The following is a 111,772-nucleotide window of genomic DNA, read 5'->3' as shown; positions in this document are numbered from 1 at the left end:
AAGTAAAACACATCTATCTGTACCAGAGGGCTCTCCTAAAAAAGGAAGGGAGATATCCCGCAGGATAAAGGTCAGTGGAGGGCTTCCCATAGAAGAAGATTCCAAAGGTAATCATATTAATGTTCCTCCTGCATTTGGGCAATCCTAAAACAGATAATTTAAGGTGAATATTGGACCGAAGTCATTTACAATAGAGTGGGATTAGCAATAAGATATAACATCAAAAACAAATAGCGAAAAGAAGAGGAATGAGGCAACGATGTCAGTCAAGACAAACGGTTTTCGAATAGAGAAGGACTTTCTGGGGTCGAAAGAAGTCCCTGCACATGCGTACTATGGGATTCAGACACTGAGGGCGGTAGAGAATTTTCCGATTACCGGCTACCGAATCCATCCTGAACTGATCAAAGCGATGGCAATGGTAAAGAAGGCAGCTGCAATGGCGAATGTGGAGGTCAAGGCTCTTTACTCAGGCATTGGCGACGCGGTTGTCCAGGCGGCAGATGAAATGCTTGCCGGCAACTGGCATGATCAAGTGATTGTCGACCCGATCCAGGGGGGAGCAGGTACTTCTTTTAATATGAATATGAATGAAGTGCTGGCAAACCGGGCACTTGAAATCATGGGCAGGGAAAAAGGGGATTATCCATACTGCAGTCCGAACACCCATGTCAACATGTCACAGTCTACGAACGATTCATTCCCGACTGCCATGCATATTTCAATCTTAAAGGTGCTTGAGCAGCTGATTGATTCTATGGAGAATATGCACAAGGCATTTATGGATAAAGCTGATCAGTTCAACCATGTGATCAAGATGGGCCGGACACATCTGCAGGATGCTGTGCCAATCAGGCTTGGGCAGGAGTTTGAAGCCTACAGCCGCGTGATTGAACGCGATATCAAGCGCATCAAGCAATCAAGGCAGCATTTATATGAATTGAATATGGGAGCGACAGCAGTCGGCACAGGCTTGAACGCACAGCCCCACTACATTGAATTAGTGGTCGAATATTTAGCAGATATCAGCGGCCTGCCGTTCAAGGGGGCAGAGCATCTGGTCGATGCCACTCAGAATACAGATTCATACACAGAGGTCTCCAGCGCGCTGAAAATCTGTATGATCAATATGTCTAAAATTGCAAATGACCTGCGCCTGATGGCTTCCGGCCCTAGAGCTGGACTCGGGGAAATCTCTCTGCCGGCAAGGCAGCCGGGTTCATCCATCATGCCAGGCAAGGTTAATCCGGTTATGCCGGAGCTGATCAACCAGACTGCGTTTCAGGTAATCGGCAACGACCAAACCATTTCGCTGGCCTCTGAAGCTGGACAGCTGGAACTGAATGTCATGGAGCCGGTGCTGATCTTCAACCTGCTGCAGTCGATCACCATTATGACGAATGCTTTCAAGTCGTTTACCGACCACTGTGTCAAAGGGATTGAAGCAAATGAGGACCGGATGAAGCAATATGTAGAAAAAAGCGTTGGCATTATCACAGCCGTTAATCCTCATATTGGCTATGAAGTGGCGGCCCGGATTGCCAGGGAAGCCATCCTGAACGGCGCCCCTGTCAGGGAACTCTGCCTGCAGTATGATGTTCTGACAGAAGAAGAACTGGACCTGATCCTGGATCCGTACGAAATGACACATCCAGGCATCGCCGGTGCTGCACTATTAGATAGAGACTAAACGATCAGGGAGAGATGAAAATGGAAATCGGAATCAGCACATTTGTGGAAACGACCCCTGACGTTAAAACAGGAGAAACTGCAAGCCATGCACAGCGGCTGCGCGAGGTTGTTGAAGAAATTATCCTGGCTGATGAAGTTGGGCTGGACGTTTTCGGTGTCGGCGAGCACCACAGGAAGGACTATGCTGCTTCTTCACCTGCAGTCCTCCTGGCTGCTGCCGCGCCGCAGACCAAAAAAATCCGCCTGACAAGTGCGGTCACCGTCCTGTCATCGGCCGATCCAGTCCGGGTCTTCCAGGACTTTTCCACACTCGACGGCATCTCGAACGGCCGGGCTGAGATCATGGCGGGTCGAGGGTCGTTCATTGAATCGTTCCCGCTCTTCGGTTATGATCTCCAGGACTATAATGAGCTTTTCGATGAGAAGCTGGGCCTGCTCCTGGCACTGCAGAAATCTGAAAAAGTGACTTGGGCTGGAAATCACCGTCCGGCAATTGAAAATCTCGGTGTGTATCCGCGCCCGGTCCAGGATCCATTGCCAATCTGGATCGGGAGCGGAGGGAGCAGTGATTCTGTCATCCGCGCCGGACTTCTGGGACTGCCGCTTGTCCTCGCAATCATTGGAGGCCGTCCGGTGCAGTTTGCCCCGCTCGTACAGCTGTACTACAGGGCTGCAGCACAAGCCGGCCATGACATTTCCAAGCTCCAGGTAGCCTCCCATTCTCACGGATTTGTGGCAGAAAGCAATGAAGAGGCAGCGGACAAATTCTTCCCGCCGACCCAGCAGGCCATGAACGTCCTTGGCAGGGAACGGGGCTGGGGGCATTATGACCGCACAGCATTTGACGCTGCGCGGAGCTTTGAAGGCGCCTTGTATGTAGGAGATCCGGAAACTGTTGCTAAGAAAATCATCGACCTTCGGAAGAACGTCGGCATTACCCGCTTCATGCACCATGTGCCAGTCGGCAGCATGCCGCATGAAGATGTCATGAAAAGCATTGAATTGCTGGGCAAGGAAGTCGCGCCGATTGTGCGTGAGGAAATTGCCAAGTGGGAAGCAGAGCAGAAATAAAAGGACAGAGGGGCATTTTTTGTCCCTCTGTTTCATTCTATAAGCCGTTTTAAGTATTAAATTTTCTTTTTTAGCCATTGCAATAAAGCTATCTGACGTATACGGCTATTTTTTTCGATTACGAATATAATTCATAAGCCAATTTATAATTCCGGTTAAAATAGTTCCAATAAAAATACAAACTCCAATAAATCCATATCCCATACCGCTCCAGCCGCCGATAAACAGACTGATAATGATAATGGCTATGCTGATTATTATTAAAGCTGAAAAGCCTGCTTTAAGGTACTTGTCTTTCTGTACAGAACCTTTTAGAATTTTGGATGCCGCTGCAAATAAAATGCTAATTCCTAATAATATAAAGATAAAAACTCTAAAGCCTGCCATACCTTCCCCTCCGGAACTAACATATTTTACATTCGGTTGTACTATTATAGTAATTTTCATCAAAAAAGCCACAAAGTTCACAAAACAGCCTTATAAGGAAGGAATGCCCATTCAGTATGAAGGAAATGATCATTGATTTATTTGAGTCATATACACATATAGCCTTGGCGCTAAGCCTTATAATCAACATAATCATCAGCCTGCTTGGAGTTGTACCCAGTGTTTTTCTGACTGCCGCAAATCTGGCTGTATTTGGTTTATGGGAAGGAATCGCCGTATCTTTTGCAGGTGAGGCCGCTGGGGCAGCCGTTGCCTTCATCCTCTACAGAAAAGGCTTTCGAAGGCTAAAGGATATGCGCGGCCTGTCCCATCCCAAAGTACAGAAACTATTGGAAGCCGACGGCAAGGAAGCATTCTCCCTGATCCTCGCTCTTAGAATTCTTCCTTTTGTCCCTTCAGGTCTTGTCACTTTCATTGCTTCAATTGGAAAAACCGATTTTCTCACGTTTTTCCTTGCCAGCACCCTTGGAAAAATACCGGCCATCCTGATTGAAGGCTTTTCGGTATACCAGATTATCAATATGGAATGGGAGTGGAGAATAGCACCATTCTTGATTGCCGCCATTCTGCTCATTTATGTTTCAAGGAAGTTTCGTACCCGGTAAAAACAAGACAAGCGCCATTTGAGCGCTTGTCTTATTTTTTGTCAGGAGAATTGAAAAGGAAATAGGCCTGCTGCATTGAATATGAATATATAAACGCACAGATTAGGAGTGATTACATTGGCCATTAACAGCCTAGTATACCCGGATTGCCCTGTTGTAAAAAGAACAATAGTAGCGGGCGGCATGACGAAACAGCAGCTTCTCCAGAGATTGCAGCAAGCCTCTATCCTGATGAACGAGTATGGAGAAAGATTGTTTTCTGAGGATCTGTTCACGGCTTCCGCTGAAACATACATGATTGAAACCGTTGAACTGACGGTGGCTGGGCTTGGTTTTCAGCAGGGAGCTCCTCTGGACCGGATTTTTAAAAGAGCGGGTGAACTGGGACTGGGATTGTGTCCGCTGGAGCTGGGTCCTTACATGAGGCTGCAGTATCAGGATCAGCCTGAAGGGTTATCCGCAGACTCATCACAGCGTCATCAGGCACCTTCCGGCTCCATCACCATTGCGTCAGCCGTGATTAGCGATGACCACGGTTTCCCGAAGGGCTTTTATCTAAGGAGCATAGAAGGCGCTTTATGGCTGCGCGGCTACATTGCGGACTATCTGCATATTTGGAATCCCAATGATCATTTTATTTTTGCAGAATTATTCTCAGGAGAAACGAAATGAAAATGATCCCGTATCACCCTCGCTATGCCTCAGAGACCGTGAGAATGTGGAGGGACAGCAAGGAGAAGGCAATTGGGCAGAAAGAAATCCACAGTTTTGAGGACCATATATATTTTTTAAATAACATCCTAGCACGCCAGTGTCAGATCGTTCTGGCATTGTCGGGTGAAAAAGTAGTCGGCATCGTCGCCTATAATAAAACCGAAATCAGCCAGCTTTATATTCATACTGACTATCAGGGTTTAGGGATAGGAACAGAACTGCTCAGCAGGGCAAAAGAACAATCAGATGGCCGGCTTACCCTTTACACCTTTGAGGTAAATGAGAATGCTCAGCGCTTCTATCAGAAGCATGGATTCAACATTATCGGCCGTGGCTTCGAGAATGAAGAAAATTTGCCGGATATTCTTTATGAATGGGAAAAGGAATCAGGGAGGTGAGATGGATGAAAAACAGGCATTGCCGCTGGCGGTGCTTATTTTTATTTATATCATCGTATTTTTATTGTAAATGCAACAAAAATAAGTTAGATTTAATCCATGTCAGTACATTAAATATGGCTTAAGGAGCAAATAATGACGGAAATTCTTCGAGAAATAGGCATGATTGCAAGAGCCCTGGATTCAATCAGCAATATTGAATTCAAAGAGCATGACCTTACCAAAGGGCAGTATTTGTATGTAGTGCGGATCTGTGAGAATCCCGGGATTATCCAGGAAAAGCTGGCCGAGATGATTAAAGTCGACCGGACTACAGCCGCCCGTGCCATTAAAAAACTTGAAATGAATGGCTTTATTGAAAAAAGGGACGATCCTGAAAATAAGAAAATTAAGAGGCTCAATCCAACTGAGAAGGGCAGCAGTGTGTACCCTTTTATCAAGAGTGAAAATGATTATTCCAACAAGGTTGCATTAGAAGGATTTACTGAAGAAGAAGCAGAAGCCATGTTCCATTTTCTCAAAAGAGTCAGAAAGAATGTTGAAAAAGACTGGGAATCTGTGAAAAAAGGAAACAAGAGAATCTATTGATCAATGAAGGAGCGGTTAAAAAATGTCGATGTATTTGAAAAGATGTACCCTGGAAGATTTACACCAGCTGCAGGAGATCAGCATTGAAACTTTCAGTGATACCTTTAAAGACCAGAATTCACCCGAAAATATGAATGCTTATCTGGAGAAGGCATATAACTTAGAGCAGCTGATAAAAGAGTTATCCCATAAGTCTTCACAGTTCTTTTTTGTTTTTTTCAATGAAGAGATTGCAGGATACTTGAAGGTCAATGTGAAGGATGCCCAGTCGGAGGAAATGGGCGGGGAAGCGCTTGAAATAGAGCGGATTTATATCAAGAAGTCATTCCAGAGGCATGGACTTGGCAAGTATCTGCTGAACAAAGCGATCGGAATGGCAGAGGAGCAGGGAAAGAAGAAAGTCTGGCTGGGTGTGTGGGAACAGAATGAAAATGCGATTGCTTTTTATCAAAAGATGGGGTTTGTCCAAACAGGGGTCCATTCATTCTATATGGGCGATGAAGAACAAACAGATCTGATCATGGTTAAGGTGCTTCTATAAACAATTGAGGTGATATTAGTATGTATGTTCCAAAGCATTTCAGGGTTGATGATGAAAATGAGATCTGTCATTTTATCGATAATTACAGCTTTGCGACGCTCATATCCCAGCACAACGGGGAACCATATGCGACTCATCTTCCCCTGATATTGAAGAAGTCTGAGCATGCTTTATATGGACATTTTGCCCGTCCGAACAATCAGAGTACCGCCGGGGGCCAGCAGGTCCTTGCCATTTTTCAAGGCCCTCACAGTTATATTTCACCCTCCTGGTATGAAACGAAAATGGCTGTCCCGACCTGGAACTATGTCTCTGTACATGTTTACGGAAAACTGGAGATAATTGAAGATGAATCAGAGATATTCAATACCCTGAATGACTTGACCGTCAAATATGAAAGTCCGGAAAGCCCATATCAATTGGAGCACATAGATCAAGATTTCATAAAGGGGATGAGCAAAGGGATTGCTGCTCTTAAAATAAAGATCGCCAGAATTGAAGCAAAGGCTAAATTGAGCCAAAATCATCCCGTGGAGCGGCAGGGATTAATCAGTAAACATTTGGAGCAAACCGGTCAGCATGACGGTCTGCAAATTGCATCTCTTATGAAGAAGAATCTTCAAAAATAGCATTCTCAAATCATGCTGGTTGAAGAGCCGCCTGTTAGTTGTTAAATGATTCCTGGTAATCATTCAGAAACACGAGGGGAATGGGTTTTATGAAAGAAATAATGGCAGAGATAAAGGGCTGCAAACTATATGCCAAATTGATGGGCGGAAACTGCGGAAATCCAACAATCATTATGGACGCAGGCTATGGCGACTATTCAAAGGCCTGGGATCCGGTACTTGAGGAACTCTCAATGCTATCGAGAGTCTTCACCTATGACCGGGCAGGGCTCGGAAAAAGCGAAAGAAGCAACAGCCCGAGAACCAGCCGCGAGATGGTAAAAGAATTAAAACAGCTGCTCACTGAAGCCGGGATTGCCCCGCCCTACCTATTAGTGGGCCACTCATTTGGCGGCGGGAACATGCGGATGTATGCGACGGAATTTCCTGATGAGGTGTGCGGGCTGGTCCTGGTTGACTCAACTCCTGAAGAGTACAGGGAAAGATTCCTACCGTCAATGCCGGAGGATTTTCAGGAAGCCTACAATAAGCAATTCGTCAGGGAAGGCAATTATGATGAGTTTATGGAGAGTCTCCAGCAGCTGAAAGATACGAGGCGCCGGTTAGACGTGCCGCTAATTGTCCTGTCAGCCGGGAAGAAGGCTCACTATTCTGCTGAATCACAGGCATTGTGGAACGATATGCAGCGGGAACTGCTGGAGATTTCCTCGCGTGGTGAACTGGTGATCGCTGAAAACAGTGCTCATTATATACAGCGGGATGAACCTGAAGTGATTGTAGATGCTGTAAGGAAGCTCATTGATCTGCAAGACTGAGGATAAATACCTTTTGAAAGGACGTTGATTCTATATGGCTGAATGTCCTTTTTACTTTACATAAATTTCCTCTTCGTCTATTAGGCCATAAAATGTGAAATTCAGGAAGTGGAATATGGTACAATTTTCTTAAAATAAGCCGCAAGGGGGAAATGCCTGTGGGGTGGATCATCATTGTAATCATTGCTTATCTGCCGGTTATTTATAGAATACATAAACGCCTGGATTATTTAGAAAAAGAGGTTAAAAGATTGAATGGGGAGAGCGAGCATTTTTAAACAAGGGGGAAATAACATGACCATTTACCATAAAACCATAGGAGAAGGCTATCCCATCGTCATGCTGCATGGCTGGACACTTGACCATAGAGTGATGTTGCATGCAATGGAACCGCTGTTCGAAAAGCGGGACGGCTGGAAGAGAATTTATATTGATCTGCCGGGGATGGGACAGTCTCTGCCGCACGCTTCGATCCGGAACTCGGATGATATGCTGGAAGCTGTGCTGCAGCTTTTGGACGAGATCATTCCAGAAGGACCGTTTGCTGTCTGCGGCTATTCTTATGGCGGCTATCTGGCGAGAGGGGTCGCCTATTCAAGGCAGGATCGTGTCCGCGGACTTATGCTGCTGGCGCCGGTGGCCATAGCTGAGTCTGCAGGCAGGACCCTGCCTCAGCATGCTGTATTAAAAAAGGACAGCAGCTTAATCTCAAGGCTGTCCCCAGAAGACGCCGAAGAGTTCTGTTCCGTTGGAGTCGTGCAGGGCGAGGGAGAATGGGAAAGGTTCGAGAAAGAAGTTTTGCTTCCTTCCAGACTGGCAAATGCAGAGTTCCTTGAGAGAATCCAGACTAATGGGTACGGACTTAGCTATGATATATCCGCAAGGCTTGACAGCCCGGCGCTGATCATCACAGGAAGGCAGGATCATATTACAGGCTACCGTGATACCTGGGAACTGATAGAGGATTATCCGCGGGCAACTTTTGCAGTTCTCGATATGGCGGGCCATAATTTGCAGATTGAGCAGGAAGATGTATTTAATGCGCTGGTTGATGAATGGCTGAACAGACTTGAGGCGAAGAACTGAGGAAAAGCCCAGGAGCAGGTATTGTCCCAAGTGGGCCAAGGGACCTGTCCCCGTGGCTCTTTATTCCTTTATCGTTATTTTCCTGTTTTTGAATGATCCTGAATGCTCCAGTGTAATATATGCTTCAATGGCCTTCAGGCTATCTTCAGTGAGCAGGTTTTGTTGATCCTTAAGCTTTTTCCAATCAGAATGATAGTGTCTGTATAGCTGGTGCTCCAGGTTTAAAAAGTCAATGTCGTGTTCTATGCCCAGCTGATATAATTGCCTGATTTCCTTTATGACCCCTTTTTTTGTGTATTCTTCCATTGAATCGGGGTTGATTATATTGTTCCGAATGCGGTTGCTGATAATTCCATTGGCGTAGTAGAAAATGGTGAAGCGAAAACTTTCGCCCTGTTTTTCGGTTTGAACCTTAATAGATTGATCCTCGAGTACAGCAAGAAATTCAGGCTTTTTCTCATTTGGCAACAGCAAGGGAGCCCGTAGCGTTTCCGGAGTCAGCCATCGGATGCCTCGTATCTGATCGTAGGAATAATATCCTTTGTACTTTTGATCAGCAAGAAAAAAAGCACCATTGAATGCGAGCTTTGGCTCATTCTTTTTGTTCTTCTTCCACTGCGTTTGAACGATAGTGAGCGATGGAACGTAAGAGGTGCACGCCGGTTCAAAAAATTCGCGTGCAAATTGGTTCAGCTTGATTGGCCTAATGGTCGAGTTTTGTTTATATGTGCTCTCGGGACTATGAAGGATAGTATTCAGCGAGGTTTGATTAAAAAACCCGCCGGTTGAGAGAATATCGATTAAAGGCTCCTTTGTTCCAAAAATCCACGGTGTCGGCCGGAATTCATAATAGCGTGTCAAGCCGTCAAAGACACTGTCCAGCCCTTTTTCCAGTGCAGCTTCACTCAAAACGATGGCTGTGACATGTGCCCATAGAAATCTCTCTTGAGCTGTCCCATAAGCTTTAAAAAAGGCATCGATAAACGTTTCTCCGCTCGACTCTGACACATAGACTTCAGGGGGCGCCTTTTCACCGCCCTCACTTTTCGCCACCGATCCTAGCCCGAGCATTTGAATATAGAGGTGATACTTACCGTCCTGATAGTCGACCCCTAGGGCTGTCGCAAAGTTCTGGTTTTCAATCTCTGCAATATCGCATGCCGTGGCACTGAATAGAAGTATAATGGCCATTAACGCTATAGCAAACTTATGCATCATCCTATTTTCTCCGCTTCTGAATAAATGAAATTCCGAACCTCTTGCGGTCGAAGGGGTTCACAAAAAATGCTGCCAAATATTCTCTGAATTTGAGTGAGGCAATTGGTTCAAGATAAGCCACTTTAAATGATTCCAGTACAGACAGGTAAATGAGGATGCTTAAAGCTCCAATGAAAAGTCCGTAAATACCTAAGAAAATAGATAAAATTAACGTAAAAAAACGAAGGATGCTGACGGTTCCAACCAGCGACTGATTCACAAGCGTGTAACTTGCGACAGCAGTCAGCGCTATGATTACAATCATGGTTGGCGAGGTAAGGCCTGCCCGGATTGCAGCATCACCGATGATGATTCCTCCCACGATTGAAACCGTCTGGCCAAGCACTGTTGGCATTCGGACTCCTGCCTCTCTTAACAGCTCAAATAGCCCCAGTATAAAAATAGCTTCCACTCCGGTTGGGAGCGGCAATCCTTCCCGTGACACAACGAGAGTGGCCAATAAGGCAAATGGCAGCTGGTCATTATTTACAGATGCTAAAGACACCCAGAACCCCGGCAAAAATATGGCAGTGACTAATCCAATGATCCTGATTAACCGCCCAAATACAACAAAATAGTAAGGGAAATGCACATCCTCTGGCGACTTTATCAGTTCAAACACATTTGTTGGTCCGATTAATACGGACGGAGACCCATTCACAATTAAAATGAACCTTCCCCGCAGCATGCTTTCAATTACAAAGTCCGGACGGGTGACATAATCAAATAATGGAAACAGAGAAAAGGAGCGATCAGAAAGCCATTGCTCCAGCTGGCCGCTGCTCACAATACTTTCGCCCTGAAAGTCATGAAGCCGATGCCTGGCTTCTTCAATGAAACTCAGATTCACCTTGTCATGTAAATAGAGCAAAGACACCTCTGTTTTGCTGATGGAACCCATGGTAAAGGATTCACAATAAAGCTGTTCTGACTTCACTCTCTTTCGGATCAATGAAATATTTGTATTCATCTCTTCGGTAAAACTATCCTTTGGACCTTTAATAGACACCTCTGTTGATGATTCCTGAGGGGTTCGCTGCGGCACTTTGCTGATATCAAACACATAGAAAAATGGAGTTCCTTCCCGGAATACAATCAGGGAACCGGAAAAAACTAGTTTGATCATTTCTTTCATGCTTTTAATATGCTGGACAGGAGGCAGGATTTCAGAATAGCTCCGTGGTTCTTCTCTGCTGATACTAAGCAGAATCCGATTGAAGTACTCATTCAGCTGCCTGGAATCAAGCATGCCTTTGCAATAAAAGGCTTGAAGCTCATCAGCTTTTTCAATGGGAATGAATTCAATATCGGCATAGTGTTCAAAGAACAGCTTCAGCTCTTCACCGGTCAGCGTTCCATTTGCAAGTATATGATCAAAACGCTCCATGTTCATAATGTTTGGGTTCCTTTCCTTACAGGCAGATAGCTAATGATCAATAATGCCAGCGAGATAAACACCGCAAAGGCGAAGGCGGCCGGATAATAGAAATGGCCGATTATCGTTTGCATCCACATGTCGCTTACGGGAGCCAGTGTTAATAATCCTAAAACCAGTGATACTACCACAAACACATGCTTCTTATTCGAAAGAGCCGGATAACCCTTTAACATATTTGTAAGAAGGTAGAGGCCAAGAGAAATCCGGATGATTTCACCGCTTAATAATTGAAATACAGCCAGAAAGTCAACATGGGAAATATATTCTCCCAGGGTGATAAGGCGCCATTGCTCAAAGGCAGGAAAACGCATATTGGCTGCAAGAGTGGGTCCGAATGAAGATAAACACCCCATTGTAGGCCCAAGAATCAGGCCGGCCAGGATTGAAATAAGCACAAAAAGATTGCGCCAGGTTAACGGTTTTTTAAGACGGTGCTGGAGAAGCAGAAGTACAAGGAGGTCAGCGCTTCCTCCAAGGATAATGATTGTTCCTTTTACAATGGGTGGATATCCCTCTGTAAAAACCGGAATGAGATAGGAATAGTCTTTTTCCTCGGCGGTAAATAAGGAGACAAAAATTCCAAGCATCCATACAATTGGGAGCAGTACTGCAGAAACATAAACAATCGATTTTAATCCATTATAGGCGGACCAGGCACTGATCAGCAGAAAAGGCAGCATGACAGCAACGGAAGGGGTATGCGGCAAAAAGTAAATATGCACGGATTGAATCAAATCATAAAAAGAAATGGCACTGATGGTGAAAACGAAGACTGCAAGGCTCGACATGAAGATCAGAGAAACAGTCCTTCCTGCCCGCTCTTTGATCCAATCAAAAAGAAACAGTCGCTCAGGATTTTTTTTCATTATTAAATACAGGATACAGCCCCAGCTCAGTAAAAAGGCATAAGCAATCAGCACGCAAATCCATGCATCTCGTTTTCCTGTGGCCAGCAAGTGAGGCATGATGAGCACATGGTTGGAAATGCCAATAAATAGAATCAGGACAAAAATCAATTGAATACGGGAAAATTGCATGCAAGCACCACCAAATAATTTTCTGCTGATGTTAGGTTTTGTTTTATTTTCCAAAGTATGCATGAAGTAGAATTGAGGCGGCAGTGCTGTAACTGCTTAAAGGTAAAGGGAGATTGCGGGATTGGAAAGCGAGAACAGGTTCTTTGCCCACAGCGGGATGGAACATGCCTGCTCTTTAAACAGCAAGCAGGAAACCTGCCGCCCTGCAGCGAAAAGAGTTATATGCATTTTTTGGAAAAACAGCAAAGGAAGCTGATCATAATGAAATTAATAAGACCTGAACAGATACATGAAGATCAATTAATGAGTTACCGAAAAGCATTTTTGGACTCGGGAGAACATCTTTATGGAGGCTCTTCCCTGCAAAACTATGAAAAATATGAGGAATGGCTTGAAAAAGTCATCAGCCAGGCAAAAGGGGAGCTGGCGCCAAACCGGGTTCCCGCGACACAATTCCTGAGCATGGTTGATGATAGAGCAGTCGGCCTGGTTAATATACGCCATCGCCTGACACCGGAACTGCTGGTGGAGGGCGGGCATATCGGCTACAGCATCCATCCGGCTGAACGCCGCAAAGGATATGCCGCTGAACAGCTGAAGCTGAGCCTGGCCGAAGCAAAAAAACTGGGGCTGAAAAAAGTGCTGGTCACTTGTGACAAGAAGAATATAGCTTCAGCCAGGACCATTCAGAAGGTTGGCGGGGTCTTGGAGAATGAGGTCATTTCTTCGGACAGCGGCGAGGCGGTTCAGAGGTATTGGATACAAGTATGACTTCTAATCCGTCTTTTTCCGCACAGGGAATGGCGGATTCAGCTTTTCTTTTTAAGATACAGTAAGCAAGAAAGGAGGTTGAATATGGATTGGCTTGAGAGAATGAATAGAGCAATGGGTTATATCGAGGAAAATTTAGCAGGTGAAATAGATGGAAAAGAAATAGCGAGAAGAGCTTGCTGTTCGGGTTACCATTTTCCAAGGATGTTCTCTTCAATGACCGGATTATCTTTATCAGACTATATCAGGCGGAGACGCTTATCACAGGCGGCATTCGAGCTCCAAAACAACCCTGAAGTCCGGGTTATTGATCTGGCGCTTCTTTATGGCTATGATTCCCCGGATGCCTTCAGCCGTGCTTTTAAAAATCTTCATGGAATTACTCCATCGGCGGCCAGGAACAAGGGAATCAAGCTAAAAGCCATTCCAAGGCTTTCCTTTCAAATTTCAATCAAAGGAGATGCGGAAATGGATTACCGTATTGAAGTATTGGATGCTGATATTGAAATTGCTGGAGTCAGGCGTAAGGTGGTTACGGAGGACGCTTTCAACACAATCCCTGGGCTGTGGAAAGAGGCGACCGAATCTGGCCAGCTGCAGCGTTTTATTGATTTATCCTGGGAAAATCCCCAATGCAAGCTGGAAGGAATACTGGGCGTAGTCGGAAAACAGGCTGCCATTACAGATGAAGAATTCGATTATTTCATGGGCTGCCGTTATACTGGTGAATCTGCAAGCGACATGGAGAAAATCGTGATTCCCGCATGTTCTTGGGCTGTGTTCCCTGACGTTTCTGATGCATGGAAGCGCCTGTATACCGAATGGCTTCCTGCTTCAGGTTACGAACTGGCAGATCTGCCTTGTATTGAAAACTATTTGGCGCCTGATAGAGTTCCGAACAGCGAGTTGTGGGTACCGGTTATAGCTAAATAGAGGGAAGGGAGTGACAGGTTTTTTGTGCCAAGCTGCATGAGGAACCTGTTCCGCTGTCTTTAAAAAATTTACCAAGGGGGCGTACTCTATCAAGCCAACTCTGTTAATCTTCGGAACAGACCATTTTGCAGGCATAGACAATGGAGATATGTATATGACAGACAAAATGGATATTTTATCGGATACAAGGCAAGCAGAAATCCAGGAGGTTATCACTTGTTTAAGAAGGTTTAAACCGACAAAGGTTGCCTTGGAAGTTCTGCAGGAAAAGGAAGAAACATTGAATGATGATTATGCTTCTTATTTGAATCGATATTATGCATTAACCGTTAATGAAATCGATCAAGTCGGATTCCGGCTGGCAAAGGAATGCGGTTTGGAACAAGTACATGCAGTCGATTGGAATCAGGATGAGGATGGTGTTCCTGACCTGGGGGTTTTAAGAGAATGGGAAGATACAGAAGAGTATAAGGCATTCACAGAGATAGGGCAGAAAATCACTTCTGAAGCAAATACATACTTGCAGAATCATTCCATAAAAGACTATTTGCTTTGGCATAATGATCCTCAGAATATTGCCAGGGGGCAGGAACTTTATATGAAGATGTCCCTGACAGGCAGCAACAGCAACCCGGCGGGCGCTATTTGGACAGCGAAGTATTGGTATTATCGCAATCTGTTAATATATAAAAACTTGGTTAACTTAGTGAGTTCCAATGAAGAAAGGATTTTTGTTATATATGGTGCGGCCCATCTCCATTTGCTATTGCAGTTTGCAAGGGAGAGCGGGTTATTTAATGTTGAGGCTGCGGGGGATTATCTAAGGCAGGGATAAACTTCTTGATACAGTTTGAGCCAGGGGGTCTGTCCCTCTGGCTCAAAAAATGAAACTCTCCTGGCACTTATCCGTAATACATATATTAACAGGAGGGATACCATGGAAGTTAGAGTGGCAGAGAAGAATGGGAACCTGCAGATAAGCTGGCTATTAAATAAAATTGAAATACCGTTATCGGCTATTACGGATGTGTCGAGTGACGATACATATGGCGGGCAGGAAAAGGAAGCCATGAGGATTGGGTTTCCATCCGGCAATACAGACAGAGTGGTCATTATAACAGAGAAAGAAACTTATATACTTTTTACGAGTATTGGCGGCATAAAAGAAATGATTTTAACTCTGATGAATAATTGTGTGCGTTGATCTTAAGGAGGATTGACGCTTTTTTTGTTGAAGTTCTTTAATATTCGGGCAGTCAATCATATATGCATTCACAGCTGAAAATGAAGGGGGAGAATGGTTGAAGAAGTTCATGCTTTTCGGATTTTTATCTATCATGATGATCCTTGGGGTTATCTATATAATCAATTCAAGAAACACAACTTTTAACCAGGCGGTGCCTGATATGTCTGAGATTACATCTATAGAAATAATCAAATCTTCTACTGATAAAGAAGTTGTGTTAGAAAATAAGAACGATGTAAAATCACTGATCCAAAGCTGGTCTGAAATGAAGCTAAAGGCAGATAAAATGGGTTCTCTAAACTTTGAAGAATCGTATTGGATCACTCTAAAAGCTAATGATGCGAGAAAATACGGGCTGACAATTTACGATGATCAATACTTATTGGTTTATGATTTCAGCAAAAGAAATGAAAAAGGCAGCAGCAGGAGTTACCATTTGATGAACGGGTTTGATTTGGGGGATATTGAGCAATATTTTTAAAAGCGCTTGTGCAGGTTTTTAAGAAAAGTAAAAGGGGGCTAAAATGTGGATTTATTATTCTGGATTATTTTCGGTTTTTTCATAGGCGGATTTGCGGTTCTCGTTTCCATGAAAAAGAATATGGAACACAGGGTCGCTGCTATCAAAAGAGATGGGGAAAGCAGCAGCATTTCATCTCGGCCTGTTGTCTGGTGGATCGTCGTGACGACTATCTGGGGGATGGTAAGCATGGGGCTTGCGGTGTGGTGGTTTTCAACAGTCTGATTTGACGCTAAAAGTGAGGAGATCAATTATGGATAACTGTATTTTTTGCAGGCTGGAACTTGAGCAGGATCAAAACATTGTCATGATTGTCTGTTTTTACAGCTTGGACAGAGTAAAATAAAAGGAAGCCAGCAGGAGGGAGCCGGGTTAAGCGTACCTATTAAGCATAGGGAAACTGCCTTTGATTTAACACAGGAGGAATGGGGGGCAACTTACAGTCTCCTTCAGGATGTCAAAAAGTACTTGGATGAGAAGCATCAGCCTCAAGGTTACAATCTGGGCTGGAATTGCGGCGAGGCTGCCGGGCAGCATGTTTTCCATGCCCGTTTTCATGTGATACCAAGATATGAGGATGAGCCTCTTACGGGTAAAGGAATCAGATATATGTTTAAAGGAAAAGAAAATCAAAGGAGGCTTAGACCTGCCCCCCTTAGCCACTTAAAGGAGAGAGCTAATGGAAAACAACGTGTTTGAGCAGATGGCTCAAAGATATGATACAGAGGAAAGAAAGCAATGGGCGAAAGTAATTGCTGAAGAAGTCAGGACTGAACTGCAGAACAGCAGTGATCAATCCTTAATAGATTATGGAAGCGGCACCGGCCTGGTCAGTCTGGAACTAACAGACCTGGTGAAATCCGTTTTGCTGGTAGATTCATCCGAACAGATGCTGGAGGTTGCGGAAACGAAGATTTCCCGTAAAGGCGTCACCAACGCAAAAGTGCTGTATGCTGATTTTACACAGGAAACGGCTGAGCTCAAGGCAGACATCGTCTTCATGTCACTCGTCCTTCTCCATATCCCGGATACACAGAAAATCCTGCAGCAGCTGTTCAGCATCCTCAATGAAGGCGGCAAGCTTATCATTGTTGATTTTGATAAAAATGATCTCATCAGCCATCCGAAAGTTCACAACGGCTTCTTGCATGAACAATTGAAAATGAGATTATCTGAAGCAGGATTTACATCAGCTGAAATCAGGACATTCCATCATGGGAGCGGTATTTTCATGAAGCAGGATGCCTCTATGTTTATTTCAGTCAGCACCAAGTAAGGACGGAGGAACCTCCTCAAGACAGGGTGATTTCAATGAAATTAATATTGCGTAAGTGGCATGATTACAGGTCAGATTTAAACTTTGTGGCCGGCCAGGCAGCGCAGGATGGAACAGTGCTGCTGATTGAAACAGATCAACGGGAACTTGATTTTTTTGAGAGCCGGTTGCTATGCGGGGCTCACATCTGTATGCATGCGGCAAGGATGGAATATATATAAAGTCATAGGACAGATTTTATGCCAAAACGGGCCAGGGGACCTGTCCCCTTGGCTCACTGGGAGGACTTTCAAATGTATAATAAAAACCACGATCCAAAAGGAAATGTGAAGGCGGAGATTTTACTGTCGGGGCAATCTCTTTCTTTTAAACTGGATAAAAGTGAAACAAAGATTCTGCTCGACAATATGGAAAAAGCATCGCATGATTTTAAAAAAATGGACTCTATTAAGTTGTATCATCCTGACGGCAGATTAAAATCAGTAATCAACCCACTGCAAATATCCAGGATTTGGTTTACGTGAAAGAGAAGGGACAGGTTCCTTGTCCCAAGCAGACGGGAAACCTGTCTCTCTGTATTAATGTGGAAGCATAATAGTCTTGAGATACTTATTGCTTATGTTAAAGGCTGCATTCTCATTAAGTGGTTAAGCCTGTGCTTAAATGTATCCATAAAGAATTCGATCTTTATGAGCAGCGTAATAATCCTTTTAACTAAGCTTGAGAGTGTACTCAAAATTTATCCCTCCACAAGAATATTAGTGCCAGGAAGAACCGGCACTACCATTAATATCTTCCATGGCCATTCCCTTTATTCAAGTCCTTTCTTAATGATTTGGGAACGGTTTTCCATTTGCGGGGGTTCCTCGAACCAGCCATATTTTATCTTAATGTCAATCCCTTCCTGAGCGTAGAAATAGACATCTTTTGCGAGTAACAGTGTTTTCATCGCCAAATCGTTTCTTAGACTGAAAAATCCCCCTGTGCCTGAACCGATCAGTCCAAACCCGTTAAGAATATATATGCAGTGCATCATCAGCTTGTCAGAAAAGGGAGGAACTGTTGATGTGGTTACCGTTGCGCCGGAAGCCGCGGAGAGATGGACATCCCCTTCCAGAAGCAATTCCTCCATAACTTTGACCTGTTTCTTGGCAAGATCTTTCCCTTTTGAAAAATATTGCCTGGCTTCCTTGTTTTGGGCGCACTGAGCAAAGCCTGTAATTAACTGCATCCCAATATTATTAACTTCAAGATTATGATGAAGGATTCCAACCTCCAGGGCAGATAGAGGCCTTTTTTCACCCATTAATTTAAACCCCTCCATGTACTTTTTGCTTTTAATGAATTCCGTTTTTTTCTGTATTGTCACTTTTGGGGGGAGAGATAGAATTCCATTTTTAAGTAAATAACGTGTTGAAAGTTTATAGATTTTTTGAGTGACAGTTGTGAGTCCCTCATAAATGGCCATTCCCTTTTTGTTGTAGGTCATATTCATGCCAAGGGTGTACAGCCCCATGCTGACTTCCTTTAATACACGGACAAACATGATATCAAATCCATTGTCATATAACTTGGGGGCCTCCAGGTTGACATCCTCTGATGTGAAACCCACAGGTTTAACCATACCCTGTTCAGAAAAAAGATTTTCCATCTCAGCTACATAAAAATCAAGCTCCTGCCATAATCCGCCCAAAATATTTCTTGCTTCCGGGTCATCTGCTTTTTCAATAAAGTATTCCAAAAACCGCATAATCAAGGTTTTTTCCTGATATGTCTGCCAAAGCGAGCCTATTTCGGACACATTTAAAGGATTTGTCAGAACCATGCAAGATACCTCCTAATCAAATATCTCTAAGTGCATATTTATGTTGTTTCTAGCGTTTCCAATTAAGGAAATACAATTCTGCTTTAAGGGCAGAGTAAGCTGGGACACTGCCTTATTAAATGGTAAAATTTAGTGCGGTAGTATCTTCTGAGTGATTGGAAAGAAAACGATCATCACAGAGAGGAGAGAATCAACATGGAAAAGGTTTCCCTTGAAGATCAGCTGGAAGCAATAAAGTCCTTTCAATCAACCATTCGAAAACTCGAAAAGGCATTGGCTCAAATGACTGAAAAAGGTGTAAATACAAATTTAGTAAAGAAACGATTCAAAGCCGCTTGCATCGGCCTTGATACCCTGGAATACATATGGAATCAAAAACCCCATCATTACTCTCCGGAAGAATTAACAGAAGCCCGCCAAGTCCTTATAGGTTTACTCCCATCCATTGAGAACGCTTATGACAAGTTAAAGGCAGGCAGTCCTCAAAGGACGCTTCTTGATAGAAGACTCAAAGCATTGGAATTGGCGGTGGAAGCCATTGACGACTTTTTCAATAAATAAGTTAACTGCCTGGGGGTGTTTCATATAATTGTGATGCTATGGCAAATATCATTAATCCTTTCTGTTATCACTCTCCTTTATGGTCTGTTTGGGAGATCGCGGCTTTCACTGCTGATTAGCTTTATCACATCAATTCCAATAGCTTATTACTTCCTTGGAGCTGAAAATAGCTGGAGGCTGGTTGCTTTAGCTCCTGTACTGATACTGATGCTGGCTTTTGTTTTATGGAGAAATAAAAAGGACGATGATCCGCTGAGCAGAAGGATTCCTATCCTTTTTGTGGAACTTTAATTTAGAGCCATCTATGGCAAGGAGATCTCGACGCAAATTAAAGTTCCAGATTTCAAAAAGAAACTAATGAAGCTGGATGGGGGGAGTATCGTGCTGCAGGCATTCTTGAAAAACACATTGTATATACTGGAACATAAACTCAATGTCCTAATCGAGTGCTGGAAAGAGGGGCTATTCCTGCAGGGGATGATCCACGATTGGTCAAAATTTTCCCCGCAGGAGTTTCTGCCATATGCTAAGAAGTTTTTCTATGAGGGTAAAAAGGATTCCAAAGATGAATTAAAGTGGAAATATGCCTGGCTCCACCATCAGCACAAGAACAAGCACCACTGGGAGCATTGGGTGGTTGACCCGAAAAATAAACAGGCCCTGCCAATGCCCAGAAAATATCTTCTTGAAATGGTTTGTGACTGGCGTTCGTTTTCGAGGAGATGGGGAAGAAGGGTGAAAGCTTCTACTATGGACCTGAGCGGCAATATTATTTTGCATCCCGATACGAAAAAGGAACTGGAAGTTATATTAGAGAAGAAAAAGGCAGAGGATGCTAGGTGGAAAAATAGAGACGCGATTTAACTTGGAATAGGCTGCCTGCAAGGCGGCTTTTTCGCTGTTTCTGAATAAATGCAGGAAAGAAAAGCGGTAGCGGACTTAAAAAATGAGCCAAGGAACCTGACCCCCTGGCCCATTAGAAAGGGAGCAGTGCTATGATTACAGTAAATCCTGTCGGGATTGCGTATAATGAAAGACACGAAATAGAGGACGATTATTGGGGTGAAGTGGTCAGCAGGATCGTGCTGGACGATTCTTTGCCAGAGGACGGGCTCGACGGAATTGAATCTTTCTCCCACTTAGAAATCATCTATTACTTTCATCGGGTGGATCAAAGTAAAATTGTGCCTGGTGCAAGGCATCCCCGTAATGACAGCAGCCTTCCTAAAGTCGGGATCTTTGCTCAGCGCGGCAAGAATAGACCGAATCAATTAGGCCTGACAACTGTAAGGATGGTCAAAAGAGAAGGCAGGGAACTGACCGTTACAGGACTTGATTGCATCAATGGGACACCGATTCTTGATATCAAGCCGGTGATGGAGGAATTTCTCCCTGAAGAGCCGATCAGCCAGCCTGACTGGTCCCGGGAGATTATGAAGAATTATTGGTGATAATGTTCCGGGCGAAAAAAAGAGATCAGCGGCTTCCTGCTGATCTCTTTTTCATTCAGTTGGCGCCAGTTATTATCAGAACCGGAGAAAGTTCTTCATTTCCTCCCCCATAAAAAAGGACTGAATTTTGATTAAAGCCCGCTGCTGTTGTTGCCTTTAGCCTGAATTGTGTCTTGCCGCTCCGGTTGATTTGAGCGAGTGCGCTGGCCGGAATATCTATATCAATGTAATTAGATGCGGCAGCCGGCTGGAAACTGGCCATATTGGTGAGTGTGGCTGCGGCGGAATAATCGCTTTGCTCTATCAGGGCAGACCCAAATGTTCCATTCTTCAGGTCCATTTTTACTTCAGTGACCGCCCCTGTGATTGATTTTGTATACAAGCGCAATTTTGCTGACCCAATCGCTGTCTGTCCGATGGTGCTTGTGTCAAAGGATAAAATTCCCCTGAAGGTATCGGTATTGTACATCCCTTTATCGCCAGCCTTGATGTCCCCGGAGCCTTTGCCATCTGCTGTGAAGCGGCCGGCAAACCCGCTTTCCCCTGAGATGGCGCTGAATGTCAGCGAGTCCCCGGGAGGAGCATCTTCTTCGATGATATATACTTCTTCTTTGACAGACTCTCTTTGCCCGGAGCTGTCCTGGCTGAAAAACTTAAGGGTTGTATCGTCGTAAATGTAAATCGGTCCCGTGTAGAGTGTGGATTGTGCTGTAGGATTCGAACCGTCCACAGTATAGTAAGTAGCCGCTTCTTTATTAGTCTGTAGCTCTACATAGACAGGCTGATTATAAGTTCCGCCTTTAGGGCTTGCTGATGTAGCAGGGACATCGTCTGCATTTCCTCCATCATCACCGCCTGAAAATGAATGGAAAAATTCCCACATCATCCGGCTGGCATCAGGGCCCTGGGGATCCGTATAGCTGCCTTGCACATTTCCTCCTGACCAGGCATGGCCCATGCTTTGGACAGCTACTTTCTTCATCCATACTCTGCCGTCGCCAGCTTTATAATGGCTGACAGTATAGCTTTTTCCGCCAGGTACGGTTAAGTTCTCGTTTTGATCCGGCTGATCATCAATCCAGCCATCCTCTTTGCCGTTCTGGGCTAAATCATTTGTGGCAGCCCATTGGGTGATAACCTGATTTCCATTTACCGGAGCGACTGTATAATCCGAAGTTCCGTGAAACACTATGACTGGCATGGAGCCTGCCTGGCTTCCCATTGCCTGATAGGCAGCCCTCCCTTGCTGTACAGGATTAGGGCCGCCGCTTGACATAGCCGTAAAAGCTCCTGTCATGCTGGTTGCAGCCTTGTATTCAAGGCCTGCTCCCACCCCGATTCCAGAGAAAAGGTCAGGATATGAGGCTCCCATGATCACACTCATCGCTGCACCTGCTGAGAGCCCTGCCGCATATACTTGATCACCTTGGACAGAGTAATTATTTTTAATAAGATTCACCATTCCGGCGATAACAGCCGGTTCTCCGCTGCCGCGCGACTGGTGGGCTGATTCGAACCAGTTCCAGCACTTGTTGGAATTGGCACTGCTGGTCTGTTCAGGATACAGCACCAGGAACCCTTTTTCATCAGCAAGTGTATTCATCTTAGTCCCTGTCGCAAACTGGCTGGCATCCTGTGTGCACCCGTGCAGCATGACATATAACGGATAAGACTGACTTTCACTGTACTGATCAGGAACATACAATTTATAAGGCTTACCCCCATAGGAGCCTGTAATAAATTGTCCTGCAGCCTTTGAATTACCAGGAAGCAATGTGACCGAGCATACAAAAATCAAAATGATTAAACCAATCCAAGATTTTTTGCGAGCCATCAAAACCACTCCTCCTTTTCATCCTTCGGGTTTAGTGTAGGAGGGAGGAGTTACAATGAAGTTACAGTGGGCCGGTAGGGATTGAATGGAGCCAAGGGGACAGGTCCCTTGGCTCTTTTTTGTCTGAGCCGGGTAACCTGTACCTGCGGCATTAGACTGAGGGTTTGTGAATTGTAATAATAGATAATTAATGGCGGGAGAGAATAATCTTCTTAATGAAAAATAACTTATAGAAAAGGACATATAGATTCAGAAAACTGGGGGGCAGGTTATGAAAGACAAGGAGGAAAAAAAGTTCAAAGCACCAGCTGGTTCTAAAAGTGCCATTACATTCGGTTCTGCTTTAGCTATAACAATATCGTGGAGTATTCATAAATCCGTTCTCTGGGCAATCCTTCACGGATTCTTTAGTTGGTTCTACGTTATATACTATGTTTTAACAAGATGATACTTTTAACCAAGACTATCAACTCTATGATTCTGCAGCTAAGTTCAGAAAAGGGATGGAGAGCGCCATCCCTTTAGTCATTGCCATCCTTTAATATCCTCTACAACCTCAAACGCCTTCTCCTTAGTTATTCCCCTTATTAGAAGAGCCTTCCTCGAGACAGAAAGAAAGTTATTAATAAATCAGTATCCCCCAGCAATCCCTATAGTGAACTTCCACCGTTTACATTCTTAGCTCGCTTTCACTGCCACTGCAAAAATCCGGTATGAAGAATCAGCCACTCAAATTTGTTATGGATTGGCTCTATTAAGACTTATTAAGTCACTAGTTGACTAGCTTAAAGAGACTCACACTCTAGTTTAAGGAAAAAAAGGACCAGGATATGTTTTCATAGGCAGTGAAACATTTTAATACTTTTACCGTAGTAATAGAAAGGGACTTAGAACCAGGGGGACAGGTCCCTTGGCTCTTTTTTGGCTGGGCCGGGGGACCTGTCCTTGCGGGGTTTCACATTTATAGCATTTTCTGGTTTTATTGAGCTGCATGTAACCTTCAAGATGGGTATGAGAAGAGGAAAGTTCCTAATGGAGTGCTATATGTCCAAATCCTGATCATCGACTATTCTATTATTACTATTATTCAATTTAAGTTTAAGACTGATGGCGGTTATTTGGTTTATCAAATATTTTTCATTAACCATGCCTATATACAAAAAAGAAGTGTCTCCTAATCAAGTAATCCGGATAAAATTTAAGCGTTTCGGATGGATGACCAAGGGGGCTATTATACAAGTGAAAAAAGGGATAAATATCCGTGTTGTTCATTTTTCTCCTGATTATCTATTTGCAGACCTAATTGATTTTGCAAAAGCCAACAGTATTTCAATAACTAAAACAAGAGATTATCAGGTGATTGAAAAATAATGCTGTTAGAAAGAGAGGCCTGCCCTTGAAGCCTTTTAAAGATAAGATCTATTGGACCCTGCTGCCTATTGGAATAATAATTGGCTTTGTCATCATATTTGTTCTCCCAATAAATAATACTTATGCCTATATATTGCCAGCTGTATTTTGGGTTGTTTATTATACTTGGACTTATTTTGAAGAAAAAAAACGTAATAAATAAACAAGAAAACTTTTTGCTGATAATTTGGTCAAAGGTCAGTTAACATAATCAGGGAGGCTAATTCCATTAAAGTGGCAGTTTGAGATACTGTGAAAAAGCAAAAGTGATTTGAAGGGGGAGAAGTAATGAAAAAAGTAAGAAATTTATTTTTTGCTGGCTTACTCTTAATATTGTTAGGAATATATTTATCTACTCTTTCATTAACTCATTGGATTATCATCGGTACATTACTTGCAATTATCGGTGGATTTTTAATGGGCGGCAGTACATATTTTATACCTAAATCTAAGAAGTAAGCATCAAATTCTACACTACTATTTGCACTCGTGCCCCGGCAAAAGAATAAAGCGAGGGATTACCCATCCCTCTACCCATTATTCTCAATAACATCCTCAACAACCTCAAATGCCTTCTCCCTAGTCATTCCCTCTCTCAATGAAAACTCAATATGATAAGAGCCTTCCTCGAGGTTGAAGAATGTTACTAGCATATCTGTATCCGCTGAAATCTCTCTATAATGGACATCCACTCCGTTGATAGTCTTTATCTTGCTGTCATTGTCGCCATCGATGATTTCGAAATTGCTGTAGGTGATGATGAAAAGCCAGGGTTCTCCATCATATAGTCCATATAGAACCTTCGAATCCATTGTGCTCTCGTATTTTTCGATAAACTCTTTGTCCCTTAACTTGCCTTTTTCCTTCGAATAGACCACAACCAGGTCCTTTTTGTCACCTGTTGGCGGATACTTAATCTCTGCAGAGGTGATGGGATACTTCTCATATTCAGGGATATATACATCTGTCTCAAATTCCTCGGCAGCTTGATCTTTAAAAGAATCGGCTCCTCCATTCGTTTGAGAGGAACAGGCACTGGCAATAAACATCAAGCCAAGCAGTAAAAGACTTATTCTCCGCTTCAATTTCTCAGCTCCCTGTTTTTAAGACTGTTATCATATTTTAACATATTATTCCAAACATCTTAAAGGAAGAACAGTTTACGCCTTCAAAGAAGGTCAAACTTCTAATGACATAGAATAGGTAATAAAAGGAAAAATAATGATAGCGGAGGATTAGAATGGAACAGATCTTCAGAGAGATTGTAGAAATCATGCATCATGACTACGCGGGGTGCATTGATAAAGATGGATGGGATCATCCAGAGGCTTATTTTGAAAAAATACAGCACTTAAAAGAAAACAATATGCTGACCAGGGAACATTTTGCAGATACAGTAAGAGATTATTTATTGGACTTTCAGGACCACCATATTTACTTTGTTGACAGCTTGGAGGAAAAAAGAAAGCCGCTGGACAGGGGATTCCGGGTCAGGCGGTATAAGGACTGCCTTTATGTTACCGGGGCGGATAGTGAACAAAATGTAAAAATGGGAATGGCCTTTATTTCACTTGGGGGCTTCACCATCCCGGAACTGAAAGAAAAGCACAGCCGGCTTTTGAAGGCTAACCATCCAGAGCGGGAAGACTGGATGCCGATCCTCTCGCTGTATGAATATGGCGACATACAGGATGAACAGGGGAATGTCCGTAAAATCACTTTCAATAGTTATGAAAAACCAGTATATGAGCCAGCCTATACTGTGGAAAAGGTGAATCAGGATACATTGCTATTCACCATTACAGATTTTGCGGATCCGGATGCCATTGTAAAATTGGTCAATGATAATAGGAATCTGCTTGAATCAGCAGCTCAATGGATTATAGATGTCCGGGTCAATTATGGAGGAAGCGACTCCAGCTATTATCCTTTAATGCCGTATATAATGCCTGAAGAAGGCGTGGAGCTCGCTGACAGAGAGGACACGATGCTGTTTAACTGCACCCATTCGAACGCCGGCAGATTCCTGGCAGAAACGCTCCCGGAACTGGAAGGCATCCAGGGGGAAGAGGCACAGCAATTCCTTAAGGTTTTTATTCGGGAGTGGGAGAAGAACAAAGGAAAAGGGTTCGTCGAGTTTGACTTTGAAGACATTGTGCCTGACACCTTTGTGAAAGGCACCAAAAATCCTAAATCAGTTGCAGTTTTGTCAGATTACATGTGCGGCAGCTCTGGTGATTCCTTTGTTGAGCTATGTAAAAAGTCCAGCAAAGTCCGGGTCATCGGCAGGCCGACAAAGGGATTAAATGATTATGCCAATCTCATAAGCAAAAACTGGGATGAAGGGTTCCAATTCATGTATCCCGCCTCAAGGCTGTCACGGATTGATAGAGGCATGGGAATGGCTGGAAAAGGGATAGCCCCTGATTTGTATGTCCCCTGGACACCTGAGCACTTGAAGCGGGATGTTGATCTGGAGAAGGCGTTAGAGTGGCTGGCATCACAGACGGCAAATGCCTGATATTTGTTTTGCATGTTGCACAAACCAAGCCACCACTAATTGACAATAGGAGTGGCTGCACTTGGCTTCAGCGGTATTTCGATCGTTACCTCACCGCCGCCCGTCTGGAGGGAGTTGGCGATATAAAGCTCACCATCATGCAGCCGGGCAATGAACCTGGTAATATATAGGCCCATACCGTAATGTCCGGTGGCCCCCCGGGATGAATCGCCCATATAGAATTGTTCAGCTGCAAACTGAAGGGATTCAGGCGAAAAGCCGGGTCCCTCATCCAGGACGCAGAAGCGGATGCTGTCTTTCACCAGCTCGGCGGTCAACGTGATACTGCGGCCATTCGGGGTTTGATCGACGGCATTGGAGATGACGTTCATCAGGGCTCGTTCCAGTAGCACGGGATCGACATAAATCCAGTTCGGCAGGATTCGGGCTGTGACAGCAGGAGATAGGCCCTTCATAACACTCAAAGCCTGCATCTGGCCTTCAATCCTGCGGATGAAAGCCTCTGTATCAGTGCTCACAGGGTGTAGGGAGTTGGCGCTTTCCGTCTTGGTGATCTCTATCAGTGTATTGATATACGTTTCCATCTGGCGGGTGCTCTCAGCAACATAGCCGGAGTATTCTTTTTGCTCGTCATTCATATCTGTATCACCCAGGAGTTCCACATTACCCCGGATGATGGTTAGCGGTGTCTTGACGTCATGAGCAAGGGCAGAGATCTGTTCCCGCCGGCTTTGCTCCAGGCTCCACTGCCGTTCAAGAGAGTTCCTGAGGGCGTTCTTCATCTGGTCCATAGACAAAAGCACCCGGTCAATCTCGGTGATCCCGCTGTACTGGATGGAAATATTCAGGTCCTGTTCCTGAATGCGCCGGGCTGCGTCTTCCAATCCGCTCATTTTGCGGGACAGCTTCCGCCCGAAAGAGGATGCAAGTACAGCCGATCCGCCGAGAAAAGCGATGCCAAGCAGTATAATAAAGAACAGTTCTGCATTTGGCAGCAGCCTTCGGAGGGCAGGGCTAGTGAACTGTGCGGATATGGAATGCCGAAAAATATAAACTTCTTGCTTGTTTGTAATCTTTGTATAGTAATAGGGGTAACGATAGGAGCTCTCGCTATCCTCCAGCAGATTCCAGACAAATAATCCCTGTTTTTTGGACAAATTGTGCTCGCGCAGTTTGCCATCTACAGTAAATTTCGCATATTTGTACAAAGTGGACGATGCATCGAATGGGGGTTCACGGCCCTCCATGATCTCGGATTCAGCTTTCACCACCTGCTTTTCTGCATAATTAGCCGGAACGATTGACCCAGCTGCCATGAGGCCGAAGAAGACGGAGCCCAGCACCAGGACAAGGCCAATGGTGCCGCCGCAAAAAGCAGCCAAATATTTAAGAAAGAGAGTGCGGAGCTTTGTGGATTTTCTTTTGGGCTGCGGGTTTACTTCCATCTGTAGCCAATCCCCCAAACCGTTTCAAGCGGTGCGGCTCCCATCCGGGTTAGCTTGGCCCGGATATTCTTGATATGCTCCACAATTGTAGAAGAATCACTTTCTCCATAAAAACCAAAGACAGACTCGTAGATTTGGTCTTTAGAAAAGACCTGTCCCCGATTCAATGCCAGAAACTCTGAGATGGCATATTCGCTCTTGGTCAACGGAACGGCTGCATCCCCTACCGTGATTTCCTTGCCGGACAGGTTGAAGGAAACCTCCCCAACACAAAGTACATTACGCCGAACCCGGTTTTCACGGCGAAGATGGGCTTGGATGCGGGCGCGCAATTCTCCTGCGCCAAACGGCTTAATAATATAGTCATCCGCTCCCTCGCCGAGCCCTGTCATAACATCATTCTCCATGGATTTTGCGGTGAGGAAAAGCAGGGGGCAGTCTACCTTTGTGCGGATATTGCGGCAAAGGGTAAACCCATCCATCTCGGGCATCATTACATCCAGCAGAATAAGATCATAGGAGCCCAGCTGCAGGCCAAGGACCTCGGATGGAGCTGAAAGGGCCGATACGACATGTCCGTCCTTCTGCAGAATATTGCGAAGTAAAGCTAAAACGGCAGGCTCGTCATCAACGGCAAGAATATTTGCCAAGACCATCACTTCCTTGTAAATAGATGCTGCTATTCAAACGATTTTTTTCCTTCCCATCGCCAGAACCAACTCCCTAATAATACCATAATGGCAGCAGTCCCAATGGTACAATAGAGCACTCCTGGCCGCAGGAGCAGTGCTGCAGGGATTTCCTGCGATGTCTCATATACCATCCAAATGGAAATCAGCCTGGCTCCCCATGCGCATGGAATATAGATCCAGTTATAATCGCCCAGGCCAGTGAGAAGCAGTGCCGCCGCAAGGCTTTCGAAGATTCCCAGGCCAATGGATGCGCTTTTGCCGAATCGCAGGCTGACGAAGAAATGCAGCGCATAAAGAAAGATACTGCTTCCGAACAGAATGCAGGCGGCCTCCATATAGAAACCAAGACTATAGGAAGACTGCTTCAGCATGTAAATGAATCCTGTTCCAAATCCGGCGGAAGCCAGCAATGTGCTTCCGAAGCCCAACAGAAGCAGAAGGGTCAGCTTGCTGGCAAGGGGTGCAATTCGGCTTGGCTGGGTCAAAAGCTGCTGGCATTGTCCTGCAGAGGCCTCCTGATCTGCTGCAATCGAGCAAACGATACCGATCATGGTTGGGAAAGCCAGGGCGATTACCTGCAAATATCCTCCCGCCTTAGAATCAGGAGAGTAAGGGGTATAGGCATAGTAGGTAAGAAAAATGCCAATCACCATCAAAGGTGTAAGGAGGTGTACAAGCAGCATCGGCTGGCGTCTAAGTTTGAGCAGTTCCGAATGAATGCTGGCGAAAAAACTGCTCATTCTATTTCGCCTCCCGGCTGCGGAAGGGCAGCATAGTCAGTATAGACAAGATGATGAACAATCCGAGCGCAAGCAGGACACCTGGCAGTATAACGCCTTTATCCAGCAGCGGATTTCCCTCCGGTACTGGCAGGCCATTAGGGAGCACACCGATAACCGCACACATCAGCCGTGCAGGGATGGAGTAAGGAGCCGCCCACCAGAAGGCGGTGGTAGCAAGCAGGATGTTGCAGATCACATTCCCCAGCAGATTTATAACCAGCGCTGCGAACATGCCTATCCGGTCTATAAGGAACAGACAGAGCGGGATTTGCCAGAGAAAGGTTAGGAAGAGCAGCAGGCTGGCTGCTGCGCTGTCTGAAATTGACAGGTTGGTACTGAAAATGATGCCTCCAAGGATGCAGCCGGTCCAAAGGACAATGGAGGAAACCAGGAGAAGGTGTACAACCACTCCAATTTTTCCGAGCCAAACCTGGCCTGGATGGATAGGAAGTCCGAGGATGGCACGGTAGTTCAATCCTTTCCCATCCTTCTGAATCACCCCTGCACACATCAGAGTCAACGTGCCTGGGAGCAGCAGCGCGTACCACCAGTTATAGGTTCCGCTCTGAAAAAACGAGCCTGCCATGAGCCCGGCGCATAGCAGCATTGTCAGCAGCGGAGCCATCCAGCTTAATTTTCTTGTAAAAGTCCTTTTGGTTTTTAAATATTCAGCGCGAAAATAAGCTTGCAAGCTATTCTCCCCCTTTCTGGTGCTCGCTGATGATCTGCATGAATAATGACTCTAAGTCTTCACCAGGATTTACCTCAGCCTGGTAAGCCAGTACGCCCCCGGCAATAATGCCGATATGATCAGCCATTTGTTCAACCTCAGCCAGCATGTGGCTGGACAAAATAACCGTAATGCCCTGCTTCGGGAAAGAGCGTATCAGCTCCCGCTGCTTCTGTATACCAATCGGGTCAAGGCCATTGGTCGGCTCATCAAGAATCAGCAGTCTGGGATTGTTAAGCAGGGCAATGGCAATACCCAGCCGCTGTTTCATCCCCATAGAGAACTGCCCCGATCTTTTTTTTCCTGTATCCCTCAAGTCTACAGCCTCCAGAACCTCATCAATGCGCGAATCCGGCAGACCAAGGAGAGTTGTACGGACTTTAAGATTCTCTCTTGCCGTTAAATTCTCATAGAGAGGAGGAGACTCAATCAGGGCGCCAATCTGGAATAAGTCCTTCCGGGCCCAGGGCTTTCCCTGAAATAGAATGCTGCCGGAGGTTGGGCGCAGCATCCCGGTCAGCATTTTCAGTGTTGTGGATTTCCCGGCACCATTAGGACCGAGCAGCCCATAGACGGAATTCTCCGGGATAGAGAGGGAGACGCCGTTGACCGCCTGCTCGCCCCCGAAAGTTTTACATAAGCTTTGCGTTTGTAAAATCATATTTTCCACTGCATCTCATCCTTTTCTTCATTTCTGAAACCTACTTTACAGGCCATTTCTAAGAAATTTATAAGGATTTCAGAAAGAACGGAAAAAGATAGCTAAGGTTTCTGCAATCTGGCTTAAAGCAGTAAAAAAAGACAGACATACATACATCTGTCTTTCAAACGATTACTCCCCCCAATCCACAGGAGGCTTTGTAAGCTGAGCCGGCACACCTAATTCCTCTGCGGCTGCGAAAATGAATTCTTTCCGGAAAAAATAACTTACATGCCTGACGATTTTCCCGTTTTCGGTTTCCTGGTACTGAATATCATGGATGAGCGGGCCTTGCCCTTCGTCGGCAAAAACAATAATAACCGGCTTGCCCCAAAGTATATGGGACTCTGCTCTATATCCAGGCAATCCATAGCGAAGCGAGCCGTTCCGCATTTCTTCTTTACTGAACTCCGCGAAGCCTAATGGCGCTTCATATTGGGCCTGGTCACTGATCAGATTCAAAACTGCTTCGGCATCGCCTTTGTTTAAGGCTTTTAAGTAGGCTTTGATGACCGGCTCATTTTCATGGGCGAAGCGGTGGTTCTGAGTATCCGGACTATTGTGCTGCCTAAGTTTCTCCTTCATCCTTCTTGTTGTGGCATAAACGGCTCCAGGTGTGGTCCTGACCATGCCTGCCACTTCCTCCGCCTTGAACTGAAAGACTTCAAACAGCAGGAATAAAGCGATTTGCCTTGGCTTGAACAGCTCAACGAGGCAGCCGACTGCCTGCTGAAGCTCCAGCGTATCTGTAAACTCAACCGCTGGGATATCTCCTTCGTCTAATGTCCCAAGATTTCTTTTCTCCCTGCGGCAGTGGTCGATCCAGATGTTGGTGGCCATCCTATACAAATAGGATTTTGTATTTGTCGGCTGCCATCTTTGAAATAATCCGCCCAATGCCTTCAGCATTGTTTCCTGAAACAAATCCTCGCCATCCCAGGGGGATCCGGTCAAATAACGGCAATAGTTCCAAAGCTGCGCTGAATGTGCCTCCGCCAGCTCAGAAAACATATCCTTCAGTTCACGTGCTTTGCCTGCTAATTCTTGTTCTGTCACCATATAATCAGCTCCTTTATTGATAGGACGAATAGGAAGGGTAAAATTGTACGATAAAAACAAAATTATTAAGGCTTATTTTAAGTCTACATCGCCGGATGGAATAATGCCCGGTATTCTTCTGTATCGCCTGAAAAGTTGAAACCTTTTACATGAAAATACCTTCTAATATTAAAAGAAGCCAAAAGGAGAGGTTAAGTGAATAAGATTTTATTGTCAGCTGTAACGCTGCTGCTCACTTTTCTAACAGCGGGCTGCCAATCGTCCGATTCTGTCGATAACAGCGACTTAGAAAAATATAAAGTTTCCCAAACCATTGATGAAACCGTTCAAGGTGACTTTATCTTCAGGATTGAAAGTGAAAAGGCAGAGTATGGAAAAGGTGAGGACATAGAGCTATATGGGGAAATTGAATATATTGGGGAAAAGGATGAAATTATTATCCATCATTCTTCGTCCGCCATTGTTTTTCCGATGGAAGAGAAGATAAGGGGCTACGAAATAGGAAGTGCAGTAAATGACATCGGATTATCAACAACGCTTAAGAAGGGTGTGCCTTACCGGGAAGAGTACGGAAAAAGCGGCAGCTATAGTGAAGATCAAGATCCTCAAGACTATGTGAATTTCATGAAGGAATTCCTCAATGCCCCCGGCCTTCCCGCTGGGCACTATGTGGTCAAAGCCTCTACTGATTTTAGTGTTGAATCCGGAGAACATGTCAGGTTAAAGGCGGCCGTTGATTTTAAAGTGATGAAAAAGTAATAGGCTGTGCAGCCGGAGTTATTCAGCCTTGAAATAAGTTTGACTGAATTGTTTTTGTGTTTTGTTCCCCGGGCTAAGGGAAAGATTCCGGATGTCAACCACGGACTCTCTTCCCTTTTCCCACCGCCAGGATCCAATCCATAAACTGCTCCCGTTCATACAGCCGTATAGGTTGCTTCCTGGCAAATTCGGAGGCTTGAGGAGTATAGCGAAAATTGGTGATCACCCAGCATTCGTCAGCATCATAAGCATCCATCTGTTTGAAAATCCGCTGTACAAGGCGGATTCCAACGCCCCTTTTATGGCTTTTGACTTTAACAATCGCTTTTTTGCCCGCTGGTGTCTCCAGGAGAAAGCTGATATCTGGATGTTCTCTCTCAGGCATTGAAATGGCATATCCAAATTTAGCCAATAGTGGGATGGTGAACTCTTTCAATTCTTCATCTGTCATCTTATCGATAACCCAAACCTCAGAATCCTCCTGCCTTTTAGTCATCCGCCGGAGCCAGAACAAGGCGTAAGTAAAATACAAAATCACTTCACTGATAAAAATGAAAACTGCTGTTTCTCCATTGCCTGTTTTGATAAAAGAGAAGAACGGCACTATGATCATTGTGATCCAGACAAAAACATGAACACGATTGTTCATGGCGTAACACATCCTTCTATTAATAGTTAATCGTGCTTACTAGGCACCAGGATGCTTTTCACAAGAAACAGGGGACCAAAAGCCTTCCTTCTTGATCGTCACTGTTCTTTCTGTATCAAAGCTTTCAAAGCACTGGTCTATGATTTGTTTGTTCACCTGATGATTCTTCCCGATTTGAATGATCATGACGGTTCCGATTGTTAAAATAGCTATGCTTCCGATGGCGGCCAGCATCATTTGCAGTTTGTTTTTCTTCAATGATCTTTCTCCTTCCCTGCTGCTTAGCTGCCAGCCCTTGAATCCGCATAAGCCAAACAGCGCTCCACAAACTCCAGGACCTCTTCTGAAACCGGATAGAGCCCTGTTTCCTCAGCAGGCAACTTCCTGACTTCCCAAAACTGGTCCATCAGCTCTGTATCTCCCTGGAAGCTTATCTGTGACAGTCTGATTAACTCGGAAGCAATCTCAAAGCCTTCCTCTGACTCGGCTGGAATATGGTGTTCCACGCACCATTCAATCCTCCGCAGCAGGGAAATATACTGCTGGGTAATTTCATCATTGCTGCCCAGGTTTGGGATTGTTTTTTCCAGGAACGCTTTTTCGTCTTCCTGAAAATAGTCGGTCCATTTCTTAGAGCGCTTTTGCGAATGCTGTACAAGCTCAGCGACGCGGTTCCAGGATAGTGATTCCTCCAAATCGGTCATATTGATCAGGGATGCTGTGTTGGAGATGCTTGTTTGCAGCTCTGCCAGCTGCTCCTGCAGGTAATTATAGTGGGATACTAAGATTTGTTTATAAGAAAGCTGTTTCAGTACTTCGCGGATCTCCTCTAACGGAAGTGAAAGGGATTTGAGAATCATGATTTTCTCTAATGTAAATAAGTCTTCCTCTGAATAATACCGCTTTCCATTCTCATCTTTAAAGCCTGGGGCCAGAAGGCCGATCTGATCATAATAGCGGAGTGTGCGGACAGAAATATTGCGCTGCTTCGCTACTTCTCCGGTTGTCCAGCGTTTCATTGGAATTCCTCCTAAAAAAAGCTTGCGGGTTACGCAGCGTCACCTAATATAGTTAGATTATACCATTTAATGAAGAAAGAGGGACGGAGAATGGAAATAGATAAAACCAACTGGAAAAGGCAGGACCCGTGGGGCTGGAGAGAGTTCATTTTATTAATGCTGCTTGAATTTATTGTTGTAATTGGAGGCATTAAGCTTTTGGTCCAGCCGATATACGCTGAGCTATTCAAGGATGATTTATATGCCGGGACTTTAACCGGGCTGACCATAGCCATCATTCTTATGCTGGGGATATACTTTATTGCCCTCCGCCCAAAAAGGCTGTCATGGAAGGAAGTCGGAGTAAAAGCATACAGTCAGAGGGATTGGAAGCTTATCGGACTGTATTCAGCAGTCCTGCTGGCGGGCGCCGTCATCATTGTCGTGCTTACCAGCTTTATAGGCAACTCGTGGCAAAACAGCAAAACAGAGGCCATGCAGCAGAACGTCACTTTTTTTACCGTTCTCATTGCCTTTTTTTCTGCGGCTGTCATTTCGCCGATATATGAGGAAATCTTCTACCGGGGCTTCTTGTATCGGTGGCTGCGGACACGGGTAGGATTAACGGGGGCGCTTTTGCTCAGCTCGCTCATCTTCACCATCATTCATATCCCGACCTATAACGTTATGCCCGTCAATTTTTTCAGCGGTATCCTTTTTGCCCTGGCTTACGAAAGGACAGGTTCCATTTGGCCATCTGTTTTAATCCACGGGTTGACGAATGGGATCATGGTGCTGCTGACGAGTTTGGGCTAGAAGGATGAATCCAGCTGGCGGTCCTCACCAGTCTTTTCAAATCTAATATATAGAAATTACTGAATAAAACCCTATCTGTGCTTGATACTAATGATAAAAAAGCGGGGGACGCCATTGTGGAAAAAGAACGGCTGGATATAATGGGGAAAATCATGAAAGAGGAAATAGAACAGAATGACCGATTGGTTGATTATTGGCATGAGTTTTCGAATTTGTTCTATTGGCAAACATGGGTTGTCATTGCCATGTTTGTTATCCCGCTCATCGTCCTGATCCTATTCATTGACCGGAAGAGGGCCCTCCAGCTCGGCTTTTATGGATATAGTGTGCATATCTTTTTTACCTATACAGACATCATTGCCACGGAAAGGGGACTGTGGATCTATCCCTTTAAAATTCTCCCTTTGCTTCCCTCCAGCATCACTCTTGATGCCTCTTTTGTACCGGTCGTTTACATGCTCTACTATCAATTCATTATAAATACAAAGAAAAATTATTATATATGGATGCTTCCGCTTTGCCTTGCGCTGGCTTTTGTCTTAAAACCAACCATGGTGGGGCTTGGACTCTTTCATTTTCGCGGGAAAGAGAACTTCCTGCTGCTGTTTGCAGGGTATGCATTTGTGGCTCTTATTTCTAAATGGCTGACTGACTTTTTTATTTTACTGGGAAAAACTAAGAAGTGGAGCCTTCTGCCATAAGTGATAATCACGAGATTAAACAGTCCTGGAGAAAAGGAAGGAGAATGTGTATCCTTATAGAAATATATACTTCATAGCGGGTAACCAGGGAGGTCATTATGGGGTATATAGAAGATTTGCGCAAGGCTGTCGGCAATGAGCCGCTCATATTGGTTGGCGTTGCAGTAGCAGTCATCAATGATGCGGGAGAATTTTTGCTGCAAAAAAGAATGGACGGCCGCTGGGGCGTTCCCGGGGGATTTATCGAACTGGGCGAATCCACTGAAGAAGCAGGAAGAAGGGAAGTCCTGGAGGAAACCGGCATTGAAATAGGAAAGCTCGATTTGGCAGGTGTGATATCAGGGAAAGAGCATCATGTGAAATTGCCGAACGGAGATGAATTTTATCCCGTGACAATCGCCTATATCTCTAGGGACATTAAAGGCGGCGTTCTTAAAGCGGACGGCCTGGAAACGACTGAAGCTAGATTCTTCGGAGCAGCTGAGCTCCCTGAAGGGCTGAATCCTTTGATAAAAAATCTCATACAGCAATATGCACAATCACTATCGCAATAAAAAAGAAGCCGCCAAACCATGGCGGCTTTCTTGTGCTATCCTATTCAAGAACATCCTTCCAAGTAACCTTAAACGCCAGCTTCCAAAAAACAGCCAGATAAATGAGGGCAATGGCCAAATACAGATAGATTCCATACGGCAGCAATGTGCTGAAATAGTGCAGCCCGGCAAATAAGCCGGCAAACAGCATCAGTCCGAATATAATTACGCCGTTGCCGCTCTGATTATACTGGTCAAAAGACTCCGAAAACGGAATCGCTGTTTTCAGGATCATGAAGCAAAGGACCGCATAAGTGCAGGCATTGATGAAGACGACAATCAGATCCGGCACAACCCTTGCCCCGAACAGCAGGACAAACAGGATACTCAATATAGAGTATATCGGCAGATACAATTTGATGATAAATGCCTTGATGGTACCGCTGAACATGGGCCCAAGCTGGTCTACAGGCGCGGCTCTGAAAATCCAGCCTCCCTTATATTTTCCTGAATACTTGAGAAGGATCATGATGGTCGGGATGATAATCATGCTGAAATAAATGGATAAATAGGATTTGCTGCCCTCCAGACGGCTGAGGTCTGTAACAAAGCTGCTGAAAATCATTAGAAACGGAACAACGATGGAAAACCCTAAAGAAGGGTATACCTTCAATTTAAAATCCCGTTCATTTTTCATCATGCTGCTGGCAAATTTAAAGAATGCTCTTTCTTCCTTTGAACGGCAAAGCACCTTAAGGAAAAATTGGCTGGCTTTACTGCGCTTCTTTTCCTTCGCTTTCCCGTGATAGGCAAGCTTCTGTAAGTTTTGCTCAAAGGTTGAGTTGAATTTCGTATAAATCCAGATGCTCAGGAACGGAACCGCGATGCTTAAAGCTGTAAAGATGATATAAAACGGCTGGAAGCTGCCGTTCAGCACCAATTCCGTATTGGCTCCAAACCACATTGGGAAAATGAATACCTGCCACCATTTTGGCTCCAGTGAAACGGTGAAATCGATGATGGCGAAGGAGCGGATCAGCAATTGATAGCCAACCATAATCATCAGTGACAAACCAATCTGCACATAATTAATCAGGTCTTTTAACTTCTCCCCGTCAAAGAAGCGCAGGAATGCCAGGTAGATAAGCGCGGTCAATCCAACGATAAACAGGTTGATCAAAATGATGTTGATGGTTGCGGTCAGGAAGAACAATGGTCCAATTTTGAAAAGACCGACAAACAAAGGAATCGTGACAAGCGCGATGGTAAGGAATGATAGATAGATAACAACATGGACCATCTTTGCCGTATTGATCGTTTTGCGGTCAACAGGCTTAGGAAACAGGATATTCCGGTCGCGGATATCCAGCAGAACCGTGGAAAAATCTGAAATCATCGACGTCATGACAAAAAAGGTGAAAATCCCATAAAAAAGGCTCATCTGAAAAAGGTAGTTTTCACCCATAAGCAGAAAGGGAATCATAAACAGTCCAAATAGAACATAAATCCATAATGACTTTATATACTGATTGCTCTTTTCCTTGCCTTCTTCCTTCCGTGCATTCTGTGCAAAAACCGTTGGCACACGCCGCCCATCCATCGTCAGCTTTACTTGCAGGATCATTCTCATAATCTTGTAGTCTACGCCAAACCTGGTGAATATCCGTTCAAAACGGTCCAGTATTTTCAGAGTTTGAAAGTCCTGCATCCTTACATCTCCCCTACAACCGAAACAAATCTGGCGCCGAGTTCCTTATGCTCGCTGAATCCGGTCAGCTGGTTGAAAATCTGCTCAAGCGAACCTTCCGTCTTTTGCTGCAGCTCTTCAAAGGTGCCATCAGCAGCAATCCTGCCGTCATGAAGGAGGATGATGCGGCTGCTGATTTTTTCGACCACATCCATAATGTGAGAAGAATAGAATATCGTTTTGCCCTGCACAGCCAGCTGGGCCATAATCTCTTTGAAAATCATGACACTGTTTGCATCCAGGCCATTGATGGGCTCATCAAAAAACAAGAGGTCCGGATTATGCAATAAGCTCGAAATAATGAGCAGCTTCTGCCGCATCCCCTTTGAATAGGAAGCAATCCTGGAATAATAAACTTCCCCTATGCCGAACAGCTCCATCAGAGCCTTTGCCTTATAACTGGCAAGATCAGAGTCGATTCCATACAGCTCTCCGATGAAAGTTAAATACTCATGGCCCGTCAGGTTGTCGTATACCTCGGCAATTTCCGGCACATAGCCGATTTTCCTTTTATAATCAATCTTTCCATCCGATATATCCTGGCCGAAGATCTTCACCCCGCCTGAATAACCGTCCTCAATCCCCAGCATGATTTTCACCGTCGTGCTCTTTCCGGCACCATTCGGACCGATATAGCCAATGATCTCACCGCGCTTCACCTGAAAAGAAACACCATTCAGCACTGACTTTGATCCATAGCTCTTTTTCAAATCCTCAATCTCTAATATGATGTCTTCCATACCAGCTACCCCATTTCAAAATAATTCCATTTATTAATAGTGTAACATTAGGTGCTTGGGGGCTAAAGGGGGGATTGGGAATTCTTTGACTTTCTTCTTGATGATGAGGCGTGAGCAGTAAATTACAGGCTTGAGCTGTAATTTGATGGCCTTCAAGAAAATTTAAGATATATATACGTTTAATAGAGTCCGTTACCCCTTTGGAACTGGTAGAATAATCTAAAACATACAAGGGGCAAAAATATGAATAGTAACTTTGGAAAATACGATGTACCAGCAACACTTGAAAAATTAATTCAATTTGAAAGTATGCTTGATGACCCAGAGCAATTTTATCTTTGCTTTCAGTTTTACCTCTCGATGGAGGGTGACCGGTATTTTAACACGCCAAGCGATGTGGTCGTCTTTGGGAGAATTGGAGTCGATGGTGTTCATTATGGATTTCTGACTGACTATGGTTCTGCAGCTGATCTGGAGACTGCTCCAATCGTATGTGTTTCTCCTATGGATTTTGAAGCTCCAATTCGTATAATAGCAAGGAATATTAAAGAATTTCTGGGAGTCAATCTGACTGACAGCAGCCTGTTCTATAATCAATTTGGCAGTGAAGAGAAGTATCTGGCTTTTAAAGCGCGCTGGGCAGAAGAAGCCGAAAGCTCGTCGTATATGCTTTCTGAAAAAGATAGTCTGGTTCGGGAGGAAGCGGAAAAGTTTCTGCGCGAGAAAGTTCGGGTGCCCCATATTGTCAATCCGTATCAATATGTGGAAAAAGTCTATATTGAGCGTCAAAAATTAATAAGTATCCAAACACAGGATGGCTTGGGGGTAACAGCCCCGCTTCTTCAAAGCGATGAACATATCCCCTTTCTAATCCACTCACATCAAGTGCCGGATAAGATAAAGGTGGAAGAGTATCTTTCGGCATCACCCGCTGCCTCGCAGCTTGCACTATTCAGGAACATCCAGCTTAACCTTGACCTGGCGGAATATCCGGAAATTTACGTTGTTGTTATAGAGGCAATGAAAAAGATTGGACTGACAGATGAAGTGAAGAGAATGTCGGAAGGCGTTTAGTATTATTATCCAGATGTGGATAACATAATAGGTTGGTTTGGCTGTAAAGGCGCATGATATAAGACACTCAGGAGAACCTGCCGGAGTGCCGGAGTGCCTCAAAAGCGGGATATGAGGCACTCAAAAGAGTACTACAGCCCCTCAGAGTACCTCAAAATCCAAATATGAGACACTCAGAATTGCTCACCAGCCCTCAGAGTGCTTCAAAAAGCTGACATGAGGTGCTCAAGTCAACTAAACGCTGCCGCAGAGCACTTCAGTCCAACAACCCCAAAATATTCGCAGCTCTTTTCTATTATAACCATGATTTTACATCCATTTTTTACAATCCCTTTACTATCTCTTAAACTGCCATCAACAAAACTTCCTTATAGTTTTAATAGAGTCATACATAACAGGAGGTTGATCCTATGTTTAAGAAAGGCCGTTTGAGCAAAAAAATTCTTCCTATCGCTGTGATGTCAGCTGTTGCGCTTGGAAGCATCATGTCTTTTGCGCCTGAGAAGGATGCACAGGCAGACAAAGGCGGAAAAGTTAAAAACGTCATTTTCCTGATTGGCGATGGAATGGGTGTTTCCTATACTTCAGCCTATCGCTATATGAAAGATAACCCAAAAACACCTGGCGTCGAACAGACTGCATTTGATCCATATCTTGTCGGACAGCAAATGACCTATCCGGAAGACCCTTCTGAAAATATCACCGACTCTGCTTCCGCAGCGACTGCGATGTCAGCAGGTGTAAAGACCTATAATGCCGCTATCGCCGTTGATAATGACAAAAAAGAAGTGAAAACTGTACTGGAAGCTGCAAAGGAAAAAGGCAAAGCGACCGGACTTGTGGCAACTTCTGAGATTACTCATGCGACTCCTGCCTCATTTGGCGCACACGATGAAACCCGCAAGAACATGAATGGCATCGCAGATGATTATTATGATGAGCTGATCAATGGCAAGCATAAGGTGGATGTCCTTCTTGGCGGAGGCCTGTCAAACTTTGTGCGGGAAGACCGCAACCTGACAGAAGAGTTCAAAAAGGATGGATACAGCTATGTGACGGACAAAAAACAGCTGCTGGCTGACAAGAATGACCAGATTCTTGGCTTGTTCGCTCCAGGCGGTCTTCCAAAGATGATCGATCGCCCGGCAGAGACACCATCACTTGAGGAAATGACAAAGGCAGCCATTAAACGCTTGAATAACGACAAGGACGGCTTTTTTCTGATGATAGAAGGAAGCCAGATAGATTGGGCCGGCCACGATAATGATATCGTCGGGGCCATGAGTGAAATGGAAGACTTCGAGAAGGCTTATAAAGCAGCTATCGAATTTGCCAAGAAAGACAAGAATACACTTGTAGTGGCAACAGCTGACCACTCAACAGGCGGTTACTCCATTGGAGCTGACGGCGTGTACAACTGGTTCGCGGACCCAATCAAAGCTGCAAAGAAAACACCTGATTTCATGGCTGCAGAAATTGCCAATGGCGCTGATGTTGAAAAGACACTGAAAACGTACATCGACCAGAAGCAGCTTGCCCTGACTCCTGAGGAAATCAAGGCGGTTAAAGATGCAGCAGCCTCAAAAAAGGCAGTGGATATTGATAATGCAATCGAGAATATTTTTAACAAGCGCTCCTACACCGGCTGGACTACTGGCGGCCATACTGGTGAGGATGTACCAGTTTATGCTTACGGCCCTCACAAAGAACGCTTTGCCGGCCAGGTAAACAATACAGATCATGCCGAAATTATTTTCGATTTGCTGAAGAGCAAAGGAAACAAGTGACACTGGTTGTTCAATAAATAATATATCAATAAGCTTCCCGCTGCCCAGCGCATCGGGAGCTTTTTATTAAGGGAGGATACTCACTTGAAAAAGCTGGTTCTCATCATGCTGGCAGCGGGCCTTGCCGGCTGTTCGGCGGAATCCCAAACCCCAAAAACCCCAGACAGCAGCGAGGCGATGGTCAAGGCCTCTGCAGCAGTCAAAAAGGATGTATATGTGCCCAACCCGCAGGTGACAGACGACCGGGATCTGGTACTGGTCGGCGAGACCGTTAAGGACCGCAAGGGTGAACTCACCCTGAAAGCATACAGCCCGATAAATGAGATCATAAAGGTCGGGCCGATAACGATGACAGTCAAAGATGTCAAAGTGCTTCACTATGTACCGGACTACAGTATGATCGACTTTTTCCATGCTTTTACCCATGAAGAAGCATTTGACTTTGTAAAGGTAAGCGTTGAAATAGATAACAATTCCGATACATCAGTCAAATTTAATCCGGTTGCAGCCCTGAAGATGAACAGCGGCGAGCATAAAACATGGGAAGACGACATCTACTTAGAAGAGCTGACCGGGGAAATCGCAGGCAATTCCGTTAAAAAGGGCAGCATGGGCTTTATCCTGGAAAAAAATGATGACTATCAATCGGTGGATCTGTTGACGAGCGATGCTGTCGATGAATTCCACGATGTGGTTGAGCAGGGGAAGCATATGAGCGTAAAGCTGAACTAGCATATGGCGCAATTGCTTTAAGTGCTGGAACGGATCGTGAGCTTTTCTAAATCAGCCGCATAGAAGACTATCATCTGTTAAACTGTTTCCGCTACGCTATACAAGAAGTTAAAAAGAAAAGGCATTGCGCAGAAGCAATGCCTTTTTGTGTATCCCTTATTTTGCTTCATTCATATAAGTTTCAACCAGCTCATAGCATCTTTCTTCTGTGAGGTTGGCGAGTACCGCAACATATTCTAAATGTTCCTGTGTACCGCCTTCATATTTGAGGGACGCCTCCAATGCGCGGGCGTCACGTTCCTTTAGCCAATCGCGCTGTTCCTCCCTTAAAGACTCCATCTCTTCTGCCGGAAGCTGTTCTTGTAGAACACCATAAATTTCATTGAGCCTGTCATCCCAAATTTCCCAACGGTCATTTTCTACTTTTTTCAAAGCGTATGTTGATGAATCTGCCGTTTCTAATGCGTCTGTTTCTTTTTTGCTGGCATTCAGTTTTTGGAGGTATTCTTCCTTCAGGCTATCTTCGGTTTCATTGGCAGGAGGGTCTTCTTCTTTTTCAGATGCTGTGTCATCTGTATTCGTGCTGCCGGTATTTGAGTCATCTTCTGCAGAGTCTGCAACAGAAGACTCGTGCTCTGCATCTTTAGACGAATCATTATACTGCTGCTTCTCGGAACCATCGTTTGATGCACCAGATGAGCTTTCACAAGCCCCGTTAATAGCAGTACTAATAAACCAGCAAATATGGCTATGTAATGTTTGCCTTTGTTTTTCATGTTAAAAAACCTCCTCTTTTAATTCATAACGTATTCTGGTGTTCAGTTAATAGATTTGGCTTGCCTATTATACTGTAACATTATCTTTTTTATGAGGAAAAGCGGTGGGGGTATTAACGTAAGAGGCTGGCCTGGTTTTCATCAATCCGGCTGGCTAGTGCACACATTTTGGTCTTTTACCGTTAATAAGCCTGCCTTTCATAAGGAAAAGCAGGCTTTCATCTGATAAGGCAATATGCGGCAGCGTTTTAAACCGAAGAGTGCTGCTCAGATTTCAAAGGCTTTCGTGCCAGCAGTGAACTGAATACAGCAAGCAGCGGCAAAATACGGGTCTTCATGAAGTCCCGAAAGATGGCGAAATAAAGGGGATCAGCTTTCTAAATACCGGTAAAGCGTAGATTTGCTGATGCCTGTTTGGTCCTTGATCTCCCTCAGGCTGTATTGTTTGCTCTGATACATTTCGATTGCGCGCCGGACATTTTCATCTGCCTTGCGCGGCCTGCCTGCGATGTTGCCTTTCTCCTTGGCTGCCAAAAGCCCCTGCTTCGTTTTCTCGCTTTTTACATCGCTTTGAAACTCAACGAGATGCTTAGCTATGTAGAGAAAAGAATAGCCGGCAGGATTGCCTGTATCAATATTTTCCGCGAGTGAGAAAATAAAAGCATTCCTTGAGCTGACCTCTTCCAGCAATTCAACAAGGTGACGCGAGGAATCCGCCAGGCTGAATAACCTGGTGACTAAAATCTTGTCGCCAGGCTTAAGCCCTTCCAGCAGGGAGTCCAGCTGCGTCCGCCTCTTTGGCGATGCATGCTCTTCTGCCAAAATGATTTCACAGCCCGCTTCCTGCAGTGTATTCCGTTGATTTTCACAATTTTCATCGCCTTGAAGAGGCCTCATATATCCGATCAGCATGATTTTTCTCCTTTTAAAAAGGTTTACAATCAGCATAACACATAGTGATTTCGTAAATAAAGGTTCAAAATGGTTCCTTTTTAGGACGATTCGTGCTAGACTGTCTTAGTTGAGTTTTGGTTATTCATTATCTTTTTATATATAGGAGGATCTAAATTGGTCGAAAAACTTAAGAAAGAATGGTTTTCAAACGTAAGGGCGGATATTCTTGCGGGCATCGTCGTCGCTCTTGCCCTCATTCCAGAGGCTATCGCCTTTTCCATTATAGCAGGTGTCGACCCAATGGTGGGGCTATACGCATCCTTCTGTATAGCTGTCATCATCGCCTTTGTTGGCGGACGGCCCGGAATGATCTCAGCAGCTACAGGGGCAATGGCTTTATTAATGGTGCCGCTTGTCAAAGAGCATGGGCTGGATTATCTTCTGGCAGCCACTATTTTGACTGGTGTTCTGCAGATCATTTTCGGGGTATTAAAAGTGGCCAAGCTGATGAAATTCATTCCGCGTGCGGTCATGATTGGGTTCGTTAATGCACTGGCCATCTTGATTTTCATGGCACAGGTGCCGCACTTCCTTGGAATTTCCACAATGACCTATGTGTTCGTCGCAATTACGCTTGCCATTGTATATATACTTCCAAGGTTTCTGAAAGCCATTCCTGCTCCTTTAATTGCGATAGTTGTATTGACGGCCATCGCGATCTATTCTGGTACAGAGCTTCGTACGGTAGGTGATTTGGGAGCCATCACAAGGTCATTGCCTTCCTTCTTCATCCCGGATGTGCCAGTCAGCTTTGAAACACTGGCCATTATTTTTCCATACTCGTTAGCTCTTGCGATTGTAGGTCTGCTGGAGTCACTGCTGACAGCTTCAATCGTCGATGATATGACAGGAACTGACAGCAATAAAAATAAAGAATCCAGGGGACAGGGGATTGCCAACCTGGTGAACGGCTTCTTTGGCGGCATGGCAGGATGTGCCATGATCGGACAGTCTGTCATCAATGTCAAATCCGGCGGAAGAGGGCGATTGTCCACTTTGACAGCAGGCCTTTTCCTGATGTTCCTCATCATTGTCCTGGGAGACCTGGTCGTGCAGATCCCGATGCCGGTCCTTGTAGGGATCATGATCATGGTATCGATCGGAACATTTGACTGGAGCTCTTTCACTTATCTGCGTAAAGCACCCAGAACAGATGCGGTTGTTATGCTCGCAACAGTTGCAATTGTGGTTGCCACCCATGACCTCTCAAAGGGTGTTCTGGCAGGAGTGGTCCTTAGTGCCGTCTTCTTTGTCTGGAAAATATCAACTGTCAGGCTGGGCAAAAGAACGGAAAAACAGAAAGTGGTATACGAAGCAGAAGGCCAATTGTTCTTTGCTTCTGTTGAAAGCTTTCTTGATTCATTGGATTTTGCTGTCCAAAATGAAACAGTCATTTTGGACTTCACGAACGCCCATATATGGGATGATTCAGCCGTGGGGGCCATTGATAAGGCCGTCTTCAAATTCAGGGAAAACCATAATGACGTACAAGTCATCAACCTGAATGCAGCGAGCAAGAAGCTGGTCGACAAGCTGGCGGCCTTCCAAGATCCCAATGCAAAATTATCAGCACATTAAAGGAAATGGGGAATAAATATGTACAAGAGGATTCTGCTGGCCATTGACGGGTCAGAGCATTCAGAGAGAGCCACAGACCAAGCTGCCCGCCTGGCAGAGCTGTCCGGTGCATCGATAGAGATCGTCTATGTTGCCGACTATTCCAAAGCCATGACTGATGTCCTCCATACACAAAGCAAAGAGGGCCTTGACCTTGCCAGGCGGGAAAAGCTTCTGCCGTTTGAAGAAAAGCTGGAGTCGCTCGGTATTTCCTTCAGTGTCAAAATCCTTCATGGCGAACCCGGCCCTGCAATCGTTGAATATGCCAATTCTTCTGATGCCGACCTGGTTGTCATAGGGAGCCGCGGACTGAATGGTCTCCAGGAAATGGTTCTCGGGAGTGTCAGCCATAAAGTCGTGAAAAGGGCCGAATGCCCTGTCCTTATCGTAAAGTAAAAACAGATGCCCTCCAGTCCGGAGGGCATTATTTCCCTTTTTATTCTGAACCATGGCTATTCAAATAAGAAATAGTTATAATCATAAATAAGTTGCGGGAAAAGCTTTTTTTTAAAAATGAAAGCGTTATCAATTTAATATCAGGAGGTTATCATATGTACCAAAAGATATTATTAGCAACAGATGGTTCAGAGCACAGCAAGAGGGCTGCTGAAAATGCCATCCATATCGCCAAGTGCAGTTCAGGCTCTAAAATTGAAATTGTCTATGTCGCTGATCCTGATAAAGCCAAGTCGGAAACGCTGAGCCACTGGAATTCTGCCAATCTTGGCGATGGAAAAAAGAGGCGGCTTGCCGAGGTTGAGAAGCTTGCAAAGGAATCCGGAGTTCAGTATGAAATCATTATACTGGATGGTGATCCCGGTCCCTGCATTGTCGACTATGCGAATAAAAATCTAGCTGATATCGTAATCATTGGAAGCAGGGGGCTGAATGTCCTGCAGGAATTCGTACTGGGAAGTGTGAGCCATAAGGTTGCCAAGCGGGCGGCCTGTCCGGTGCTGATTGTTAAGTGAGCTGCGGCTTTGCAAAAAAAAACTGCCTTCCAAATGGATAAGCAGGCTTTCTTTAAATATGGAACAGCCACACAACAACCGGACCGAACACGGATCCAAGAAGGGCGCACAGGGTCATCGAAACAGAGCTCATGGAGACGCTGACTTCGCCGTATTCGGACGCTTTTGAGGTTCCAAGTCCGTGTGAGGCGCTGCCGAGTGCAATGCCGCGGCCAAGCGAGGAGCGGATCCGGACCCACTTGATGATGGAAGGGCCTAATAGGACACCTGAGAAGCCGGCGAGTGTGACAAAGATGACGGTCATGGAAGGAATGCCTCCAATACCGTCTGCAATCTGCATGGCAACGGGCGTGGTGATCGATTTAGGGATGAGCGACAGGATGAGCTCGTGGTTCATCCCAAGCAGCATAGCAAACAGCATGCCGGTGATCATACCGGTGAACAAGCCCGTAAAGACGCCGCCAAGTACCGGCAGGCTGTATTTTTTCAAGACTTCGCGCTGGGTATAAAGCGGGTAGGCAAGGGCCGTCACAGCAGGGCCCAGCAGGAAGTGGATCCATTTCCCGCCTGTCATATACTCCTTATACGGCACATGAAGTCCTGCAAGCAGGGTGACAATAATGATGGTTGAAGTCAGGACTGGAATGAATACAGGATAGGAATATCGCTTATATACGGAAGCCATCACCATATAGATGGTGATGGTCGAGAAAATCATCAGGATTGCGATGATAAGGCTTTGCACGCTTTTTTCTCCTTTCGTTTATCGGCACGGTTTTCTAAAAACTGGCTCATCAGCCCTGCAGCGGCAATCGTGGCAATCGTGCTCACGACAACGATGGCAGCCAGTACTGCTCCGGTAGCGGAAAGCAGGCTCGGATAATTGACGACACCTGCCATCGACGGGATGAACAGGAGAGGCAGAATCGACAGCAGGAAGCTTGCTCCGTCTTTCACAAAGATGACCGGCACAATATGGAGCAGCAAACAGGCAAGAAGCAGCAAGAGTCCGATAATGCTTCCTGGTATTGGTATATGAAAAGCCCGCTGGATCACATCACCCGTGAAGGTGAAGGCGTATAGTACACAGATTTGGAGGACAATTTGAAGCCATTTCATGATAGTCATAGCTGTCCTGGAAAATAAGAACAGCGTTCCTCCTTTCAAAATCACTTTACTTTTCAGATAAATGTTTGTATAGTACAAGTATATATTTGTATTATACAAGCATTTTATTCTTTGTCAATCTATGTGCCACTCATACTAGGAGATGAAAGCATGTCAAAAGAGAAACAAAACGACGTTGAACTAATAGAATACGAATTGGCGACCTTCATCCGCAAGGCAGTCTATCTTGAGCAGTCGGAAAAGAAGATCGGCCAGCTGGAGCGCTCAGCCTATCTGCTGCTCAGACAGCTTGATGAATTCGGCCCAGCCCGCGTTAAAGAGCTTGCTGAAGCTTTTAAGCTTGATATCTCGACACTGTCCAGACAGGCTGCGTCACTTGAAGCGAAGGAGCTAATCAAGCGCTGTTCCGATCCAAAGGATGGCAGAGTAAGTGTATTTTCGATTACAGACCTGGGAAAAGAAAAACTGGAAGCAGATATCGCAAACCGAAGGTCCCATTATTTCAAAGTTCTAAAGGACTGGACAGAAGAAGAAAAGGAGATGTTCGGAAAGCTGGTTGTCCGCCTCAATACATCATTCTTTGAGTAGGCTTTTAGAATCTGAAAAAAGTAAGCGCATCCATCTCCGGAGCCGACAGGGAATTTCCATCTGCTCCCCTTTGAGATAATAAGAGAAAAAGAGCAAAAAAAGAGGGAGACTTATGCTCCTTTATAAAATAGCGCCATACTTGATGCTTGCCGGCCTGCGGTGTCGGATTGTTTGTGCTGATCTTGAGCTGGTTTTAGGGGGTTATGATAATGGAGGTCAAAGCATACTTGGAAAGAACATTCCCTAATCTTATTTTAAAGCCTAGCCTCTATTGCCAATGGGATATAGGCATCCACTTTGAACTCGGAAACGGAATCTATCAGGTCAAGGAAGATGGGGAATTGAATTTGCATCGGTTTGAGGCGGTATATAGCCAGACATGGTCCCTTTTTATGTCCCTTTTTTCAGAAGAAGATGAGATGGGTGTTGCTTTAAATATCTATCACACCGAAACGGGCAGAAAGAGCAAAAGGGCCACAAAGGTGTTTGGTCATTATTTAAGAAATAAAAAGCTGAAATATCAAATCGTACATGAAACTCTTCAGCATCTGCCTGATGATGAAGAGGCCGGGCACACTTCCAGATTCTATCTGAAAGGCAGAAAAAGTGATTTTGATTGCCTGAAGATCATTACTGCAGCCTGCAATGAGGATTTCCCGCTGAAGCCAAGGTTCGGAAATGACGGGGGTTCCTATTATCCGGATATCTTTTTTATCAACATGACACAAGATATCATCTTTTTTATCTATGATGATCGGGGATGCGAGGTTATTGCGGCCCGGACGGATAGCTTAAGGCAGCTATATGCTGAATACAGCGAATGGGTTGATGAATATAATATGTGACTGCAAAGAGTGTTTAATTACGCCTCTCTTGCAGTTTTTTTTATGTTGACTTTCCCTGAAAGATGCAATAAACTAACGAAGTACTCAAATTAAAGTACTTTTAACAAAGTGGTTTGATTAAAGCTAAATGAATATTATAGAAGGAAGGAAAGCAACAATGAAGTTTACGCAGTTTCTAAAAACACGAGGGGCCATCGCATCGATTTTCATGGGGATCTTCTATGCCGCTGCGATGCTTGGCATTTTTCTCCCAGGATATTCTGCGATTCCAGGGAATGTCGATCAAATGCCGATTGCGATTGTGAATGAAGATGCTGGCGCTTATGGTGCCCAGATTGCCGGACAGCTCCAGGAGAATCTCCCTTTTAAAGAAATTGAAACAGATATTAGCAATAAGCAGGCCATTAAAGACCTGAACCATAATGACCTGGCTTTAGTTGTGCGAATTCCGGAAACCTTCTCTGCGGATCTGCAAAAAGGTGAGGGATCGGCAGGCATTGATTTTACAATTAATGAAGCCTCTGCCACTACCGTTTCATCTACTATGAAATCTGTCGTCGGTGAAATCAACAACCAGCTGCGCAGCCAGTTCTCACAGCAAACTGCACAGGGTGTCCTGATGAACTTTAATCTGCCGGAAGACCAGGCAGCAGAGATGGCTAAGAAAATTGAAACAGCTTATAGCGGAAATGTTATTTCAATTAATAAGATTCCAGCTGGCATGAATAATAATATGCTGCCGATGTTCCTGACAATGGCCGGCTATGTTGGTGCTATGATCGGTGCGATGCAGCTGGTCGCTGCTTTCAGGGAAAGCCGCGGCAAAGCAAGCAAAACCAGGTTGTTCCTTTATGTGCAATTAACAGCACTCCTGATTGCTGTTGTATCCTCGGCTGTTGCCGTCGGAGTGGCGTATCTGGTCAATGAGCCAAGCGGCGATCTGTTCTTCGGCATGGCCGGCCAGCAGATCCTGAACTATATGGTCTGCTTCAACTTCACGGCAGTTCTGATCTTCCTGATCGGAGAAGGGGGCATGGTCTTGAACCTGCCGATCCTGCTGATGCAGACATTAGCAAATGGCGCAACCATCTCACGGGAAATGATGTATGCTCCATTCCAATGGATGAGCCATATTTCTCCGATGTATTATTCCGTCCAGGCTTACATGGCCAATATGTACAGCAGCATCAGTCCAAGCCCGTACCTCTGGTCAATGGCTGCAATAGGAGGAGCTGCCATGCTGATTAATATTGCCATTGTTGCGTTCCTTCACAAACCGGCGCCAGTCGGGGTTCCAGAGCTTGGTGCAGGTGATGCTCTCAAGGCTGCAGGTGAAGTCACCGCCTAGTTTTGCTATGATAAGAAGAAGATTCTTCTTGCAGGAGGATATAATATGTCCATTCAAATTTTCATCCTAAGCAAACTGATGGAGGATAATAATTATCCGTATAAATTAAAAAAACAGCTTTCCGAACCGATCCCGCTCGATCAGCTGAGCGGGCTGACGGAAAGCAAGCTGTACTACCATTTCGATACACTGGCGAAGCAGGGCCTCATTGAGACAGTCGAAATTATCAAAGAGGAACACCGCCCTGATAAGCAGGTTTTCGGTATCACAGCTAAGGGCCGTGAAGAATTGCCGAAGAAAATCTACAAGGAATTCGAGAAAGCCACCCAAATCGGGGAGATGGTCGTCGCAATCGCCAATATTAAATATGTGGAACGCGACAAGGTCATCACCATCCTGGAAAAAAAGCTCGACGCCATCAAGGCCCGCTGGGAGCAGATCAGCAGCATAGACGCCGAGAAGCATGTCGGCGAGGCGCAGCAGAACATCAGAGAATTCATGGAAGGCTATGTTTCAACCAGAATGGAGCATACAATTTACTGGCTAGAAGAGCTGATCCGGCGGGTGGAGCGGAAGGAAATTTAGCGTTCCAGGAGAGAGAGCTGGAGCCACTATTTCAGAGAAAAGCAGAAATAGTGGTTCTAGGTAAGAGAACTGGAAGCACTATTTCAGAGAAAAGCAGAAATAGTGGTTCTAGGTAAGAGAACTGGAACCACTATTTCAGAGAAAAGCAGAAATAGTGGTTCTAGGTAAGAGAACTGGAAGCACTATTTAAGAAAAACGCAGAAATAGTGGTTCTAGATGAGAGAGCTGGAACCACTATTTCAGGGAAAAGCAGAAATAGTGGCTCTAGGTAAGAGAGCTGGAACCACTATTTCAGGGAAAAGCCGGGATAGTGGTTCTAGATGAGAGAGCTGGAGCCACTATTTCAGAGAAAAGCTGGGATAGTGGTTCTAGATGAGAGAGCTGGAGCCACTATCTCAGAAAAACGCAGGAATAGTGGTTCCAGCTAAGAAAACTCAAACCCTTCTGCTAAAAAATTGATAAATGCTCTTAAAGCATGCTGCACTTCAGGCTGTCGACTAAGTTGACAGCCGTTTGTTATATTGTTTGCTTGTAAGTTTCCCGCCGCTTCCGCCCGGGAAAGTCTATAATAAAGTAAATCCTAAACAATTGACGAGGTGTTAAAAATGGGAGAAGTAGAATTAGTCCTGGATGCAAAAGCAACACTCGGCGAGGGGCCCTGCTGGGACGCAGATAAGCAGTTATTATACTGGGTGGATATCAAGGAGAAAAAGGTGAACATCTTCAGCCCGGTTTCCGGAGAAAACCGGGAGATCCAGCTGGAGCAGAACGTGGGGACGATTGTGCCGGGAGATGCGGAGGAAGCTGTCGTGGCTTTGGAGGATGGCCTATACCTTCTTAACCTTGATACAGGGAAGCTCACTTTAATAAAAGAATTAGAGAGTGATATTCCCTCTAATCGTTTTAATGACGGCAAGTGTGATCCTGCCGGCCGTTTCTGGGCAGGTACGATGGATAAGCAGGGTGCAGGTGCTGAAGGGTCGCTGTATTGTCTGAACACTGATCAGCAAGTTGAGAAAAAGTTAGATCAGCTTGGCATTTCGAATGGCCTCGCCTGGTCACCGGATAACAGATTTATGTATTTTATCGATACACCAACAAAAAAAATCAGCCGCTTTAATTTTGACCTCGAAACGGGGGCAATTGAAAACCGCACTGAAGTCATCGGCTTTCCAGAAGGAGACGGTGCACCGGACGGGATGACGATTGATGGAGAGGGGATGCTGTGGATTGCCCACTATGGCGGCGGCAAGGTATCGAGGTGGAATCCTCATACAGGCAAGCGGCTGTCAGAAATAAAGGTCCCTGCCAAGAACGTGACTTGCTGTACATTTGGGGGCAAGGACCTAAAGGACTTGTACATCACCACTGCAAGAGATGGGCTGAACGAAGAGCAGCTGATAGAGTATCCATTGTCAGGCGGGCTGTTCAGGGTAAAAACGGATGTGAAAGGGAGTCCCGCTTTTTCTTATAAAGGTTAAAATCTGAGCTGCCCTCAAGGCGGCTTTTTTTGAGTTCTCCAGCCCATACTGCTGGTTCCAGTAAAGAAACAGCCCCCATTATCCTGGCAAAAAAGATTGTGTTGACAAACTTGTATATATAAGTTAAATTTTAAGAGAGCTCAGTATTTGTATATACAAGTTAATGAAAGCGCTATTATATTTTTTATGTGCTGATTATAAAATATGGGGGAATACCTATGACAAAATATACAGGCCCTGCAAATGAGCTGCTGGAGCATATCGGCGGCCGGGAAAATATTGCAGCGGTGACACATTGTGTGACGCGCATGCGCTTTGTTCTGAATGATCCATCAAAGGCTGATATTGAAAAAATTGAAAACATTAAGCTTGTAAAAGGAACCTTCACGCAAGCCGGCCAGTTTCAGGTTGTAATCGGCAATGAAGTTTCAAGCTTTTATAATGAATTCACGAAGATTGCCGGTGTAGAAGGCACTTCAAAAGAGGAAGCCAAAACAGCGGCTAAGCAGAACCAGAATTTGCTTCAGCGGATGATGGGGCATATGGCCGAAATTTTTACACCATTAATTCCCGCCCTTGTAGTCGGCGGTTTGATTCTAGGCTTCAGAAATGTAATCGGTGACATTAAGCTCGTGGAAGATGGCACGAAGACCATTGTTGAGATCTCCCAATTCTGGGCTGGCGTTCACGCTTTCCTGTGGCTGATAGGCGAAGCGATATTCCACTTCCTTCCTGTAGGGATCACCTGGTCTGTTGCCAAGAAGATGGGAGCATCCCAGATCCTTGGAATCGTCCTTGGTATTACATTAGTGTCGCCGCAGCTGCTGAATGCCTATGGCGTTGCCGGGGCAGGGGCAGGAGATATTCCGCAATGGGACTTCGGATTCGCCCAGATTGATATGATCGGCTATCAGGCACAAGTTATTCCTGCCATCCTGGCTGGTCTGACATTAGGCTTCCTTGAAACAAGACTGCGTAAAGTGGTTCCAAATTCTATCAGCATGATTGTCGTTCCTTTCCTTGCACTAGTTCCGGCTGTGTTGATAGCGCATACAGTGCTTGGACCGATCGGCTGGCAAATTGGCTCCGTGATTTCAGATGTTGTGTATTCCAGCCTGACTTCTTCATTCGGCTGGCTGTTTGCAGCAGTGTTTGGCTTCGTGTACGCACCACTTGTCATTACCGGCTTGCATCATATGACAAATGCCATTGACCTTCAGCTGATGAGTGAGCTCGGCGGAACGAATCTGTGGCCAATGATCGCCATTTCAAATATTGCCCAAGGATCAGCCGTATTGGCCATGATCTTCATCAACCGCAAAAATGAAGAAGAAAAGCAGGTTTCGATCCCTGCTGCCATTTCCTGCTACCTTGGCGTAACCGAGCCAGCCATGTTCGGGATCAATCTGAAATACGGGTTCCCATTCCTGGCTGCCATGATCGGATCGATGATTGCAGGGGTTGTCTCTGTAGCGAGCGGCGTCATGGCCAACTCAATCGGTGTTGGCGGACTGCCTGGTATTCTTTCTATTCAGGCGCAGTATATCGGAACATTTGCCATCTGCATGATCATTGCGATTATCGTTCCATTTGTTCTGACAACCATCTTTGCTAAAACAGGCGTAAAGAATTTTACTTTCAAAAAGCAAAAGAAACAGAGTGCAGCTGTCTAACTGCATACAGGAAGGGGGGACGGGTGATTCTCTCTTCCTTTTTCTTTGCCTGATACAAATAATGATTGGGGATTGTTATATGAGAAAGAAGTATCTAGATATCTGCCAAAGCCTCACAGAGCAAATCAGGAGCGGAAGCATTAAACCGGAAACCTTTCTGCCATCTGAGAATGAAATGGTAAAAGAATATCAGGCTTCAAGGGAAACCATCCGCAAAGCATTGAATCTCCTTGCCCAAAATGGCTATATCCAGAAAATAAGGGGAAAAGGCTCGATGGTCCTTAATACTTCCAAATTCGACTTCCCTGTGTCCGGTCTGGTCAGTTTCAAGGAGCTGGCAGGCAAGATGAGTGAAGCTCCACAGACGATCCTAAACGGCTTGACTCTTGGAAAACCCAGGGGTTTCATCAAAAAAGAATTGCAGCTGGAGGAAGGCGACCTGGTCTGGGACGTCCTGCGGACAAGAAAGATGGGAGGGGAAAGAATTATTCTGGACCGCGACTTTCTGGCTGAAAAGCATGTTCCCCATCTGTCGGAGGACATTTGCAGGGATTCAATCTATCAGTATCTTGAAAAAGAGTTGAACCTGAATATCAGCTTTGCCAAGAAGGAAATCATCGTGGAGGAACCCACCGATGAGGACCGCTCCCTTCTGGATCTTGATGGCTTTCAGAATGTAGTAGTCATCAGGAGCCATGTATACCTGAACGATGCCAGCCTTTTTCAGTTCACAGAATCCAGGCATCGTCCGGACAAATTCCGTTTCACTGACTTTGCCAGAAGAGCTCTTCGTTGAAAATTAAGCATTTCTCTCAATTCTCCAATGCCGGATAATATTCGGCATTTTTTATTTGGCTCTTTTCGCATAGATTGCTGCGATCTTGCCATCCTCATTAATTTAAGTGAGCCCTTTGAAACTCCGCACTCGTTCATTTCTCCAGGTTGTCCAATCTATATTTCTTTCCTTAAATATAATGGAATATAAACTTTTGGAGGTGATACTATTGGCAATAGTCTACTCAACCGGTATAAGCATTCCCTCAAGCGGAAGCAACACCTTAAACAGGCCAGTCCCTTCTGCACCCGGCGGCGTTACCCTGGCTGCCTTCGGTTTGTCCGTTCCCCAGGCGCAGGCTAAGGTCATCCTGAATGGAACTATTGGGATAACAGCGGCGATATTAAACCCAACTGTACTGATTACAGTATTTAGAGGTTCTCAGGTTATTTTTACTGCACGTGAGGAAACCCAATTGGCTCTCGGTGAAACTCAGATCATTTCCTTTACCGCAGCCGAGCTTAATGTTCCTGCCGGTTATTTTGGATACTCCATGGTCATTTCTGTGGAAAATCCATTGTTGAACGGAGCAACAGTCACAGGGCCAGTTACTTTTACGGGTGTTGCTTACAGCGCTGTCTAAATAACAGAAGCCCTTCTCTTTTGAGAAGGGTTTCCATTTTGCACTGAATCCTTTTTTATAGCTGGCGAAATCGCCTTTATAAGCGCCATCATATTGCCTCTTAATCCCTCAGCTGTAATCCGGAACGCCACCTTTCATCCTGTAATGGTTTAATAATGTAAAAAGAGGGAATATTTTCGAGAAAATAACGCTGGAGAGCTAGATACTAAACTGGAGGGGGATTCATGAAGAATTTTAAGGTGTACGGCATTATCCTTCTGCTGCTGGCTGGGGTGCTGGCCGGCTGCACAGCCCAGGCTGCAGAAGAGGAAGGGACAGTCACATTGAGGCTTGCCCATAATCAGGGCGCAACGCACCCGATACATACTTCGCTGACAGAGTTTGCAAGATTGGTAGAGGAAAAGACTGATGGCGATATAAAGGTCAAAATTTATCCGAGCGGACAGCTTGGCGGGGAGCGTGAGGCACTTGAGCTGACACAGACCGGTGCGATTGACTTTGCCAAGGTGAGCGCCGGCTCGCTTGAGAATTTTTCAGAAGTCTATTCATTGTTCAGCCTTCCATATTTATTCGACGATAAAGACCATTTCTATAAAGCGATGAACAGCAGCACCGCAAAAGAGATCTATAAGACTACAACTGATATAGGTCTGAGGGGACTGACGTTCTATGAATCAGGCACAAGGAATTTTTACACGAAAAACAAGCCGATTATGCACCCGGATGATCTGAAGGGGCTGAAAATACGAGTCCAGCCGAGCCCGACGAACCTGAAGATGCTTGAGCTGATGGGCGGATCGCCGACACCGATGTCCTTCGGTGAAGTCTATACGGCTATGCAGCAGGGTGTCATTGATGGCTCGGAAAATAATGAAACAGCACTGACGGATAATAATCACGGAGAGGTGGCTAAGCAGTACAGCTACAGCGAGCATGCCATCATTCCGGATATCCTGATTGTCAATGAAAGCAAATGGAAGCAAATGACTGCCGATCAGAAGAAAGCTATAGCAGAAGCGGCAGAAGAGTCTTCTTTTTACCATAAAGAGGTTTGGCGGAAAGCGACAGAGAAAGCGATAAAGGACGCCAAGGGTATGAATGTCACGTTCAGCAGGCCGGATAAAGAGCCTTTCATGGAAGCCGTCCAGCCGCTTCATAAGGAGTTTGCAGAAAAGAAATCGACCGGAAAATACTATAAAGAAATCCGGGATATGGCTGAAGGCAGCTAAAAGGGGGAGCAATCATGCAGACTATGAAAAAATGGATCGATCTGAGCATTGCCTTTGTGACCTGCACCCTCTTGGGTGTGATGGTCCTGATGGCAATCTGGCAAGTGTTCACAAGATATGCACTGGATTCGCCAAGTACGATTTCAGAGGAGTTTCTCCGGTATTCGCTGATATGGGTTTCCATGCTAGGAGGAGCCTATGCTTTTGGGAAGAAGAAGCATATTGCCATCGAGTTCATCGTAGAAAAGCTGGAAAATAGGAAAAGACTTGCCGCAGCTATCCTGATTGAGCTGATTGTGCTGGCGTTTGCTGTTTTTGTCATGATTGTCGGCGGGTCTAAAACAGTAGGAATTTCAATGAAGCAGTATTCTGCCGCACTCGGCCTCCCGATGGCCTATATTTATCTGTCACTGCCGGTGAGCGGCGTCCTGATTGCTGCTTATTCTATAATTTCGATCAGGGAAATCTCCGCAAACAGACAAGCGGACCTATATTCAGAAGAAGTGGAGACTCCAGAGCCAATACATATTGATAAGGATAGAAAGGAGGGGCTGGGATGACAATCACAGCAGGACTTCTATTGCTGTTTGTGTTCTTTTTTCTCTTATTTTTGGGCGTGCCCATTGCCATCAGCATCGCCGGTGCCTCTCTTGTCACCATGCTTGTTCTGTTTCCTTTTGATATCGCCGTTTTCACAGCGGCGCAAAAGATGGTGGCGGGTCTGGACAGCTTTTCCCTGCTCGCCATCCCGTTCTTCATCCTGTCAGGGGTCATCATGAATAATGGCGGGATTGCGATCCGCCTGATCAACTTTGCGAAGGTCCTTTCGGGGAGGATGCCCGGGTCGCTTGCCCATACGAATGTAGTCGGCAATATGCTGTTCGGTTCAATTTCCGGCTCCTCTGTTGCTGCTGCAGCCGCAATCGGCGGTGTCATGTCGCCCCTTCAGAAGAAGGAAGGCTATAATCCGGCGTATTCTGCGGCCGTCAATATCGCATCGGCACCGACAGGGCTTCTGATCCCGCCGAGCGGCCTGCTGATTGTCTATTCCCTTGTGAGCGGCGGGACGTCGATTGCCGCTCTCTTCATCGCCGGCTATATTCCAGGGATTCTTTGGGGCCTTGCGACCATGGCTGTAGCATATGCGATTGCGAAGAAAAAGAATTATCCGATTGCCCAGAAGATTACGTTCAGCCAGGTGATGAAGGTATTCCTGGATGCGATTCCGAGCCTGCTGCTGGTGTTTATCGTTATCGGCGGAATCATTGCCGGGGTATTCACGGCAACAGAAGGCGCTGCTATTGCGGTTGCATATTCTCTCATCCTATCGATGTTTTATCGGACATTTAAGGTAAAGGATGTTCCAAAGATGCTGATGGAAACGGTGGAGATGACAGCCATCATTATGCTTCTGATCGCTGCATCAACCATCCTTTCCCTTGTCATGGCGTTTACAGGCATTCCCGAGGCCATCAGCAGCGGAATCCTCAGCCTGACCGACAATCCGATTCTGATCCTGCTGCTGATGAACGTCATCCTGCTGATTATTGGAACTTTCATGGATATTACGCCTGCAGTCCTGATATTCACGCCGATCTTCCTGCCGATTGCTACAAGCATCGGGATGGACCCGGTGCACTTTGGCATCATGATGTGTCTTAACCTCTGCATCGGAAGCATTACGCCGCCTGTCGGAAGCGCCCTGTTCGTCGGATCCAGCGTCGGCAAGGTGAAAATCGAGCAGCTTGTGAAGCCATTGCTTCCATTCTACGCTGCCATCATCGTTGTTCTGCTGCTTGTTACTTATATCCCGCAGGTCAGCATGGTGCTGCCGGAACTGTTTGGACTATAAAATGAAAAAGGCTGCTTCTGGCCTTATCCAGTTCAGATAATGTGGGGGAAACTTAAAATCACAGCTTAAATAACATCCGTTTTCGTAGCGTATGTAGACGGATTAAATAACCAAAAAAGCTTGGGATATCCCAGGCTTTTTACTTTTGAATGCTCTTATTCAATTAAAATACTCAATCGCTGAATAGTTGAACAAGCGATTTCCGCTAAACTTTTGCATTCATAAACAATGAAACTAGATTTCCTGTTAATGGAGATGTATAGAAGAAAAAATTACCCTTATTTTTCTACCCCAGCAACCCACTCTTGAGCTGCTTGAAGCAAATTAAATTCACATTAGCACCTTAAATTGCACGATGACATTATTCATTGTTAAGGTGTTACCTTGGGTGCTAATAGCTATTCCATTTACAGTATTCCTCCCAGAAAACTGAACTTCATACTCTGGTGAGGCGACCTTCCGGTTTTCCGTATAATTCCAGCTCTCCTCCGATAAACTAAAGTCATCATCTGTCAGGAGGAAAGTCTATGGAAGATCTGCTGCATAACAGCCTTCTCATTTTCGGAAGAATCATCACCATTCTGCCTTTATTGCTCTTTATTACTCTCTTTATGGGAAGACGTTCGATTGGTGAGCTCCCTGTTTTTGATTATCTGGTCATCATCACACTGGGAGCGGTGGCCGGGGCGGATATAGCAGATCCCTCCATCAGGCATCTGGAAACAGGCTTTGCCATCATTGCCATCGGGCTTCTCCAGCGGCTGATTGGCAGACTGAAAATATCGAAACGGAAGTTTGGAAAACTTATCACCTTTGAACCGGTCATTGTGATACATAAAGGCAAATTCCTTAGTGCCAATTTAAAAAAATATCACTACAGTATTGATAACATCCTGCAAATGCTGAGAGATAAGCAGGTCTTTGATGTGCAATATGTGGAACTAGGGATACTGGAGGGAAACGGAATGCTGAGTGTCCAACTGAAGCCGGCACAGTTGCCTGCCACAAAGGGAGACTTGAATATTTCCGGAAGCTCTTCGCAAATTGCCTTTCCTGTCATCGTTGAAGGAAAGGTATACAGGGAGGTCTTGGAACGGTTTGATGTGGATCAGGACTGGCTTAATTCGGAGCTGTCCCGGCTTGGCATCTCCCGTCTGCAGGAAATATTTTTTGCGTCTATCAGCCCTGAAAAAGAACTGCATATTTCTCTGAAAAATGAACAGGCACATTCAATACCGTCTTTGTTTCATTAGCCTATTTGCTGCTTCTCTTAAAACAGCAGCATCAGCTCCTACTTATTATCAGGAACTGGTGTGTTATTGGCCTTTCGTATAATGGCTATGAAGGCTCTGGAAATCAAAAAGGTCAGGGTAAGAGAATAGAAACTGGTAGCCGAATTCCATCCTTTTTTAAATCTAATAAGTTCTGTTCTTTTTTCAAAAAAGTGTTCAACTATAGCCATTGGGCCGCTGAAGCAGACTGACTTAATCAGAATGCCCATAGGACTCGATGATTTTGTAACCTGATTAAAATAGACACAGGCAACTGGGTAGAGAAGATAGTCGAAAATAAAGCTGACGTCAAATGATTTCAGCAGCTTAACGGGATAGGTTATATAGCCTCTTCTGACAAGCAGCTTGTCGATGATGGAGGAAACATATCCTTTGAAGAGAAAAATCAGCATCCAGTCTTTTACCGGAGGCTTCCTCATCAAATTGATAAACGAAATCAATCCAAAGACAAGAAGAATTTTCAATGTGTTTTTTTCAAATTTATTCATGGCTGTATCCTTCCCGGCGGTGTGATTATGATTGTTACTATCCCAAGGAAGGTGGGGATGTATTCATTCATGTTTGCTTAGAGCAAGGCAGCCTGTGGGAAGGGAGTGGACCCCTTTTTAGAATAAATACATGTGGCATGCAGGACATTGTGAAGGGAATAATGATAATCATTATAGCTTCTCTCTGTATAAAAGAGGATGGGAATTAATTAAAATTTATTATTCAGTATTGACAAACTTTTCCCGGAAATATAATATAAGAAGTCCTGCCAACTAAAAATTGGCGTAAGGGGACTGTGAAAGGTTCATTCTTATTTGAGGGGATGGATTGTGATGGATAAAGAAAAATTAATGGAAAGTGCACGCGCTGTAAAACAGGATGCGTATGCACCGTACTCTAATTTTCCAGTAGGAGCAGCTTTACTGCTGAAAGATGGAACCGTTATCAACGGAGTGAACGTCGAGAATGTTTCTCTTGGGGCGACGAATTGCGCTGAAAGGACAGCTATTTTCACTGCTATTGCAAAGGGCTATAAAAAAGGAGACTTCCAGGCAATCGCGGTTTCCGGGAATACGGCTGACTTCCTTCCGCCCTGCAGCATTTGCAGGCAGGTTCTGGCAGAATTCTGCTCACCGGACATGCCGGTCTACTTAACAAATGAAAAAAAAGATATATTGGAATTGCCTTTGAAGGAGCTATTGCCATACGCCTTCACTGATTTAGAAATGTAGCCGATCAATTATTGGAGCCTGCTTTGAAATTACCCGAAGCAGGCTTTTTCTGTGCATATATACAAAGAATACGTTTCCGGCGTGAGGAGGATACTAACACCATAAAGTGTTAGAAGGAGATTGATCATGGATACGATCAAGCCGATTAAAGTTGGAACAAATAAGACGAGCCCGAAAGACCCCTTAACGTCAGCAGAGATGGGAAAGCTCTGGGCTACCTATATGGGAAACAGTATGTCAAAGTGCATCCTGGCTTACTATCTTAAACATGTAGATGATCCAGATATTAAAGCTTTATTGGAAAATGCTTCAAAATTAAGTGGAGATTTTATGAAAACGACAGAGCGGCTGTTAAAAGAAGAAAACTTCCCAATTCCAGATGGCTTTAATGAAAATGATGTCAATCTTGGTGCACCCCGATTGTATCATGACGCCTATTATGTCCATTATTTAAAATATGCGGCAAAAGCAGGCATGAGCATCTACAACGTAGGATATCCATTAGTATTCCGAAAGGATATTGTAGAATTTTTTCAATATTGTCTGCAAGAATCGATGCTGCTGATGGATCAGATCAAAGATATTCTTATGAATAAAGGATTGATTATGAAACCGCCTTACATTCCTATCCCCGAAAAAGTGGATTATGCCCAAAAAGATTTTTTAAATGGTTTCCTGGGACGTGTCAGGCCGCTGCACGCGCTGGAGATCACACATCTTTATGACAACATTGAAAATAATGCAACTAGCAAGGCCTTGATTATGTCATTTGCCCAAACAGCCAAAAGTGAGAAGGTCCGGCAGCTGTTTGAAAAAGGGACGAGTATGACACATAGCAATCTGGAGCGGTATATGCAGAAGCTGCATGATGAAAACCTGCCATCGCCTACATTTCTGGACGACCTGGTAACAGACTCCACCTTTGCGCCTTTCTCGGATAAGCTCATGCTGTTTCATAAGATGGACATGTTCTCAATGAAAATCAGGGCATTTGGGAATTCACTGGCAGTGAATGGCAGGCATGATATCGGACTCTTATATTCAAGGTCGCTTATGAGTATTGCCCGGTTTGTCACAGACGCATCGGATATTATGATGGAGAACGGATGGATGGAAAAACCGCCTGAAGCCGCGGAAAGGCAGAATCTGGCATCACATTAATAGATTAAATAAGCTGCCGGAAAATGGCGGCTTTTTCTTTTTTCCTGAAAGAGGAAGAACTCCTTCATTATAGAATGTATTTAGAGAGGAGGAGTTTTTGATGATTTATGACCATTCAAACAACGCTATATTCACAGACCGGCTGCTGCTTAGATTGTTCCAGGTATCCGACGCAGAAACAGCGGCAAAGCTCTGTGACAATTACAATCTCTATAAAAGCACCTTATACCTGCCTTATCCATACTCACTACACGATGCTCTCTCCTGGATGGAGCATCACCGTGAAAACTTCAGCAAAGATAAATCCTATGAACTGGCAGTGACCGACAGGGAAACAGGTGAATTGTTCGGCGCGATTGCCTTATCCAATAATCAACGATTCCGTCACGGCGAGCTGGCGTACTGGATAGGGGAGGAGTATTGGGGAAAAGGCTATGCCACCGAGGCGGCACAGGCAATGGTGAGGTTTGCTTTTGAGAAAAAGAATTACCACAAAGTGTTCGCCCGCTACTTCCAATCCAACCCGGCTTCAGGGCGCGTAATGGAGAAGCTCGGCATGAAGGAAGAAGGAGTTCTTGTTGACCATGTGCGGAAGGAAGGCCGGTATGAGAGCCTCGTGTGCTATGGACTTATAAACCCAGCAGATAAATAGGAACCTTTATAGGGGCTGTCCGTAATAGTATTGAGGTGATCAGATGATAGAAATGCTCCTGCTTTTTATTTTAATGCTGCTTGCAGTGCTTGCCCGCTGGCTGGTTTACGGCGCCTTTGAACCGATGCAGTTTGCACTCATTTTTCTGCTTCCTGCGGCAGCTCTTGCCGTTTATATCATCAGCAGGAAGCTGGCGGAGAAAGAGCGGACTTATCAGCCGAAAAATATGAATGGGTGGTCCTATTATAATATCCAGAAGTCGCTTCTCATCAGGAAGCCGCTTTTTAAAGGAGACGAGCTGCGAGGCTATGTGTGCCGCTATTTTCCGCACAAATGGCAGTATGCCTTTGGGGATATTATTGGCTTTAACTGGTATCTATGCCTCAAGATTCAGATTGATCAGGAACTCTATGATGTGCAGTGGCATCGCAAGAAATGGCTGACCAGCCAGGATCATTGGAACATCTTTAAAAATGGGGAAAGGATTGGCGAAGCCCGTACACTCATTAATATGAAAAATGCCGCATCCTTAAAAGAAGCCATCCAATATACGATCAATGATGAAACCTATCTTTCCTCTGCAGCAACGATAGCGTCCAGGATTTCGCTGAAACGGGAAGGAGAACAGTGTGGGACTTTGAAGCGCCATCACCTTTTAAGCAGCGTCAAAGTGATTGATCTCCGTGAAGACAGCAGTCCAGAAGCCATTGTGGCTTTAATCCTTCATTCATACTTTTTTAAAAATAAATAAGGGAGTTGGTAGATTTGTTATTAGTCAGTTCATGCCTGGCGGGACAGGAAGTAAGATATAACGGCACTCATTGCCTGCATGAGAAGATCCGGCAATTGATTGATCAAAAGAAAGCCGTATCCATCTGCCCTGAACTGCTTGGGGGATTCCCGGTGCCCCGGGAGCCTGCAGAAATTACAGGCGGCGATGGAGAGGATGTCCTGGACGGCAGGGCAAGGGTCATAGAAAAATCAGGCAGAGATGTAACAGAGTTATACATAAACGGAGCTTATGCCGCTTTAAAAAAAGCGGAAGAACTGCAGGTAAGTGCAGTCGTGTTAAAAGAATTCAGCCCCTCATGCGGCAGCAGTGTCATTTACAATGGAGAATTCACAGGAGGGAAAGTGGCAGGGGATGGGGTGACATCTGCCCTGCTGAAAAGGAATGGCATAAGAGTAGTTTCAGAAAGAGAGCTGGAAGAGCTGCTTTTCAGCTATAAATAATTCAACCGTAATATCATGGGATATACCTGTTATTGTAAAGCGGAACAAATAGTGTTAACCTTGAACAGACATAGTGTCCTTCCTATGTAAAAAGGGGCGATTACACTATGCTTAGTAAGGCGGAACACTTACTAATCAGCAGAGAACTTGGACGTTTAAGCGTTGAACTTATGCTATGCAGCGATGACCAAGTAAGGAAAAGCATTCAACAGGATATTCTTTTACTCCGCAGGGCGTTAACAATTACTGCTAGAAAATAGCAGTTTTTTTTCTGCGGTTTTTGCATTGGTGAAACCCACTTTGTCATTGGCGCAAGAAAAGTAAAGAGGGCCCGGCACTGAGCCCTCCATTTAGATATTAAACGGGAAAAGACCTATTCGATAGTGTGTTTCGTGGCCTGGTACATCTTCGCAGTATGTGCATCCAGTTCATCCCGGGACATACGCAGACGTTCGACAGAAGAGCCATAGCCGATTTCTTCTTTGCCCTCCGCCAGTCCTTTAAAAATTCCATCTGCGAATTCATTCAAAGGTTCGCCCTGGGTATGGAGCCCGGCTCCGCCTAAGTCAGTGTTCACTGCAGGCGGGGCGACTTCAATGACTTCGACTGATGTTCCGGAAAGCTGGTGGCGCAGGCTCACTGTAAAGGAATGGAACGCTGCTTTCGTAGCGGAATAGATTGGCGCTATGACGAGCGGTGTAAACGCCAGTCCGGAGGTCACATTGATGATGGCCGCTTCCGTTTTCTTTGCCAGGAACGGAGCAAACAGCATGGAGAGGTGGAAGGGTGCCTCAATATTTGTAGTGATTTCATTGTTAAAATAGCTCCAGTCCTTCTTTGCATCTGCTGTGAGCACATTAAAGCGCTGCTGGATCCCGGCATTGTTCACCAGTACATTTACGTCAGGATGATTTTCCTCCACCCAATCAAACAGGGCCGATCGCTCTGATTCCACAGCGAGATCACAAACTCTTGTAACCAATCCGGGGAATTTCTCCTTGGCTTCCTGCAGGACACTTTCCCGCCGGCCGCAGACAATGACAGTATTGCCGGCCTTCATAAAGCGCTCAGTAAAAGCCAGTCCGATTCCTGCGCCGCCGCCTGTGATAAGTATTGTATTTCCTGAAAGTTTCATTCTGGCACCTCTTCTCTTTCAATTGATGATTTCCCTATCCACATAAAACTGGCGATATCCCCACTATGATTGTTGATAATTAAGATATCCACAGCAAGATTTCTGGGATTTGCCCGCAATAGAGCGATATCCACAACAAGATGGTTGAAACACTTCGCTGAATAAAGATATGTCCACAATTACTGTATACCCTATTGGAGAAGGTTCATCCGGCTGTCTGCAAGATCATCATAAGGCTCTGGAAGCAGTACAAGCCAGCAAACTGTTTGACCCGGCAGGAATTTGCCGGAAAGCATCGAAACTATAATAGTATAAACAATGGGAGGGTCATTTATGAAATTAGCAGAAGCCTTGATACTCCGTACGGATTATCAGAAGCGGATCGAGCAATTAAGGCACCGGTTGAGCCAAAATGCAAGAGTCCAGGAGGGGGATCTTCCGAATGAGGAGCCGCCGACGTTAATGAAGGAATTGACAGAGCTCCTGGTAAAATTAAAAAGCCTTATTCAGAACATCAACCGCACCAATCTGCATACAGCATTTGACCAGGCGCAGTCTCTGGCCGACGCACTGACAAGCAGGGATCTCATCGGTCAGGAAAGAAAGATATACAGCGAGCTGCTGGAGCAGGCAACCATCCGGCATGACCGTTATTCCCGTTCGGAAATCAAATATGTGTCAATGATTGATGTGAAAGAAACCCAAAAGTTTGTGGATGAATTATCCCGGAAATACAGGACTCTGGATGTGAAGATCCAGGAATTGAACTGGAAGACAGAATTAATAGAACGCTGATTTTTGCTAGGCAAGTTGGTAGCGGGCGGGAAGGCGAATGCCAAACCCTGCGGCAGGGTAAATGCTGCACTTAGCGGCAAGGGTGTCGGGGTGACCCTGAGGTTCGAGTCCTCTTTCACAGCTCATACCCAGTATTGTAACCGCAGAACCATTTATAATAAACGACTAACAACCGGGCATTGATTCTCGCTTCGCGAGGGCGGATAGGGGAAATAGCAAAATTTCGAAGGGCGCTGATCTGAAAGGATTGATGCCCTTTTTGCGTTGTCATGCGGATAAAAGAAGGAATGGGAGGAAGGATAATACAATCAGGATGCAGTTAAGGTGGAAGGCTATGAATAACTATACCAATGACAATACAGCCCGAAGGTACAGAGCGCATGTGAGCATTTGGGGAACCACACAGATCCATCTGAGGAATCCTTATATCATTGCATGGTGGAGCGCCGCTTTTCCCGGATTTGGCCATCTTCTTTTATCAAAATACCTGCGTGGATTTGTGCTGTTTATATGGGAAGTGGTTGTCAATATTAAATCGAAGCTCAATCTGGCCATGATTTATTCTTTCCAGGGAGATATAGATAAGGCAAAAGAAGTTCTGGATACGAGGTGGCTGCTTATTTATATTCCGGTTTATATATTTGCGATCTGGGACAGCTACCGGACGACCGTCGATTTAAATCAGATTCATGTACTGGCAGAAAGAGAGGAGCATGAGTTCAACTCATTCAGCATGGGAGCTTTGGAGATAAACTATCTGGATAAGCGAAATCCCGTTATGGCGATCATGTGGTCGTTTTTTGTGCCGGGTTTGGGCCAGCTATACATACATCGGATTGTGTCTGCATTTTTCACTATCATCTGGGTGGTCATCTTTTTTTACTACTCCCATGGCCTTGAAGCTTTTTCCTATTTGTTTATGGGGGATATCAAGAAATCCACAGCTGTCATCCATCCGGAGTGGCTGTTATTTTTCCCGTCCTTATACGGCTTTTCTCTATACGATTCTTATATAAATACAGTGGAAAATAATAAATTGTTTAACAAAGAGCAGCGGGCATTTTTCAGGAAGAACTATCAATCATCCTCCTTTCAGATTCTAAAAGGGCAGAAGGTGAAATGACAGATGCAGCTGTTTTCAACATTTGAACATGGAACATCGCTGGAAATGGCGATTGCCACTCTTGAGAAGAAGGGAATCAAGCGCGAAAGAATTTACATCATCCCTCTGGATAATAGGCAAGAGAAGCATCAGCTGTTCGATGGCCTGAACCGTTCAGACGGAACATCTCTCATTGATATTGGAGCAGCGCTTGCAACTGCCTTCTCCGTTGTCGGGGCCAGCATCGGGTTTAAATTGGCCTGGGGGCCCATCTATTGGGGGCTGATTACTGCGGCTGCCGGTTTTTTAATTGGCCTTTCCATCCGACTTTTTACAGAAGCCATTGTGAAAAAGAAAAAAAGGCAGCTGAAAGGAGTGCATTCCGAGGTCATTCTCATCGTAGAATGCGAGGATTCCGAAGGAGAACTGGTTGAGAATACATTGTTCGGCCATTTTGCATTGGGAGTGGCGAAGGTGAAGTGAATAGGGGCGGGAGAGTTCAGTGCGGTTCAGACGGCTTATTCTTTTTGGTCCGGATGATATAAGATTAAAGCCCTCTCCCTAAGGATTGAAAGAGGGCGCTGATTTTTAATAGGCAGGAAAAAGAAAGAGGGAACCTCTGATTTGAGGTTCCCTCTTTCTTTTATTTCTGGCTCATTCTTCGTTTAGCCCGAAGTCTGATCAGCTGGAAGCGGATAAAGCAGCCGATGCAAAAGCCAAGGATGGCAACGAAGGCAGCGAGTGCAACCATAACCGTAAAAATATGCCCAAGGATCGTGAAGCCCAATGCGTAGGACAGCAATCCCCCGGCAAGACACACAACCGCAATGACCTGATTGAACTGCTGCTGGTCCCATTCCTCTGGAATATAAGCGGAAGGTGCTTTCTTCAGGAATGTTCTGGCTGCCCGCATGACGGGGCTGAATCCGAACAGGAGGCCCATCAGCCCGGCAATAAGCGGGATGGCCAGAATCCACTCCTGCCCGGTCAGCCAGCTCGCTGCTACACTGATGACAATGAACCATTGATTGGTCCTGACGAGGGGACGGGGAATCGAACGTACTGTTTCTGCCATATATAAATACTACCTTTCGTATAGGAATTTAAGGTTTTATACTATCATACCCAATTTGCAGTATTTTTGAAAGAGGAAAGTCTTTCTCAATTTATAATTATTTTTTTATAATAGATAGTTTAAAAGGGTAGCCGGGCGGGTAAAAAATTGGTTGTAATAGCTGGTTTTTCCTTTAAGTTCCCCGGTCAAAGTCATCTTTAGACCTACATAGCAAGAAGATTAATTTACAAAATCATCCTTTATCTCTGTATAAAATTTCCTTAATCAGGAAAGATAAAGGTGATTAATTTGAGGAGGTTATGCAGTTTGGATCAGAACAAGGACAAGACTATGCAAAACGGCGACGATGTGAAGCGCGAGAAGCTGACGACCCGCCAAGGCCATCCTGTAAGAGATAACCAGAATATACGGACGATCGGCAACCGCGGTCCTGCTACACTTGAGAATTACCACTTTATTGAAAAAATCTCTCACTTTGACCGTGAGGAGGTCCCTGAGCGCGTCGTCCATGCTCGCGGATCTGGAGCATTCGGCTATTTTGAGACATACGGAAAAGCAGGCGATGAGCCAGTCGAAAAATATACCCGCGCGAAAGTATTTTCCGGTGCAGGGAAGAAGACTCCGCTTATGGTCCGCTTCTCCACAGTGGCAGGAGCGAAGGATTCTCCTGAAACAGCCCGGGATCCGCGCGGATTTGCAGTTAAAATGTACACTGAGGATGGAAACTGGGATCTGGTTGGGAACAACCTTAAGATTTTCTTTATCCGTGATGCGATGAAGTTCCCTGACATGATCCATGCCTTTAAAGCAGATCCTGCTTCCAACGTGCCTAATCCTGAGCGGATGTTTGACTTTGTTTCCCGTACACCTGAAGCGACCCATATGATCACATTCCTGTTCTCTCCATGGGGCATCCCTGCGACTTACCGCCATATGCAGGGCTCTGGCGTTAACACGTACAAATGGGTTAATGACAAAGGTGAAGCGGTGCTTGTTAAGTACCATTGGGAGCCAAAGCAGGGCATCCGAAACCTGACACAGGAAGAAGCGAACATGATCCAGGCGAAGAATGTAGGGCATGCTACACAGGATCTGTATGAGGCGATTGAACGCGGCGACTATCCGGAATGGGAGCTGTATGTGCAGATCATGGAGGATGACTACCACCCTGAGCTGGACTTCGATCCGCTTGATGATACGAAGCTTTGGCCGGAAGATCAATTCCCATGGCTGCCGGTTGGCCGCATGGTCCTTGACCGCAATCCGGTTGACTTCCATGCCGAGATTGAACAGGCTGCATTTGGAACAGGGGTACTGGTCGATGGAATGGACTTCTCTGATGACAAAATGCTTCAGGGACGCACTTTCTCATACTCAGACACACAGCGCTACCGTGTCGGCGCCAACTACCTGAAGGTGCCGGTGAATGCACCGAAAGCGCCTGTCCGCACAAATCAGCAGCGCGGCCAGATGGATGTCCGCGATCCGAAAGAATCCGGGGACAATCCGCATATCAATTATGAGCCATCCATGCTCGGCGGTTTTGAGGAAGTGGGAGAAGCAAGCCCGGTGCCGCACCAGCCGACATATAATGCAGCAGCCATGAGCGCGCCGATCGACCGCCCGAACAACTATGGCCAGGCAGGGCACACCTACCGCAGCCTGGAGGATTGGGAGCGCGACGAATTGATCAAGAACCTGTCCGAAGCACTTGCTGCCTGTAATAAGCGCATCCAGGACGCCATGGTCGAACACTTCACACAGGCCGATGAAGATTACGGCCGCCGGGTGAAGGAAGGCATCGAAAAGAGGACAAAAGAGCTGAAAGAAATGTCAGCAGAAGACAATGTCCCTGGCCGTGAAGCTGGACAATCCAAATACGGTCAAGGCTCATTATCTGCCAATGAGGCAACAAGAGAAGCCGTGGACAAAGGCCACGATGCTGATCCTTATTAATAGATGATAAGCCGAAGAGCTGCCCGGAACATCAGGTTGACTGGTGGGCCGGGCGGCTCTTTTTATTGAATGAAATTTCAGCAGATGGACTTGAAATAGGTGTAAGCATTTTAAAAAATGGAGAGCAATCCGCTGCTGTCCATCTCCCAAAACTCCTCACTATATAAAGGACTACCAGCAGGTGTTGTCGAATTGGTATCAATTAGGAGAATAGCCTTAAAAAGTTCACTTTTTTCTATTCCTCAAACATAAGGACTGATAATCTTGCTTTTCAAAAATAGAAATTTCCTTGTTTTATGGGTCGGGCAGCTGGCGACGATTTTTGGCAATCGGTTCAGTGAGATTGCCGTTCCTCTGATTGTACTGCAGCTGACAGGCTCGCCATGGAAGGCGGCATTGATTGCTGTCTGCTCCAGGGTGGTGCCGCTGGCATTATCCCTGCAGGCGGGCTATTGGGTTGACCGCCATGTGAAGAAAAAGATTGCCATGGGGGCAGATGCCCTCAGTTTCCTGGCGATGTCTGCACTGGTCCTGTGCCTTTATTTTAATGTGCTGAACATCTGGATATTGGCGATCTGTCTGCTCGCACTGGGAGCGGCAGGGCTCTTTTACAGGGTGGCGCTGGGAGCGATGCTGCCGTCGATCGCGGGGAGGGATCAGCTTGTCAGGGCCCATAATTATATTGAAGGGGCTGATGCCGTCAGTACACTGGCAGGACCAGTGATGGCAGGTGCTGCTCTTTCCGCTCTTGGTGCTGCTGCAGTGCTCGGCATTGATGCTGTGACCTATTTGATTTCCTTAGCAGGGCTGGCTTTATTGACCTATAAAGAAGCGCCTGCTTCTGCAAAAGAGGGGGAGGGCTACAAAAATGTTCTGGCATTTAAGGAAATAAAATACCTGTTCATCAATCACTTTCAGCGTTTCATTTCTTTTCAACAGGCTGTTTTAAATTTTGCATCCTCCTGTGTGGTTCTTGCGGTCATTTTTTATACAAGCCAAACGCTCGGCTTTAGCGAATGGCAGACTGGAGCGGTATTATCAGCAGCAGGGGCAGGAAATCTCCTCGGTGTCTTCCTGATGAACAAAATGGTTCACTTCTCATGGAAAAATTTATATGGAGTGCTGATGGCCGCTTCAGGGCTGGGCCTTCTGCTGATCATGCTGTCTGGCAAGTTCGCCGTCATTGCCTTTGGCATGTTTTTATTTGATGGGGCACTGTCGATGGCCTTCGTAGTAAATGGCTCTGCCCGGCAGGCAATTACCCCTGATGGTTTCTTGGCCCGTGTAGCAGGAGGGGGGATTCTCTTGTCCGGACTGGCAGGTGTCAGCGGCACGCTTTTTGCTGGGGGAATAGCTGAATCCTTACATCCGCGGATCGTTATTGCAGGCTGCTCAATCTTGCTTTTCCTGTCTGCTGCCGTTTCTCTCTCGTTCAAGCAGGGTAAAAGCCGGCTGGATAAGCTGGAGCCGATGGAATTATAAAAAAGATGGACATGCTTTAGCAGTCCATCTTTTGACTTTTACAAAGTAGGCAATTTTAAAGCGATCTCCATGTTCTGCAGATTCAGATTCGTCTGTTCTTCTGTATTCCAGGCATAGTACCAGCCTTTTTTCATCATATAAGTTGAGATTTCCTCATGCAGATCCAATGTGGCTTCCAGGTGGCGGGTGAGCATTTCCTTAATTTCCGGCGTTCCTGCGTCGGTTACAGCCATAGCAAGATTTCTCGCACCGCTTTTCGCTGAAATCAGCAGATCCATGGCGACCATCTGGTCTGTCAGTGCGTCCATGCCGGTCAGCTTTTCTATAAATTGAATCATATAGCGTCAACTCCTCATTGCTGTACTTTTGATAAAACAGAACTGAACTCCTGCAGCTGGATGGTAGAGGCATCCACGTCTTTCTGCATGATTTGTTTCAGCTGCGGGTCAGTAACAAGTGCTTTCATCGTTTTCGACTTTGTCAGGCAAAGTGTTTTAAATGCTGCGATTTCCTGGACTTCCAGGATTTCATGTAAAAGATAATCCATGCTGCCAGCTCCTTAGTTAAGGTTTTAGTACCACTTTAATGCAGTTATCCATTTTCGTATCAAAGATTTCGTAGCCATGCTTGGCTTCGCTGAGCGGGAGAACATGGCTCACTACATCTCCCGGATCGATTTTTCCTGTGGCCACCAGTTCATACATATAGGGCATCAGGTGGATCATAGGGGCCTGTCCTGAACGGATATTGACGTTGCGCTGCATGATGTCTCCAAGCGGGAACCCATTGTATCGGCCGCCGTACACGCCTGTGATCTGGATGGTTCCGGCTTTGCGGACTGCCTGGGCGGCAATGACAAGGGCACTCATGGCCCCGCCATGGAGCTTTAGGCCGCTTGCCAAAAACTCCATGTCAGTCATCTTTCCGTCCATGCCGACCGCATCGATGACAACATCTGCTCCGCCATGCGTGATTTCTTTAAGGTGCTCCCCTACATTTTCATACTGTTCGAAGTTGATGATTTCGACCTTGTTCGTCCGTTTGGCATGCTGGAGGCGGTAATCCACATAATCAACGGCAATGACCCGTTTGGCTCCCTTCATCCAGGCGAACTTCTGGGCAAACAGGCCGACTGGTCCACATCCGAGGACGATGACAGTATCCCCGCTTTTTACTCCGGCATTGTCAACGCTCCAGAACCCGGTAGACATAGCGTCTGAGATGACACTTAATTTTTCATCAGGTTCTTCACAGCTTTCGGGCACTTTGAAATGGGTAAAGTTGGCGAAAGGAACCCTCAAATATTCGGCTTGCCCGCCGGGATAGCCGCCGGCATTTCCTGAATAGCCGAAATAGGCGCCAATATCGCCATTATCATTTGAATTATCGCATTGGCTTTCCAGCTGGTTTTTGCAGTAGATGCATTCCCCGCAGGCGATATTAAAGGGAATGATGACACGGTCGCCTTTTTTTACCTTTGTCACTTCCGGGCCCACTTCTTCTACGATGCCCATGGGTTCATGGCCGATGACATAATCCTCCGGCATATTGGGCATGAATCCGTGGATCAAATGCAGATCTGATCCGCAGATGGCTGTGCTTGTCACTTTAATGATCATATCGTCCGGCTTTATAATCCTGGGATCTGGAACCTCTTTGACTTCGACATTTTTGATTCCTTGATAGGTGACTGCCTTCATGTATGCAAACCTCCAATATTAATGGGACTCATCAGGTGTACGGTCAAACATGCCTTTTCTGTTCGTATCATGAGGGAAAAGGTTCATGCTGCCGATCATGATTGTATTTTTGGCTGAGAGCTGGTCCAGCTTGTATTGTTCGCTCAGGTCATGGGGATGGAACCATTTCTTGCTGACCATGAGCTCGGAAATTTCCTGATGCATCTGAATTCCCTGCATAAGCTGTTTTCTAAGCAGCGCCCGGACATCAGGTGTAGCTGCTTCTGTCAAAGCCACGGCCAAATTTCTTACCGCTTCCTTTGTGCGGATGAGAAAATCGAGCGCAAATGTCATATCAGCCATTTCGGGCATATTTAAGGCGTTGATCGGATCTAAATAATCTTGATTCAATTGAGATTGCCTCCTTTCAATTAATAATGGGTGTTGGACGGCTTTCCGGGACAGGAGCACTAAAAGGAACGCGTTCATAGAGGGCCTGAAGCTCGCTAAGGTCTTTTTTGGACTGTTCCAGATCTTTCTGCATAAGGGCCTTTAAGTCTTCATCAAAAACAAGCCCCTGCATCAGCTTGGATTTTGCGACGCAGAGTGTTTTGAAGTTGACGATCTCATGTAAATCCATTGATTCATGGGGAGCCAGATGCTTCATATCCATTGATGTTCATCCTCCTTTTGCATATACGCGGATTATTTTTCCCCAGGGGAGATTATTTACGCTGGCGGTTTTTGTAAATCGCAGGAGGCAAGCGAAAACAAAAAAGCTCCCGGGGTTACCCGGAAGCTATTTGACTTGCCTCTATTTATCACATAGCAGATAGTTATGGCAGGCGAGAAGCCCCGTCTTAAATTCATCGCTTGCCCGCTCTGAGTCATAGGCACAAACCGATAGGATTCTGCTATCGGACACGATTTCATCCGCTTCTTCTTCGGATGCCAGTAATTTGCTGCTTATTTCTTCTTCGTCCCGCCATTCTACATGAGCCCAGCTTCGTACAACGGCATTCTCTTCTGAATAATCGTCCAGTACCTTTGGAAGATAATCGAAGATCGAATTCACCTTGAAATCGCCTTTTGCATAATAAAAGTCATAGTTGTTTATGAAGACGACTTTCTGCAGGGAATGGTCTTCTAATTTTTTGGAAAGTCTATGTTTAATCATTGAAGTCAATCGGTCATTTTCTACAATAACGGAATATTCATTCAGTTTTATTCCGGTGATGATATACTCTTCTACATGCGAGAGGTAAAGCTCCTGATTCTTGAAAAAATAAAGTACATGTCCTTTGGCAAGGCTTTGAAGCTCATTCACTTCGTTTACACGAGTACTTTCCAAATTTGCACCCCATTAAATTTTTGACATATTCAGCCTTTCCGATAAGCGTAACATAGTTTTGAACAAATTGATGCCTCCTAAAGCAAAGGATTTGGATTAAGTGCTATAGAACTAGGGGAAGAAAAGATTTCTCTGATTTTAAAAGGATGTCATTCACCCATTTCCATGCATAAGATATCCCGAATAGAGTGAAGGGACTGAGAAGTTATGTATGGATATCATATGTGTCCTTATCCGGTGGAGCGGCTTGCCGGAGTCAGGAGTCAGCCTTTGTTCGGGCACTATCCGATGGAGGCGGGGGATGGGAGCAGCTTTTATCCCGTACCCCAAAACGACTCTCGGCTGCCGCTAAAGGATTATGGCCCCAACCCGTTTGTCGTCAATATCAATGAAGCGACGAAACAGAATAAAGCTTTCCGTACAGCCTTGTGGACAGGGAAACACCTGCAGCTGACGCTGATGAGCCTGAAGCCCGGCGAGGACATTGGACTCGAGAGGCATAATAACCTCGACCAATTCCTCCGTATAGAAAAAGGCCAGGGTGTCGTCCAGATGGGGAAGAAGAAAAATAATCTGGATTTCAGGAGAAATGTGTACGATGATTCGGCCATATTCATTCCTGCAGGCACATGGCATAATCTTACGAACACCGGGAATACATCGCTGAAGCTGTACTCGATTTATGCGCCTCCAAACCATCCATTTGGCACGATCCATCAAACAAAAGCAGCCGCAGAAGCAGCAGAACAAAGCCAGGGACATCGCTCCATTTACGCGGGGTATCCTTATGGATGGGGATATTAAGCTAAAAAGATAGATGAAAGGGGGGCTGCCGGGGTGTGTGGCAGCTTTCTCTCAATATAATTATGGTTAATTATGGTGTTATTTTTTTTTTTTGATATAAAATACATCGATTCACGCACAAGTGAAACTTTTCACCTTTGAGGAGCTGGGCGTTGCCGAAAACTTGGATGAGGAAGCAGAGAGAAAGATTCTGGAGGACATTCTTCACGCGTGGATTTGGGACAAGCTGAACATCTCTTTCAGCATGGTGTGGAATAAAAATGAATAAAAGTAGAAAAAGACCCGCAGCCCCTGAATCATCAAGAGTGCGGGTCTTATTTTTATGCTGATGTAAGCTTTGCCGCATTCTTAGTACGGAGTACCCCCGTTAATATGCAGCACCTGCCCTGTAACATAAGAAGATTCGTCAGAAGCAAAGTATACATAGCCTGGTGCAAGTTCGCTCGGCTGGCCCGGGCGTCCCATTGGCGTCTTGAATTCTCCCTCGCTGCCAAAGCCATCCACCTCGTCTTTTGAAAAGGATGCAGGTATGAGCGGTGTCCAGATTGGGCCCGGAGCCACGGCATTCACCCGGATTCCCTGTTCGACAAGAGATCCTGAAAGGGAACGTGTAAAGGCAAGGATGGCACCTTTCGTTGAAGAATAGTCAATCAGCTTCGGTGCACCCTGGAAGGCTGTGATGGACGTGGTGTTGACGATAGAGCTGCCAGGCTTCATGTGATCAAGTGCAGCTTTTGTCAGATAGAACATGCTGAAGATATTGGTGCGGAATGTGCGCTCCAGCTGCTCTGCTGTAATATCTTTGATAGATGGCTGGGTATGCTGCTCCCCGGCATTATTGACGAGGATGTCCAGCTTGCCGAATTCTGAGACCACTTTTTCTACGGCTTCCTGGCAAAAAGCTTCTTCGCCGATATCACCGGAGATCAGCAGGCAGCGGCGGCCTTCCTGCTCCACATACTTTTTTGTTTCCCCTGCATCGTCGTGCTCATCGAGATAGGATATGGCTACATCAGCGCCTTCCTTTGCAAAAGCAACAGCCACAGCACGGCCGATTCCGCTGTCTCCGCCTGTAATCAGCGCAATTTTGCCTGACAGCCTCTTACCTTTTCCTGCCAGGTTCTGTGTAAAGTCGGGACGCGGCTCCATTTCATTTTCAAAGCCTGGCTGGCGTTCCTGCATCTGTCCGGGAATCTGTTTTGGCATGTCTTTATCCATTTCTAAGTCATTCCTTTCCTCACATTTTAGTTGCTTTGTGATTTATATCACTTATAAGCCATATAGATTTCTTACCCTTGAGGTAGGTTTTAAAACTGGATTGTATGTTGCTGCACTGCTGAGTCGATCCGCTTTTTGTACAGACTTGTTTTTAAGGGGAGAAAACCTTGCAGCAACAAAAAATAATATAAATCGTTAATTATTTATTGAAAAACAATAAAAAATAACTTAAAATCAATATAACTTAACCTGTGAGGTGTTAAAAATGAAAAGGGAAACACTCTTTTTGAAAATAGCCATCTTCCTTATCGGGGCTCCGATACTGGCACTATGTTTATTCGGACTGCCTTCTCTTGCAATCAATGCAAGCCAAAGCGGTTTGGAATGGCGGAATCTGCTGTATGGCATTTTGGCGATTATGTATATATCGGCCATCCCGTTTTTCGCTGCTTTGTTTCAGGCCTTCAAGCTTTTAAGCCTTATCGATCACAACAACGCATTTTCAGAAATGGCTGTAAAGGCTTTGAAGACCATAAGAAATTGTGCCGCTGCAATTATGCTGCTGTATACAGCAGCCATGCCGCTCTTTTATTTTGCGGCAGAGATTGACGATGCCCCTGGCATCATCCTGATCGGGATGATCATCATTTTTGGTTCCATTGTGATTGCTGTTTTTGCCGCTGTCCTCCAAAAATTATTGAAGAACGCGATCGATATCAAGTCAGAAAATGATCTGACGGTTTGAGGTGAAAACATGGCAATTATCATTCATATCGACGTGATGCTGGCGAAACGGAAAATGAGCGTGACTGAGCTCTCAGAGAGGGTCGGCATCACCATGGCCAATCTTTCTATATTGAAAAATGGAAAAGCAAAAGCAATCCGGCTGACGACTCTGGAAGCCATCTGCAAGGCGCTGGACTGCCAGCCGGGTGATATTCTGGAATACAAAGAGGACGATGAAGAGCCGGAAGAATGAATTAGTTCTGATTCTGTCCAGTTAAGGGGGAGGCTTCATATGAGCATAGCCATACAGAATGGGGTTAAGAAAAGAACAGTAAGAATGCGGTTGATGGGAGGAGCTCAGCAGCTCTGCCGTTTTGGCTGGGAGCAGGCCTTATCCTGCCTGTTTCCTGTTGTTATCTTTGCTTCCCTGGCTTTGACGAAGGTCATCCCGCTTCCGTTCCTGCCGCGGTATGACTGGCTGCTCCTCATCTGTCTCGTGATGCAGTGGGGGATGCTGCGCTCAGGACTTGAAACACGCGATGAATTAAAGGTCATCACATTATTTCACCTGATCGGGCTTGCGCTTGAGCTGTTCAAGGTCCATATGGGCTCCTGGTCTTATCCGGAGGAGGGTTACTTCAAAGTCGGAGGTGTGCCTTTGTACAGCGGGTTTATGTATGCGAGCGTTGCCAGCTATCTATGCCAGGCGTGGAGGAGGCTCAAGGTTGAACTGGTCGACTGGCCGCCGTTTTGGCTGGTTGTCCCGCTTGCTGCCGCCATATACCTGAACTTTTTCACGCACCATTATTGGATAGACATCCGCTGGTGGCTTTCAGGACTGGTGATCATTATCTTTTGGCGCTCCTGGGTCATGTACGAAGTCGGAGGCATCAAATACCGCATGCCGATCGCTTTATCATTCGTACTCATCGGATTTTTTATCTGGATAGCGGAAAACATAGCTACCTTTTTCGGGGCCTGGCAATATCCGAACCAGGAGGAAGCCTGGAGCCTGGTACATCTTGGCAAGGTGAGCTCCTGGCTGTTATTGGTGATCGTCAGCTTCCTGATCGTTGCGACGCTGAAGCTGGTCAAGGGGGAGTCCCGTAAATAAAAAAAGCCGTATCCTTTTTGCATGGATGCGGCTTTATCATTATTAATCTGATTTTCGCTGTTTCAGGAATTCACTGACGTTCCGGACAAAGTCTTCCTTTGGATAAGTATGATATAAAGTGCTGGCAAGCCGGACTGGGTCGCCGGAGAAATATCTCTCATAATGGGTCTGCCTTGTGCCGAAGGGGCTCATCGTCAAATCCCAGGCAAGCCGGAAGAGCTGGACCCGTTCCTTTGCATTCAAAGCTTCCGCTTGAAGATATTGATCAAGGTCCGCGCGGATGCCTGATTCAAAATCCTTTTCAGTCGGAAGTGAAGTCATGCCGCTTGCACCGATCACCTGGATGATCTCGCAAAAGCGGGGATACAGATCAGGGAAAAGATTGCTGGCAATCTGGAGAGGGACGATGCTCGGGCGCATGCAGCCAAACTCATCGGGAGCTGCATCGTTTTCTGACTTCTCGAGCAGTGCTTTCATCGATTCCAGCCCAATGATGATCTCGGCCATCTTGGCTTGTATATGCTGATATTCACTGACATTGATGCACTTTACGATAGATTCGGCAATTCCGAGGATGAATTCTGTTTTAACAATCTGCCTGATTAATGCCTGGTGGTAAGCAAAGGCATGGAAGCTGCTTTTATTTTTGAGTGCCAGGGCGGCCTCGACATTGTCATAGAGGAATACCCTTTCCCAAGGGACCAGGACATCATCAAACACGACGATAGCGTCCATTTCATCATAATGGGAGCTGAGGGGATAATCAAAGGCAGAGCCTTCGCCTGCAAAGGAGCCCCTGCAGATGAATCTCAGCCCATCCGTGCTGGATGGAATGGAAAAAGCAAATGCCTCTTCCGTATCAAACCTGCCGGGCGAGCTGAGGACCAGCAGTTCATCGGTCAATCCTCCCTGTGTCGCCAAAAGGCGTGCTCCCTTGATAACCAGGCCATCATGGTTCCTCTCAATCACTCTCGCTGAGATGGGGGCATCAGAGCCGAGATAAAAGGCAGTGCGGTTAACCTGGGGTGTAATGAGTGTATGGGTGAATGAAAGGTCCTGATTTGTGGCGCGGTCATAAAGGGCGCGGACATTGTCAGGAAAGCAGTTTTCCCTTCCCTCCAGGAGGGAGGCTGAGGCTGCCAGGCTCATGACTGCCGTATTCATATAGTCCGGGCTCCTGCCCATCATGCCATGAGTAATCCTCGCCCAATGTTCAATCATCACTCTTCTTTTCACCAGATCCTCTTTTGTTTGCGGCTTCAGGTATGACAGGCCTGCAAGCTCTCCCGTGCCAGGCATGCGGAATGTCATCTCCTCCTGAGATTGCGGATCGCATTGTCTGTCATAAAGCGAGGCCTTTGCCGCCACAATTCTTTTAAAAGCAGGATGTTCCGAGATCTTCCCCGAGACTCTTTCCCCATCCAGCCAAACAACGTTTTCCATCATATCCAAACGTTCAATAAATTCCTTTCCATTCCGAATCCCCATTGTCCCAATCCCCTTTACATTTTTGGCCAACAGAACGCGCCTTTAAGCTATTATCACTGTATTGTCCGGCTTGGCTGTTCGTTCCAGCGGTAAACGCCCTGTTTTTGAATGGGCTGATGGTTTTATCTGAGTAATTAGGGTCATATTTTCATCAATCTGTCGTTAATTCGATCACTTGCAGCTCTTTTCAAATAATTCAGCGCTTTATTGGTCAATCCAGGATGCTGAAGCCTCTCCGTAAAAAAGCCGGCGGCTCAAAATCGAGCAGCTGGCTTTAAAATTTTATTTTTTTACCGCATGTATATAATGTATCGTCTCGAAGGCTGACAAATCATCCTCACGGCCGCTGAAATAAAGTTCTTGGATCTTCTCCGGGGACAGATGCTCGTAGACCAGCAACCCCGCTTTTTCAAGCATCAGTTCGATCTCTTCATAGGCGAAGCATGACTTCATCGTTTCACCGCCAGCGGCTGCCATTTTTACGATGTGCTCCACCCGATTCGATTTGCCTTTTTCCACGAACAGATTCTCATCGGCAAAATCCAGGACGATAGAACTTCCTTGAGGTAAATCTGAAAAAAGGCTGATAATCAGGCTCGCATTCTCTTCTTTTGTTAGATAATAGGTAACACCCAGCAAACTGAAGAATGTTCTCTCATTCTTGAAGCCCTTGTCCTCCAGGGGCTGATAGGAGAACGAATGAGAAAAGTCCATCGGCACCAAATGAAGGTTTTGCGGGATAGGAAGCCTGGCTTTATCAAGTCTTTTCATTTTAGACTCCTGTGTTGCCGGATGGTCTGCCTCAAATATCTCCAGTGTATCTGATAGCTCGGGATGCCGGAAGCAGAATGTATCAAGACCGGCACCAAGGACGACATACTGCTTTACCCCAAGCTTCCATTCATTCAGCAGAACCTGCTCGCAGTACGCTGCTCGTGCAAGCGGGGTAGGGGAAAGGTGCACCTGAGTAATCCATCTGAGAATTTCGCCAGGCTGATCATGGAACCGGTCTGCAATCTCCTCATTAAAAAAAGAAATCCCCTGGATCATATTCCTGCTGATCATTTCCATCTCTTCAGCAGATATCAATTCTTCAGCTAAAAAATCATCAAAGATCTTCGGTGTATCATACCTGCTGTGATAAGCACGGCTAAAAGCGGAAACTAAAGACGTAACACTTGATTCGTTTGACTTCATACTATCATCCTCCGCACAAATAAAAAAAGATTCCCCTGGCCAGGAGAATCTTAGTATATACAGAGAAATATTATTTGTAAATTATAGCATAAATAACTTTTTTTGTCAAATATTATAAATAGCTAGAAGTCATCTATCCCCGCGTAAGGTTCACGATTCCTGATCTTCCGCGCCAGATCCTGCAGCGTATATTCCTGCCAATCTTCTAAATGGGCTTTATCCCATTTTCGGCAAATATATGATATAAGAAAATCTCCCTTTTCCAATACTCTGCCAACTGATTGATGGATTGAGAGGCTGCCATTTTGCTGTATTGGCTGTTTTTCATATATTGGTTATGCTGGTTTTATGGTTATGGATCAGATAGAGGGATGAGACGAGTCGAAGATATTTTCAAAAAGGAGCACTGCAATGTATTTTATTCAGATGTCAGGTTTCCCGGGTTCCGGAAAGTCGACCCTTGCTAGAAGAATAGCTGAAAAAACGGGGGCTGTTATTATCGACCACGATATTATAAAATCCTCACTTTTAAATAGTATTGATAACACACCTATTGATGCAAAGAGTGCCGGAAGGATTTCATACAATATTGATTGGTCTTTGGCAGAGTCCCTATTATACCAAGGGAAGGCAGTCATATTTGATAGTCCCTGCCTGTATAAGGAAATGGTTGAGAAGGGCACAGGCCTAGCAAAAAAATTCAATGTTAAATATAAGTATGTTGAATGCTATCTTGAGGATTCTATTGAAATCAATAGGAGGCTGAGAAATCGGGATAGGATGGTCAGCCAGATAAAAGAGATATACTCTGAGGAAGCTTTTAGATACGCTCTTAAAAACAGTGAAAAACCAGCTGACTATAAGTGTTTACTGATAGATACTAGTCAGCCGGTAGAAAGGTACCTTCCAGCTGTAATCAATTATCTTATAGAATAAACGAATCTCTCTAAAGGGGAGACTCATATGGAACCAGAACGATGATTTACCAGCAGATTGAGTTATACTAAACGAACTCACTGAACTCGCAGAAAGCATAAAATGAATTTCTGGCTGCGCGGGGCTGGGCCATCGACTTCCTGTCACGACAATAAAGGTTTGGTGACATGGATTGAAAATAGAGCGGGAGAAGGACAAGGTCAGTATGGAATTAGTGCAGGGGATTCCAGGAAATTACCGGATAAGAGGAGAGGGAAAGAGTTTTGGTCCTCCAACCCTTTCCTTTCCAATCAGCTGAAACAGGTGCACACCATAAGGATATTGCCGTCCGGGTCTTTAAAAGAGAATTCAGCCATATCCGGGTGGGTAATCACTCCGGTCACGATCTCGGCGCCCATTTGCTTTACCTTTTTAAACGCCTCGTCTATATCAGCTGCACTTAGATTGAAGAGTGGCTGATTGGAGGGGATAAAGGTATATTCTTCATCAAAACTGTGGTTATCAAGCGTGATGCCAGGCCTGCCGGCACCCATATGAAAAGTGTAGACCGGGCCGCTGAATGATCCTTCTCTTACCTCTAGTCCAAGCAGTTCGCTATACCACTTAATTGACCTCTCCAAATCTGTGACATGGATAAAAATCGTATCTATCCTGCTTTCTATAGGCTTTGACAAATAACAGCACCTCCTGGATTTTATATCAAGAAATTCTATGAGTTGTGTGAATATCCCTTCAAAAATAGTGCTTATTACCTTTTTTGGGGTTCAGATGAAGTTTTTGAAGAGGTTTCTTTTCCATATGGGAGAATATTTTAGTTTTAATGATCAAACTGTCAAGTAAAGGGGATGGATGAATTGACGGAAAAAGTATTGGGAAAGTTTGTTGAACGTATTGACGCGGTCTTTTTGCCGGTTAAGGATCTTGAGGATTCTTTAATCTGGTATCAGGAAATCTTTGGCTTTGAATTGCGCTGGAAAAATGAAAGGATGTGCGGCCTCTCCATTGCCCCTAACTGCGGCTTCCACCTTGTTCAGATTCCAGAATTCCAGCCAATTAATCAATACACTCCATTCAACTATGCAGTCGGCAATGTGGAAGAGGTCAGGGCTGCTCTCATCAGCAAAGGAGTAACGGTTTCAAAGATAAGGAAGGGTGGGCCTAAACGATTTGATTTGGCAGATCTGAATGGGAATTTGATCAGCATTATAGAATTGTAGTGAAAAGGGCTGCCAAACCAGACGGCAGCTTTTTGTATGGTTATGAATAAGGAGAAGGATTTCTGTCAGCAAAAAACGAATCTCTAAACTATCAGTAATAAAATGTATGGACAGAAGGAGCAGAGGATGGACAAAATTAAAGAAATAGACATTCCGAAGGATGCCAGAGTAATCGTCACTTCGGATATCCACGGAGAGATCGGCCTTTTCAAGGAGCTTCTGAAAAAGGTCAATTTTAACAGTGAGGATTACTTGATCATCAACGGTGATATTTGTGAAAAGGGCAGGAACAGCAAGGAGACTGTGAAATACATAATGGAGCTCTCACAGCTCAATCCCCGGGTGCAGGTGATTGAAGGAAATTGCGAGGCACTGGCGGGTGAGCTTCTGGCAGAAAATCCTTTGCTTATCAAATATTTAATGACGAGGCGCTATTGCCTCTTCAATGAATGGCTGACAGACGCAGGATTCCCGCTAAATGAACGCTCAAGCATCCGTGAGGTGAAAGAGACCTTGATGGAGCATTTTTCGCAGGAGATCGAGTGGCTGTCCAGCTTGCCGACAGCGATCGAAACAGATGATTATATCTTTGTCCACGCAGGTCTGGAGGATTTGGAGAATTGGAGGGAGACAGATAGGGATAAGGCTATTTCGATTCCTTCTTTTCTGGAAAAATCCCATCAGGCAGACAAGTTTGCAGTTGTCGGCCACTGGCCTGTCGTGAATTATACAAAAGATATTCCAAGCGATAATCCAATCATTGACCGGGAGAAAAAAATCATCAGCATTGATGGCGGGAACAGGGTGAAGGATAAAGGGCAATTGAATGCCCTGATCATTCATAGGACGGCTGAAGAGGATCTGTTTTCCTATGCTTATGTGGATGATTCCCCGGGTTGCCGGGTCGTTAAGAATTCATCTGAAACCTTTGATATGAAGGGGGCCATACTCTACCCCTCTTATGACATCATCCCTTTAAAAGAAGATGAGCATTTTACCTTGTGCAGGCAGCCGGGGAAGGACAAGCTTCTTTATGTGAAAAATGAGTACATCTTACAGGATGAGAATGGAGCCTGCATGGTGAAATCGGATGTTTCCTGCTCCCTTATAAACGTGAGTACAGGGGATGCTGTTTCTGTACTGGATGACAGCTGCTCAGGTTATACATTGATCAAAAAAGACGGGAAGATTGGATGGGTTGAAAAGGGAGTTTTGCCGGAAGTTGTGTTTGCCGGTTGAAGGATTTGGGGCATCCTGATAGCAATTAAAACGGGGAGGACGTTAAATGAATAAATTCAGTCTGTTCGGCAGGTTTACAGTAAAAGAAGGAGAACGGGATCATTTGGTAAGTATCCTTCTTGAAGCATCGGAATCCATGAAGGAACTGAATGAATGCGAAATCTACCTTGTTCATACATCAGAAGGCGAACCGGATGCTGTCTATGTTTACGAGGTGTGGAGCGATGAGGCTGCCCACCAAAACTCTTTGTCCCTGGAAGCAACCCAGACCTTAATCAAGCGCGCCAAGCCTATCATTACCGGGATGGAGCGGATCAGCACCATGGAAGCCAGGGGGGGAAAGGGTGTTTCCGGCTCTTAATAATATTGAACAGGGAAAAATCAGCTGCCAGCCACTGGCGGCTTTTCTTTTTTCCGGAGGATGCTCCAGCACAAATCAGAAGGTTGACTTTCCCGCGGTTTCGGTGTTTAATATGACTAACGAACGTTAGGAAGGGGATTTAGCTTTGGCTGTTGAGCTGACCAGAGAAAGAATCAAAATGACTGCTTTGAAGCATTTTGCCCAGTTTGGCTATGAAGGGGCCTCAATGGCTAATATTGCAGAAGAAGTCGGTATCAGGAAGCAATCTATTTATACACACTTCAATGGAAAAGATGAGCTGCTGCTGGAAGTGCTGGATGATGTGCTGAAGGACGAACTGAGGTTTTTGGATGACTATGCAGAAACCAATAAGGAGAGCCGGCTGGAAGACTTCCTTTATGGTTTTCTTTTACAATACCGGGACCGCTACGGGAACGATGACTTTACGAAGTTTTTATTAAGGATGCTGTTCTTCCAGCCTGCCCATCTGTCAAAAGAGGCGGAGGAATTCGGCCGGAAGTATGTCGATCATCTGGAGGAAATGCTTATCCTTGCTGCCAGTAAAGGAGAAGAGGACGGCCAGATTGACAGCGAGGTGGGAGCGGGGCCGGCCGCAGTGGCGTATACAGCTGTATTGGATGGTTTGTTTTTCGAACTGTTGACAGGAGATGCATCAAGGGTCCAGGAGAAGCTTGATTTTTCCTGGCGTGTCTATTGGAGAGGGGTATCCAGCCAGCTCAGCAGGAAATGACACCTACAGGAGGAAGAGGTATGAAAAGAAATAATTTTGCTTTGGCCATTCTGCTTATGAATCTGCTGATTGCCTTTCTGGGAATCGGCCTTGTGATTCCTGTTACACCTGCCATTATGAATGAATTGAATATATCAGGCACTGTAGTCGGCTATATGATTGCTGCCTTTGCGGGCGCCCAGCTGATTGTGTCGCCTATTGCGGGAAGATGGGCAGACCAGTTCGGCAGGAAGAGGATGATTGTGATCGGCCTGTTCATTTTCAGTGCGTCTGAGCTCTTGTTCGGCCTGGGGAAGTCTGTTATGCCTCTATTTATCTCCCGCATCCTTGGAGGCGTGAGTGCTGCGTTCATCATGCCTGCTGTTACGGCATTCATTGCTGATATTACGACGATTAAATCCAGGCCAAAGGCGCTTGGCTATATGTCAGCGGCCATCTCGACAGGATTCATAATCGGGCCTGCCATCGGCGGATTTTTAGCTGAAGCAGACACAAGGCTTCCGTTCTTTTTTGCAGCGGCTTTTGCCCTTGGTGCTGCTGTCTTATCGCTGATTACGCTGAAAGAGCCGGAGCGGAATCCGGAAAATGAGGAAACGGAGGCAGCCGGAGCACAGAAGGCAGGCTTCAAGCGGGTCTTTGCCCCAATCTATTTCATTCCGTTTGTCATCATTCTGATCTCCGCCTTTGGCCTGGCGTCTTTTGAGTCGCTGTTCTCATTGTTTGCCGACCACAAATTCGGATTTTCGCCAAAGGATATAGCGATCATGATTACAGGGGGAGCGATTCTTGGTGCCGTTGTCCAGATTGTTTTCTTTAACCGGCTTACAATCTGGCTTGGGGAAATCCGCCTGATCCGCTATTGCCTGATCTTTTCGGCTGTACTTGTATTTCTGATGACGACGGTGAACTCTTATGCAGCGATTCTGATGGTTACAATGACGGTTTTCGTCGGCTTTGATTTGATCAGGCCTGCTGCCACCACTTATCTTTCCAAAATAGCAGGGAATGAGCAGGGATTTGTCGGCGGCATGAACTCGATGTTCACGAGCATTGGAAATGTATTGGGCCCTATCATCGGCGGCATGCTGTTTGATGTGAACTATGACTATCCATTTTACTTTGCTGCTGTGATGATTGTCCTTTCGATTGGCCTTTCATTCTTATGGGCTGAGCCAGGAAAAAAGAAGAAAAAATTAGCGGGGAAATTGTCTGCCGGCTGATGTAGTTAAGGGAGCTGAATGGTTTGATGCCAGGCAGCTTTTTTTGCTGCCGAGGCGCCCGTGGAGAATGTATAAGAAAAGCCGCTCTGCTGCAATAGCAAAGCGGCTTTTTTTTAGTTGCGGATCAGGTAATCAAACGCGCCGAGAGAAGCTGTTGCACCGGATCCCATAGAGATGATGATTTGCTTATAGGCGCTGTCTGTGCAGTCGCCGGCTGCAAATACACCAGGGAGGCTGGTCGCGCCATGCTTGTCCACGATGATTTCGCCGAAGCGGGTACGCTCGATTTCATCCCCGAGCCAGTCTGTGTTTGGTATAAGACCAATCTGGACGAAGACACCCTGAAGCTCTACATGATGATCTTCTCCTGTTTCGCGGTCAACATAGGAAATGCCGTTCACTTTATCAGTACCGGTGATTTCCTTAGTCTGAACGTTCTTCAGGACAGTTACGTTAGGCAGGCTGTACAGGCGGTCCTGGAGGACAGCATCGGCCTTCAGCTCAGGATTGAATTCAAGCACGGTTACATGCTTGACAATACCGGCAAGGTCGATCGCCGCTTCAATTCCGGAGTTTCCGCCGCCGATAACAGCGACATCTTTTCCTTCAAAGAGCGGGCCATCACAGTGAGGGCAGTATGCCACACCTTTGTTCTTGAATTCGGCTTCCCCAGGAACGCCGACATTGCGCCAGCGGGCACCTGTAGAAAGGATGACGCTCTTGCTCTTCAGCACAGCGCCGTTTTCAAGTTCAATCTCGATCATGTCTTTCTTTTCCAGGCTCTTCGCGCGCTGGAGGTTCATTACATCAATGTCGTACTCTTTCACATGCTCTTCAAGGCTTGCAACAAGCTTAGGGCCTTCCGTATGCTTGACGCTGATGAAGTTCTCGATGCCAAGAGTATCCATAACCTGGCCGCCAAAGCGCTCGGCTACAATGCCGGTGCGGATGCCTTTACGTGCCGCATAGATTGCAGCACTCGCGCCGGCAGGGCCGCCGCCGACAACAAGGACATCGTAAGGGTCTTTATCAGACAGCTCGGATGCATCCGGGCCGCTGCCCATTTTGCCAAGAATTTCTTCCAGGCTCATGCGGCCGCTGCCGAATGATTCGCCGTTCAGGAAGACAGTTGGAACAGCCATGATGTCTCTGCTCTCAACTTCTTCTTTGAAAGCGGCGCCGTCAATCATCGTATGCGTAATGTTTGGATTAAGGACGCTCATCAGATTGAGTGCCTGTACCACATCAGGGCAGTTATGGCAGCTCAGGCTGATATATGATTCAAAGTGATACTCGCCTTTGATGTTTTTGATCTGGTCAATAACCTTCTGGTCGGCTTTAGGCGCCCTTCCGCTGACCTGCAGCAATGCAAGCACCAGTGAAGTGAATTCATGTCCTAGAGGGATACCGGCAAAAGTTACTCCTGTATCTTCACCGATCCGATTCACACTAAAGCTTGGTGTCCTATGCAATTCTGCTTTTTCCACCTTAATGCTGGATGACATGGAGGCCAATTCGTCTACCAGTGCCAGCATATCGCGGGAGACGTCGTCAGAGCCTGCGCTGACCTTAAGCAGGACCTCACCTTCCATTAACTGAAGATATTGAGCTAACTGTGCTTTTATATCTGCATCTAGTACCATTTAAATTCTCTCCTTAGATTTTTCCTACAAGGTCAAGGCTTGGCTTAAGTGTTTCTCCGCCTTCCTGCCATTTAGCAGGGCAAACTTCGCCTGGATTGTTGCGTACATATTGGGCTGCTTTGATCTTGTTCACGATTGTGCTTGCGTCACGGCCGATGCCGCCTGCATTGATTTCTACTGTCTGGATGATGCCGTCTGGATCGATGATGAAAGTACCGCGGTCTGCAAGGCCTTCCTCTTCGTCAAGAACATCGAAGTTGCGAGTGATCTTCTGTGATGGGTCGCCGATCATAACGTACTCGATCTTGCCGATCGCTTCTGAGTGGTCATGCCAAGCTTTATGTGTAAAGTGAGTGTCTGTAGAAACAGAGTACACTTCAACTCCAAGATCTTTCAAAGTTGCATATTCGTTCTGAAGGTCTTCAAGCTCAGTTGGGCATACGAAAGTGAAATCTGCAGGGTAGAAGCAGACTACGCTCCACTTTCCTTTGAAGTTTTCTTCTGTTACATCGATGAAATCACCGTTAAAGTAAGCTTTTGCTGAGAATGGCAGTACTTCTTTTCCAATTAAAGACATTTGAAAATCCTCCTAAGTATTTTTTTTAGAAAATAATAGTATGTCCAGGGGACATCACCATTACTTATCTATAATTATTATAATCAGATATAAATTATTATATATTGGGGTGGGGTTTGTCAAGCGATAGGTATGAGTAAAACTGTTTTAAAGTAGCTTTCTCCCTAGGGAATTCTCGATTAAGACAAATTTGATTACTTTTATCCCAGACAGCAGGCGATTTTCAATTAATCATATTTACCATATTAAAGTTGATAATTTGGGCCAGGGGGTCGGGTCCCGTGGCCCGGGAAGCAAGGAAGCTGAAACTAAAATGGCTTGCGGGCAAATGGCTGAAGACAGAATTCTTTTCCTCCGCTATTCTATTAAAGGATGGGAGGTAATCAAATTGGAAGTACTGCTGCATGGAATGATTCTAGCCTTCGGCCTTATTTTGCCGCTTGGTGTGCAGAATGTATTTATTTTTAATCAGGGGGCTTTACATAAAAGGTTTACCGGTGTGCTGCCGGCGGTGGTGACGGCGGGGATATGCGATACCATCTTGATATCGCTCGCAGTAGCGGGGGTGTCGATCATTGTTTTCAGCTTTGAATGGCTGCGGATGCTGCTATTTGCAGCGGGAGCTTTGTTTCTTGCTTATATGGGCTGGCAAATGTGGAAAAGCAGGCCGGAGCCGCAGCAGGAGAAGGGCAGGGCAGCTTTACGGCAAAGCGCCAGATTGCCTTCGCCGCCTCAGTTTCCTTGCTGAATCCCCATGCTATCATGGACACGATCGGGGTAATCGGAACAAGCTCCCTCGCCTATGAAGGCTATGAAAAATGGCTGTTCTCTGCAGGCTGCATTGGCGTCTCATGGATCTGGTTCCTGGGCCTGGCCTTCGCAGGCAGGAAACTCGGCCAGATCGACAAAAACGGCAAATTCCTCGTCTGGATGAATAAAATTTCTGCCCTCATTATCTGGGCCATGGCGATCTATATGGTGGTGCAGCTGGTTTGAGCCAGGGGGTCTGTCCCCCTGGCTCTGCAGCTGTTTTGAGCCAAGGGGTCTGTCCCCTTGGCTCGCTTATAGTGCATCCTTTACAACCTTTTTGGAGTAGAGGACAGATAGTATGCCAAAGATGGAGTACAGGATGGTGTATAGGATCATGACGCTGATCATGGGCGTCCATACTTCGGCCCCGAACATGAACCAGCCGGACTGTACGGCGAAGTAGCTGTGGACAAGCCCGATTGCGAGCGGGATTCCGAAGCTGAACAGCTGCTTGGCCTGGAGGCCCTTCATGAGATCTCCTGTGGTGAATCCCAGCTTGCGGAGGATCGTGAAGTTCGGCTTTTCATCCTCGCTTTCGCCCATCTGCTTGAAATACAGGATACAGCCGGAAGTGACAAGGAATGAGAGCCCAAGGAAGCCCACAATGAACATGATGAGCCCCATATTGCTCTTCTGGCTGATCATCACATCAAGCTGTGAATCGTTTTCCCCGTTTTCCCCGAGCTTCAGTGCATGGAAGGCTTCATTGGCGTCATTAAGGCGTTCCTGATCTTTTATATCAATGCCGATATACACATTATTCTTATCCTGCAGTCCAGGAACCTTCTCCTCCTTCAGCTGTTCAAAAACAGCGTCATCCACGATAGCGGTCTGGAGGCCGCCTTTTGTGTAATAAAGCGGAATCAAATAATCCTTTTCCAGGCCAATGTAATTGAGCGGGATATCCTCATTCTTAGTGTGAAGCTCAACCTTTCCGGAATCCTTCAAGGGCATGAACCTTTGAAGAACGTCGCTGTAGCCTGTAAAAATGACCTCATTTTCATCCAGGTCTTTTCTCCCGGCCGAGCTTTCACTGATGACCGGCAAGTCCATCTTATCGGTATCGAAATTCATTTCCTCCAGCTTTTTACCTTGAATGTCTTTGACATCAATAGAGGCTGTAACTACTTCAATCCGTTTTTCCCTGTAATCAATGTTTTTTGAATCCAGCTCCTGCTTGAACTGTTCTGCGCTATCTTCAATCGTAAAAGAAAAATCATTTGGCACATTATCCCGGGCCATTTTTTCAGCCGAATAATAGGAAATATAGCTGAGTGAAAGCAATCCGATCGCCAGGGCGGAAACCGTAGTGATGATCGTCAGCAGCAGCGCATTCGATTTCATCCGGAACATGATGGACGAAAGGGAAAGCACTTCTTTTACATTTAAATATCCGCCCTTTTTCCTGCGGATCAGGTAGATGATGAAGCTGACTGAGCCTTTATAGAAGAAATAGGTGCCAAGAATGACAGCTCCTAAAATGAAGATCATTGCCCCGAACAGTGCCGGCATCGATGTGAAATCTCCTTCAAACAGGATGCCTGACACATAATAGCCGGCCGCAATCAGTATGATGCCGAGAATGCCGATGATGATATTGAAAATAGAGATCTTCCGGATTTTTTCTTCAGCGGATGACTGCACCCTGAAGAGGGACAGGATGCTCTGCCCTTTAATGAACAGATAGTTCACCAGCATAATGAGCAGGTAGATGGCCGTAAAGACGATAAGGGTCTGTACGAGGGCCTTATTGGAAAAATAAAGCTCAGCGACATCATCGACACCAGTGATTTTAAACAGAATCATCATCATCAGCTTGGAAACCAGGAACCCTGCCAGCATGCCGATCAGAAGTGAGCCGTAATACAGCAGAAAGTTCTCTGCTGTCAGGATTCGGAATATCCGGCTTTTCGTCATTCCGATCAGCTGAAATAAGCCGATTTCCCGGCTGCGCCTTTTTGTAAAAAGGCTGTTGGCATAGACAAGGAATACCGCCACAATGGCCACCAGGAGTACAGAGGCCGCTTTCATCCCGGCACCGCCCTTGATGGAGCCCTCAATCTCGTCCATCGCCGGGTCATACTGAAGGGTGACAAACGCGAAATATAAGGCTGAGCTGAAGATAAGGGCAAAGATGTACAGATAATAATTTTTTACATTCTTCTTCAGATTTTTCCAAATCAGCTGGTTAACGCTCATCCTGCACACCGCCCAGTACTGCCTGCGTCTTCATAATATCCTTGAAGAACGCCTGCCTTGTCTGCTCTCCTTTATTCAGCTGCGTGTAGATCTGCCCGTCTTTGATGAAAATCACGCGGCTGCAGTAGCTCGCCGCGGCGGGATCGTGGGTGACCATAACAATTGTTGCCCTGCGGCTTTCATTCAGTCCGCCCAGCTTGTTCAGAAGGTCTGCGGCTGACTTTGAATCGAGAGCCCCTGTCGGCTCATCGGCGAAGATGATGCTTGGCTCATGGATGAAAGCCCGCGCTGCTGAGGTCCGCTGCTTCTGTCCGCCAGATATTTCATTCGGGTATTTATCTTTCAGGTCCATGATGCCAAGCTCTTCCGCGATGGCGTGGAAGCGCTGGTCTGCCTCCTTTTTTGCCACCTTCGAGATGGACAGCGGCAGTAGGATATTTTCCTTTACCGTCAGTGTATCCAGGAGGTTATAATCCTGAAAAATAAAGCCGAGGTGATTCTTCCTGAATTCGGCCAGCTGTTTTTCCTTCATGACTGTCATTTCCTTATCTTCAATCCGGATCGTTCCGCCGGTTGCTTTATCGATTGATGATAATACATTCAGCAAGGTTGTTTTTCCCGAGCCGGAGGCCCCCATGATGCCGACAAACTCGCCTTCGTGAATTGCCAGGTCAATGCCCTTCAGCACCTCCTGCCGGTTCAGCTTTGTACCGTAGCTTTTATGGAGCTTGATTGCTTCTAGAATCGCCATATAAGCTTCCTCCTCTTATCTTGATAGCTTTATTATAAAAAGAACCCTGATGGAAATCCTTGCAGCAGACGAACAAAAAGGAAAAGCATGTGACAATCTTGTCACATGCTGATCACTTGAGAGAAATCATTCCTTTTGGGGAATAAAAGAGTAAAAGCAGTACCTTCACCAAGAATGGATTGAACCTCTATCTCAATGAGAAGCGGAACAGCCGCTTTTTTTGTAAGATACAGCCCCATCCCTGTTGAGGCATGGTCTTCATGCTTGGTTGTGGATGTAAAGCCTTTATCAAAAATGCGGGGCAGGTCTCTCGGATCGATGCCGCGCCCGAAATCGCGGATTTCAAGCCTTGACTGGCCGCTCTGTTTCCAGCTTTTTATCTTAATATCTCCTGCATCGCTGTATTTAATGCTGTTCGTCAGGATCTGCCGGATGATGAAAGCCAGCCATTTGCCGTCTGTCAGCACCTCTGTCTCTTCGAGGCTAATGTCAAAGCCGATTCCCTTTTGAATGCACCAGGCTTTCATCGTCAGAAGCTCGTGATGGATGACCTCCTCCAGATCAATCTTCTGGATATACAGGTCATTCTCAATAAACGGAATCCGCTTCTGGTGAAGCTGCTGGTCGAGGAGCAGATGGATGCGGAGCCATTCATAGGTAAGGCTCGATTTGAGCGGTCCGTCTTCCATTCTTTCAATCATCAGATGAAGGGCAGTCAGCGGTGTTTTCACTTCATGAATCCAGGCAAGCAGCTGATCCTTTTCGGTCTCGAGGGCAAGGTGGAGATCCCGGGCCTCTTTTTTCAGCAAAGTTGACTGCTCAGACATCGCTTCTTCCACGGTCTTTTCAAACGGGCTGGAAGGGGCAGGGATGCTCCCGGGGTCGAGGTCGCCAACCCGGTCCTCCAGGCTTTTATAAAAGTAAGATTCCCGGTGATAGCGGACTGCCAGGAAAATCAGAAAGGAGATGAAGGACATTCCGGCAAAATACAGGATGCTATTGAAGGGAATGGCAGAGTCCACGAACGAAATGAACAGCAGCAAAGCATGGGCAAACAGGAAGAACAAGATCCAGCTGAGGCGTTCCCTTATAAAACGGAAAATCATTGGCTCTGCTCCTCCACCGCCATATAGCCCATTCCGACCTTTGTCTCAATAAAGCTGCCAAGACCGATTTCTTCAAGCCTTTTCCTCAGGCGGTTGACGTTCACCGTCAGGGTATTGTCGCTGATGAAGCGTTTGTCGTCCCATAGGCTGCTGATCAGCTGGTCACGCGTTACAATTTTGTTCTTCTGCTCAATCAGCTGCTTCAGGATGAACATTTCATTCTTGGTCAGCTCCACACGCCCTGCATCATTTTCCACGATGCCCCGTTCAAAGTCGATTGCAGCTCCGCACCATGTCTTCAGCTTCACTTCATCTGTGCTGTAGCTGTAAACGCGGCGCAGGATCGCCTGAATCTTGGCAATAAGCACCTCAAAATGGAATGGCTTCTGCACAAAATCATCCGCCCCCAGCTGCATCGACATCACCATATCTGTCGGATGGTCGCGCGACGACAAAAAGATGATCGGCACATTAGAACCCGATCTGATCATCCGGCACCAATGAAAGCCATCAAACCTGGGCAGCTGGATATCAATGATCACCAGATCAGGCTTAACCTCCGCAAACTCCTCCATCACCAGGCTGAAATCTTTAATCCCATGCACCTCATACGACCACTGTCCCAGCCGCTCCTCCATCTCCTGAAAAAGAGACCGGTCATCCTCAATCAGCAAAATCTTAAACACCCTCATCACCACACGTTTCTAATCAATTACCTCAAGTGTAAGGAAATAATGGGAAATGGGCAAGTAGGCCAGGGGGACAGGTACCTTGGCTCACTCTTGAGCCAAGGTACCTGTCCCCCTGGCTCTCTGCAGATGAAGAAAATCATTGTGGTTTTTAAAAATATGGATAGGCCCTCAGGAATAGAGATAGAAGAAGCTAAAAAAAGTGAGGGAAGCTGATGGAGGATATGCATCGAATCGTGGACGCTGCTGCTGCAGCCGAAGATGTTCCCATGGTGCTTGCTCTAATCATACATGTCGTAGGGTCCGCCTATAAGAAAGAAGGCGCTGCGATGCTCCTGATGGCAAATGGTAAGAGGGTTGGGACTTTGACGGCCGGCTGTCTGGAGGAGGATCTGGCGGAAAGGGCAAAAGTGGTGTTCGCTAAAGGGAAAGCTGAAGCAGTCCAATATGACCTGAGCAGCGAGGATGATCTATCCTGGGGGCAGGGGACCGGATGCAACGGTGTAATCACTATCCTGCTGGAGCCGATCACAAAGGAATTACGGCAGAATCTCCTTTCGTTTAAAGAGAAGCTTGGGGAAGGGAAGTCTGTTGTACGGATCATCCGGCTGACAGACTCGTTTGAACCGAAGGGAGATTTGTATATAGCGGAAGATGGGGCGGAGTTTGGAAGCTGTGATATCCCGTTTACACTGCAAGAAGATAGAAAGAATCCTATTCTTCTAAAAGATACGGAGGGCGGTCCCGATTTATTTTTCGTTCATCCCATTTTCCCTGTGCCGCACCTGTATGTTTTTGGGGCGGGGGAGGATGCCAGGCCGCTTGTTTCCCTGGCGGCACGGACAGGATTCAAGGTTTTCGTAGCAGATTGGCGGCCTGCTTTATGCTCTCCTGAATATTTCCCTGAAGCTGCCGGCTGGATCGTTGGAAAAGCAGAAGAGGTGCTGGATCAAATCACTTTTGCTAAAAGGGACTTTGCTGTCATTATGACCCATCAATATGAGAAGGACCGGAAGATTCTAGCACACATTAAGGATGCCCCCCTGTCTTACATAGGCGTGCTGGGTCCTGCCAGAAGGACAGAACGCCTGCTGGGCGGCCGGAATTTCCCTGAGATCATCCATTCCCCCGCAGGCCTTCCGATTGGTGCGAAAGGCCCTGAGGAGATCGCTGTGAGCATTGTCGGCGAAATGATTCAGACATTGAGGAGCCGTCCATGAAAGTCATCGGCCTCTATATGGCTGCCGGCAGAAGCAGGCGGATGGGGAAGGATAAGCGTTTCCTTCCTTACAATGGTATGCCGCTCGGCTCAGCCGCCCTGGGAAAGGCGCTGCAGTCCAGGCTGGATCATATTGTGATTGTCACTGAAAAGGAAGATTCATTGAAATGGCTGCAGCCTTCTTTTTTAAAACCGCCATACTCACACAAATGGAGCCGCGCCCTTTGCAGGGAGGCCGGGGGCCAGGGCCATTCAATATCATGCGGCATCGAGGAGGCGGTCAGGAGCAAAGCACATGCGGCAGTCATTCTTCTGGCGGACCAGCCTTTCGTTGGAGCTGAACAGATTAACAGACTAATAGATTGCTATAAGGAAGAAGAGTGCCTGTTTGTCGCCCCCGCAAGCCAGAAGGTCCCGATGCCGCCTGTCCTCTTTTCCAGCACTTGTTTTCCTCTTCTGCAAAAACTGGAAGGAGATCAGGGCGCGCGGTCCATTATCCGGGGGGAATTTTTTCAACAGGGAAAAATCATTGACTTCCAAATGCCGCTTCTTTTCTATGATGTCGACACGCCGGAGGATTATCAAGTACTGAAAGAGTTGAGGGGGGAATGAGTTGGACTATATCGGGGAAAGTGTCATCCGCAAGGAAGCCTATGATAAAGTGACCGGCAAAGCGAAGTATACCAATGATTATCAGCAGACAGGGACGCTGCACGCCAAGATGCTTATCAGTCCGTATGCCCATGCTGATATAGTCTCCATCGACTTCTCGGAAGCAATGAGAATTCCCGGTGTAAAAGCAGTATTAGGAAATGAGCCCTTTCCGCTTGCCGGCGAAGAAATCAAAGACAGGCCGCCGATCGCCTATAAAAGGGTGAGATACCATGGGGAGCCTGTGGCGGTCGTTGTTGCGGATACACCGCTGAACGCAAAAAAGGGGGTGGACGCAATCAAGGCCGAGTACAGGCCGCTCCCTGCCGTCCACTCGCCAAGGGAAGCGCTTAGAAGCGATGCCCCGCTCGTCCATGAGAATCTCGGAAGCTATGAAAAAAGGGAAAGGGTTTATCCAGTGCCTGGCACCAATATCGCCAGCGTGGACAAAAACCGTAAAGGAAATATCGAGCAGGGCTTCAGGGAGAGCGAAGTGGAGGCAGAGTTTTCAATCTCCTTCCCGCCCTCTGACCATGCCGCCATGGAAACCCGCTGTGCCACGGCTGAAATCCAAGAAAACGGCGAGGTGATTCTCACAGCGTCCAGCCAGGCGCCTTTTGCCATTAAAAAACTGATGGAGTGGTATTTCGGCATCCCTGCCGGAAAAGTGATCGTCCACACACCGCTTGTCGGCGGAGCATATGGCGGGAAAGCCTCAGTGCAGCTGGAGGTCATCGCCTATCTGGCTTCCCTTGCAGTCGGCGGCAGGCCCGTTAAGCTGCTGAATACAAGAGAAGAGGACATGATCACCTCTCCTGTCCATATCGGACTTGATGCCACGGTGAGGCTTGGAGCCGCAAGGGACGGCATCCTCAAGGCGGCTGAAATCGAATTCTTCTTTGACGGCGGCGCCTATTCCGATAAATCGGTTGATATCACACGCGCAGCTGTGGTCGACTGCACCGGACCATACAGAATCGATCACATCTACTGCAACTCCTACTGTGTCTACACCAATCATCCTTATCCAGGGGCATACCGGGGCTACAGCCACAGCGAGGTCCACTTCGCCTTCGAACGGACAATGGATGTGCTGGCTGAAAAACTGGCCATGGACCCGCTGGAGCTGCGCTTGAAAAACAGCATCAAGGCAGGCGATACGACACCGACACAGGTGCTGCTAAGCCCCAGCAGAATCGGAAATCTCCCTTTGTGCATTGAACGGTTAAAAGACTTGATGAAATGGGATGAAGGGCAGCTGTCCGAAATCGGAGACAGGACCATCCGGTCAAAAGGCGTCTGCTGTGTATGGAAAACATCGACCTTTGATACTGATGCCACTTCAGGAGTGATTCTGACGTTCAATCCGGACGGAAGCATCAACCTGATGTCAGGGGTTGTGGAGATCGGGACAGGGACGAAAACCGTGCTTGCCCAGATACTGGCTGAACGGCTGAAAATGAATGTCGATCAGATCCATGTAAAAATGGCGGTTGATACCCGGACTGTGCCTGAGCATTGGAAAACGGTCGGGAGCCAGGGGATCCATATGGCAGGAAAGGCAGTCCTGGCAGCCGCGAATGACGCCATCAGGCAATTGAAGGACCTGGCATCGTGCGTATTGCAGGTTCCGGCAGATGACCTCGAGACAGCCGGCGGAAGAGTGTTTATAACGGACCGTCCCCATATTGGACTTGGCATAAGGGAGCTGGCATACGGCTACACCTACCCGAATGGCCATACGATCGGAGGGCAGATCATTGCTGTCGGGCATTATACCCCGCCGCGCGTTTCCTATCTTGACCCGGAGACAGGTGCAGGCGATCCCGGTCCCGAATGGACTGTGGCTGCCCAGGGAATTGAAGTGGAGCTTGATAAAAGGGACCTTACCTACAGGATCCTGAAAGCCTATACGGTCATGGATATCGGGAAGGTATTAAATGAAAAAGGAGCCCTGGGCCAGGTGATGGGGGCGATGAATATGGGGATCGCCTTTGCTGCCAGGGAATCTTTTGTGTTTGACCGGGAGGGGAGAGTCTTGAATCCGCAGCTCAGGACATACCGCCCGCTCCATTATGGAGAAGAGCCGGAATATGTCACTGAATTTGTGGAAACGCCTCATCTCGCCGGCCCTTTTGGCGCGAGGGGAGCCGGAGAGCATGGACTCATCGGCATGCCTGCTGCGCTTGGGAATGCCCTGTCCCTCGCCATCGGTGTCCAGCTTGATACTCTTCCTCTCCTGCCTGAAACATTGTGGAGGAAAGTCAGCGGGGTGAAGCAATGATTCCTTTTGACTTCCAATACAGCAAGCCGCAGTCCATTGAGGAGGCAGTCAGGCAATACCATGAATATAGAAGCAGCGGGAAAAAGCCATCCTATTTTTCCGGGCTCACCGAGCTGATTACATTGGGAAGGCTCAATCTTGTTTACACAGATGCCGTCATTGACCTGAAAGGAGTCGAAGGGTATCAGGGGATGAGAGAAGACGGGCAATATTTGATTTTAGGGGGAGGAGCTGCATTGACCGCCATTGCAGAATCCAATTTGTTCCCGCTGCTCGCAAAGATCTCAAGCGAAATTGCCGATAGGACGTCACGCAATAAAATTACACTTGCCGGCAATATCTGCGGCCAGTTTTTTTACCGGGAAGCCGTCCTGCCGCTGCTGCTGTCAGACTGCCTGTTCGGGATCGCCGGAACAGAAGGGCTTGTGTACCATCCAATCCATCACGTATTTGAACAGGAAATCAGGATTAAAGAAGGGGATTTCCTCTTTTGCATACTGGTAGAAAAAGAATATAGAGAATTGCCGTACGTGAGCATCAAAAAAAGAAAACAGTGGGACACAGGCTACCCGCTCATAACGGCTGCCGCACTTCTGAAAGAAGGGGAGATCCGGATGGCTTTCAGCGGCGTCTGTCCTTTTCCGTTCCGTTCCCGGGAAGTGGAGAAGATGCTGAATGACAGGGGACTGACAGCTGCGGAACGGGCAGAAAGAGCTCTCGCCTATCTGCCGCAGCCCATCCTGGATGATGTCGAAGGGTCGAAAGAGTACAGATTGTTTGTATTAAGGAACACCATAACCGATTCTATTCAACAGTTAGAGGGTGAGAGGCAGTGACCGGTTCTAAGCTGCTGATGCTTATTGTGAACGGAGAGGAAATCGGGCTGACCGCAAGGCCTGCAGATACTTTATTATATGTTCTCCGGGTGCGCCTGGGCCTGACAGGCTCAAAGCCGGGCTGCCTGAACGGCGACTGCGGGGCGTGCACTGTCCTGGCTGATGGAGTTCCGATGAAATCCTGCCTGATGCTGGCGGTTGAAGGAGAGGGAAAGAGAATCCAGACGATTGAGGGGCTGAAGAATGCCCCGATCCAGAAAGCTTTTATCGAAAACTTTGCCTTCCAATGCGGCTACTGCACATCCGGCTTCATCATGAACAGCCATGCCCTCGCCCAGACAAATCCGCGTGCAGACGAAGAAACCATAACTGAATGGCTCCAATCCAATATCTGCAGATGCACCGGATACAAGGAAATCCAGCAGGCCATCCATTTGGTGCTCGATCAGGGAGCCAAGGGGTCAGGTCCCTTGGCCCAGCCCAAAGAGGGACAGTAAGCCTGTCCCTTCCTTTTGCTATACTTCCACTTCAGTGCCTGCCCCGAGTTCGAGTGCTTTCTGGTAGACGGCACTGGCAATGGCCAGGTCGAAGTAAGCTGTGCCGACCGATTTGAAAAAGGTGATTTCCTGGTCATTTTCCCGGCCCGAAATCTTTCCGGCCGCCAGTTCCCCAAGTTCCCCATGCAGCCTGTCAAAGCTCCAGACCCCTGAGTTTACCGGGATGATCAAGTCACCGGCCTCTTCCTTCACACCTTCAAGCGTATCAGCGACAATTTTGGAGGATTTAAGAATGGTCTCTTCATCCACCTCCTGCATATGAGGCTGATAAGAGCCGACACCGTTGATATGAGTGCCAGGCTTAAGAGCTTCCCCTGAAAAAACAGGAGTGGAAGAGCGAGTGGCGCAGATAATGATATCCGCCTCTGCAGCAGCACTGTCAGCATCGCTGGCGATTGAGACTGACCCGTCAAACTCCGGGCAGAGATCTTTAATTTTCCCGGCAAAGCGATGGGCCTTTTCTGTCGTGCGGTTATAGAGGAGGATGCTCGAGATCCTCCTTACCTCTAAGACGGACTGCAGCTGTTCCTCGGCCATCGCCCCGCAGCCGATGACGGCCGCAGTCCCGGCATCCTCCCGCGCCAGATGTGCAGTTGCCACTCCGCTGATCGCCCCGGTCCGCAGGCTGGTCAGATAGGAGGCATTCAAAAGGGCAAGGTGATCTCCATTCACGGCATCAGTTAATAATATGACACCCTGGGTCGTTTTCTTGCTGATGGAAGGGTTGTGCGGGAAGATGGTGACGGCTTTAACAGCGGTTTTCCCGGCAGCAGGCATGGCGCATGGCATATACAGGGCAGATGCCTCGTGCTCGGGGATATCGAGGACTGTCCGGTGCGGATTGAGGATTTCAGCTTCCGTTTGCCGGATCAGCCCTTCCCTCATATCCTGGAGGGCATTTTTCATAGAATAAAAGGATCGTATTTCTTTTTCAGATAAAATAAGCATTCATAATTCCTCTCTTTCTGAAAAAAAGGAACTGCCGGAGCAATTCCTTTTTCATTTTTTAAATCGTAGCGTTTGTTTTTGTACTTTCCGTGATTACGGTGCTGTTGTCCAGGTCCTGGTTGTTCCGGTCCTTAATGCTTGCCACGGCCACCAGTGAGATGGCGGCCGTCAGCATAATATAAAGGGCTACCGGGACATAGGAATTGTCGTATGCCTGGAGCAGGGCGGTCGCAATCAGCGGCGCGGTTCCCCCGGCAAGGGCAGCACCGATCTGGTAGCCCAGCGAAATGCCGGTATAGCGGACATTCGATTTAAAAATCTCAGAGAACATAGTCCCGAGCACTGCCGTAATCGGAGCCCAGATGATGCCGAGGCCGAGAACTGTGGCAACAATCAGCATCAGGGCAGACCCCTGCTGAAGCATCCAGAAATAGGGGAAAGCATAGAGCATCATTAAAATTGTGCCACCGACATAAAGCTTCTTTCGGCCGATCTTATCCGAAAGGCCTCCCATGATCGGAATCAGGATAGTTGTGACGATCGTGGCAATGGTGACCGCATTGAGCGTCACTGTCCGCGAAAAGCCGAGCTGGGTGGTCGCATAGGAAACAATGAAGGTTGAAAAAATATAAAAGGGTGCAGTTTCAACTACCTTGGCGCCGACTGCAATCAGCACTTCCTTCCAATGGGTGCGCATTGTTTCGACGAACGGAACCTTCGCAATTTCCCCTTTTTCCTGGGCTTTCTTGAAAGAAGGCGTCTCACCGATGCCTTTGCGGATCCACAGCCCAAAAATGACAAGCAGGGCGCTAAGAATGAAAGGGACACGCCAGCCCCATGACATGAATGCCGCTTCCGGGAGCAGCGACATGATGGATAAAGCCAGTGTGCCGAGAAGCATCCCGATCGTCACGCCCATCTGCGGGACGCTGCCGAACAGGCCGCGCTTCTCTTTAGGGGCATACTCGACTGCAAGCAGAAGGGCACCGCCCCACTCTCCGCCTAGGCCAATGCCCTGGATCAGGCGAAGGATAATCAAAAGGATTGGCGCTGCCACCCCAATGGAAGCATAAGTAGGCAAAAGCCCCATTAAAACGGTTGATCCCCCCATCAGCGACAGTGTCAGGACAAGCGTTTTTTTCCTGCCGATCCTATCGCCGATATGGGCAAAAACCACACCGCCCAGCGGACGGATGAAAAACGCGAGCGCAAATGAAGCATATGCCAGCAGCAGGCCTACCGCCGGATCCTCACTGTGGAAAATCACCTGATTAAAAACAAGCGCTGCCACTGTCCCGTATAAAAAATAATCAAACCACTCAATCGAACTTCCTATCAAACTCGCAATCAATACCTTATTCGCCAGCTTCTTCTCCATGGGCATTCCTCCTCTTGTATTGGCCCGGCCTTATTTATGTATAGAATGAAAAAGCGGCAAGCCAGGCCGGGGACAAAATGCTATACAGACTAGGATATAATTTATGACTGCCGGAAACAAGAGAAAAAACGGTTAATTATAAATTTTCAGAAAAAAGACAGAGGGCCCCATTTAATGGCCCTCTGTCTGGCTTTTCTTTCTCATCTAGGCTGTGCCTCTACTCCTGTTCTTCCAGATCCTCAATCAGCTTCTTCATCTCCTCAATTTCCCTGCGCTGCGCTTCAATGATATCCTCAGAGAGCTTTTTGACCCTCGGATCTGAAATGCTGGCGCGTTCACTCGTCAGGATGGCGATGGAGTGATGGGGGATCATCGCTTTCATCCACGCGGTGTCCTCGATGGTCGCCTGGCTGCGGACAAGCCAGAGGGAAACAGCAAATACAACAGCGCTCCCTGCTAAAATCAGATAGTTCAGCTTCTTGTTTTTATACATCTTCCACATGAATAAAAGCATGACAATGGCCATGGCCGATCCCATGATCAGGGCCATATACACCCGTGTCTCGCTGTAAAAAATATGATCGAGCTGAAAAACATTCAAATACATAAGTCCGAACATAATGACCGTCGAAACGGCGATCATCAATCCGAATCTTCCGTAATGCTTCATTGCAAACCCCTCTTTCTCTATAGTTTCTATAATGCTCGTTCCCTTGCTGCACCCGGAACAAACCAGAAATTCTCCAGGCGGCTTATACCAAGCCAGCACGAAAAGCCGGAAACAGGTGTCTCCGGCTTTCCTTTTATTCCATTATCATTCAAAGATTCGGGCCAAGAAACCTGTCCTTTCATCCTGCTCAAGCCTCCGGATTAATCTGCCTGACTATCTGCTCGCAGATCTGATGGGTAATGAGCGAGTCTTCGATAGAGGGGTCGGGAGTGCGGCTGTGCTGCACAGCCTCAAGGAAGTGGCCGATGAGCTGGTGAAAGCCCCGCTTATAAAGGGTAGGTACCCAGTCGCCGAATTTTGTCACATGAATGTCCTTGTCATGGTAATGGACCGTTTCGACAAGGGCGTTGACCACATACTTATCATGGCCGGTGCTGTATTCGATGATTTCCTCGGTGACACCGCCATTCCGGTTCATGATGCCAACGGCGGTACAGCTGTCCCCAATGAGCTGGACGATAAGATGCTGGAGCATACCGTCTTTTATCATGGGCTGGACGGTCATATCCTTTACAGGCTCATCCATTAAAAACCGAAGAGTATCCACCACATGAATGAAATCCTCGACGACAAATCTCCTCAGGGAGTCAGGGGAGGAGTAGCGGTTCTTCTGCATCAGGATCAGGCTCGCCCTGCCATACTCCTTCAGCTCCCTAACCCTTGGGATGAAGCGGCGGTTAAAGCCGACCATGGCAATTTTGCCTTTTTCTTTTGCCAGACTGACAATCTTTTCGGTTTCTTCTAAGTTCATGGAAACCGGCTTGTCTATGTATACATGGATGCCATGCAAAAGCAGTTTTTCTGCTATGTCAAAATGAGCCTCGGTTGCCGTGCTGACAATGACTGCTTCAGCCCCGGCAGCCATCAGCTCCTCAACAGTGCCGGCAGTTTCCCTGATTCTGTACTTATCTGCAAGCTGATTGAGCGTCTCCGTATTTCTCGTACAAAGCACAAGCTCAATATTTTCCTGTTCCGACAATACAGGCAGATAAGCCTTTTTAGCAATGTCCCCAAGGCCGATGATGCCAATTTTCATATGCTCACTCCGTTCCAATTTTTGATTTTACACAAATGAAATGATGATACCGCCCTTGCCCGCATAGGTGCCCATCGTCGCACCCATATAATTGACGATGATTTCCTTCGGATGGTGCCGGCTTTCAATCTCAGATTTTAAATACTCCGCATCTTCTATATTCCCTGTATGGGTAATCCCGAAGACCGTATTGGAAAAACCGGCCGAACGCTCTCCGATACGGTCTAAAGACCGCTTGAAAAAACGCTTAGTGCCGCGGACCATTTCCAGCATTTCAATACCTTTATGCTGGTTATATGATTTGCCGCTGTCTCCCTGATTATAGCAATTCCGCCAAAAAAGGTATGGGCAGGTGCTTCAGTTTTTAAAAAAACAAATATTATGTGATCAACAATAGTGTATATCGCATAGTATACAGTATACTGTATGACATATAGCAAACAACCCAGAAATACATGAGATCAATGAGGTGAAGCTGATGGATTCATTGCTGAACAGTTTAATGACGGAATTGCGGAGGGGGACATTGACGCTTGCGGTGCTCAGCCAGCTGGATACGCCCCAATACGGCTATTCGCTGGTGCAGAGGCTGGAGGAGGGCGGCATTGCGATCGAGCAGAGCACTCTGTACCCGCTCCTGAGAAGACTGGAAAAGCAGGAGCTTGTCACAAGCAGCTGGGATACGAGCGAAAGCAGGCCGAGGCGCTACTATGTGCTGAGCGATTACGGGACAGAGGTTTACAAAGAGCTGAAAAAAGAGTGGGAGCGGAGCACACAGGACCTTCGCGGCCTGCTGAAAGGGGATGGAAAGGATGAACCTGATTGAGCTTTACATTCAGGAGGTGGTGCGCCGCCTTCCGGAAGGCAAGCGGGAGGATATTGGACTGGAGCTGCGTTCGACAATCGAGGATATGCTTCCGGATAATTTTGAAGAGAAAGATATAAAAGAAGTGCTCATAAAGCTGGGCAGCCCGGCACGGCTGGCAGGGAATTACATGGACCGGCCCATGCACCTGATCGGCCCGCGGTATTTCGATGTTTATGTGCATCTCATCAAGCTGATTCTGCCCATCGCGGCAGTTATCGCATTCCTAGCAAATGCAGCTGTCGAAATCATGGCCCGGAACCCCGGAGAATCTGCGCTCGATATTATTCTCGCTGTCTTTGGAACTGGCATTTGGGGGATGCTCGGCGCAGGCATCCAAACGCTATTCTGGCTGACACTGGTGTTTGCCGTCATCGAACGGACTGACAAAGGAAATATCCAGGAGCCGGTAACAGACAGTCTGCAAAAATGGACTCCGGATGACCTTAAAAACGTCTCCCAGATCAGCAGGGAAAAAAGGATTCCGAAGCATGAGCCAATCGCTGGCCTGATCATGACCATTATTTTCGCCGCCCTCTATTTCAATGCTGATAGGATCATTGGGCTGTATGAACAAGGCGGTGCCGGATTGGAATTCAGGATACCGGTATTCCAGCAGGAGATCCTGAATTCCTATTGGCCAATTGTAATGGCTGCCGTCATTCTGGAGCTCGTATTGATTTTGTTTAAATGGATGAAGGGACTGTGGACGAAGGGGCTGGCAATCCTGGCAGCTGCCTCACAGGCTATATCCTTAGCAGCCTTTATCCTGGTCTTCAGCAATGCTTCTGTATGGAACAAGGAATTTACAGATTATATGAATGAACTCTTCCTTGCTTCGCTCCGCCTTGAACACTGGGTTCTCTGGGGCGGCATTGTCTCCATCATCGTCTTTGGTGCGATAGAGGTATACCGCGTCTTCAGAAAATCCCGGATCCGCTGAAAATGAAAAGCCCGCCAAAAAAGGCGGGTTTATTGCTGTACCGGAATATCGCTCGTCAAGGCATGCGTATTTCCTTCAGTATCCTGAAAAAACGCCATCCATGTCTCGATGTCCCCCATTTTGGCCACCATATGCGGCTCGCCTGTAAAGCTTGCCCCTTTTTCAGCAAGTTCCCTGCAGGATCTGCGGATGTCCTCCACCTGGAAATAAAGGACTGAGCTTGGATGGGCGAACTCTTCCTTTTCCGGCAGGCTTAGCATCAGGCGCTGTCCGCCGCACTCAAAGAACGCCATTGTCTCCATGCTGAATAAGAGGGAAAGGCCCAGTACATCCCGGTAAAAGGGGATGGCTCTTTCAATATTTTTGACCGGGATGCCGATCTGGCTGATTTTCTGGATTTCCTGCATTTCTATCACTCCTTAACTATTCTTCTTCTCCAGCATAGTTGAAAAACCCGCCTCATTCTTGTCCAATCTCGCCTTTTTCCGGTATTGGAGGGGGGACATCCCTGTATGCTTCCTGAACATTTTGCTGAAGGAGGAGGGGGTCTGGAAGCCTACTGCAAAGCTGATATCCGTCATACTCCACTCCCCCTTCTCCAGCATCTTCCTCGCCTTTATGATCCGAAACTCTGCCAGATGCTGATGTGGCGTCTTGCCGAAGAATCCTGTGTAGGTCCGGAGCAGGTGACTAGGCGAAAGGCAGGCTATTTTTGAGAGCTCGTCTAAAGAAACCGGGCTTGCATAGCAGGCCCTTATATATTCATAGGCTATCATCAGGCGTTTATAGAGTTCCTCGCGTGTTGAACGCCGCTCGGCTCCGATAGCTGAAAATTCCCTTCTTGCATATGACTGTTCATGGAGAATCTCCTGCATAAGCTGGTAAAAAAGATCTTCATAGTCAGCCGGATTTTCCAAAAGCAGATGTGCTTTCTGCAATCCAGCAAGCTGGCCGTTCAAACCGGCTCCGGGCTGGTATGTCCTCTCAAAGAATCCTTCATCATAGGCAGGGCGGAAGGGGTCGCTGAGAAGATTATCAGGTCTGGCAGTGAGCGACTGCAGCACCTCCCCCGCGAACCCTTTTCGGAAGAATACACAAAACGATTCGACCGGTTCTGCCTCCTCAATTGAAAGGGCATAATCTCCCTCATTCAAGAGCAGATAGCGGCCCTCCTCTACAGCGTAAGTTCCCTGGCCTTTTTTATACTGGGCATTGCCGTTCCGGAAGGTTTTGACCGACAGCTGGCCGCTGCCTTCCCAGTAAAATTCATTGCTCCTGGCATGGAGCACATAATTGGAGGTGTGCTGTTTATTCATTCTTCTCCCCAGTTGTTTTTTCCAGAATTTGAATAGTTTTATTATAACGCAGACTTCACTTAGAAAATCTCTTATTCACATAAATCCCTCTTCAAATTCTGAAAATTATACCACCTTTTGAAAAGAGGCGTTATAATATTCCTATTCGCTAAAGCAAGGCTTTGGCCACGGTCATTGTACCTGGCGATCTACCATTATAAAAAAAGAGGGTTGTCTGCCATGAGCAAATGGTCAGTGTTTGCCTATACATCTTTAAGCTTCTTTTTTGTCATCAGCTGTACCATGGCTGTTTTCTATGGATATAAAGTAATTGCCCATCATGTTCCCCAGGAATCCGGCAAGCTTGAGGATTACCGCTATCACTTTGTGCTTGTGCCGGAGGAATTGGATAATGAGTATTGGAGGCTTGTTGAAAAAGGGGCCAGGAAGGCTGCGGAGGAAGCGGGCGTTGTCCTCGAATATGCCGGTCCGAATCAGGCCAGCATTGATGAACATCTGGAAACCATTGAAAAGGCAGCTGCCTCTAAAGTTGATGGCATCATCACCCAGGGCCTTAGCGATGAGCAGTTTACGCCGCTCATCAACAAAGTGGTCGGGAAAACCCCTGTTATCACCATTGATACAGATGCAGCCAACAGTGAACGCCTTGCCTATATCGGCACTGATAATTATTATGCCGGCTATCTGGCCGGAAGGGCGCTTGTGAAGGATCTGAACGGAAAGGCTGAAGTGGCCATCATCACCGGCAATTTCTACGCCAACCACCAGATCCAGCGGGTAAACGGCTTCAAGGCTGCAGTAGGAAGCGAAAAGAATATCCGCATCATTGATGTGGAAGAGTCGGAGATCAGCAGAGTAAAGGCAGCCGAAAAGGCATACCAGATCTTAAAAGAGCATCCAAATGTAACCGCTTTCTACGGAACCAGTGCCCTTGATGCCATCGGGATCGCCCAGGTGGTTGAAATGATGCAGAAGCAGGGGGACATTTATATTATGGGATTCGATACACTTCCTGAAACCCTGGATAATATGAAGAATGGCACCATCCAGGGAACGGTCGTCCAAGAGCCGTTCGAGATGGGCTATCAGTCCGTGCGGATGATGATCGACCTGCTTGAAGGCAGGGAGGTCCCGCCTCTTGTCCATACCGACACAAAGATTCTGAGAAAAGCAGACCTGCCGATCAGCAGTCAGGAACAAATCAGGGAGGTCCACTAATATGCTGTTCCGCATAAGGTCAAAGCTGCTCTTATATTTTATTGTCCTCGTCGCCCTCCTGACTTCTGTAGGACTGTTTTTCTATAAAGCCAGCGAAAAACTGGTCACTGAGTATGACAACAGCTTTGAGAGATTCCTTCTTCTTAACGATATCTCCCAGCGGACCGATTTGGTGACCGAGAAGCTGAAGGCCTATATCACAGATAAGGACCATACGTACCTGATTGAATATGAGCAGGAAAAAATAAAGCTTGTGGATGACCAGAAAAGGCTCTATGAGATTATGGGCACTAATGATCTGACCCTCGTTAACTATAAAAATATGATCGACAGCTTCCTGGAGGAAACAGATGCCTCACTTGAAGCCTTTCAGCGGGATGAGATCGACACCTACTCGGGCCATCTGAATGAGGTGCTTAAGATCGGCGGTTTTCTCCAGGAAAATACACTTGCCCTGCTAAACAATAAATTGACCGATTACCGTTCCTTCTACAGACAGATGGAGCAGCAGAATCACTATTATAAAATGCTCTCCCTGTCCCTCTTTGCCGCAGCCTTCTTTTTAAGCACGCTGCTGGCCTTCTGGATATCAGGAGGCATTACGAAGCCAATCTCCAAGCTTTCAGAGGCGGCGAGGCAGATTGCAAAAGGGAATCTGGAAGGCGAGGAAATCAAAGTAGCAGCAAAGGATGAGCTGAAGCTGCTGACAGATACCTTCAACCAGATGAGGAAAAACCTCAGGACACTGGTCATCGAAATCAAGCAGAAGTCAGAATTGGACAAGCTGCTGAAGGAGCTGGAGCTCAGGAGTCTCCAGAACCAGATCAATCCGCATTTTCTATTCAATACACTGAATACGATATCTAAAATGGCGTATCTGGAGGATGCCGAGGAAACCTCGCGCCTCATTGAATCTGTTGGAGCGCTGCTTCGCTACAACCTGGGGGATCTGGACAAAGCCTCGACTCTCCGGGAAGAGGTCAGGGTTGTAAAGGAGTATTTTTACATCCAGCAGACGCGCTTTGGAGACCGCATCCGCTTTATCACTAACATTGAAGAAGACTGCCTGGACATTGAAATACCTGGGCTGACCCTGCAGCCATTAATTGAAAATGCCTTCATACACGGGGTGGAAGAGTATGAGGAAAATGGGGTCATCCGACTGTGCATCATCCGCAGAAGTGATGAGATTCTTGTAGAAGTCAGCGATAACGGCCCCGGGATGGACCCGCAAGCCAAAAGAAGGCTCTTGGCCTATGCCGAGGGGCTGGAGGAAACTGTGCCCAAGGAGCAGCCAAGCGGCCACTCGACAGGCATCGGGGTCAGAAATGTCATGAAGAGGCTGCAGCTGTTTTATCAGAAAAAGAATGTCGTGGAGATCGAATCAGGGTCTGGGAAGGGAACAACTTTCAGGCTGGTGATCCCAGCCAGGGCAAAAGGGGGAGAAAAGCTTGCTCAAAGTACTGGTCGTTGATGATGAGGTATTGGAGAGAAAGGCAGTAGCCAAAATGATCCGCAGCTCATTCAATCATGCCGAGGTGGTAGGGGAAGCAGCCAATGGACGGATTGCGATTGAAATGGCAGTAGAGCATGAGCCGGATATTATATTTATGGATATTAAAATGCCGGGCGTGGACGGAATCGAGGCTGTCCGGGAAATCAGAAAAATCAGGCCGGAAACGCAATTCATCATGGTATCTGCTTTTGATACCTTCGAATATGCCAAGAAGGTGATGCAGCAAGGGGTAAAGCAGTATATCCTGAAACCGAGCTCAAAGGCAGATATCACCGCAGCCTTTGAAAGCGCGGCCGGCGAAATCATGGAAGAGCGCAGGAAAAGGGAGGAAGAGCGGAGCCTTAAGGAAAACCTTGAAAAAGCAGTGTCGATTGCCCAAAAAGAATGGGTCGCTTCCCTCATGATGAACCAGGTGCAGGACATCACCTTTGAGAGCTGGGGGCGGCTTTTGGGCACTGAAATACTCTCCGGCTATATCATGCTGTTCAGCTATCAGCCTAAGCCTGGCAGGGAGGCTCCTGAGGACCGGAAAAAAGAGTGGTACAGCTGGCTGAAAGAAACACTCACCAGCCTGCCTGAGCATCAGGAGGCCATGGTAGGGCCTCTCGTTGACGATCAGGTTCCTGTGTTATTCCTTTGCCAAAAACCGACTGAAAAAATGCATTTCAAGTCCAAGTCTCAATCTGTTCTGGATTCTCTGCTTGCCAGATTCTCCAAGTTATTTGTAGAAGCGGAATTAAAGGCAGGAATTGGCCATCCGTACGAGGAGGCGAAGGATCTGACTAAATCCTACCACGAAAGCGTCCTGGCCCTTCAAAAGCTCATGCAGCTGCCCGGAAGGTCTTATTTATTCGGGGAAAAGCAGGGAAAAACGGCCGCAGGAAGCCCGCCGCCTGGCTATAACGCAGAGAAAGAGCTGCTTGAAGCGGTGCGCCAGGCAGATGTGAACCATGTCCTGTCTGCCTTTGACCGCTTTATGGTCAGCCATGCTGAGGAAGCACGGGAAACAGCGGACATCCGC

At 46.4% G+C, this 111,772-nt stretch carries 127 protein-coding genes and 2 pseudogenes (1 of these 129 only partly in view); 80 read left to right on the top strand and 49 right to left on the bottom strand.

Annotation, left to right across the window (positions count from 1 at the left end; genetic code table 11):
* Positions 1-259: 259 nt before the first annotated feature.
* Entirely contained in the window at positions 260-1,690 is a 1,431-nt protein-coding gene (gene aspA / locus ACQCVH_RS08230) for an aspartate ammonia-lyase (RefSeq protein WP_426835247.1), read from the top strand.
* 20 nt (positions 1,691-1,710) lie between these two features.
* The gene (locus ACQCVH_RS08225) at positions 1,711-2,763 is read left to right on the top strand and encodes an LLM class flavin-dependent oxidoreductase (protein WP_426835246.1); all 1,053 of its coding nucleotides are present in this window, start codon (positions 1,711-1,713) and stop codon (positions 2,761-2,763) included.
* Between the two features lie 105 nt (positions 2,764-2,868).
* Here the strand turns inward: ACQCVH_RS08225 and ACQCVH_RS08220 are convergent, their stop codons facing one another.
* Positions 2,869-3,150 (bottom strand): YesK-like family protein, encoded by a 282-nt coding sequence (locus tag ACQCVH_RS08220; RefSeq protein WP_426835245.1) that lies wholly within the window; start codon positions 3,148-3,150, stop codon positions 2,869-2,871.
* 116 nt (positions 3,151-3,266) lie between these two features.
* Between ACQCVH_RS08220 and ACQCVH_RS08215 the strand changes: the two genes are divergently transcribed.
* The 8 genes from ACQCVH_RS08215 to ACQCVH_RS08180 all read left to right on the top strand — a co-directional run bounded on the left by ACQCVH_RS08215 (position 3,267) and on the right by ACQCVH_RS08180 (position 8,586).
* A complete protein-coding gene (locus ACQCVH_RS08215; RefSeq protein WP_426835244.1) occupies positions 3,267-3,815 on the top strand; it encodes a TVP38/TMEM64 family protein in 549 nt (182 codons plus the stop codon).
* Between the two features lie 183 nt (positions 3,816-3,998).
* The gene (locus tag ACQCVH_RS08210) at positions 3,999-4,487 is read left to right on the top strand and encodes a helicase (RefSeq protein ID WP_426835423.1); all 489 of its coding nucleotides are present in this window, start codon (positions 3,999-4,001) and stop codon (positions 4,485-4,487) included.
* The gene (locus tag ACQCVH_RS08205; RefSeq protein WP_426835243.1) at positions 4,484-4,927 is read left to right on the top strand and encodes a GNAT family N-acetyltransferase; all 444 of its coding nucleotides are present in this window, start codon (positions 4,484-4,486) and stop codon (positions 4,925-4,927) included. Before ACQCVH_RS08210 ends, ACQCVH_RS08205 begins: the two co-directional genes overlap by 4 nt.
* 135 nt (positions 4,928-5,062) lie before the next feature.
* On the top strand, positions 5,063-5,515 hold the full coding sequence (locus ACQCVH_RS08200) for a MarR family winged helix-turn-helix transcriptional regulator (RefSeq protein WP_426835242.1): 453 nt from the start codon (positions 5,063-5,065) through the stop codon (positions 5,513-5,515).
* A gap of 22 nt (positions 5,516-5,537) precedes the next feature.
* Positions 5,538-6,056 carry a spermidine/spermine N(1)-acetyltransferase gene (paiA, locus tag ACQCVH_RS08195; protein WP_426835241.1) on the top strand — a complete coding sequence of 173 codons (519 nt, stop codon included), beginning with the start codon at positions 5,538-5,540 and terminating at the stop codon, positions 6,054-6,056.
* A gap of 20 nt (positions 6,057-6,076) precedes the next feature.
* Complete coding sequence (locus tag ACQCVH_RS08190) at positions 6,077-6,685, top strand: FMN-binding negative transcriptional regulator (protein ID WP_426835240.1); 609 nt, start codon at positions 6,077-6,079, stop codon at positions 6,683-6,685.
* Between the two features lie 80 nt (positions 6,686-6,765).
* A complete protein-coding gene (locus tag ACQCVH_RS08185) occupies positions 6,766-7,500 on the top strand; it encodes an alpha/beta fold hydrolase (RefSeq protein ID WP_426835239.1) in 735 nt (244 codons plus the stop codon).
* A gap of 294 nt (positions 7,501-7,794) precedes the next feature.
* The gene (locus ACQCVH_RS08180; RefSeq protein WP_426835238.1) at positions 7,795-8,586 is read left to right on the top strand and encodes an alpha/beta fold hydrolase; all 792 of its coding nucleotides are present in this window, start codon (positions 7,795-7,797) and stop codon (positions 8,584-8,586) included.
* Positions 8,587-8,646: 60 nt separating this feature from the next.
* Here ACQCVH_RS08180 and ACQCVH_RS08175 read toward each other — a convergent pair whose 3' ends face one another.
* From ACQCVH_RS08175 to ACQCVH_RS08165, 3 genes are read right to left on the bottom strand one after another with little or no spacing between them, the layout of a single operon-like run.
* Entirely contained in the window at positions 8,647-9,804 is a 1,158-nt protein-coding gene (locus tag ACQCVH_RS08175) for a Ger(x)C family spore germination protein (protein ID WP_426835237.1), read from the bottom strand.
* A 1-nt stretch (position 9,805) separates the two neighbouring features.
* A complete protein-coding gene (locus ACQCVH_RS08170; RefSeq protein WP_426835236.1) occupies positions 9,806-11,236 on the bottom strand; it encodes a spore germination protein in 1,431 nt (476 codons plus the stop codon).
* Positions 11,233-12,318, bottom strand: coding sequence for a GerAB/ArcD/ProY family transporter (locus tag ACQCVH_RS08165; protein WP_426835235.1), 1,086 nt, complete (start codon positions 12,316-12,318; stop codon positions 11,233-11,235). The genes ACQCVH_RS08170 and ACQCVH_RS08165 overlap by 4 nt, the downstream gene beginning before the upstream one ends.
* Before the next feature lie 261 nt (positions 12,319-12,579).
* Here ACQCVH_RS08165 and ACQCVH_RS08160 point away from each other — a divergent pair, with 261 nt between their 5' ends.
* From ACQCVH_RS08160 to ACQCVH_RS08115, 10 genes and pseudogenes are all read left to right on the top strand, one after another.
* A complete protein-coding gene (locus ACQCVH_RS08160; RefSeq protein ID WP_426835234.1) occupies positions 12,580-13,089 on the top strand; it encodes a GNAT family N-acetyltransferase in 510 nt (169 codons plus the stop codon).
* Positions 13,090-13,173: 84 nt separating this feature from the next.
* A complete protein-coding gene (locus ACQCVH_RS08155) occupies positions 13,174-14,022 on the top strand; it encodes an AraC family transcriptional regulator (RefSeq protein ID WP_426835233.1) in 849 nt (282 codons plus the stop codon).
* A gap of 154 nt (positions 14,023-14,176) precedes the next feature.
* Positions 14,177-14,857, top strand: coding sequence for a DUF5694 domain-containing protein (locus ACQCVH_RS08150; RefSeq protein WP_426835232.1), 681 nt, complete (start codon positions 14,177-14,179; stop codon positions 14,855-14,857).
* 102 nt (positions 14,858-14,959) lie between these two features.
* Positions 14,960-15,226, top strand: coding sequence for a SunI/YnzG family protein (locus ACQCVH_RS08145; RefSeq protein WP_426835231.1), 267 nt, complete (start codon positions 14,960-14,962; stop codon positions 15,224-15,226).
* A 97-nt stretch (positions 15,227-15,323) separates the two neighbouring features.
* The gene (locus ACQCVH_RS08140) at positions 15,324-15,749 is read left to right on the top strand and encodes a DUF5301 domain-containing protein (RefSeq protein ID WP_426835230.1); all 426 of its coding nucleotides are present in this window, start codon (positions 15,324-15,326) and stop codon (positions 15,747-15,749) included.
* Between the two features lie 45 nt (positions 15,750-15,794).
* A complete protein-coding gene (locus ACQCVH_RS08135) occupies positions 15,795-16,013 on the top strand; it encodes a hypothetical protein (protein ID WP_426835229.1) in 219 nt (72 codons plus the stop codon).
* Positions 16,014-16,041: 28 nt separating this feature from the next.
* Positions 16,042-16,487: pseudogene (locus ACQCVH_RS08130) on the top strand (HIT family protein).
* Positions 16,468-17,064 carry a class I SAM-dependent methyltransferase gene (locus ACQCVH_RS08125; RefSeq protein ID WP_426835228.1) on the top strand — a complete coding sequence of 199 codons (597 nt, stop codon included), beginning with the start codon at positions 16,468-16,470 and terminating at the stop codon, positions 17,062-17,064. Before ACQCVH_RS08130 ends, ACQCVH_RS08125 begins: the two are co-directional and overlap by 20 nt.
* A gap of 35 nt (positions 17,065-17,099) precedes the next feature.
* Positions 17,100-17,285, top strand: coding sequence for a hypothetical protein (locus ACQCVH_RS08120; RefSeq protein WP_426835227.1), 186 nt, complete (start codon positions 17,100-17,102; stop codon positions 17,283-17,285).
* Positions 17,286-17,357: 72 nt separating this feature from the next.
* Complete coding sequence (locus tag ACQCVH_RS08115; RefSeq protein ID WP_224901561.1) at positions 17,358-17,588, top strand: hypothetical protein; 231 nt, start codon at positions 17,358-17,360, stop codon at positions 17,586-17,588.
* A 287-nt stretch (positions 17,589-17,875) separates the two neighbouring features.
* On the opposite strand, the gene ACQCVH_RS08110 is transcribed toward ACQCVH_RS08115, so the two are convergent.
* On the bottom strand, positions 17,876-18,889 hold the full coding sequence (locus ACQCVH_RS08110; protein ID WP_426835226.1) for a DUF3231 family protein: 1,014 nt from the start codon (positions 18,887-18,889) through the stop codon (positions 17,876-17,878).
* 195 nt (positions 18,890-19,084) lie between these two features.
* Here ACQCVH_RS08110 and ACQCVH_RS08105 point away from each other — a divergent pair, with 195 nt between their 5' ends.
* From ACQCVH_RS08105 to ACQCVH_RS08095, 3 genes are all read left to right on the top strand, one after another.
* Positions 19,085-19,450: a hypothetical protein gene (locus tag ACQCVH_RS08105; protein ID WP_426835225.1), complete on the top strand. Its 366-nt coding sequence runs from the start codon at positions 19,085-19,087 to the stop codon at positions 19,448-19,450.
* 381 nt (positions 19,451-19,831) lie between these two features.
* Positions 19,832-20,314, top strand: coding sequence for a DUF5662 family protein (locus ACQCVH_RS08100; protein WP_426835224.1), 483 nt, complete (start codon positions 19,832-19,834; stop codon positions 20,312-20,314).
* Between the two features lie 131 nt (positions 20,315-20,445).
* A complete protein-coding gene (locus ACQCVH_RS08095) occupies positions 20,446-20,901 on the top strand; it encodes an SAM-dependent methyltransferase (RefSeq protein WP_426835223.1) in 456 nt (151 codons plus the stop codon).
* 55 nt (positions 20,902-20,956) lie between these two features.
* Here ACQCVH_RS08095 and ACQCVH_RS08090 read toward each other — a convergent pair whose 3' ends face one another.
* Positions 20,957-22,735 carry an extracellular catalytic domain type 1 short-chain-length polyhydroxyalkanoate depolymerase gene (locus ACQCVH_RS08090; protein WP_426835422.1) on the bottom strand — a complete coding sequence of 593 codons (1,779 nt, stop codon included), beginning with the start codon at positions 22,733-22,735 and terminating at the stop codon, positions 20,957-20,959.
* A 271-nt stretch (positions 22,736-23,006) separates the two neighbouring features.
* Between ACQCVH_RS08090 and ACQCVH_RS08085 the strand changes: the two genes are divergently transcribed.
* From ACQCVH_RS08085 to ACQCVH_RS08075, 3 genes are all read left to right on the top strand, one after another.
* Positions 23,007-23,183, top strand: a complete 177-nt coding sequence (locus ACQCVH_RS08085; RefSeq protein ID WP_426835222.1) for a hypothetical protein — start codon at positions 23,007-23,009, stop codon at positions 23,181-23,183.
* A 659-nt stretch (positions 23,184-23,842) separates the two neighbouring features.
* Positions 23,843-24,106, top strand: coding sequence for a hypothetical protein (locus tag ACQCVH_RS08080; RefSeq protein WP_426835221.1), 264 nt, complete (start codon positions 23,843-23,845; stop codon positions 24,104-24,106).
* 327 nt (positions 24,107-24,433) lie between these two features.
* Positions 24,434-24,604, top strand: a complete 171-nt coding sequence (locus ACQCVH_RS08075) for a hypothetical protein (RefSeq protein WP_426835220.1) — start codon at positions 24,434-24,436, stop codon at positions 24,602-24,604.
* A 71-nt stretch (positions 24,605-24,675) separates the two neighbouring features.
* On the opposite strand, the gene ACQCVH_RS08070 is transcribed toward ACQCVH_RS08075, so the two are convergent.
* On the bottom strand, positions 24,676-25,230 hold the full coding sequence (locus tag ACQCVH_RS08070) for a hypothetical protein (RefSeq protein ID WP_426835219.1): 555 nt from the start codon (positions 25,228-25,230) through the stop codon (positions 24,676-24,678).
* Between the two features lie 155 nt (positions 25,231-25,385).
* On the opposite strand from ACQCVH_RS08070, the gene ACQCVH_RS08065 reads away from it, so the two are divergent.
* Positions 25,386-26,666 carry a S41 family peptidase gene (locus ACQCVH_RS08065; protein WP_426835218.1) on the top strand — a complete coding sequence of 427 codons (1,281 nt, stop codon included), beginning with the start codon at positions 25,386-25,388 and terminating at the stop codon, positions 26,664-26,666.
* 35 nt (positions 26,667-26,701) lie between these two features.
* Here the strand turns inward: ACQCVH_RS08065 and ACQCVH_RS08060 are convergent, their stop codons facing one another.
* The 6 genes from ACQCVH_RS08060 to ACQCVH_RS08035 form a co-directional block, all read right to left on the bottom strand.
* Positions 26,702-28,111 carry a HAMP domain-containing sensor histidine kinase gene (locus ACQCVH_RS08060; RefSeq protein WP_426835217.1) on the bottom strand — a complete coding sequence of 470 codons (1,410 nt, stop codon included), beginning with the start codon at positions 28,109-28,111 and terminating at the stop codon, positions 26,702-26,704.
* Positions 28,102-28,761: a response regulator transcription factor gene (locus ACQCVH_RS08055; protein ID WP_426835216.1), complete on the bottom strand. Its 660-nt coding sequence runs from the start codon at positions 28,759-28,761 to the stop codon at positions 28,102-28,104. Before ACQCVH_RS08055 ends, ACQCVH_RS08060 begins: the two co-directional genes overlap by 10 nt.
* 29 nt (positions 28,762-28,790) lie before the next feature.
* Positions 28,791-29,543 carry a lantibiotic immunity ABC transporter MutG family permease subunit gene (locus tag ACQCVH_RS08050; RefSeq protein WP_426835215.1) on the bottom strand — a complete coding sequence of 251 codons (753 nt, stop codon included), beginning with the start codon at positions 29,541-29,543 and terminating at the stop codon, positions 28,791-28,793.
* 1 nt (position 29,544) lies between these two features.
* Positions 29,545-30,276, bottom strand: coding sequence for a lantibiotic immunity ABC transporter MutE/EpiE family permease subunit (locus ACQCVH_RS08045; protein WP_426835214.1), 732 nt, complete (start codon positions 30,274-30,276; stop codon positions 29,545-29,547).
* A gap of 1 nt (position 30,277) precedes the next feature.
* Positions 30,278-30,985 carry a lantibiotic protection ABC transporter ATP-binding protein gene (locus ACQCVH_RS08040; RefSeq protein WP_426835213.1) on the bottom strand — a complete coding sequence of 236 codons (708 nt, stop codon included), beginning with the start codon at positions 30,983-30,985 and terminating at the stop codon, positions 30,278-30,280.
* 162 nt (positions 30,986-31,147) lie between these two features.
* Positions 31,148-32,074: a sigma-70 family RNA polymerase sigma factor gene (locus ACQCVH_RS08035; RefSeq protein ID WP_426835212.1), complete on the bottom strand. Its 927-nt coding sequence runs from the start codon at positions 32,072-32,074 to the stop codon at positions 31,148-31,150.
* A gap of 195 nt (positions 32,075-32,269) precedes the next feature.
* Here ACQCVH_RS08035 and ACQCVH_RS08030 point away from each other — a divergent pair, with 195 nt between their 5' ends.
* Positions 32,270-32,833, top strand: coding sequence for a hypothetical protein (locus tag ACQCVH_RS08030; RefSeq protein WP_426835211.1), 564 nt, complete (start codon positions 32,270-32,272; stop codon positions 32,831-32,833).
* 94 nt (positions 32,834-32,927) lie between these two features.
* Here ACQCVH_RS08030 and ACQCVH_RS08025 read toward each other — a convergent pair whose 3' ends face one another.
* The 3 genes from ACQCVH_RS08025 to ACQCVH_RS08015 are packed head-to-tail and all read right to left on the bottom strand — an operon-like array spanning position 32,928 to position 34,501.
* A complete protein-coding gene (locus tag ACQCVH_RS08025) occupies positions 32,928-33,482 on the bottom strand; it encodes a restriction endonuclease (protein WP_426835210.1) in 555 nt (184 codons plus the stop codon).
* 39 nt (positions 33,483-33,521) lie between these two features.
* On the bottom strand, positions 33,522-33,740 hold the full coding sequence (locus ACQCVH_RS08020) for a hypothetical protein (RefSeq protein ID WP_426835209.1): 219 nt from the start codon (positions 33,738-33,740) through the stop codon (positions 33,522-33,524).
* Between the two features lie 23 nt (positions 33,741-33,763).
* The gene (locus ACQCVH_RS08015; RefSeq protein WP_426835208.1) at positions 33,764-34,501 is read right to left on the bottom strand and encodes a MerR family transcriptional regulator; all 738 of its coding nucleotides are present in this window, start codon (positions 34,499-34,501) and stop codon (positions 33,764-33,766) included.
* A gap of 90 nt (positions 34,502-34,591) precedes the next feature.
* On the opposite strand from ACQCVH_RS08015, the gene ACQCVH_RS08010 reads away from it, so the two are divergent.
* From ACQCVH_RS08010 to ACQCVH_RS08000, 3 genes are all read left to right on the top strand, one after another.
* A complete protein-coding gene (locus ACQCVH_RS08010; RefSeq protein ID WP_426835207.1) occupies positions 34,592-35,296 on the top strand; it encodes a CPBP family intramembrane glutamic endopeptidase in 705 nt (234 codons plus the stop codon).
* Between the two features lie 116 nt (positions 35,297-35,412).
* Positions 35,413-35,997, top strand: coding sequence for a CBO0543 family protein (locus ACQCVH_RS08005; RefSeq protein WP_426835206.1), 585 nt, complete (start codon positions 35,413-35,415; stop codon positions 35,995-35,997).
* Between the two features lie 98 nt (positions 35,998-36,095).
* Positions 36,096-36,551 carry an NUDIX hydrolase gene (locus ACQCVH_RS08000; RefSeq protein ID WP_426835205.1) on the top strand — a complete coding sequence of 152 codons (456 nt, stop codon included), beginning with the start codon at positions 36,096-36,098 and terminating at the stop codon, positions 36,549-36,551.
* A 40-nt stretch (positions 36,552-36,591) separates the two neighbouring features.
* Here the strand turns inward: ACQCVH_RS08000 and ACQCVH_RS07995 are convergent, their stop codons facing one another.
* Positions 36,592-38,238 (bottom strand): hypothetical protein, encoded by a 1,647-nt coding sequence (locus ACQCVH_RS07995; RefSeq protein WP_426835204.1) that lies wholly within the window; start codon positions 38,236-38,238, stop codon positions 36,592-36,594.
* Between the two features lie 2 nt (positions 38,239-38,240).
* The gene (locus ACQCVH_RS07990) at positions 38,241-39,017 is read right to left on the bottom strand and encodes an ABC transporter ATP-binding protein (RefSeq protein ID WP_426835203.1); all 777 of its coding nucleotides are present in this window, start codon (positions 39,015-39,017) and stop codon (positions 38,241-38,243) included.
* A gap of 243 nt (positions 39,018-39,260) precedes the next feature.
* On the opposite strand from ACQCVH_RS07990, the gene ACQCVH_RS07985 reads away from it, so the two are divergent.
* The 3 genes from ACQCVH_RS07985 (at position 39,261) to ACQCVH_RS07975 (ending at position 42,610) form a co-directional block, all read left to right on the top strand.
* Positions 39,261-40,091 (top strand): hypothetical protein, encoded by an 831-nt coding sequence (locus tag ACQCVH_RS07985; RefSeq protein ID WP_426835202.1) that lies wholly within the window; start codon positions 39,261-39,263, stop codon positions 40,089-40,091.
* A 410-nt stretch (positions 40,092-40,501) separates the two neighbouring features.
* Entirely contained in the window at positions 40,502-41,878 is a 1,377-nt protein-coding gene (locus ACQCVH_RS07980) for an alkaline phosphatase (protein ID WP_426835201.1), read from the top strand.
* Between the two features lie 84 nt (positions 41,879-41,962).
* The gene (locus ACQCVH_RS07975) at positions 41,963-42,610 is read left to right on the top strand and encodes a DUF4352 domain-containing protein (protein ID WP_426835200.1); all 648 of its coding nucleotides are present in this window, start codon (positions 41,963-41,965) and stop codon (positions 42,608-42,610) included.
* A 156-nt stretch (positions 42,611-42,766) separates the two neighbouring features.
* On the opposite strand, the gene ACQCVH_RS07970 is transcribed toward ACQCVH_RS07975, so the two are convergent.
* From ACQCVH_RS07970 to ACQCVH_RS07960, 3 genes are all read right to left on the bottom strand, one after another.
* The gene (locus ACQCVH_RS07970; protein ID WP_426835198.1) at positions 42,767-43,042 is read right to left on the bottom strand and encodes a lysozyme inhibitor LprI family protein; all 276 of its coding nucleotides are present in this window, start codon (positions 43,040-43,042) and stop codon (positions 42,767-42,769) included.
* Positions 43,043-43,122: 80 nt separating this feature from the next.
* On the bottom strand, positions 43,123-43,386 hold the full coding sequence (locus ACQCVH_RS07965) for a hypothetical protein (RefSeq protein WP_426835197.1): 264 nt from the start codon (positions 43,384-43,386) through the stop codon (positions 43,123-43,125).
* Positions 43,387-43,755: 369 nt separating this feature from the next.
* On the bottom strand, positions 43,756-44,298 hold the full coding sequence (locus tag ACQCVH_RS07960; RefSeq protein ID WP_426835195.1) for a recombinase family protein: 543 nt from the start codon (positions 44,296-44,298) through the stop codon (positions 43,756-43,758).
* A 156-nt stretch (positions 44,299-44,454) separates the two neighbouring features.
* Between ACQCVH_RS07960 and ACQCVH_RS07955 the strand changes: the two genes are divergently transcribed.
* From ACQCVH_RS07955 to ACQCVH_RS07945, 3 genes are all read left to right on the top strand, one after another.
* Positions 44,455-45,918: a SulP family inorganic anion transporter gene (locus tag ACQCVH_RS07955; RefSeq protein WP_426835194.1), complete on the top strand. Its 1,464-nt coding sequence runs from the start codon at positions 44,455-44,457 to the stop codon at positions 45,916-45,918.
* Positions 45,919-45,936: 18 nt separating this feature from the next.
* Positions 45,937-46,353, top strand: a complete 417-nt coding sequence (locus ACQCVH_RS07950; RefSeq protein ID WP_426835193.1) for a universal stress protein — start codon at positions 45,937-45,939, stop codon at positions 46,351-46,353.
* A 155-nt stretch (positions 46,354-46,508) separates the two neighbouring features.
* On the top strand, positions 46,509-46,928 hold the full coding sequence (locus ACQCVH_RS07945) for a universal stress protein (RefSeq protein ID WP_426835192.1): 420 nt from the start codon (positions 46,509-46,511) through the stop codon (positions 46,926-46,928).
* 52 nt (positions 46,929-46,980) lie between these two features.
* Here ACQCVH_RS07945 and ACQCVH_RS07940 read toward each other — a convergent pair whose 3' ends face one another.
* Together ACQCVH_RS07940 and ACQCVH_RS07935 are read right to left on the bottom strand one after the other, a co-directional pair.
* On the bottom strand, positions 46,981-47,673 hold the full coding sequence (locus tag ACQCVH_RS07940; RefSeq protein ID WP_426835191.1) for an LrgB family protein: 693 nt from the start codon (positions 47,671-47,673) through the stop codon (positions 46,981-46,983).
* The gene (locus tag ACQCVH_RS07935) at positions 47,646-48,047 is read right to left on the bottom strand and encodes a CidA/LrgA family holin-like protein (protein WP_035402941.1); all 402 of its coding nucleotides are present in this window, start codon (positions 48,045-48,047) and stop codon (positions 47,646-47,648) included. Before ACQCVH_RS07935 ends, ACQCVH_RS07940 begins: the two co-directional genes overlap by 28 nt.
* 159 nt (positions 48,048-48,206) lie before the next feature.
* Between ACQCVH_RS07935 and ACQCVH_RS07930 the strand changes: the two genes are divergently transcribed.
* From ACQCVH_RS07930 to ACQCVH_RS07875, 12 genes are all read left to right on the top strand, one after another.
* A complete protein-coding gene (locus tag ACQCVH_RS07930; protein ID WP_426835190.1) occupies positions 48,207-48,644 on the top strand; it encodes a MarR family winged helix-turn-helix transcriptional regulator in 438 nt (145 codons plus the stop codon).
* Between the two features lie 209 nt (positions 48,645-48,853).
* A complete protein-coding gene (locus ACQCVH_RS07925) occupies positions 48,854-49,489 on the top strand; it encodes a DUF3885 domain-containing protein (RefSeq protein WP_426835189.1) in 636 nt (211 codons plus the stop codon).
* A 157-nt stretch (positions 49,490-49,646) separates the two neighbouring features.
* The gene (locus ACQCVH_RS07920) at positions 49,647-50,837 is read left to right on the top strand and encodes a YhgE/Pip domain-containing protein (RefSeq protein ID WP_426835188.1); all 1,191 of its coding nucleotides are present in this window, start codon (positions 49,647-49,649) and stop codon (positions 50,835-50,837) included.
* A 45-nt stretch (positions 50,838-50,882) separates the two neighbouring features.
* Entirely contained in the window at positions 50,883-51,422 is a 540-nt protein-coding gene (locus tag ACQCVH_RS07915) for a PadR family transcriptional regulator (RefSeq protein WP_426835187.1), read from the top strand.
* A 605-nt stretch (positions 51,423-52,027) separates the two neighbouring features.
* Entirely contained in the window at positions 52,028-52,903 is an 876-nt protein-coding gene (locus tag ACQCVH_RS07910; protein ID WP_426835186.1) for an SMP-30/gluconolactonase/LRE family protein, read from the top strand.
* A gap of 218 nt (positions 52,904-53,121) precedes the next feature.
* Positions 53,122-54,576: a PTS system trehalose-specific EIIBC component gene (gene treP, locus ACQCVH_RS07905; protein WP_426835185.1), complete on the top strand. Its 1,455-nt coding sequence runs from the start codon at positions 53,122-53,124 to the stop codon at positions 54,574-54,576.
* Positions 54,577-54,655: 79 nt separating this feature from the next.
* A complete protein-coding gene (gene treR / locus ACQCVH_RS07900) occupies positions 54,656-55,372 on the top strand; it encodes a trehalose operon repressor (RefSeq protein ID WP_426835184.1) in 717 nt (238 codons plus the stop codon).
* Between the two features lie 208 nt (positions 55,373-55,580).
* Positions 55,581-55,994: a hypothetical protein gene (locus ACQCVH_RS07895; protein ID WP_426835183.1), complete on the top strand. Its 414-nt coding sequence runs from the start codon at positions 55,581-55,583 to the stop codon at positions 55,992-55,994.
* 224 nt (positions 55,995-56,218) lie between these two features.
* Positions 56,219-57,223: a TRAP transporter substrate-binding protein gene (locus ACQCVH_RS07890; RefSeq protein ID WP_426835182.1), complete on the top strand. Its 1,005-nt coding sequence runs from the start codon at positions 56,219-56,221 to the stop codon at positions 57,221-57,223.
* A 14-nt stretch (positions 57,224-57,237) separates the two neighbouring features.
* Positions 57,238-57,783, top strand: coding sequence for a TRAP transporter small permease (locus tag ACQCVH_RS07885; RefSeq protein ID WP_426835181.1), 546 nt, complete (start codon positions 57,238-57,240; stop codon positions 57,781-57,783).
* Positions 57,780-59,075 carry a TRAP transporter large permease gene (locus tag ACQCVH_RS07880; protein WP_426835180.1) on the top strand — a complete coding sequence of 432 codons (1,296 nt, stop codon included), beginning with the start codon at positions 57,780-57,782 and terminating at the stop codon, positions 59,073-59,075. Before ACQCVH_RS07885 ends, ACQCVH_RS07880 begins: the two co-directional genes overlap by 4 nt.
* 527 nt (positions 59,076-59,602) lie before the next feature.
* Positions 59,603-60,328 carry a DUF421 domain-containing protein gene (locus ACQCVH_RS07875; protein WP_426835179.1) on the top strand — a complete coding sequence of 242 codons (726 nt, stop codon included), beginning with the start codon at positions 59,603-59,605 and terminating at the stop codon, positions 60,326-60,328.
* A gap of 38 nt (positions 60,329-60,366) precedes the next feature.
* Here ACQCVH_RS07875 and ACQCVH_RS07870 read toward each other — a convergent pair whose 3' ends face one another.
* Entirely contained in the window at positions 60,367-60,855 is a 489-nt protein-coding gene (locus ACQCVH_RS07870; RefSeq protein ID WP_426835178.1) for a CBO0543 family protein, read from the bottom strand.
* A gap of 333 nt (positions 60,856-61,188) precedes the next feature.
* Here ACQCVH_RS07870 and ACQCVH_RS07865 point away from each other — a divergent pair, with 333 nt between their 5' ends.
* The 5 genes from ACQCVH_RS07865 to ACQCVH_RS07845 all read left to right on the top strand — a co-directional run bounded on the left by ACQCVH_RS07865 (position 61,189) and on the right by ACQCVH_RS07845 (position 64,633).
* Positions 61,189-61,587 carry a cytidine deaminase gene (locus ACQCVH_RS07865; RefSeq protein ID WP_426835177.1) on the top strand — a complete coding sequence of 133 codons (399 nt, stop codon included), beginning with the start codon at positions 61,189-61,191 and terminating at the stop codon, positions 61,585-61,587.
* A 126-nt stretch (positions 61,588-61,713) separates the two neighbouring features.
* Positions 61,714-62,748, top strand: a complete 1,035-nt coding sequence (locus tag ACQCVH_RS07860; RefSeq protein ID WP_426835176.1) for a DUF3231 family protein — start codon at positions 61,714-61,716, stop codon at positions 62,746-62,748.
* Between the two features lie 100 nt (positions 62,749-62,848).
* Positions 62,849-63,400, top strand: coding sequence for a GNAT family N-acetyltransferase (locus ACQCVH_RS07855; RefSeq protein WP_426835175.1), 552 nt, complete (start codon positions 62,849-62,851; stop codon positions 63,398-63,400).
* Between the two features lie 43 nt (positions 63,401-63,443).
* Positions 63,444-64,151, top strand: a complete 708-nt coding sequence (locus ACQCVH_RS07850; RefSeq protein ID WP_426835174.1) for a hypothetical protein — start codon at positions 63,444-63,446, stop codon at positions 64,149-64,151.
* A 14-nt stretch (positions 64,152-64,165) separates the two neighbouring features.
* A complete protein-coding gene (locus ACQCVH_RS07845; RefSeq protein WP_426835173.1) occupies positions 64,166-64,633 on the top strand; it encodes a 2-thiouracil desulfurase family protein in 468 nt (155 codons plus the stop codon).
* Between the two features lie 373 nt (positions 64,634-65,006).
* Here the strand turns inward: ACQCVH_RS07845 and ACQCVH_RS07840 are convergent, their stop codons facing one another.
* Complete coding sequence (locus ACQCVH_RS07840; RefSeq protein WP_426835172.1) at positions 65,007-65,768, bottom strand: SDR family oxidoreductase; 762 nt, start codon at positions 65,766-65,768, stop codon at positions 65,007-65,009.
* Positions 65,769-66,101: 333 nt separating this feature from the next.
* On the opposite strand from ACQCVH_RS07840, the gene ACQCVH_RS07835 reads away from it, so the two are divergent.
* The 3 genes from ACQCVH_RS07835 to ACQCVH_RS07825 all read left to right on the top strand — a co-directional run bounded on the left by ACQCVH_RS07835 (position 66,102) and on the right by ACQCVH_RS07825 (position 68,148).
* Positions 66,102-66,563, top strand: coding sequence for a DIP1984 family protein (locus ACQCVH_RS07835; protein ID WP_426835171.1), 462 nt, complete (start codon positions 66,102-66,104; stop codon positions 66,561-66,563).
* 334 nt (positions 66,564-66,897) lie between these two features.
* Positions 66,898-67,686 carry a hypothetical protein gene (locus ACQCVH_RS07830; protein ID WP_426835170.1) on the top strand — a complete coding sequence of 263 codons (789 nt, stop codon included), beginning with the start codon at positions 66,898-66,900 and terminating at the stop codon, positions 67,684-67,686.
* 3 nt (positions 67,687-67,689) lie between these two features.
* The gene (locus ACQCVH_RS07825) at positions 67,690-68,148 is read left to right on the top strand and encodes a hypothetical protein (protein ID WP_426835169.1); all 459 of its coding nucleotides are present in this window, start codon (positions 67,690-67,692) and stop codon (positions 68,146-68,148) included.
* A gap of 160 nt (positions 68,149-68,308) precedes the next feature.
* Here ACQCVH_RS07825 and ACQCVH_RS07820 read toward each other — a convergent pair whose 3' ends face one another.
* Positions 68,309-68,740 carry a DUF4395 domain-containing protein gene (locus tag ACQCVH_RS07820; protein ID WP_426835168.1) on the bottom strand — a complete coding sequence of 144 codons (432 nt, stop codon included), beginning with the start codon at positions 68,738-68,740 and terminating at the stop codon, positions 68,309-68,311.
* A 330-nt stretch (positions 68,741-69,070) separates the two neighbouring features.
* On the opposite strand from ACQCVH_RS07820, the gene ACQCVH_RS07815 reads away from it, so the two are divergent.
* A complete protein-coding gene (locus ACQCVH_RS07815) occupies positions 69,071-70,696 on the top strand; it encodes a catalase (protein ID WP_426835421.1) in 1,626 nt (541 codons plus the stop codon).
* A gap of 264 nt (positions 70,697-70,960) precedes the next feature.
* On the top strand, positions 70,961-72,178 hold the full coding sequence (locus tag ACQCVH_RS07810; RefSeq protein WP_426835167.1) for an MFS transporter: 1,218 nt from the start codon (positions 70,961-70,963) through the stop codon (positions 72,176-72,178).
* A 38-nt stretch (positions 72,179-72,216) separates the two neighbouring features.
* On the opposite strand, the gene ACQCVH_RS07805 is transcribed toward ACQCVH_RS07810, so the two are convergent.
* The 6 genes from ACQCVH_RS07805 to ACQCVH_RS07780 all read right to left on the bottom strand — a co-directional run bounded on the left by ACQCVH_RS07805 (position 72,217) and on the right by ACQCVH_RS07780 (position 75,208).
* A complete protein-coding gene (locus tag ACQCVH_RS07805) occupies positions 72,217-72,516 on the bottom strand; it encodes a spore coat protein (protein WP_426835166.1) in 300 nt (99 codons plus the stop codon).
* Positions 72,517-72,530: 14 nt separating this feature from the next.
* Positions 72,531-72,725 carry a hypothetical protein gene (locus ACQCVH_RS07800; protein WP_009794450.1) on the bottom strand — a complete coding sequence of 65 codons (195 nt, stop codon included), beginning with the start codon at positions 72,723-72,725 and terminating at the stop codon, positions 72,531-72,533.
* A gap of 16 nt (positions 72,726-72,741) precedes the next feature.
* Positions 72,742-73,878, bottom strand: a complete 1,137-nt coding sequence (locus tag ACQCVH_RS07795; RefSeq protein WP_426835165.1) for a zinc-dependent alcohol dehydrogenase — start codon at positions 73,876-73,878, stop codon at positions 72,742-72,744.
* 18 nt (positions 73,879-73,896) lie between these two features.
* Positions 73,897-74,268, bottom strand: coding sequence for a spore coat protein (locus ACQCVH_RS07790; RefSeq protein ID WP_426835164.1), 372 nt, complete (start codon positions 74,266-74,268; stop codon positions 73,897-73,899).
* Between the two features lie 16 nt (positions 74,269-74,284).
* A complete protein-coding gene (locus ACQCVH_RS07785; protein ID WP_129613181.1) occupies positions 74,285-74,530 on the bottom strand; it encodes a spore gernimation protein GerQ in 246 nt (81 codons plus the stop codon).
* A 141-nt stretch (positions 74,531-74,671) separates the two neighbouring features.
* On the bottom strand, positions 74,672-75,208 hold the full coding sequence (locus ACQCVH_RS07780) for an MEDS domain-containing protein (protein WP_426835163.1): 537 nt from the start codon (positions 75,206-75,208) through the stop codon (positions 74,672-74,674).
* A 288-nt stretch (positions 75,209-75,496) separates the two neighbouring features.
* Here ACQCVH_RS07780 and ACQCVH_RS07775 point away from each other — a divergent pair, with 288 nt between their 5' ends.
* Positions 75,497-76,012 (top strand): cupin domain-containing protein, encoded by a 516-nt coding sequence (locus ACQCVH_RS07775; RefSeq protein ID WP_483964304.1) that lies wholly within the window; start codon positions 75,497-75,499, stop codon positions 76,010-76,012.
* Positions 76,013-76,360: 348 nt separating this feature from the next.
* Here ACQCVH_RS07775 and ACQCVH_RS07770 read toward each other — a convergent pair whose 3' ends face one another.
* On the bottom strand, positions 76,361-77,230 hold the full coding sequence (locus ACQCVH_RS07770; protein WP_426835161.1) for an SDR family oxidoreductase: 870 nt from the start codon (positions 77,228-77,230) through the stop codon (positions 76,361-76,363).
* Positions 77,231-77,495: 265 nt separating this feature from the next.
* On the opposite strand from ACQCVH_RS07770, the gene ACQCVH_RS07765 reads away from it, so the two are divergent.
* The 3 genes from ACQCVH_RS07765 to ACQCVH_RS07755 all read left to right on the top strand — a co-directional run bounded on the left by ACQCVH_RS07765 (position 77,496) and on the right by ACQCVH_RS07755 (position 79,070).
* A complete protein-coding gene (locus ACQCVH_RS07765; RefSeq protein ID WP_426835160.1) occupies positions 77,496-77,975 on the top strand; it encodes a DUF2975 domain-containing protein in 480 nt (159 codons plus the stop codon).
* Between the two features lie 9 nt (positions 77,976-77,984).
* Positions 77,985-78,209 carry a helix-turn-helix domain-containing protein gene (locus tag ACQCVH_RS07760; RefSeq protein ID WP_426835159.1) on the top strand — a complete coding sequence of 75 codons (225 nt, stop codon included), beginning with the start codon at positions 77,985-77,987 and terminating at the stop codon, positions 78,207-78,209.
* Between the two features lie 93 nt (positions 78,210-78,302).
* The gene (locus tag ACQCVH_RS07755) at positions 78,303-79,070 is read left to right on the top strand and encodes a DUF817 domain-containing protein (protein WP_426835420.1); all 768 of its coding nucleotides are present in this window, start codon (positions 78,303-78,305) and stop codon (positions 79,068-79,070) included.
* A gap of 42 nt (positions 79,071-79,112) precedes the next feature.
* On the opposite strand, the gene hpaB is transcribed toward ACQCVH_RS07755, so the two are convergent.
* Together hpaB and ACQCVH_RS07745 are read right to left on the bottom strand one after the other, a co-directional pair.
* Positions 79,113-80,558: a 4-hydroxyphenylacetate 3-monooxygenase, oxygenase component gene (hpaB, locus tag ACQCVH_RS07750; protein ID WP_426835158.1), complete on the bottom strand. Its 1,446-nt coding sequence runs from the start codon at positions 80,556-80,558 to the stop codon at positions 79,113-79,115.
* 282 nt (positions 80,559-80,840) lie between these two features.
* Complete coding sequence (locus tag ACQCVH_RS07745) at positions 80,841-81,755, bottom strand: class I SAM-dependent methyltransferase (RefSeq protein ID WP_426835157.1); 915 nt, start codon at positions 81,753-81,755, stop codon at positions 80,841-80,843.
* A gap of 411 nt (positions 81,756-82,166) precedes the next feature.
* On the opposite strand from ACQCVH_RS07745, the gene ACQCVH_RS07740 reads away from it, so the two are divergent.
* Positions 82,167-82,691 carry a P-loop nucleotide/nucleoside kinase family protein gene (locus ACQCVH_RS07740; protein WP_426835156.1) on the top strand — a complete coding sequence of 175 codons (525 nt, stop codon included), beginning with the start codon at positions 82,167-82,169 and terminating at the stop codon, positions 82,689-82,691.
* A 290-nt stretch (positions 82,692-82,981) separates the two neighbouring features.
* Here the strand turns inward: ACQCVH_RS07740 and ACQCVH_RS07735 are convergent, their stop codons facing one another.
* Entirely contained in the window at positions 82,982-83,365 is a 384-nt protein-coding gene (locus ACQCVH_RS07735; protein ID WP_426835155.1) for a VOC family protein, read from the bottom strand.
* 180 nt (positions 83,366-83,545) lie between these two features.
* Between ACQCVH_RS07735 and ACQCVH_RS07730 the strand changes: the two genes are divergently transcribed.
* The 5 genes from ACQCVH_RS07730 (at position 83,546) to ACQCVH_RS07710 (ending at position 87,479) form a co-directional block, all read left to right on the top strand.
* Positions 83,546-83,908 (top strand): VOC family protein, encoded by a 363-nt coding sequence (locus tag ACQCVH_RS07730; RefSeq protein WP_426835154.1) that lies wholly within the window; start codon positions 83,546-83,548, stop codon positions 83,906-83,908.
* Positions 83,909-84,034: 126 nt separating this feature from the next.
* Positions 84,035-85,147, top strand: coding sequence for a metallophosphoesterase (locus ACQCVH_RS07725; protein WP_426835153.1), 1,113 nt, complete (start codon positions 84,035-84,037; stop codon positions 85,145-85,147).
* 46 nt (positions 85,148-85,193) lie between these two features.
* A complete protein-coding gene (locus ACQCVH_RS07720) occupies positions 85,194-85,508 on the top strand; it encodes a putative quinol monooxygenase (protein WP_426835152.1) in 315 nt (104 codons plus the stop codon).
* A gap of 145 nt (positions 85,509-85,653) precedes the next feature.
* A complete protein-coding gene (locus ACQCVH_RS07715; protein ID WP_426835151.1) occupies positions 85,654-86,259 on the top strand; it encodes a TetR/AcrR family transcriptional regulator in 606 nt (201 codons plus the stop codon).
* A 20-nt stretch (positions 86,260-86,279) separates the two neighbouring features.
* The gene (locus ACQCVH_RS07710; protein ID WP_426835150.1) at positions 86,280-87,479 is read left to right on the top strand and encodes an MFS transporter; all 1,200 of its coding nucleotides are present in this window, start codon (positions 86,280-86,282) and stop codon (positions 87,477-87,479) included.
* 113 nt (positions 87,480-87,592) lie between these two features.
* Here ACQCVH_RS07710 and ahpF read toward each other — a convergent pair whose 3' ends face one another.
* Together ahpF and ahpC are read right to left on the bottom strand one after the other, a co-directional pair.
* Positions 87,593-89,122, bottom strand: coding sequence for an alkyl hydroperoxide reductase subunit F (gene ahpF, locus ACQCVH_RS07705; RefSeq protein WP_426835149.1), 1,530 nt, complete (start codon positions 89,120-89,122; stop codon positions 87,593-87,595).
* Positions 89,123-89,135: 13 nt separating this feature from the next.
* Positions 89,136-89,699: an alkyl hydroperoxide reductase subunit C gene (gene ahpC, locus ACQCVH_RS07700; protein WP_426835148.1), complete on the bottom strand. Its 564-nt coding sequence runs from the start codon at positions 89,697-89,699 to the stop codon at positions 89,136-89,138.
* A 388-nt stretch (positions 89,700-90,087) separates the two neighbouring features.
* Between ahpC and ACQCVH_RS07695 the strand changes: the two are divergent.
* A pseudogene (locus ACQCVH_RS07695) lies at positions 90,088-90,695 on the top strand (LysE/ArgO family amino acid transporter).
* A gap of 66 nt (positions 90,696-90,761) precedes the next feature.
* On the opposite strand, the gene ACQCVH_RS07690 reads toward ACQCVH_RS07695, so the two are convergent.
* The 4 genes from ACQCVH_RS07690 to ACQCVH_RS07675 form a co-directional block, all read right to left on the bottom strand.
* Positions 90,762-92,708, bottom strand: a complete 1,947-nt coding sequence (locus tag ACQCVH_RS07690; RefSeq protein WP_426835147.1) for an FtsX-like permease family protein — start codon at positions 92,706-92,708, stop codon at positions 90,762-90,764.
* Positions 92,698-93,459, bottom strand: a complete 762-nt coding sequence (locus ACQCVH_RS07685) for an ABC transporter ATP-binding protein (RefSeq protein ID WP_426835146.1) — start codon at positions 93,457-93,459, stop codon at positions 92,698-92,700. The genes ACQCVH_RS07690 and ACQCVH_RS07685 overlap by 11 nt, the downstream gene beginning before the upstream one ends.
* 101 nt (positions 93,460-93,560) lie before the next feature.
* Positions 93,561-94,565: a sensor histidine kinase gene (locus ACQCVH_RS07680; protein WP_426835145.1), complete on the bottom strand. Its 1,005-nt coding sequence runs from the start codon at positions 94,563-94,565 to the stop codon at positions 93,561-93,563.
* Entirely contained in the window at positions 94,562-95,251 is a 690-nt protein-coding gene (locus tag ACQCVH_RS07675; protein WP_426835144.1) for a response regulator transcription factor, read from the bottom strand. Before ACQCVH_RS07675 ends, ACQCVH_RS07680 begins: the two co-directional genes overlap by 4 nt.
* A gap of 218 nt (positions 95,252-95,469) precedes the next feature.
* Here ACQCVH_RS07675 and ACQCVH_RS07670 point away from each other — a divergent pair, with 218 nt between their 5' ends.
* The 5 genes from ACQCVH_RS07670 to ACQCVH_RS07650 are packed head-to-tail and all read left to right on the top strand — an operon-like array spanning position 95,470 to position 100,741.
* Positions 95,470-96,474: an XdhC family protein gene (locus ACQCVH_RS07670; protein WP_426835143.1), complete on the top strand. Its 1,005-nt coding sequence runs from the start codon at positions 95,470-95,472 to the stop codon at positions 96,472-96,474.
* Entirely contained in the window at positions 96,471-97,085 is a 615-nt protein-coding gene (locus ACQCVH_RS07665) for an NTP transferase domain-containing protein (protein ID WP_426835142.1), read from the top strand. The genes ACQCVH_RS07670 and ACQCVH_RS07665 overlap by 4 nt, the downstream gene beginning before the upstream one ends.
* A 1-nt stretch (position 97,086) precedes the next feature.
* Positions 97,087-99,408, top strand: a complete 2,322-nt coding sequence (locus ACQCVH_RS07660; RefSeq protein ID WP_426835141.1) for a xanthine dehydrogenase family protein molybdopterin-binding subunit — start codon at positions 97,087-97,089, stop codon at positions 99,406-99,408.
* Positions 99,405-100,244 (top strand): FAD binding domain-containing protein, encoded by an 840-nt coding sequence (locus tag ACQCVH_RS07655; protein WP_426835140.1) that lies wholly within the window; start codon positions 99,405-99,407, stop codon positions 100,242-100,244. Before ACQCVH_RS07660 ends, ACQCVH_RS07655 begins: the two co-directional genes overlap by 4 nt.
* A gap of 17 nt (positions 100,245-100,261) precedes the next feature.
* On the top strand, positions 100,262-100,741 hold the full coding sequence (locus ACQCVH_RS07650) for a (2Fe-2S)-binding protein (protein ID WP_426835419.1): 480 nt from the start codon (positions 100,262-100,264) through the stop codon (positions 100,739-100,741).
* An 18-nt stretch (positions 100,742-100,759) separates the two neighbouring features.
* Here ACQCVH_RS07650 and ACQCVH_RS07645 read toward each other — a convergent pair whose 3' ends face one another.
* From ACQCVH_RS07645 to ACQCVH_RS07625, 5 genes are all read right to left on the bottom strand, one after another.
* Complete coding sequence (locus tag ACQCVH_RS07645) at positions 100,760-101,749, bottom strand: ornithine cyclodeaminase family protein (protein ID WP_426835139.1); 990 nt, start codon at positions 101,747-101,749, stop codon at positions 100,760-100,762.
* A 58-nt stretch (positions 101,750-101,807) separates the two neighbouring features.
* Positions 101,808-103,127, bottom strand: coding sequence for an MFS transporter (locus tag ACQCVH_RS07640; RefSeq protein WP_426835138.1), 1,320 nt, complete (start codon positions 103,125-103,127; stop codon positions 101,808-101,810).
* A 217-nt stretch (positions 103,128-103,344) separates the two neighbouring features.
* Positions 103,345-103,797 carry a DUF305 domain-containing protein gene (locus ACQCVH_RS07635; RefSeq protein ID WP_426835137.1) on the bottom strand — a complete coding sequence of 151 codons (453 nt, stop codon included), beginning with the start codon at positions 103,795-103,797 and terminating at the stop codon, positions 103,345-103,347.
* A 187-nt stretch (positions 103,798-103,984) separates the two neighbouring features.
* Positions 103,985-104,893 (bottom strand): Gfo/Idh/MocA family protein, encoded by a 909-nt coding sequence (locus ACQCVH_RS07630; RefSeq protein ID WP_426835135.1) that lies wholly within the window; start codon positions 104,891-104,893, stop codon positions 103,985-103,987.
* Positions 104,894-104,920: 27 nt separating this feature from the next.
* Positions 104,921-105,166: a DegV family protein gene (locus tag ACQCVH_RS07625; protein WP_426835134.1), complete on the bottom strand. Its 246-nt coding sequence runs from the start codon at positions 105,164-105,166 to the stop codon at positions 104,921-104,923.
* Positions 105,167-105,371: 205 nt separating this feature from the next.
* Between ACQCVH_RS07625 and ACQCVH_RS07620 the strand changes: the two genes are divergently transcribed.
* The gene (locus tag ACQCVH_RS07620) at positions 105,372-105,719 is read left to right on the top strand and encodes a PadR family transcriptional regulator (RefSeq protein WP_022544538.1); all 348 of its coding nucleotides are present in this window, start codon (positions 105,372-105,374) and stop codon (positions 105,717-105,719) included.
* Entirely contained in the window at positions 105,706-106,701 is a 996-nt protein-coding gene (locus ACQCVH_RS07615) for an HAAS signaling domain-containing protein (protein ID WP_426835133.1), read from the top strand. Before ACQCVH_RS07620 ends, ACQCVH_RS07615 begins: the two co-directional genes overlap by 14 nt.
* Before the next feature lie 29 nt (positions 106,702-106,730).
* On the opposite strand, the gene ACQCVH_RS07610 is transcribed toward ACQCVH_RS07615, so the two are convergent.
* Positions 106,731-107,108, bottom strand: coding sequence for a VOC family protein (locus tag ACQCVH_RS07610; protein ID WP_426835132.1), 378 nt, complete (start codon positions 107,106-107,108; stop codon positions 106,731-106,733).
* Positions 107,109-107,120: 12 nt separating this feature from the next.
* Entirely contained in the window at positions 107,121-108,017 is an 897-nt protein-coding gene (locus ACQCVH_RS07605; RefSeq protein ID WP_426835131.1) for a helix-turn-helix domain-containing protein, read from the bottom strand.
* A gap of 219 nt (positions 108,018-108,236) precedes the next feature.
* On the opposite strand from ACQCVH_RS07605, the gene ACQCVH_RS07600 reads away from it, so the two are divergent.
* The 3 genes in view from ACQCVH_RS07600 to ACQCVH_RS07590 are tightly spaced (at most 1 nt apart) and all read left to right on the top strand, a layout consistent with a single transcriptional unit that may run on beyond the window.
* Entirely contained in the window at positions 108,237-109,235 is a 999-nt protein-coding gene (locus tag ACQCVH_RS07600; protein WP_426835130.1) for a sugar-binding protein, read from the top strand.
* Between the two features lies 1 nt (position 109,236).
* Positions 109,237-110,709, top strand: coding sequence for a sensor histidine kinase (locus ACQCVH_RS07595; RefSeq protein ID WP_426835129.1), 1,473 nt, complete (start codon positions 109,237-109,239; stop codon positions 110,707-110,709).
* Positions 110,687-111,772 carry the 5' portion of a response regulator gene (locus ACQCVH_RS07590; protein ID WP_426835128.1) on the top strand. 492 nt of this gene lie beyond the right edge of the window, so 1,086 of the gene's 1,578 nt are visible here — the first part of the coding sequence; it begins with the start codon at positions 110,687-110,689; the stop codon falls past the right edge of the window. The genes ACQCVH_RS07595 and ACQCVH_RS07590 overlap by 23 nt, the downstream gene beginning before the upstream one ends.

Origin of the sequence: Bacillus infantis (assembly GCF_050107595.1) — a bacterium.
Lineage (GTDB): Bacteria > Bacillota > Bacilli > Bacillales > Cytobacillaceae > Bacillus_AB > Bacillus_AB infantis_C.
Note: the sequence above shows the minus strand (reverse complement) of the source record. Positions and strands in the feature narration are given on the sequence as shown.

Bases quoted from the DNA above. Each gene is read 5' to 3' on its own strand.
- ACQCVH_RS08080 (WP_426835221.1), top strand. From the start codon at position 23,843: ATGGCGGTTATTTGGTTTATCAAATATTTTTCATTAACCATGCCTATA.
- ACQCVH_RS07915 (WP_426835187.1), top strand. From the start codon at position 50,883: ATGTCCATTCAAATTTTCATCCTAAGCAAACTGATGGAGGATAATAAT.
- ACQCVH_RS07605 (WP_426835131.1), bottom strand. From the start codon at position 108,017: ATGAATAAACAGCACACCTCCAATTATGTGCTCCATGCCAGGAGCAAT.
- ACQCVH_RS07890 (WP_426835182.1), top strand. From the start codon at position 56,219: ATGAAGAATTTTAAGGTGTACGGCATTATCCTTCTGCTGCTGGCTGGG.
- ACQCVH_RS07880 (WP_426835180.1), top strand. From the start codon at position 57,780: ATGACAATCACAGCAGGACTTCTATTGCTGTTTGTGTTCTTTTTTCTC.
- ACQCVH_RS08015 (WP_426835208.1), bottom strand. From the start codon at position 34,501: ATGAAACGCTGGACAACCGGAGAAGTAGCGAAGCAGCGCAATATTTCT.
- ACQCVH_RS07925 (WP_426835189.1), top strand. From the start codon at position 48,854: ATGGAGGTCAAAGCATACTTGGAAAGAACATTCCCTAATCTTATTTTA.
- ACQCVH_RS07865 (WP_426835177.1), top strand. From the start codon at position 61,189: ATGGATAAAGAAAAATTAATGGAAAGTGCACGCGCTGTAAAACAGGAT.
- ACQCVH_RS08165 (WP_426835235.1), bottom strand. From the start codon at position 12,318: ATGCAATTTTCCCGTATTCAATTGATTTTTGTCCTGATTCTATTTATT.
- ACQCVH_RS08085 (WP_426835222.1), top strand. From the start codon at position 23,007: ATGAAAGACAAGGAGGAAAAAAAGTTCAAAGCACCAGCTGGTTCTAAA.
- ACQCVH_RS07635 (WP_426835137.1), bottom strand. From the start codon at position 103,797: ATGAAGCATTACGGAAGATTCGGATTGATGATCGCCGTTTCGACGGTC.
- ACQCVH_RS07805 (WP_426835166.1), bottom strand. From the start codon at position 72,516: ATGATTCAATTTATAGAAAAGCTGACCGGCATGGACGCACTGACAGAC.
- ACQCVH_RS07870 (WP_426835178.1), bottom strand. From the start codon at position 60,855: ATGAATAAATTTGAAAAAAACACATTGAAAATTCTTCTTGTCTTTGGA.
- ACQCVH_RS07630 (WP_426835135.1), bottom strand. From the start codon at position 104,893: ATGAAAATTGGCATCATCGGCCTTGGGGACATTGCTAAAAAGGCTTAT.
- aspA (WP_426835247.1), top strand. From the start codon at position 260: ATGTCAGTCAAGACAAACGGTTTTCGAATAGAGAAGGACTTTCTGGGG.
- ACQCVH_RS07600 (WP_426835130.1), top strand. From the start codon at position 108,237: ATGAGCAAATGGTCAGTGTTTGCCTATACATCTTTAAGCTTCTTTTTT.
- ACQCVH_RS07800 (WP_009794450.1), bottom strand. From the start codon at position 72,725: ATGGATTATCTTTTACATGAAATCCTGGAAGTCCAGGAAATCGCAGCA.
- ACQCVH_RS07995 (WP_426835204.1), bottom strand. From the start codon at position 38,238: ATGCAGGACTTTCAAACTCTGAAAATACTGGACCGTTTTGAACGGATA.
- ACQCVH_RS07830 (WP_426835170.1), top strand. From the start codon at position 66,898: ATGAATAACTATACCAATGACAATACAGCCCGAAGGTACAGAGCGCAT.
- treR (WP_426835184.1), top strand. From the start codon at position 54,656: ATGAGAAAGAAGTATCTAGATATCTGCCAAAGCCTCACAGAGCAAATC.
- treP (WP_426835185.1), top strand. From the start codon at position 53,122: ATGACAAAATATACAGGCCCTGCAAATGAGCTGCTGGAGCATATCGGC.
- ACQCVH_RS08060 (WP_426835217.1), bottom strand. From the start codon at position 28,111: ATGGAAGTAAACCCGCAGCCCAAAAGAAAATCCACAAAGCTCCGCACT.
- ACQCVH_RS08000 (WP_426835205.1), top strand. From the start codon at position 36,096: ATGGGGTATATAGAAGATTTGCGCAAGGCTGTCGGCAATGAGCCGCTC.
- ACQCVH_RS08210 (WP_426835423.1), top strand. From the start codon at position 3,999: ATGACGAAACAGCAGCTTCTCCAGAGATTGCAGCAAGCCTCTATCCTG.
- ACQCVH_RS08075 (WP_426835220.1), top strand. From the start codon at position 24,434: ATGAAAAAAGTAAGAAATTTATTTTTTGCTGGCTTACTCTTAATATTG.
- ACQCVH_RS08105 (WP_426835225.1), top strand. From the start codon at position 19,085: ATGGAAAAGGTTTCCCTTGAAGATCAGCTGGAAGCAATAAAGTCCTTT.
- ACQCVH_RS07645 (WP_426835139.1), bottom strand. From the start codon at position 101,749: ATGCTTATTTTATCTGAAAAAGAAATACGATCCTTTTATTCTATGAAA.
- ACQCVH_RS07760 (WP_426835159.1), top strand. From the start codon at position 77,985: ATGGCAATTATCATTCATATCGACGTGATGCTGGCGAAACGGAAAATG.
- ACQCVH_RS08180 (WP_426835238.1), top strand. From the start codon at position 7,795: ATGACCATTTACCATAAAACCATAGGAGAAGGCTATCCCATCGTCATG.
- ACQCVH_RS08065 (WP_426835218.1), top strand. From the start codon at position 25,386: ATGGAACAGATCTTCAGAGAGATTGTAGAAATCATGCATCATGACTAC.
- ACQCVH_RS07680 (WP_426835145.1), bottom strand. From the start codon at position 94,565: ATGATTTTCCGTTTTATAAGGGAACGCCTCAGCTGGATCTTGTTCTTC.
- ACQCVH_RS08160 (WP_426835234.1), top strand. From the start codon at position 12,580: ATGAAATTAATAAGACCTGAACAGATACATGAAGATCAATTAATGAGT.
- ACQCVH_RS08025 (WP_426835210.1), bottom strand. From the start codon at position 33,482: ATGAACAATCGTGTTCATGTTTTTGTCTGGATCACAATGATCATAGTG.
- ACQCVH_RS07775 (WP_483964304.1), top strand. From the start codon at position 75,497: ATGGAGGCGGGGGATGGGAGCAGCTTTTATCCCGTACCCCAAAACGAC.
- ACQCVH_RS07640 (WP_426835138.1), bottom strand. From the start codon at position 103,127: ATGGAGAAGAAGCTGGCGAATAAGGTATTGATTGCGAGTTTGATAGGA.
- ACQCVH_RS08115 (WP_224901561.1), top strand. From the start codon at position 17,358: ATGTATAATAAAAACCACGATCCAAAAGGAAATGTGAAGGCGGAGATT.
- ACQCVH_RS08110 (WP_426835226.1), bottom strand. From the start codon at position 18,889: ATGGTTCTGACAAATCCTTTAAATGTGTCCGAAATAGGCTCGCTTTGG.
- ACQCVH_RS07985 (WP_426835202.1), top strand. From the start codon at position 39,261: ATGAATAGTAACTTTGGAAAATACGATGTACCAGCAACACTTGAAAAA.
- ACQCVH_RS07690 (WP_426835147.1), bottom strand. From the start codon at position 92,708: ATGAGCGTTAACCAGCTGATTTGGAAAAATCTGAAGAAGAATGTAAAA.
- ACQCVH_RS07945 (WP_426835192.1), top strand. From the start codon at position 46,509: ATGTACCAAAAGATATTATTAGCAACAGATGGTTCAGAGCACAGCAAG.
- paiA (WP_426835241.1), top strand. From the start codon at position 5,538: ATGTCGATGTATTTGAAAAGATGTACCCTGGAAGATTTACACCAGCTG.
- ACQCVH_RS07720 (WP_426835152.1), top strand. From the start codon at position 85,194: ATGAATAAATTCAGTCTGTTCGGCAGGTTTACAGTAAAAGAAGGAGAA.
- ACQCVH_RS08170 (WP_426835236.1), bottom strand. From the start codon at position 11,236: ATGAACATGGAGCGTTTTGATCATATACTTGCAAATGGAACGCTGACC.
- ACQCVH_RS07885 (WP_426835181.1), top strand. From the start codon at position 57,238: ATGCAGACTATGAAAAAATGGATCGATCTGAGCATTGCCTTTGTGACC.
- ACQCVH_RS08150 (WP_426835232.1), top strand. From the start codon at position 14,177: ATGACAGACAAAATGGATATTTTATCGGATACAAGGCAAGCAGAAATC.
- ACQCVH_RS07875 (WP_426835179.1), top strand. From the start codon at position 59,603: ATGGAAGATCTGCTGCATAACAGCCTTCTCATTTTCGGAAGAATCATC.
- ACQCVH_RS07685 (WP_426835146.1), bottom strand. From the start codon at position 93,459: ATGGCGATTCTAGAAGCAATCAAGCTCCATAAAAGCTACGGTACAAAG.
- ACQCVH_RS08205 (WP_426835243.1), top strand. From the start codon at position 4,484: ATGAAAATGATCCCGTATCACCCTCGCTATGCCTCAGAGACCGTGAGA.
- ACQCVH_RS07950 (WP_426835193.1), top strand. From the start codon at position 45,937: ATGTACAAGAGGATTCTGCTGGCCATTGACGGGTCAGAGCATTCAGAG.
- ACQCVH_RS07990 (WP_426835203.1), bottom strand. From the start codon at position 39,017: ATGGAAGACATCATATTAGAGATTGAGGATTTGAAAAAGAGCTATGGA.
- ACQCVH_RS08010 (WP_426835207.1), top strand. From the start codon at position 34,592: ATGGAAATAGATAAAACCAACTGGAAAAGGCAGGACCCGTGGGGCTGG.
- ACQCVH_RS07935 (WP_035402941.1), bottom strand. From the start codon at position 48,047: ATGAAATGGCTTCAAATTGTCCTCCAAATCTGTGTACTATACGCCTTC.
- ACQCVH_RS08225 (WP_426835246.1), top strand. From the start codon at position 1,711: ATGGAAATCGGAATCAGCACATTTGTGGAAACGACCCCTGACGTTAAA.
- ACQCVH_RS08175 (WP_426835237.1), bottom strand. From the start codon at position 9,804: ATGATGCATAAGTTTGCTATAGCGTTAATGGCCATTATACTTCTATTC.
- ahpC (WP_426835148.1), bottom strand. From the start codon at position 89,699: ATGTCTTTAATTGGAAAAGAAGTACTGCCATTCTCAGCAAAAGCTTAC.
- ACQCVH_RS07610 (WP_426835132.1), bottom strand. From the start codon at position 107,108: ATGCAGGAAATCCAGAAAATCAGCCAGATCGGCATCCCGGTCAAAAAT.
- ACQCVH_RS07755 (WP_426835420.1), top strand. From the start codon at position 78,303: ATGGGAGGAGCTCAGCAGCTCTGCCGTTTTGGCTGGGAGCAGGCCTTA.
- ACQCVH_RS08125 (WP_426835228.1), top strand. From the start codon at position 16,468: ATGGAAAACAACGTGTTTGAGCAGATGGCTCAAAGATATGATACAGAG.
- ACQCVH_RS07595 (WP_426835129.1), top strand. From the start codon at position 109,237: ATGCTGTTCCGCATAAGGTCAAAGCTGCTCTTATATTTTATTGTCCTC.
- ACQCVH_RS07670 (WP_426835143.1), top strand. From the start codon at position 95,470: ATGGAGGATATGCATCGAATCGTGGACGCTGCTGCTGCAGCCGAAGAT.
- ACQCVH_RS07625 (WP_426835134.1), bottom strand. From the start codon at position 105,166: ATGCTGGAAATGGTCCGCGGCACTAAGCGTTTTTTCAAGCGGTCTTTA.
- ACQCVH_RS08120 (WP_426835227.1), top strand. From the start codon at position 17,100: ATGAAATTAATATTGCGTAAGTGGCATGATTACAGGTCAGATTTAAAC.
- ACQCVH_RS07710 (WP_426835150.1), top strand. From the start codon at position 86,280: ATGAAAAGAAATAATTTTGCTTTGGCCATTCTGCTTATGAATCTGCTG.
- hpaB (WP_426835158.1), bottom strand. From the start codon at position 80,558: ATGGGGATTCGGAATGGAAAGGAATTTATTGAACGTTTGGATATGATG.
- ACQCVH_RS07910 (WP_426835186.1), top strand. From the start codon at position 52,028: ATGGGAGAAGTAGAATTAGTCCTGGATGCAAAAGCAACACTCGGCGAG.
- ACQCVH_RS07965 (WP_426835197.1), bottom strand. From the start codon at position 43,386: ATGAAAAACAAAGGCAAACATTACATAGCCATATTTGCTGGTTTATTA.
- ACQCVH_RS07930 (WP_426835190.1), top strand. From the start codon at position 48,207: ATGTCAAAAGAGAAACAAAACGACGTTGAACTAATAGAATACGAATTG.
- ACQCVH_RS07740 (WP_426835156.1), top strand. From the start codon at position 82,167: ATGTATTTTATTCAGATGTCAGGTTTCCCGGGTTCCGGAAAGTCGACC.
- ACQCVH_RS08220 (WP_426835245.1), bottom strand. From the start codon at position 3,150: ATGGCAGGCTTTAGAGTTTTTATCTTTATATTATTAGGAATTAGCATT.
- ACQCVH_RS07850 (WP_426835174.1), top strand. From the start codon at position 63,444: ATGATAGAAATGCTCCTGCTTTTTATTTTAATGCTGCTTGCAGTGCTT.
- ACQCVH_RS07825 (WP_426835169.1), top strand. From the start codon at position 67,690: ATGCAGCTGTTTTCAACATTTGAACATGGAACATCGCTGGAAATGGCG.
- ACQCVH_RS07835 (WP_426835171.1), top strand. From the start codon at position 66,102: ATGAAATTAGCAGAAGCCTTGATACTCCGTACGGATTATCAGAAGCGG.
- ACQCVH_RS07860 (WP_426835176.1), top strand. From the start codon at position 61,714: ATGGATACGATCAAGCCGATTAAAGTTGGAACAAATAAGACGAGCCCG.
- ACQCVH_RS07765 (WP_426835160.1), top strand. From the start codon at position 77,496: ATGAAAAGGGAAACACTCTTTTTGAAAATAGCCATCTTCCTTATCGGG.
- ACQCVH_RS08215 (WP_426835244.1), top strand. From the start codon at position 3,267: ATGAAGGAAATGATCATTGATTTATTTGAGTCATATACACATATAGCC.
- ACQCVH_RS07980 (WP_426835201.1), top strand. From the start codon at position 40,502: ATGTTTAAGAAAGGCCGTTTGAGCAAAAAAATTCTTCCTATCGCTGTG.
- ACQCVH_RS07820 (WP_426835168.1), bottom strand. From the start codon at position 68,740: ATGGCAGAAACAGTACGTTCGATTCCCCGTCCCCTCGTCAGGACCAAT.
- ACQCVH_RS07745 (WP_426835157.1), bottom strand. From the start codon at position 81,755: ATGAAGTCAAACGAATCAAGTGTTACGTCTTTAGTTTCCGCTTTTAGC.
- ACQCVH_RS07795 (WP_426835165.1), bottom strand. From the start codon at position 73,878: ATGAAGGCAGTCACCTATCAAGGAATCAAAAATGTCGAAGTCAAAGAG.
- ACQCVH_RS07785 (WP_129613181.1), bottom strand. From the start codon at position 74,530: ATGGATATGAAGCATCTGGCTCCCCATGAATCAATGGATTTACATGAG.
- ACQCVH_RS07960 (WP_426835195.1), bottom strand. From the start codon at position 44,298: ATGCTGATCGGATATATGAGGCCTCTTCAAGGCGATGAAAATTGTGAA.
- ACQCVH_RS08155 (WP_426835233.1), top strand. From the start codon at position 13,174: ATGGATTGGCTTGAGAGAATGAATAGAGCAATGGGTTATATCGAGGAA.
- ACQCVH_RS08185 (WP_426835239.1), top strand. From the start codon at position 6,766: ATGGGTTTTATGAAAGAAATAATGGCAGAGATAAAGGGCTGCAAACTA.
- ahpF (WP_426835149.1), bottom strand. From the start codon at position 89,122: ATGGTACTAGATGCAGATATAAAAGCACAGTTAGCTCAATATCTTCAG.
- ACQCVH_RS07620 (WP_022544538.1), top strand. From the start codon at position 105,372: ATGGATTCATTGCTGAACAGTTTAATGACGGAATTGCGGAGGGGGACA.
- ACQCVH_RS07815 (WP_426835421.1), top strand. From the start codon at position 69,071: ATGCAAAACGGCGACGATGTGAAGCGCGAGAAGCTGACGACCCGCCAA.
- ACQCVH_RS08050 (WP_426835215.1), bottom strand. From the start codon at position 29,543: ATGAGCAGTTTTTTCGCCAGCATTCATTCGGAACTGCTCAAACTTAGA.
- ACQCVH_RS07840 (WP_426835172.1), bottom strand. From the start codon at position 65,768: ATGAAACTTTCAGGAAATACAATACTTATCACAGGCGGCGGCGCAGGA.
- ACQCVH_RS07665 (WP_426835142.1), top strand. From the start codon at position 96,471: ATGAAAGTCATCGGCCTCTATATGGCTGCCGGCAGAAGCAGGCGGATG.
- ACQCVH_RS07650 (WP_426835419.1), top strand. From the start codon at position 100,262: ATGCTTATTGTGAACGGAGAGGAAATCGGGCTGACCGCAAGGCCTGCA.
- ACQCVH_RS08190 (WP_426835240.1), top strand. From the start codon at position 6,077: ATGTATGTTCCAAAGCATTTCAGGGTTGATGATGAAAATGAGATCTGT.
- ACQCVH_RS07615 (WP_426835133.1), top strand. From the start codon at position 105,706: ATGAACCTGATTGAGCTTTACATTCAGGAGGTGGTGCGCCGCCTTCCG.
- ACQCVH_RS08200 (WP_426835242.1), top strand. From the start codon at position 5,063: ATGACGGAAATTCTTCGAGAAATAGGCATGATTGCAAGAGCCCTGGAT.
- ACQCVH_RS07725 (WP_426835153.1), top strand. From the start codon at position 84,035: ATGGACAAAATTAAAGAAATAGACATTCCGAAGGATGCCAGAGTAATC.
- ACQCVH_RS07770 (WP_426835161.1), bottom strand. From the start codon at position 77,230: ATGGATAAAGACATGCCAAAACAGATTCCCGGACAGATGCAGGAACGC.
- ACQCVH_RS07855 (WP_426835175.1), top strand. From the start codon at position 62,849: ATGATTTATGACCATTCAAACAACGCTATATTCACAGACCGGCTGCTG.
- ACQCVH_RS08035 (WP_426835212.1), bottom strand. From the start codon at position 32,074: ATGGTGACAGAACAAGAATTAGCAGGCAAAGCACGTGAACTGAAGGAT.
- ACQCVH_RS08095 (WP_426835223.1), top strand. From the start codon at position 20,446: ATGATTACAGTAAATCCTGTCGGGATTGCGTATAATGAAAGACACGAA.
- ACQCVH_RS08145 (WP_426835231.1), top strand. From the start codon at position 14,960: ATGGAAGTTAGAGTGGCAGAGAAGAATGGGAACCTGCAGATAAGCTGG.
- ACQCVH_RS08090 (WP_426835422.1), bottom strand. From the start codon at position 22,735: ATGGCTCGCAAAAAATCTTGGATTGGTTTAATCATTTTGATTTTTGTA.
- ACQCVH_RS07655 (WP_426835140.1), top strand. From the start codon at position 99,405: ATGATTCCTTTTGACTTCCAATACAGCAAGCCGCAGTCCATTGAGGAG.
- ACQCVH_RS07920 (WP_426835188.1), top strand. From the start codon at position 49,647: ATGAAGTTTACGCAGTTTCTAAAAACACGAGGGGCCATCGCATCGATT.